The sequence below is a fragment of the Candidatus Omnitrophota bacterium genome (assembly GCA_028716245.1).
Taxonomy (GTDB): domain Bacteria; phylum Omnitrophota; class Gorgyraeia; order Gygaellales; family Profunditerraquicolaceae; genus UBA6249.
In genome coordinates, this window is sequence record JAQUQW010000002.1 from 1 (window position 1) to 115,343 (window position 115,343).

Below are 115,343 nucleotides of genomic sequence, written 5' to 3' on the forward strand. Positions count from 1 at the left end.
TACCCCCTGATTATCTTTTACCCAATTGTTAACCTTGTTGATCGACTCCACATCTTCCTTAAATCCTTCTCTGCCTCCTTCTAGTGCACCCGTGGTCAATCCTCCGATAGCACCGGTCGTGCCTCTGGCTACAGTACAACCACTGGCTAAAAAAACAAAGACAAAAAGAATAGCTAACAGAAAAAACTTATTTACCATCATTTCCCCCTTGCCTACGAAGACAACACCCATGCAATTTTTCCACCAGGCGAACACTGGCGCAATTCAAATAAGCGCCACCTGCCTCACTAAGCGCGGAGCGTCTTACATGCGGCTTAGCTATTAATATAATATCAGAAAAATAAAAAGGCAAGGGGAAATTTTCTTGGCTTTTATTTCTGGGCATTGCCTGCCCGCTGGTAGTTTACCCCTTGCCTCTGACTAAACTGTCTACTTAACTATAACACAAATCCACTGCCAATTTCAAGGGGGCAAAAAATTAATTTTTTGGCGCCTCTTTTACCCATTTTAACAGCCTTTTTATGCTTTTTTCTTTACCCAAATAATAAATCACTTCAAATAACCCCGGGCCGATAGTTTTACCGGTCAAGGCAACACGTATGGGGTGAATCAGCTTCTTGGCCTCAATACCCAACTCTAACACTAATTCCCGGAAACTGGTTTCAATATTAACCACATCAAAGACGGCCAGGTTGCCCAGTCTTTGCGCAAAAAGCTTAAACTCTTTTGATAGGTCGGAGGCCAAATATTTTTTTACCGCCGCCGCATCCATTACCGGCTGATCAACAAAGAAAAAATCCGCCCAATCCACAAAATCATTAAGCCGGGGAAGCCTAGCCTGGAATAATTTCACTAAAGTCAAAAGGTAGGGGCGGTCAAAATTATCTTTATGGATATAATTCTTTGCCTCAAGCAAAGGTATCAGCTCATCCGCCAATTTCTCCGGATCGGCATTCTTAAGATACTGGTTATTCATCCAGTCTAATTTTTTTAAATCAAAGGTGGCCGCGGTTTTATTTACGTTTTTTATGTCGAATAATTTTACCGCCTCCTGCATATTAATTAATTCACGGTTGTCACCCGGAGCCCAACTAAGCAGCAGAAGATAATTTAACAGTGCCTCGGACAAATAGCCCATCTTGCGGTAATCGCTAATGGCGGTTGCCCCGGTTCTTTTAGAAAGCCTGCCCCCATCTACTCCCATAATCAAAGGAAGATGCGCAAAAAGCGGTAAACTAAATCCTAAGGCCTCATAAAGAAGCACCTGTTTTGGGGTATTGGAGATATGGTCATCTCCGCGGATAATATGCGTAATGTTCATTTCCGCGTCATCCACAACGCAGGCGAAATTATAGGTAGGAGTTCCATCGGATTTAATCAATACCTGGTCTTTGATCAGGCTGGAATCAAACTCGATCTGGCCGCGGATTAGATCGCTTACTTTGATTTTCTGCGCGGGTACTTTGTAGATTATCGCTTCTTTGCCTTCGGGAGATTTTTCAATATAGGCTAAGCCGGATTTTAATAACTTACCTGCGTACATCCGGTATTGGTCAAAGCGCTGGCTCTGATAATAAATTTCATCCCAATTAAAACCCAGCCATTTAAGGCTATAAAGTATCTCCTCGACAAACTCCTTCTTGGAGCGCTCCTTATCCGTATCTTCGATCCTTAAAATGAATTTACCGTTTTGCGACTGGGCAAAAAGCCAGTTAAACAGCGCGGTGCGCCCCCCGCCGATATGCAAATTTCCCGTAGGGCTGGGCGCAAACCTGACTCTAACCATGGAATAATTTTCCCCCTTCTTTTAAAGCCATTTCATTAACCTCTAAAATCTTTGGGTTACCCGCCAGAGCCATAAACTTAAACACCTCTAAAATATTTTGACTCTTGATGATCTTTTTAGCCTCCAGGTAACAGCCTAAGGCGACCATATTAGCCACTTTTATATTGCCTAATTTTACGGCAATATCCGTAAAGGGAAATTGGAGTATTTTCACTTTCAGATACGCATCAGTTTTGGCTAAAGAAGAATTCAAGATTAACAGGCCGTCATCTTTAACCTTGCTTTTAAACCTTTCCAAAGACGGATTGTTCAAAATTATCAGCGAGTCTGCCTGGGTTACACAAGGTGAGCCGATTTCCCGGTCAGAAATCGTGACCATGCAGTGGCTGGTCCCGCCGCGCACCTCCGGCCCATATGCCGGCAAATAAGTAACCTGCTTATTTTGGCGCATGGCTGCTTCAGCGATAACCTTGCCCAAAAGCATTACTCCTTGCCCGCCGCTGCCGGCGATAATTACACGCTCGGTCATTTGATCCTTCCTAAAGGAAATTCTTTTTGCATCACATCCCTGATCCAATCCAACGCTTCTTTTGGGCTTTGGCCCCAATAAGTCGGGCAGGGAGAAAGCACCTCCACCAGAGAAAATCCTAAATTGTTGATCTGATTTTCAAATGCCTGTTTAATCGCGCGCTTGGCCTTTAACACTTCCTGGGGAGATTGCAGGGAAACTCTCTCGACATAAATTACCCCGGGCAGCAAAGCCAGCATCTCCGAAATTTTTATGGGATAACCATGCTTTTCTTTCTGCCTGCCCTCGATAGAAGTTGCAGTCTTCTGGCCCAAAAGCGTGGTGGGAGCCATCTGCCCGCCGGTCATACCATAAACCGCGTTATTGATAAAAACTACCGTCAAGTTTTCTCCGCGGTTTGCCGCATGGATAGTTTCATTTGTGCCAATCGCCGCTAAGTCCCCGTCGCCCTGATAGGTAAAAACAATATTCTGCGGATGTATTCGTTTTATCGCCGTAGCCACGGCCAGTGCCCGGCCGTGCGCTGCCTCCGAACAATCAAAATTCCAGTAATCATAAGCAACTACAGCGCAGCCTACCGGAGCTATGCCGATGGCCTTTTCCCTTATACCCAATTCATCAACTACTTCGGCAACCAAACGATGCGCAATACCGTGGCCGCAACCCGGGCAATAATGCGTAGCTACATCATATAAAGACTCAGTGCGAAAAAATATTTTTTCCATTATAATATTTTCTTAATTTTGTTGATTATCTCTTCCTGACTGGGTACTCCCCCTCCTGAGCGGCCCAAAAATTCTATCCTTTGCCTGCCGCCAACAGCCAACTTTACATCCTCAAGCATCTGCCCGTAGGACATCTCCACCACCAGATACTTTATCTTTTTATTTTTTAGATTAAACGGTTCTTGCGGAAATGGCCAAAGGCTGATCGGCCGGATTAACCCCACTTTTTCACCAATGCTCCTTAACTGGCTAATAACACTTTTAGCAATCCGGGCCATTGTGCCGTAGGCTACCAGGATTACTTTTGCGTCCGACAAAAACAAACCTTCGTAACGCTCTTCCTTCTTCCGGATAATTTCATAATTTTTTTGCAAACCAAGATTAAATTCCTCCAAGGCCCCTTCGCGCAGAAAGAATGACTTAACGATATTGGGTTTTCTTCCTTTACAGCCGGTAAGCGCCCAACCCTTAAAAGTATTGGCCTTGATTTTTTTAGTAGATAACTGCACCGGTTCCATCATCTGGCCCAAAATTCCATCACCCAAGATCATCACCGGGACACGATATTTATCCGCCAAATCAAAGCTGGTTTGGGTAAGATCATATGCTTCCTGCACGGATCCCGGGGCCAAGATGATTAAATGGTAATCTCCGTGTCCTCCGCCGCGGGTGGCTTGGAAATAATCCGATTGCGCCGGAGCGATATTGCCTAAACCCGGGCCGCCGCGCATGATATTGACAATTACCGCCGGAAGCTGGGAGCCGGCAATGTAAGATATCCCTTCCTGCATTAAACTGATCCCGGGGCTGGAGGATGAAGTCATCGACCTTGCTCCGGCAGCAGCAGCCCCGTAAACCATATTAATCGCCGCCGGTTCTGACTCCGCCTGAATAAAGACACCTTTTTCAGGCATATGCTTGGCCATATAAGCTATAAGTTCATTTTGCGGAGTAATTGGATAGCCGGCATAAAAGGTGCAGCCGGCCTGGATTGCTCCTTCGGCGATTGCTTCGTTACCGGAAATCAATATTTTTTTCTTTTCCATAGCTATTTATACACCTCGATGCAGCAATCCGGACAGATTACCGCGCACATGGCGCAACCGATACATTCGCCGCTTGAGTCAAACTCTACAAAATTTAACCCCCGCTTACTTAGTTTATTGCTTTTTTTAATCAAGCCTTTGGGGCAAAAATTCACGCACAAAAGACAGCCTTTGCACCTTTCCTGATTGATTATGATTTTAGCCATTCTTTTTTATCGTTTTGCGGATACTTTCAGCAATCCCGAAAGCAGTTAATCCGTATTTTTCTAAAAGCAGCTCTCTTGCTCCGTGCGGAATAAATTCAGACGGCAGGCCGATACGCTCAACCTGGCTGCCCAGCTCCTGGGCGAGCGCGCTGCCAAAACCCGCATCTTTTATTCCTTCTTCCGCGGTAAAAATAAATTTTGTTTTTGCGCAGATATTTCGAATTAATTCCAGGTCTAAAGGCGCGGCAAACCGGGCATTAACTAGGCTGCCGGATAATCCTTCTTTGCTCAGTATCTCAATTGCTTCTTTAGCAACTAAAACCATGCTTCCTAAAGCAATGATTGTAAAATCCCTGCCTTCTTTAATTAATTCCGCTTTCCCTAATTTCAACGCAGCGGATAAACCCTCTTTCATCGAGGTGCTTGCGCGAGGATATCTTATTGCCGTTGGTTTATTTAATTGCAGGGCAAACTCCAGCATCCGCTCTAATTCAACTCCGTTCTTGGGCGCCATGATTACTAAATTCGGAATGCTTTTTAAATAGGCAATATCAAATATGCCCTGATGCGTGACACCATCTTCTCCTACAATTCCTGCCCGGTCAATAGCAAAGATTACCGGCAGCTCCTGCAAGGAAACTTCCTGGATTATCTGGTCGTAGGCGCGCTGCAGAAAAGTAGAATAAATCGCAACTACCGGTTTAAACCCCTGCTTAGCCAGCCCGGCGGCAAAACAAACCGCGTGCCCCTCGGCAATTCCTACATCAAAAAATCTCTCGCCAAAATTATCCCGAAATTTATCCAATCCGGTTCCTTCCGGCATGGCGGCAGTTATGGCCACAATCTGTTTATCCTCTTTAGCCAGCTGCGTTATCTTATCGCGGAATATTTCGGTGTAGCTTCTGGATCCCGGAGAAGATTTCTTAATTTCAACTTCCCCGGTATGAATATCAAAACAGCCGATCCCGTGAAATTTCACCGGGTTTTTTTCGGCAAAAGAACAACCTTTGCCTTTTTTAGTTACCACATGCAAAATGCGCGGGCCTTTGAACTCCAGGATATTCTTTAAGGTTGCGGTCAATTTATTTAAATCATGGCCATCGATGGGCCCAAAATAGCGGAACCCCAGCTCCTCAAATAACATCCCCGGAACAAATAACCCTTTTAAGCCCTCTTCAAACTTAGCCATAAGCTTTAACAGGCGGCTGCCGCGCGGGACGCGGGTTTTTAGAAAATTTTCTACGTTATTATGGAAACGGTTGTAAACGGGCAGCGAAATAATTTTATTTAGATAATTGCTGATTGCCCCCACATTTGGGGCAATGCTTAATTCATTGGTATTTAAAACTACCAGTATGTCCTTTTTCAGGTGGCCGGCATTGTTTAGCCCTTCAAAACAAAGCCCGCCGCTTAAAGAGCCGTCGCCGATTACCGAAACCACTTTAAACTGCTCTTCTTTGGGCAAAAAGTCCCTGGCGCAAACCAGGCCCAGCCCTAAAGAAACCGCGTTTGAGCTATGGCCGGATGTGAAAGGATCATAAACCGATTCATCCTTTGAGGGAAAACCGCTTAATCCCTGATATTGCCTAAGCGTGGAAAATCCGGAGTTGCGTCCGGTTAATATTTTATGCGCGTATGCCTGATGCCCCACATCAAAAATAATTTTATCTTTAGGAGTGCTCAGGCAATAATGTAAGGCAATGATCAACTCTACGGCACCCAGGCTGGAAGCAAGATGGCCGCCGGTTTGAGAAACAACCTCGATCATCCTCTGGCGCACCTCCTCGGCCAAAGGAACAAGCTCTTCGATGCTTAATTTTTTTAAATCCTGCGGTGAATTTATTTTTTCTAAAAACATTTTTATTTTTCTTCTATATCCGAGTCATCAAATTTTTCTAAAGAAAACTTGGCGTCCTTCTTCATAAGCAATTCCACTTTGCGCTGCGCCTCAGCTAATGTCTGCGAGCAGGATTGCGCAATTTTTACCCCCTCTTCATATTTCTTGAGCGACTCCCCCAAAGTAATTTTGCCGCTGGAGAGCTCCTCGACAATCTTCTGCAGTCTTTTTAAATCTTCCTCAAACGTCGTTTTATCCTTCATCGCTAAAGACCTCCTCAACCTGGCTGATAAATGTGCCTTTATGCAAAACTGTTTTTAATTTATCCCCCGCTTTTATTTGCGAGACATCTTTAACAATTGCCTCCCCGGGCATAAGTATGCTTAAGCTATAGCCGCGGGACAATATCGACAACGGGCTTAATGTCCCCAGCCTTTGGATTAACGAATTACTGCGTTCCGAGGATAATTCCAAAGCGTGGCGCAGATTATAATTTAATCCGGCAAGCAACTCATCCATCTGCTGTTGCTTTTCCAGCAGGCGGTCACGCGGGCTTTTAAGCATATGCGTAAAGCCGGTAAGCCTGTTCTCTAAATCCCCGATTTTATCGTTGATCGAAAAATCCAGTTGGCGCCTGGAATCGGCCAATCCGGCAAGCAATGCATTTTTCTTATCGACAATGATCTTGGCGGCTGCCGACGGAGTTTCGACAAAAACATCCGCTACAAGATCCGCTAAGGTGGTATTAACCTGATGTCCTACCGCTGAGATTACCGGAAGCCGGGAATTATAAATTGCCCTTACCACAATTTCTTCATTAAATGACCAGAGATCCTCGCTGCTTCCTCCGCCGCGGCTGACAATAATCAAATCTGACTTACCAAAATTATTCAAATCCTCGATACCTTCGGCAATTTCCGCGGCTGCCTGCTCCCCCTGCACGCGCACATCGCGCAAAATCACATCCACGCAGGAGGCGCCTTTTTTAAGAATTTGTAAAATATCCCGGACTGCCGCGCCCTTGCTGGAGGTAACTATCCCCACCGAAAACGGCATTTGCGGCAGCACTTTTTTGTGACTTGCCTCAAAGAGCCCTTCTGACTCTAATTTCTTCTTCAGTTGTTCAAAAGCTAATTGCTGGGCGCCTACTCCTTTGGGTTCAATTCGTTCGACAATAACCTGATACTGGCCGCGCGGCCCATATACATCAACCTTTCCAAAACAGATTACTTTCAAGCCATCCTCCAACTTAAACTTCAATCCTTTGTTGGCGTTGGCAAACATCGCAGCCATAATCAGCGAGCTTTGATCTTTGAGCGAAAAATAAAAATGGCCGCTGGAAGCGGCTTTAAAATTGGAGATCTCTCCCTCCAGCCAAATCTCCCCGATTGCTTCCTCAAGCAAACCTTTGATTGCCTGAGTGATTTCTGAAACGGTATAAATATGCTTACTTGCTTTCTGCATCTTTTGCCTCTTTAAGAGAATCCTTCTCTACTGGTTTTATTTCAACGGGCTTTTCCTGCGGTTTTACTTCAGCCGGCAACGCGGGCTTTTCCTCTGTCTTTACTTCAGCCGGTAAGGCTACCGGCGAGGCAGGTTTTTTCTTAAAAACTAAAAGCTGTACTGAATAAGGGCTCAATTCTACTGTCTCAACATAATCCTGATTAAAATCTATATCCTTTTCATCTTTGGGTTCAAATTCACAATCCCGGCTGCATTTGCTATCGACGATATATTTACTAAGGGCATAAGTATCCTTTAAGCCTTTAAGAGAAATTTTTAATTTGCGGTTAGTTACGGAAAATTTATTTACTAAATTTTGCAACTCTATTGAGCGGCCAAGCATTCCTTTTGCTTTAGCGCTAAGCCGCAAGGTAGCAATATCCAGCTGGCCCAATAGAATTTTTTCCATTCTATCGGATTTTACTATGTTCAATAATGATTTCCGGTCATTGCTGTTTAAATAAACAATATTGCGGGATAAATAATTCATTGCCGCAAGCGGGTCAATATAATTATAGATAAGTACGGCCAGATAATCCTGCGACTTGGTTGGAATCACCCCGACAAAATCATCAATCACTGCGGCGGTAAATAAATCCTGGCCGAGAAGATTGAGCATGCGAAAAATATTGTAGCTGGATTTAGCGTAACCTTTAGATTCTGAATGCGCCAAATCAAATGAAAAAACACCCAGATTCCTAGCTAAGCCGCCTTTACTGCCTCCAAAATCTTCAAGGCAAAAATAGGTTTGGTAATCAACCTGGGCTTCATGCATGTTTTTAAGCCGCGCCGGAATGTAGCTGGCAGAAATATAGGCGTTTTTGCCTCTTTCCGGCAGGATATTGGCGGAACCGTCGAAATTCCATTCATCGACAACCAGGGGCAGGTTGCTATCAAAATGGAAATAACTTAACCACTCGCGGATAAGCTTAACAAAAGGTTTATTATAGATGGTATCCTGTTTTTCTTCCTGCGGATCGCTTGAATACGCATGCCAAGAAATAAAATCTAGGGGTAGCCGATAGCTGTAACAATATTTTATCAACTCATAAATCAGGCTGCCTTCAGGTGAAAGTATGTTGTTGGGCTGGAGATTTCTAAACCAGGCGCTTACCGATGGCCCGCCCAAAGGTATATGTATTTTGGTCTCCTGGCGCAGTTCCGTTACTGCTTCCGCTACCGTACGGTAAAGAGCAAAGTACTCCGATCTTTCTCCCAAAAAGAAATCCTCTATATCCGGCGCATTCCAGACCTCATACCAAATATTATATTTTTTATCACAGCTTAACCTGCGAACAGTATTTTTGATTAATTCTTTATATTCCTTTAAATTATGCGGAGCGCTATTCTTATCCAGGACCCTGCCTAAGCCATGCGGAGTACCGAATAAATCAAGGATTACTGTTCCGCCGCTCTCGCTGATTTTCTTAATAATTTCTTCGTAGTTATTTAATAGTTTTTCTTGCGCGGTTTTATCATTGGCCAGCTGTTGAACATCCCAAAGATTGTATTGGATACGGTAAAAATTGCTAAAACCTAAATCCGCCTGCCAAGTGTCTAAAGCCTCTTTAACGGCTACTGTCTGCGGCCAGGTTGTATCGCGATGAATACCTCTGCCGCTTAAATCAATGTTGGATTTATATATTTTAGGAAGGATAACCGTCGGCGAGTTTAAGTCTAAATTGAATTCCAGTTCATCAGTGGTTTGAGCAAAACAAGGGCCGCTTAAAAAAAATGGTAAAAAAATTAAAAATAATAAAACCCGACGCAGCATAATCGGCTTCCTTTTTATTCAGCTAAAGTTTTTTCTGCACTCTTAAGATCGAAATCGCCTTGCCGGTCTTTTCATCTATTTGAACCAGGGCCCCGTGCAGCTGAATATTTTCCTGGGCAACCTCAAACCTGACCGGGATAGAGCTTAAGAAGCGGGTAAGCACATCCTCTACTCTTCTGCCAATCACTGAATCATAGGGCCCGGTCATGCCCGCATCAGTTAGGTATGCCGTGCCTTTGGGCAGGATTTTTTCATCGGCGGTCTGGATATGCGTATGCGTGCCCAAAACCGCCGAAACCTTGCCATCCAGATACCAGCCCAAAGCAACCTTCTCAGAAGTTGCCTCCGCGTGAATATCCACGATAATGATTTTGGTTTCTTTTGCCAGTTCTTCGCTGGCAGCAAGTGTAGTTTTAAAAGGACACTCCAATGCCTCCATAAAAACCCGGCCATTTACATTAATCACTCCGACCTTAACCCCGTTTTTGGCTTTAAATACTGCTGCCCCCCGTCCGGGCGCACCAAGGGGAAAGTTCAACGGCCGCAAAATTCTTTCCTCGCGGTTAATCAACTCAAAGATCTCGCTTTTCTTCCAGATATGATCTCCGGAAGTAAGCACATCCACCCCGTAGGAAAAAAATTCATCGGCCACCTTGGAGGTAATTCCCGAACCACCGGAGGCATTTTCCGCGTTAGCAATCACAAAATCTATCTCTAAATCCTGCCTTAAGGGGCCAATTAATTTTTTAATTGCCTCTCTTCCCGGGCTGCCGACGATATCTCCGATAAAAAGTATTTTCATGGTTTATTTGGCATATTCAATAGTGCGCGTCTCGCGAATTACTGTAACTTTTATTTGACCAGGGTATTCCATACCCTCCTCGATCTTTTTGCGTATATCCCGGCATAAAGTAACTGCTTCATTGTCGCTTATTTTTTCCGGCTGCACAATTACGCGGATTTCCCGGCCGGCCTGAATGGCAAAAGACTTTTCTACTCCTTTAAACAGGTTGGCAATTGATTCTAATTTATCCAGGCGCTTGACATATATCTCCAGAGTTTCCCTTCTGGCTCCGGGCCGGGCGGCACTTACCGCATCGGCGGCTACGGCCAAAACTCCATACATACTTTGCGGCTGCGCTTCTTCATGGTGGGACTCAATCGCTGAAACAACCTCCGGGCTTTCATTATATTTCTTGGCCAACTCCGCCCCTAATTTCGCGTGTGTACCTTCAACCTGGTGATCTACTGCTTTGCCGATATCATGCAAAAGCCCGATCCTGCGGCCCAGTTTGAAATCAAGCCCCAGCTCTGAAGCCATTATTCCTAATAAAAAGGAAACCTCTTTTGAATGCTGCAAAGCGTTCTGGCCGTAACTGGTGCGGTACTTAAGCCGGCCTAAAAGCTTGATTATTTCCGGATGCAAGCCGTTGATCCCGGACTCAAAAGCAGCCCGCTCCCCTTCCTCCTTGATTTTCTCATCCATCTCCTTCTTGGTCTTTTCAACAAGTTCCTCAATGCGGCCGGGATGGATTCTGCCGTCGGAAATAAGCTTTTCTAAACTTAAACGGGCGATCTCGCGGCGCACCGCGTCAAAACCGGACAAGGTCACCGCTCCGGGCGTATCGTCGATAATTACATCCACCCCGGTAGCCATTTCTAAGGCGCGGATATTCCTTCCTTCACGGCCGATGATCCGGCCCTTCATTTCATCATTAGGTAAATTTACCACGCTGACGGTTGATTCCACGGTATGTTCTGCCGCGCAACGCTGGATCGCCAGGCTTAAAATCTCGCGGGCCTTTTTATCGGCGATACTGCGCACTTCTTCTTCCTGGCGTTTGATGAATATCGCCTTTTCATTATTTAATTCTTCGTTAAGGCGGTTAAGCAGGATTTGTTTTGCTTCCTCGGCGGATAAAGAAGAAATCTTCTGCAGCCTTTCCTTTTCTTCGGCAACTAAAGCGTGCAATTGGCCATCTTTTAATTTTAAAGATTCCTCCTGCTTCTTAAGATTATCATTGCGCCCATCGATCTCTTTTTCTTTTTTCTCTAAAAGGTCCAGCCGGCGGTCAATATTCTCTTCTTTCTGCGTTAACCTCTTTTCAAGATTTACGATCTCAAGCTTGCGGTCTTTAATCTCCCGTTCAAAATCCTGGCGCATGAGGTATAAAAGATCTTTGGCTTCCAGTTCCGCTTCCCGGCGCTTATCCAGCACCTCTTTCTTGGCTGCCTCCAGGATATGTTCGGCTTCCAGTTCTGCGCTTTTTAGTTTTTTTTCGGCGATATGTTTTCTTAGGAAATAACCGGAATACGCGGCAACTAGAGAAATAAATATGAGCGCTACTATGTTAAAAATCATTTCGATCCTCCCTGTTAACCTTGCTGATCAGAGTTTTTTAGGAGTTTTTAGGAAAAGATGATTTTTTTAACGCTTACATCGTGCTTGGTGGTGGGGATTAGGGGTAAGATTTGGAAATCAAAAGCTAAACCTATGGAAGGCAGATCATCAGAAAGTATGCTTAAGAAACGGTCATAGCAACCTTTGCCGCGGCCCAGCCGATTTCCCTTTTTATCAAAGGCTACTCCGGGCACGATAACCAGATCCAGGTCTTCTGGTTTAACCAGGGCCTCTGCTACAGGTTCTAAAACACCATAAGGGCCTTTTTTTAATTTAGCGTGATCAACGAACATGGCTGGCTGCATAGTTTCTTTATCTTTTCTGCAAATTGGCACGCAGATAAGCTTGCCTATTTTTTTAGCTTCCCTAATCATCTCTTCAGTATTTACCTCTCCACCGAAAGCGATGTAAAACATAATTATCTTCGCCTTTTTAAAAACCTTATTCCTTAAAAGTTTATCTTTAATGAATTTACTTTTTCGGTTTCGGTCTTCCTCCTTCTGTATTTTTAATCTCAAAAGAATTTTACTACGTATTTGGGCTTTTGTCAACATAGCTCTAGATTATAAAGGGTGTTCCCCTTCATCGGCATGGCCCTTGTCCTCAAACGGGACCTCTTTGCCTTGTTTTACATAATAATCTTTTAAAGCCGAACGCAGGGCCTCCTCCGCTAAAACCGAACAATGCATTTTAATCGCGGGCAGTCCCCCCAAGGCTTCGGCCACCGCCTTATTGGTAATCTTCAATGCCTCATCGATACTTTTGCCTTTGACCATCTCGGTAACCATGGAACTTGTGGCTACAGCTGCCCCGCATCCAAAAGTCTTGAACTTTACATCCGTGATTATTTGGCCTTCTATTTTTAAATACATCTTCATAATGTCGCCGCAAACCGGGTTCCCGACGGTGCCGATACCGCTGGCATCGGCAATCTCGCCGACATTGCGGGGATTCATAAAATGATCCATGACTTTTTCGCTGTAAGGAAGCTGTTCGGCCATATTATTTCATGATCAGTTTATGCGGCTTCATCGATTTCTCAAAGTCTTTGGGGCCGCGTATTTCTTTTAATGATTCTAATTTTTTGTTTTTCTCCAGCTCTTTATATATCAATACCCAGGCGCAGTCTCTTTCGTTATCTACTTCACATTTACCTTTATTCATCCCGCCGCAGGGGCCGTTAAGCAGGCCTTTGGGGCAGAGTGTAATCGGGCAAATCCCGGCGGTTTCATCCAAAATGCAATCGGCGCACATTGAACATTTCTCAAAGAAGTTTCCCTGTGCGTCCATCACCGCGCCAAAAATAGTGTCGCAGCCAGGAAAAACCGCCAGGCCCATCCGGTCATTGTCCTTAAATGACTGGACGCCTAAACCGCAGGCTAAAACCAGAACCGCCTCGGACTGGCGCAAGGTTTTTAAATTCTTGGCCAATTCGGTTTTAAGCTTGGCCGCTACGCAGGGGGCCGAAGGAATGCAGGAGCCGGTGATAATTTTACCGGCCCCCTCCAAATCCTTCTTCATTTTGAGAACTTCTTCTTCCCCGCCGCTCTTACAAGTGGTTGCGCACTCTCCGCAGCCGATTAAAAATATTTTGTTATATCCTTTCAGGCTGGATAACAGCTTATCCAGCGGCTTCTGCCGGCTAATAATCATATTAAAATTTTAACATAATTTTACACCTATCTCAAGACAAAATAAAAGGCTTAAGTCTTGGCAGCCACCCGCCATTACTCATCACGAAAGTATTCTTCTATACTTTCAAAAAAAACTTTATTCCTATTTCTTTTTTCGCCGATAATATCCTCTAACTCCAGATCATCCAGTTCATCTGAGTTGCCCGCGCTTTGCACATCGACAAACTTATCCAGCAGGTTCCCCTGCTCTAAAAACCGGGAAACCTGAGTAAACACTGAGCCGCCTCCATCCATAAAACTTCTGGGTGAGCGGTCGATGTGGGGTTTTAACAAAAATAAATTTACTTTAGCCCGGGTAGAGGCAACATAAAACAGCCGGCGTTCTTCCTCAATTTCATCCTCGGTTTCTAATGACCGATAGGAGGGCAGATGCCCTTCGGCAACATAAATTAGAAACACCGTATGCCATTCCAGGCCTTTGGCCGAATGTATTGTCGATAAGCTAAGCGGATAATCGGATTTATCCTTTTTTGCCGCTTCCACCAAAGCCCTCTCCGGAGGCTCTAAGGCCATATCCACCAGAAACTGTTCGACTGTCTTATAGCGGTCGGAAATTCTCAATAATGAATCCAGGTCATTTAAGCGCTTATTAAAATCATCGTATTTAATTTTTAATAGCGGCTGATAATAACCGAGAAATTTCTCAATAATCTTAGCCGGCCCCTCAACTTGACAATCCATGTTTTTTAATAACTCAAATAATTTCTTAAGTTCTTCGTTTTTTGGCAACACCTCTTCCGGCTTGTCTTTATCCACAATCGCCTGAATAATTTTTGCCGCGGTTTTCGGGCCGATTTTAGGGATTAATAACAAGGCGCGTAACCAGCTGACCTGATCGGCCGGATTGTAGGCAACGCGCAAATAGCTCATCAAATCTTTTATGTGGGAGGCCTCCACAAATTTCTGGCCGCCGTATTTTGCAAAAGGGATGTTTCGAGCGGCAAGTTCGACCTCTAAATCATTAGAGTGCCAGCCTGAACGAAAAAGAACGGCAATATCTTTTAAGGCCACCCCTTCCTCCCTTAATTCCAGGATTTTATCCGCCACAAAAACAGATTGCGCGTTCTCGTCGGGGCAATCAACAAAAACCGGGATATTTCCATCCTTTTTCCGGGTATAAAGGTTCTTTTCAAATTTTTCTTTAGCCTGGGCGATAACCGCGTTAGTTAAATTTAAAATCGGCTGGGTGGAACGGTAATTTTCCTCAAGGGTAATAATTTTGGTGCCTTTGAATATCCCGGGAAAATCGATAATGTTTTTAAAATTCGCCCCGCGGAAAGAATAAATACTCTGGGCATCATCCCCGACTACCATAATATTGGCATGGTCTGCTGCCAAGAGGCAGGCAATATGCGCCTGGAGCTTATTGGTGTCCTGGTACTCATCAACCATAATATATTTGTACTTGGAAGCAAGGCTTGAGCGCACGTCTTCGTGTTTGGTTAACAGGTTTTTTAAGTAGACCAGCAGGTCATCGTAATCCAAAAGCGCTTTTTGGTGTTTGTATTTATTATATTCATTGCGGATTTTTTTAATCTCTTCGGTAAATTCCATAAACTGCGGGTATTCATCATAGAGGACCTCGCCGATATCCTCGGACTTATTTACACTTTTAGAAATAGCCTCTAAAATAGCGTGTTTGCGCGGAAAACGTTTCTCGGATTTATGAAAACCCAGCTGTGTGCGCACCAAATTCACCGCGTCCTCGGCATCCGCCTGGTCAAGTATTGTAAAATTATTGTTTAAATCCAAAAGCTTGGCGTATTTTCTTAAAATCATATTGGCAAAGGAATGAAATGTGCCTCCAGAAACATTTTTACAGCGTTCATCCAAAAGTATGCTTGCCCGGCGCAGCATCTCTTCGGCTGCCCGGCGCGTAAAGGTAAGCAATAAAATATGTTCCGGCCTTATTCCCTGCTCAACCAGATAAGCAACCCGGTGCACTAAAACCCGGGTTTTGCCGCTGCCTGCTCCGGCAATAACTAAATGCGGGCCGTTGATTGATTCCACTGCTTTAAGCTGCGCGGGGTTTAATTCTTGGTGATAATCTATTTTTTTCATTTTTAAGAAAGCGTTTTCGTAAAACCCTCAAAACACCCTTGATTTTTGTCTGGTATATGGCATGCTTGGGTTACCTTTTTTTGTTAACTGAAACGGAGGATAAAGATAGCGCAAGCCATCGAGGATTATCCCCTCCAAAAAGAGCCCTAAAAATTAGGGCCCTTTTTGTTTACGGTAATACTTTAAGGCTGGTTTTTTAGGTATGCCCGGATAATCTTTTGTTCGGCGATCGGCCGGTCCTCCGCGCCAACCGGGGTATTTTCAATTTTCTGCACTACATCCAAACCCGAAACCACTTCTCCGAATATGGTGTGGCGCAGATTTAACCAGGGGGTTTTAGCGCAAGTAATAAAAAACTGGCTTCCGTTGGTATTCGGGCCGGCATTGGCCATGGCCAAAATTCCCGGGCCGTCAAATTTTGCTACCGGAGTTACTTCGTCGGCAAATGGTTTACCCCAGATTGATTCTCCCCCCATTCCGGTCCCGGTAGGGTCCCCTCCCTGAATCATAAAACCTTTAATCACCCGATGAAAAATCAAGCCGTTGTAATAACCCTTTTCCACTAATTTAGTAAAATTTTCACAGGTTTTAGGCGCGATATCAGGCATAAGCTTAAACTCGATGTTTCCCTGGTTGGTTTCTAAAACTACAGTCGTTTCAGCCATAGCAAAAATCCCTCCGCAGCAAAATGTTAAACAGATAGTTAACATGAACACCGATATTCTCATGGCAAATTACCCTCCTCTTCTTTTTGTTTATTTCCTTCAGCTGGCTTCTCTATTTTTTCTTCCGTGGGCACAACCTCTTCCGGTTTAACTTCTTCTAAAGGCTTGGCCTCTTGCGCTGGCTTAGATTCCTCTATTTGCTTAATCTCTTCCGCAGGCTTAGCTTCTTTACGCAGGCGCGCGATTTCTTCGGCAAAACTTTTTAACCGGCTTTGAACCTCTTCCAGTTCCTTTTCTAATGCGGAATACTCCTCATTTAATTTATTAAACTCCGCTTTAGGCACCCACTCGCTGATTTTTTCTTTACGGTTAAATTCGGTAATCTTAGCCAAGTGTTCATCAATATTCTTGAGCTGGCTTTCAATTTGATGTTTCTGCGCCTGGATCTGGTCTTCTTTAAGCCGGCAGGCCATTTCTTTTGTCTCAAGGGATGTTTTTAACTGCTGGATCTCCCGGGAAAAATTTACGTTTTTGGCGAATTCCCCCTCCAATTCTTTTTCTTTGGCCATGAACTTATTGCTTAAATCCGCGTTCTCCGCCTTAATCTTAACTACTTCTGCTTCTGCCTTGGCTACCCAATCCTCCCTGCGTTTTAATTCATCGGAAAACTTGCCTTCATTTTCTTTTGCCGTCGAAATTTGGGCCTTTTCCTGCGCGCATTGGTCTTTATTTTTCACCAGTTCATTTTCCAACTCAACGACCTTACGCTGCAAGCGTTGGATCCTTTGTTCTTTATTGGAATCTTCGGCGGGGACTAGCCGGTCTTGGCTTTTTTTCTTCTTGGGCAGCTGATCTTCTTGAGGCCTAAATATTTCAAAGATCGCGTAAATAACTATCACTACCCCTAAAACAACCGATACCTGCATTACTAACATCGCCATAATTTATCCTTTGCGTAATTTTTCTAACCGCTCTTTGATTTTGGCTTCATGGCCGATATCCGTCGGTTCATAGTAGCGCACTTTTTTACGCGTATATTTCTGTTTTACAAAGTGCCCGGGGTAATCGTGGCTGTATTTATACCCTAGACCATGCCCCAGCTCCTGGGCGCCACGGTAAGAAGCATCCTTGAGATAATCCGGGACCTCCTGCACTTTATTTTCTTTGATATCCGCAGTGGCTTTTTCAATCGCCAGATAACTGGCGTTTGATTTGACGGCAGAAGCAACATAAATTACCGCCTGGGCCAAAGGGATCCTGGCTTCAGGCATGCCCACAAACTCGGAGATTTGTAAAGCCGCGTTAGCCAACACTAAAGCCAGCGGGTCGGCATTGCCCACATCTTCTGCGGCTAAAATACAAACTCTGCGGGCAATAAACCTGGGGTCCTCTCCGGCATAAAGCATTTTGGCCATCCAATAGATTGCCGCGTCGGGATCGCAGCCGCGCATGGATTTAATAAATGCCGAAGCGGTATCATAATGACCGTCTTCGTCATGGTCATAAACTACCGCTTTTTTCTGTATGGATTCCTGGGCAATCTCTAAACTAAAATTAATATATCCGTCTTTGCCTGCCGGGGTAGTTAAAACTCCCAATTCCAGGGCGGCCAGGCAGCGCCGGCCATCGCCTTCGCAGCTTTTGGCTAAAAAATCAAGCGCTTTTTTATCGGCCTTGACCTTAAATTTACCCAGGCCCCTTTCCTTGTCTTTTAAGGCATTATTAATTATGTTTAATAAGTCCGCCTCCTGGAGCGCTTTTAATTCGCAGACGATCGAACGGGAAAGCAGGGCGCTGGTGAGGGAAAAATACGGATTGTGCACGGTGGCCCCGATCAATATCAGCGTCCCGTCTTCGACATCAGGCAGCAAAACATCCTGCTGCGCTTTATTAAAACGGTGGATCTCGTCGATAAAAAGGATGGTCTTCTTTTTATCTTCCCTGGCCGCTAATTTAGATGCGGCGATAACTTTTCTTAGCTCTTCGACATTAGAAGTCGTGGCGTTGATGGCCGCATAATTTGCCCGGCTGATATTAGCGATACACCAGGCCAAAGAGGTCTTTCCCGACCCCGGCGGCCCAAAAAGAATAAGCGAGCTTAGGCGGTCTGCTTCAATAGCCCGGCGCAGCAATTTATTTTTACCCAGTATATGCTCCTGGCCCAACAGCTCATCCAGGTTTGCCGGCCGCATGCGCACGGCCAGCGGCAGATTTTTATTCTGGGTATCGGTTTTGGGGGAAAATAGGTCCATAAAAAAGAATCCCCGCAAATGTGCCGTTGGAAAGATATTCTGAACCGATTTGGTTTCAGGTGGGTACCCTCTCTTCAGGCACGTATGCCTGAAGAATTGCGGGTTCCCTTGAAGATATTGTTGGTTCAACAATTATCAGTTTTCCAACGCGCACCGCAGGGATATCTAAAAGAACTCTTTATTTCTAGATGAAGTATAGCACATATTTATAACAGAATCAACCCAGCCTCCAAGACTTTCTAGCGCAATGTCAGGCCAAAACGCTCTTTCAATAAAGAGCAGATCTGGCCGTGTAAAGGATTGACCTCTTCTTCGGTCAGCGTGCGGTCATCCAGGCGGTAAATACAGGATACGGTCAGTCCTTTAAAACCTTGCGGTATTTGTTTGCCTTGATAATAATCCGTAACCTTGGCCTGCCGTAACAACGGGGCGCCTTTTGCCTCGATTGCCGAAAGCAGGGCCGCGACCGAGATTTCATTTTTAATCACAAAACTGATGTCCCTGGTAATTGCCGGGAATTTGGGAATATTGGAAAATTTTTTTTCTAAATTTATATGGCCGAATAATTTTTCTAAACTAAGCTCGGCCAAAATAACCCGCCTGTTTTTAATGTCAAAAGCATCCAGGGCTTGCCGGCTTAGCTCCAGCATAAAACCCGCAACTTCTGAACCAAGGACAATATTTATTTTATGCTCATCCTGGCGGATAAAATCAAAATTCCTGACTCCCAGCCGGTTAAACAAGGCCTCTAATATGCCTTTTAAATGCAAAAGGGTTAGCTCATCTTTAATCAATCCCTGTTTAATCAGGAAGGAATTAATTCCGCATAAGGCTATACCCAAACAAGGTTCTTCCCGGACGGAATCAGCTTCCGCGGAAAATACATCGGCTGTCTCAAAAATTTTTATAATCTCCTGCTGCTGGTCTAAATTATGCGCCAGGCAGCGGATAAGGCTGGGTAAAAGAGTCAAACGCAGGACTTCCTGCTCTTTGCTTAAAGGGTTTAAAATTTCAAGCAAATTTCTGCCGGTATTGATTCCGGATTTGCTAAGCAGGGCCCGGTCAACCAGGCTGTAAGTAATTACTTCGCGTAAACCCAAACCGCTTAATATATTCTTTACTGCGCAGGAAACATCTCTTTTATCGGTAATATTCTGGCCCGGCCTGATCGCCGGAATGGTCTGGGGAATTTTTGCATATCCATAAATCCGGGCAATCTCCTCAACCAAATCTACCGGCTCCTTAAGGTCCTGGCGAAAACCGGGGATCTTTACAATCAGGATATTTTTGGTTTTGGCTTTTACCTCCAACCCTAACCGGCTTAAGATTTGCTTAATCTTAATCACGGGGATAGCCGGGCCCAACACTTTATTGACATAAGCCGCATCCAGGCTAATTACGCGATTGGGCAACTTAAGCGCCCCTATGCTTTTGTAGGTACAAGGCTTACCAAAGGCTAGTTTTAAGATTAACTCTTGCGCGGCTAAAGAAGCAGTTTTGGCAGTTTCTAAATCCACTCCTCTTTCAAATCGATAAGCGGATTCGGACTGTAAACCCAGTTTTTGTTTTCCCCGGCGCACAAGTATAGGGTTAAATACCGCAGATTCAAGTAAGATATTGCGCGTCTTAAAAGTTACTTCGGTTTCTTTGCCTCCCATAATCCCGGCGATAGCCACCGGCTTATCTTTATCGGCAATCACTAAAATTTCCGGGCCCAATATTTTTTGTTGTCCATCGATCGTAACAATTTTTTCACCGGTTTTCCCCCGACGCACATTAATCTCTTTTTGGTTTAGAACATCCAAGTCAAAAGCATGCAGGGGATGCCCGGTTTCAAATAAAATGTAATTGGTAATATCCACAATATTGTTGACGCTGCGGCAGCCAAGAGATTCTAATCTTTGCTTAAGCCAGGCAGGAGACGACCCGACTTTAACATCGCAAATTACTCTGGCGCTGTAAAACGGGCAGTCTTTTTTATCACTAACCGAAATTTTTACCGGCAGGCAATCCTTAGCCTTTATTTTTGTCTCTTTTAGTTTGACTGTCTTAAGTTTTAAGCCGCAAATCGCGCCAACCTCCCGGGCAATCCCTAAAACGCTGAGCCAGTCCGGACGGTTTGAGGTTATTTCAATTTCAAAGATTCTATCTTTGCCCGCCTCTTCCAGGGAAACTACTTCTAAGCCTGCCATGGTCAGCTTCTCCGCCAACTGAACAGGCGCAATTTTTAAATCCACAAAATCTTTTAGCCAGCTATAAGTAACTTTCATCGTTTAAAATTGCTTTAAGAACCTTAAATCGTTTTCAAAAAATAACCTTATATCATTGATACCGTATTTTAACATGGCGATTCTTTCCACTCCCATACCAAAAGCAAACCCCGTATATTTTTTGGGATTATAGCCCACCTGCTTAAAGACATTCGGATGGATCATACCTGCTCCCAAAATCTCCAGCCACCCTTTCCTGCCGCAGACAGAACACCCCTTGCCCTTACAGATAATACAAGAGATGTCTACCTCTGCCGAGGGTTCGGTAAAAGGGAAAAAGTGGGGCCGAAAGCGCATTTTGATATCCGGCCCAAAAACGCTCTTTACAAAAAGTCCCAAAATCCCTTTTAAATCGGAAAACTTTATATTTTCATCAACCAGAAACCCTTCGATCTGATGGAACATAAAAAGGTGGCTGGCATCCACCGCGTCCGGCCGGTAGACTCTTCCGGGGACAATGACGGCTAACGGCGGTCTATGCGCCTTCATCACGCGTACCTGCACCGGAGAGGTATGGCTGCGCAAGAGAAGCTTGGAATAATTTTTCAGGTAAAAAGTGTCAAAAGCGTCGCGTGAAGGATGTTCTAATGGGATGTTTAATCCGGTAAAATTATTATATTCGGTTTCAATTTCCGGGCCCTGGACAACCGAAAAACCCATACGGGTAAATATAGAGCAAATTTCATCGATAATCCGGGTAATCGGGTGGATACCGCCCAACTCCTGGGCAATCCCGGGCATCCCCAGGTCTAAATTTTCTTTGTTTAAAACACTACCGCTATTTTTTAAAACCTTTTCTCTTTCTTCAATAAGGTTTGAGAGTTTGTTTTTTAAAGCGTTGACCTCTTTACCAAAAGCTCCGCGTTGTTCAACCGGAAGGCTGGGTATTGAACCAGTCAGCTCTGCCAACAACCCCTTCCTGCCCAGGTATTTGACCCGTACCTCTTCTAAGGCAGAGGCGGTAGTAATGGCGGCTAAATCACTTTCTATTTGCGTTTGAATAAGGTTAATATCCATATTAAAAATAGCGCTCCGCATAAAATAAGAATTAATTTTACTTTAAGAAAATCAGTTTTCTGATTAACCATCTTGCCGCCGGCCAGCTTACGTAATGTTTGAACATGGATATCCAAATCTCCGCCGTGTTCAAGGCAAGCGCGATGGAATATGCCGGTCACCTCCAAAGTATCTCCCCGGGATTTGTAGGTGCCCGTAAAGTTTATTTCTTTTGCTAAAATCCCGCTCATCCAGGCGCCGATGGCATTGTCGCCGTCATTTATATTTACCCAGGCAAATTCACCGCGGAACATTACATCGCCAATTACTTCACCGGAATAGGTAATTAACTTTCCATCATACTGCTTGGCATTTTTAAGCAGTTCACTGCTGCTTAAACCTTGGGAAAAAGCGGCCTGCGGGCCAAAAATCAAAATAAAAAGCAGGATTATTAAGAATGGCTTGAACTTGTTTTTCATTTTCCTTTTACTGCCGCTACCAGAAATCCAATTATGGCAAATACCGACATAAACTCCAAACGGCCTGCCCACATTTGTATAATATAAGTAATTTTTAGCGCTGCAGGCATAGTCGGGCTGGTAATCCCGCAGGATAATCCGACATTGGCTGCCGCCGATGTAGATTCAAAAAGTGATTCTAAAAAAGGGTAACCGTAACACATGCCTACCAGCGCTCCTAAGCCGTACAAAACAATGTAGGCCAAAGTAATCGTTAAGGCGCTCCTGACAATCTTGTCTTCCAAAAATATCTCTTTTATATGATGAAACTTTTCAATAACTATCGCCTTCTCCGGCATAATGATCCTTTTTAAATCTTCTTTCAGGGCTTTACAAATAATTCCTACGCGTAACATTTTTATACCGCCGGCAGTAGAACAAATACAGCCTCCCAAAGCCATAGCGCAGATCAAACCGAATAAAGCCAGGTTCCCCCAGTCAGTAATAAACTGTTGGGCGTAGACCGTCATATAACCGGTGGTGGTATGGGCGGAAATCAACTGAAAAAATCCTTTACGGAATAAAGCAATTGCTTGAGGGTATACTCCCAACTGATTCAAACCAATAGCTACAATAAAGAATGTCAGCATGATGCTGATAAAAAATGTCCGGCTTTCAATATTCTTGAATGTCTCTTTGCGGTTGCCCATCCACAATTGATAATGAAAATTGAAGTTTAGCGAACCGACAATCATGATGACGATGGTTATTATTTCAAAGATTAAACTGTGATAATAAAGTATATTCTGGGATTGCGGGGCAAAACCGGCGGTATCAAAACCTGCCATAAAAATACAGGCTCCATGGAAAAATGCATTTACCGGTCTTAGCCCGATGCAGATACCGGCTATGCCCAAAGCAAGGGTGCCAATGATCAAATAGGTTATGCTGATTAACCAGATAAACCGGGCAGTATGTACAACGTTGGGGAGTAACCGCTCATCCCTACCCTCGCCTACATACATCTTAAAGGCGCCACTTGTTCCTTTTAGTAAAAACGAAAGGGCGATAATGGCAATCCCCTGGCCTCCGATAAACGGCCCCAAGTGCCTCCAGAGATTATGCGCGTAAGAAAGATGGTCTAGGTTTTGCGCTAAGCTCAAGCCCGTGGTAGTAAAACCGGACATGGTCTCAAAACAGGCATCGAGAAATGATTTATAATGGCCGCTTAGATAAAGGGGGACCGCACTTAGAATCATGGCGGCAATCCAGGAAAGGCTGACCACAATCATCCCCTGCATCCAATTTAAATCCTTGTCCGTGCGGCATAATCTAGTAAACAGCAGGCCGATGATAACGGTAACCTCAACAGCAATGGCAAAATCTAAAGTGGGGTTTATCTCTCCAAAAGATAATCCGATTAAGATCGGAATAAACATGGTTATCGCCAGGCCTAAAATGATTTTGCCAAGATAAAAACCGATAATCTTTAGATCTTCCAGACGGGGTTTAAGAATCATAGCTTAACCAGAAATATTAAACAAAACAAAAAAGCTGTTAAGGTTATAAACAGGGAGTATAAAATTTCCGTAGTTATGCCGAACATAATATTTAAGGCGGGCTTAAATCTCATTGTTTTAAAGCTTCCCGGCTAAAAGATTTAAAAGCTGCGGTTCGTTGCCGATCAAAGTCAGGGCGATAACATCATCCCCGGCTTTAAGCACAGTATCTCCTTTTGGAAGGATTACCTCTTCTCCCCTGACAATAGAAACCAATACCGCGTCCTTGGGTAAATTAATATCTTTTAGCTGCTGATTAATAACCGGGGCGTCACTGGGAAGGTCAACGCGCACAATCGCCAGCTTGCCGCGTTTAAAACTCATTAGATTTACAAAGTCAGAGAAGGAGACTTCTTCTTCAATAATCTTGGCGATAATTTTGGTTGAGTCAACCGGAACATCAATGCCTAACTCGCTAAAAGTATGTTCATTATCGGGATTATTCACCCGGCCGACCGTACGCTGGATGCTAAATTTTTCTTTGGCCAACTGGCAAATAACCAGATTATCTTCATCATCGCCGGTCACTGCGGCCACCACATCAGCGCGTTGAATTCCGGCCTCCTCCAGTATTTTTGGGTCGCACCCGTCGCCATTAACTACCAATATTTCAAGCTCTTTGGCGATCTCTTCGCAGATCTGACGGTCTTTGTCAATAATACTCACCGTGTGTTTGCCCTGATAAAGCCTCTTTGCCAAAAAATAACCTACTTTACCTGCCCCGACAATCAAAATATACATAACTATTTTCCCTTCAGGTGAAACTTTTCCCGGACTTCTTTAAGGCTGGAGACCTTGACTACACCCATTAAGACATCTTTATCTTTTAAAACAGTTTTTGGCTCAGGGATAATAACCCCCTGCATCCTGCGCAGGGCAACCACGATAAAATCTCCCGGGATATTTATATCTTGAATGGTTTTACCTACCAAACTATCCTTTACCTCAATTTCAATAACCCCTAAATCCTTGGATTCGATTAAATAGCTGGAAAACCTGCTTTCAATAATCTTATCCCTAAGCATGGCGGAAAATAACATTGTTCCGCTGATAATATCCAAACCGAGGGCCGCGTAAATATGCGCGCGCTGCGGGTCATAAATGCGGGCAAAAACCTTGGGCACGCGGAAGATCTTTTTCGCTACCTGAGCGCTGATTAAATTAGTATTATCTCCGTTGGCTACCGCGCAAAAAGCATCCGCCTTCTCAATCCCGACCTGCCTTAAAAGGGCTAAGTCAAAACCGTTGCCGACCATGGTCAGGCCATTAAAAGTATCCCCGAGGCGGTTAAAAGATTCCCGCGATTTATCGATAATCACCACGTCGTGGCCTTCCCCGGACAAAAGTTTAGCCAGCTCTGAGCCTACCCTGCCGCAGCCCACAATGATTACATGCATAAGAACCTCTATTTCTTAACTATATCCACCAGCTTTTTAAAAGCGTGGTTATCCCTTACCGCTAAATCCGCCAGGATCTTACGATCCAGGTTAATTTTGGATTTCTTTAGCCCGCTCATAAATACGCTATAAGTAATCCCAACCTCCCTGCAAGCCGCGTTAATCCGCGCGATCCAGAGACTGCGAATTTCCCGTTTTTTATTCCGGCGGTCCCGGTAAGCATATTTAAGCGCGTGCATCAGGACTCTTTTTGCCTGCTGATATTGTTTGCTGCGATCGCCCCAGAATCCCTTAGCTTGCTTTAGAACCTTCTTTTTTCTTTTACGCGTTGCTACACTGTGTTTAGCCTTTGCCATTATTTTCTCCTTTAAAATCTATCCATACGGTAACATGGATTTAATAAACCTAACCTCTTTTTTACCGCTCAGCGTCCTGCGCCTCTTTAAATTCCTGATCTTTTTTGTTTTTTTAGATGAAGCCAGATGGCTTTTACCACCGGCTGAATATCTAACTTTGCCTCTCTTGCTAAGTTTAAAGCGTTTGGCTACTCCTCTTTTTGTTTTTAATTTTCCCATTTTATCTCCCTTATTATACCTTATTTCGGGGCAATCACAAAAGACATAATTCTGCCTTCCAGTGATGGCGCCTTCTCTACCTGTCCATCGCCCTGTGTTGCTGCGATAAATTTATCTAAAACATTCCTTCCCAGATCCACATGCTCCATCTGCCTGCCGCGGAAGAAAAGGTTGACTCTGACTTTATCTTTTTTCTTCAAAAAACTTACCACCTGCTTAACCTTGGTTTCGAAATCATGCTCATCGATATTGGGCTTAAGCCGGATTTCTTTTAAACGCCCCTGTTTTTGATGCTTTTTGGACTCGCGTTCCTTCTTCTCAAGGTCATATTTAAATTTACTGAATTCAATAATCCGGCAAACCGGCGGAGTAGCCGCGGGGGCAACCTCGACTAAATCCAGTTCGTGTTGATTGGCAATCTCGATTGCCCTCTGCACCGACATTACTCCTAATTGGCCCCCATCATGGCCGATGACCCTGACCTGCGGGGAACTAATCCTGTCATTAATCCGAATGAACTTTTTTATAGCGTCCTCTCTTTCTATTTATGTTCCTGAATCCGGTTAATTAATTCCTCGATAAATTTATCTACTGCAACCGCTCCTTGCTGGCCGCTTCCTTTTTTGCGCACGCTTACCTGCTCCTGTTTTGCTTCACGCTCGCCGATAATTAAACAATAGGGAATTTTATTTAGTTCGGCTTCGCGGATTTTTTTATCCAGAGTTTCATTACGCGTATCCAGTTCAACGCGCAGATTATTGCCTTCCAGTTTGCTCTTTACCGTCTGGGTATAAGGAAGAACGGTTTCTTTAAGCGGAATTAATAAAACCTGGCAAGGGCTTAACCATAAAGGAAGCTCCCCCTTGTAATGTTCGATAAGGGCGCCGATAAAACGCTCTAAGCTGCCCAATAGAACACGGTGGAGCATGATCGGTTGTTTTTCTTTACCGTCGCTATCAATATAAGCTAAATCAAATCTTTTAGGCAGCGCAAAGTCGCATTGGATAGTCGCGCACTGCCAGGTCCTTTTCAATGCGTCTTTTAATTTTATATCAATCTTCGGGCCGTAAAACGCGCCGTCCCCCTGATTAATCTCATAAGCTATGCCTTTTTCTTTTAAAGCATCCTTTAAGGCTGCGGTGGCCTTCTGCCAGTCATCGTCTGAGCCAATATATTTTTCCGGCTGCGTGCTTAACTCCACACCCCACTCCTGGAAACCAAACACCTTCATTGTTTCAAAAACAAAATCGATAATCTTTTTAATCTCATCTCGAAGCTGCTCCGGCAAACAAAATATATGCGCGTCATCTTGAGTAAATCCGCGTACCCGCAATAGTCCGTGTAAAACTCCCGCTTTTTCCCGGCGATAAACCGTGCCCAATTCGAATAAACGGACGGGTAAATCTTTATAGCTCCTAGTTTTTGATTTATAAATCAAAATATGACCCGGACAATTCATCGGTTTTAAAACAAATTCTTTGCCTTCGGTAATAAAAGAATACATGTTTTCTTTGTAATACTCATAATGACCGCTGGTTTTCCAGAGGGCGGCATCCATAATATGCGGAGTAATTACTATCTGGTATCCGCGTTTTAAATGCTCTTTTTGCTCATAATCCTCGATGATCGTACGCAAAAGTGCTCCCTTGGGATGATAAAAAACCAGGCCCGCCCCGGCCTGCTCGTGATAAATATCAAAGAACCCTAGCTGCGGCCCCAGTTTCCGGTGGTCGCGCAGTTTCGCTTCCTCTAAATTTTTTAAATACTCATCCAGCTCTTTTTGCGAATTAAAACAAGTGCCGTAAATCCTCTGCAGCATAGGATTGGTTTCAATCCCGTGCCAATAAGCCCCGGCTACCGAGAGCAGCTTAAAAGCCTTGATCTCTCCGGTAGATTTTAGATGCGGCCCGCGGCAAAGATCCAAAAAAGCTTGGCCGGTTTTATAAATAGAAACCGTCTGGCCCGCTAAATCCTGAATAAGCTGGACCTTATAATCTTCTTTTAGCTGTTTAAATAATTTGATTGCCTGGGCCTTATTTAATTCTTCGCGTAAAAAAGGGTCATTTTTTGCGATAATCTGGCGCATCTTCTTTTCAATCGCCAACAGATCCTCGTCGCTAAAAGGCTCCTGCTTATCAAAATCATAATAAAATCCGTCTTCAATTGCCGGGCCAATGGCTAATTTTACCTCTGGCCAAAGCTCCTTTACCGCCTGCGCCAGAACATGGGAACACGAATGCCTTAAAGTAGATAGATCCATATTTTATACTTTATAAAAAAGTTTAATTGGGCCCAAGTGGACTTGAACCACTGACCTTTGCGATGTCAACGCAACGCTCTAACCAACTGAGCTATGAGCCCCGGCACAATAATATTTTATTTAGTGGGCAAGAAGGGAGTCGGACCCTTACGACCTTGCGGCCAACAGATTTTAAGTCTGTCGTGTATGCCATTCCACCACTTGCCCGAAATATTAGGCGACGAGCGGAATTGAACCGCTGAATAGTTGTTTTGCAGACAACTGCCTTACCACTTGGCTACGTCGCCAAAAATTATAATATTTTTTTCACCTGTTTGACAATCTCTTCAGTATCCGCTAAACAGCCTATCCCCGCCGCCCCGCAGGCAAGCAGGCCGCTAGCCGGGGCAATAAATTTATAGTCGCAGGATTTTAATTTCGCGATATTGCTTTGGGTAACTTTATTTTTGTACATATTCTCATTCATTGCCGGAGCAATTAAAACCTTGGCTTTGCTCGCGCAGACCGTGCAGGTTAAAAGATCGTCGCAGATGCCGCAGGCAAGCTTGGCGATGATATTGGCGGTTGCCGGAGCAATCAAAATTAAATCCGCTTTTTCCGCCAAGGATATATGCTCAATCTCCCAGGCATCCTGCTCTTCAAATATCGCCCCCCGATAAACCCGGTTACCGCTCAAGGCTTGAAAAACAATCGGTTTAATCAATTCTTCCGCTTCTTTAGTCATAACCACATTGACGATAAAACCGCGTTTTTTGAGCATCCGGACCAGCTCGCAGGCTTTATAAATAGCAATGCTGGCAGTTACGCCTAAAATAATATTCTTTCCCGATTTGGTCATTATTCTTTTGCTTTTAGTTTTCTGGCTTCAATCTTGCCCGCCCCAATTTCATGTAAAGCCACGCTGGAGGGCTTGACTGAAGCATCATCGGCAACTAATTTTGGCTGGCCTTCGGCAATCTCTAAAGCCCTTTTAGAGGCTAAAATTACCAGTTTATAAATTGACCCCATACTCTTGTCTAATAATTGCTCCCTGCCCTGATAATCCATCTCTACCCCCGAAAGTAAAATGTTAAGCGTTGATCTCTTGTAAAAATATATCTTTTATCTCTTTGAGTGCAATTTGCAGATTTTGATTCAGGACGCAGTAGTCAAAACCAGAAGCTGCCAATAACTCCCTGCGCGCCAGGCGGATGCGCTGGGCTACCTCTTTTTTATTAGTCTTACTGCAGCGGTTTTCGATCCTGGCCTTAAGCACATTAAGCGAAGGCGGCAAAACAAAAACCGTTACCGTGTTTTTAGGATATATTTTTTTAAGAATCCTGGCGCCCTTAAGATCTAAACATAAACCAAGGTTTCTGCCGCTTTTAAGCCGGCTCTCCAGCGGCTCCCTGAGCGTTCCGTAATAATAGCCCAAATACCTGGTCCATTCAAGAATTTTTTTTGTTTTTAAGAGCCGGCGAAACTCTGCTGTGGTAACAAAAAAATAGTCCTTACCCTGCCTTTCTCCTGAACGCTTGGGGCGGGTGGTAACCGAGCACGACTTTGCAAGCAGCTTGCCTATTTTTTTATCTTGGATTAAGCTGGTCAGAAGGGTGGTTTTGCCGGAGCCTGATGGCCCGCAGATAACAAAAATTTTTCCCGGCTCATTTTGTCTTTTATCGGCTTTCACTACTCTATATTCTGTACCTGTTCGCGGATCTTCTCAATCTGGCTTTTCATCTGTACGGCCCGCCCCGAAATAACCAGGTCAAATGATTTTGCCGCCAAGGTGTTGGCCTCCCGCTGCATCTCCTGAGTGATAAAATCTAACTCTTTGCCAACCACGCCGCCCTTGATAATCTTTTGCTGAAAATTCTTGATGTGAAAATTCAGGCGGTCGATCTCTTCGGCGATATCCGCCCCTTTTAAAAAAGCCAGGCGCTCTTCTTGGAGTGAGATCTTATTAAGCCTGTTTTTTATCGCCACTGTAAAACGCTGCTTAATAAAAACTAAATCTTTCTTTAACCGCTGGCTTCTGCTTTTTAATAAACAGGCCAGGGCGCTGCCTTCCTTATGCCGGGCGCTCAACAATCCTGTAAGTGCTTGCAAAAATATGGGTTTAAGCTGTTCCCAAATATGCCCGCCTGCGGACTTATTTTCTTTTAGCGACAAAATCCCCGGCAGCCGGATTAAAGAATCCAGGCTTAGGCTGTCGTTAATCTTGAATTCTTTCTTGATGCTATTCAGCTGGTGCAAATAATTTTTAAGCAGCTTGCGGTTTACAAATATCCCCTGGGCCAGCTGCTCTCTTATGTTGATGGCGCAATAAATCCTGCCCCGGCTGATTCTACCCTCGATTTCTTTTTTGAGCTTGTCTTCCAAAGAAATCCATCCGTCGGGTAAATTAAAAACACTTTCCAAAAATTTATGGTTGGTGCATCTTAATTCCACGCTGATCCTGCCGACGGAATTAATCTCAATCTCGTGGCTGCCAAAACCGGTCATACTGCTGATCGTTTTTCCCATTTTTAAGCCCAAACCCTGTGCTTAAATTCTTTCTGCACTATATTTTTTGTGGTATAAAGATCGACGATAATCTCGTCGGGCCTAAACCAGAGCTTGATTTCTCTTTCGGCTTCGGAATCATTGGATGAAACATGGATTACGTTTTCATAAACTCCGCTGGTGGTAATCCTGCCGTAAGAACCGCGGATGGAAGTTGACTCCGCTTCTTCGGGGTTGGTCGAGCCGGCTAAATCCCGGCATTTCTTTATCGCATCATTACCCCAATAAACCAAGGCCATAACTTTCTTGCGGTCATGCAGCTCTCCCTGTAAATATTTAATAATCTCGCCAAAGAAAGGCTTATCTTTTAAGTGCTGGTAATGATCCTCGGCCAGCGCTTTTGATACGCGCACCATTTTTGCGGCCACAATTTCAAGTTTAGTTTCGGATAACCGCGTAAGAATATTACCGGTCAAAGATTTCTTCAGCCCGTCGGGTTTAATTAAAATTAAGACTGCCTGGCCCATTATCTATTTTCCTCCTTGTCTACGAAGACAACACCCGCGCAATATCGCTAAGCGCGGGGTGCCCCTTTAATTACATTGACTATGCGTTGTAAATCTTCCTGTGAATAAAATTCGATATTAATGTGCCCGCGTTTTTTTCGCTTACTGATTCTGACTTTAGTGGCCAAGGCATGCTGCAGTTGCTCTTCCAGGACCGCCACTATCGGTTCACGCTGGCCTAGTCCAATATTTCTTTTTATTGATTTGGGCCGCTTACTTTTAATCAAGTTCTCCAACTCTCGTACTGAAAGCCCCTTAGAAATAATATCCTGGGTGAGCCTGCGCTGATCGTTAGCATCTTCAATCTCAAGCAGGGCGCGGCCATGGGCAAAACTAATCCGGCCTTTTTTCATCTCCTCCTGAATTTCATGCGGGAGTTTGAGTAAACGCAGGGTATTGGTAATCGAAACCCTGGCCTTCCCTAAAACCTCACTGATTTTCTCCTGGCTAACCTGAAATTTATCAATCAGGTGTTGATAGGCATGCGCTTCTTCAATGGGATTCAATCCTTCTCTTTGGATATTTTCAATTAAAGCCAATTCCAGAGAGTCCTGATCATTTACATCACGGACAATAATTGGTATATCTTTGAGCCCCAATGAGTTAGCTGCACGTAACCTTCTTTCTCCGGCAATTAATTCATAATTGTCGCCTTTGCACCTGACTAAAAGCGGCTGGATAACACCTTTCTCTTTGATTGACTGAGCCAGCTCTTCAATACTCTGTGGATCAAAGTCTTCGCGCGGTTGAAATGGATTTGGTTTTATTTGTCCAGACTGGACATAAATAACTTCTTCTTTATGCACTGTGTTATCAACTACTTTCTCGGGAATTAACGCTGCCAAGCCTTTTCCTAAAGCTCTTCTCTCCATAAACCGCTCCTTTTGCCCACAAGGGCATACCCGCGCAATTTGCGCTACCTAGCGCACACCGACGCAATACTTATTAGCGTCGGGTGCCAATGCTAAGTGCGGGGTGTTGGAATTTGTGAATTTACCGGTAAACCTAAAATTTCTTTACTCAGCTCTTCGTACTTCTGAGCCCCCAGAGAATCCTTATCATACAAAGCAATGGGCTTACCAAAACTTGGTGCCTCAGTTAGGCGGATGTTTCTAGGGATTACTGTATTATAAACTTTATCTTTAAAATGATTGCGTGCCTCTTGAATAACTTCTTTGGTAAGGTTGGTGCGAAAATCTGCCATGGTTAAAAGCACTCCTTCGACACTTAGAGCAGGATTAAGATTTTCTTTCACAAGCCTAATAGTGTTATGTAGTTGCGTTAATCCTTCTAAAGCATAATATTCACATTGGACCGGAATGATTACGGAGTCAGCAGCGCATAATCCATTAATTGTTAGCAACCCTAAAGAAGGCGGGGAATCGATAATCATAAAATCATAATTATTTTTTTCAATTTGCAGGGCCCTCTTTAATCTATATTCCCGACCCAATGCCCCGACTAGTTCTACTTCTGCGCCGGTTAAATCTAAATTCGAAGGGGCCAATACTAGATTATCAATTGCGGTTTTTTGTAAAATATCGGCGAGTCTTGCTTCTTCGAGTAAAATATGGTAGGTACTTTTTTTAATGTCATGCTTGTTTATGCCAATACCGCTGGTAGCATTGGCCTGAGGATCCAAATCAATGAGCATAACCTTCTTGCCGGCCATCGCCAGATAGGCTGTGAGGTTAATTGAAGTAGTGGTTTTTCCTACCCCGCCTTTTTGATTGCAGATTGCGATTATTTTACCCATTGATATTATTATAGTTACGTTTAGTTCCCCGAGGAACCCCGTCTTTTAACTAAATAAATTATCTCAGAACTAAAATAGTTGTCAAGTGTTTTCTTGGCCCGGAATCACGCTTACGCGTACCTTCGCCGGCTTAGCTCCGGCCATGCCAAAAAGGCCTTTTTTCTCCTCGGACAAGCTCTCAATCTTAACCTGGCTGCGTGGTAGTTTTAATTCTTTCAGGGCTTTTTCAATCGCCTCTTCCACGGTTTTGCCTTCAGATTCTACATATTTCACTTTTTTCATTTTTGAATATTGATACGAAATTGGTAGCCCAGCATCAATATACTGTTTACAAACCAATAAAGCACTAACCCTGATGGCATTTGATAGAAAATCACACCAAACATGATTGGCATAATAATGGACATCATCTTCTGCTGCTGAGCAGCTTCTCCAGATACTTTCCCCATAGATATCTTCTGCTGTACAAACATACCGATAGCCATTAGAATTGGCAGGATATTCAATTGATTACCCAAGAAAGGTATTGAATTTTTAAAGACAAAAAGCTTATCCGGTGAAGATAAATCCTTAATCCACCAGAAATGCGCTCCTCTTAAAGCTACTGAACGGATCAATGCTTGATAAAGGGCAAAGAATATGGGCATTTGCAATAAAAGCGGCAGACAACCACTTAGAGGGTTAACCTTGTGCTCTTTATAAAGTTGCATTATTTCTTTATTTAATCTTTGTGGGTTATCTTTAAACTCTTTACGCAAAGCTTCAATTTTAGGTTGTAAAACCTGCATCTCTTTCATCGAACGCATTTGCTTAATGGACAAAGGGAATAACAGAAGATAAACCGCAATACTTAAAATAATTATGGCCCAACCCCAATTGTGCACCAAGCCATAGAAGAATCCAAGTAACTGCAATAGCAGTTGGGCAATAAAATCAAAGGTGCCAAAATAAATAATCGCTGTCCATTCTGGATTAATACTGTTTAATATGTTCAAATCTTGAGGGCCCAAATAAATACGATACGAATGTCCAATCTGAGCTCCAGGCTTTAAAGTTATCTCATTTATAAATAATCCAATTTCGGATTCCTGAGGATTGATTTTCTTAATATAAGCACTGGCTACCGCATCAACAGGTTCAACAATGGCGCAAAAATACTGATCGCGCAATCCCATAAATTGTACATTCTGGCTGCTGGAATCTTTTCCAGCCGAAAGATGGACAGTCTTTTCCTTTCCTCCGAGAACGACATCTTGATAGCGCGCCTGAGGATTTTTGGCGGATAAATCCAAGCGACCTAAAACTAATTGTGAATTTAACACCAAAGGAAAAGGGGATAAATTTTGAATCTTAATTACTAACTCTATGGTATAACTATTGTTAGGAATAATAAATTTCTTAATAACCCGCTTGTCTTGATCTTCATGGATAAAAGTAATGCTGTCTTTGGTTATGCTTTGTTGTCTAAAAATAAGGTTGCTATCGCTAAGAAAACCGACCTTAAGCGGCAGCCGGTGCTCGAGATTATTCTTAAAAATTACCTCTAAAATAGCGGCTCTCTCCGGATTAAAAATGATTTCGCGTCTATCTTGAGTGAATTTTACGGTTTCTTTTATCGACTCCGTAAAGGGGAGGGTGGCAACTGCAGGCTGAAGAGTAGAAGAATGACCTTGCGGCAATGCTTGTAACTGCGCGCTAGATGCGGTAACTCCTTTATTATCAACTGGTTGCGGTTTGGGCATTAAAGCTGACCAACTCAATAAAACTAAAAGCGACAAAGCAATAGCTAAAACTAAACGTTTTTCCATAAATTTTATATTAAGGGATCATAACCTGACCGCCCAGAAAAAGGATGGCAGTGCAATATTCTGATTAGCCCCTTTAATACTCCTTTAATTAATCCGTATTTTAAAATTGCCTGCTTTGTATATTCAGAACAGCTGGGTTCAAAACGGCAACAGACCGGAATAGCCGGCCTTAAATATTTCTGGTATAGCGCTATTAACGCAAGCATCGGGCGGTTTAGCTTCAGACGCAAAGGCGTTGTCTGCCCTTGCTCCGTCGACGAGCCAAAAGCTTGCGTCCGGATTTAGAGGCCATTTTACTGCGGAACCCGTGGCGTTTTTTACCGACAATATTTGTGGGTGTCTTTAAATTCTTTTTCATTTGGAATCTCCCTTTTTATGAAATTGATTTTGTGAATTGTAACACACATTTATTCGCAGGTCAAGTTTTTTATTGACGCTTCAACATATTACTGTATAATAACTCACGTTTATCTTTTTTGCTTGCAAGGATTTTGCGCTCTGTTATAATAGCGGTGTTTAAAGAAAATTTGGTCGCCTGTTTTATCCACAGATTTATGCAAGTTGTGCATAAACTGTTAACTCTGTAGATTCCGTCAGAAAATCATGCTCGAGCTTACTAAAAACTGGGAAGAAACGCAAGAAACTTTAAAGGCTAAGTTAGGGGAAACGATCTTTGCTACCTGGATAGCGCCGTTGAAATTTTCGGTCCAAGATAGCCAAAGTATCAATCTTGAGGCGCCGGATCAATTTTTTAAAGATTGGGTGGAGAAACACTACTTCGACCTTATCCGGGAAACCTTGAAACATAAAGGCCTGGATAATCTGTTAGTAAGGCTGGTTGTCAGCAGCAGGCAGGAGGATTTAAGCGTCATTAATGCTTCTGTCGAAACCAATATTAAAAGCGCTCCTGCCACAGGCTTTATTAATCTTAATTCGCGTTATACATTTGAAAACTTTGTGGTGGGGCCGTCAAACCGGCATGCGCACGCTTATTCACTAGCGGTGGCCAATTCGCCGGCTAAAACATATAATCCGTTATTCATTTATGGAGGGGTGGGGCTGGGCAAAACCCACCTGATCCAGGCGATCTGCCATCAAATAAAAAATAATAATCCCTCGGGAGTAAAAATATGCTACGTCTCAAGCGAAAAATTTACCAACGAACTAATTGACGCCATCGTCCACCGTTCCACCACGGCCTTCCGCCAAAAATACCGAAATCTGGATGTTTTGGTTATCGACGATATCCACTTTATCGCCGGAAAAGAATCCACTCAGGAAGAGTTTTTCCACACCTTTAACACTTTATACGATGCGCATAAACAGATTGTGTTTTCTTCAGACCGCCCCCCCAAAGAAATTACCAATTTACAGGAAAGGCTGGTTTCACGGTTTGGCTGGGGGCTGGCTACGGATATTCAGCCTCCGGATTTAGAAACCCGGGTGGCGATCCTCAAGAAAAAAATTGAACGGGAACCGGTTAATGTCCCTGATGAAGTAATTTTTTTTATCGCCCAACTAATTAAAACTAATATTCGTGAATTGGAGGGGGCTTTGATTAGAACCATCGCCTATTCTTTGCTAGAGGAGGCCCCGGTTACCCTGCAACTAACTAAAGAGGTGTTAAAGGACCTGCTCAAAGAACCGACAAAGCTAATCACAGTAGATTTTATCCAGCGTTGCGTAGTTGAAGAGTTCGGGATTTCCCTGCAGGATCTTAAAACCAAACGGCGCAATAAACAAGTTGTGTTCCCAAGGCAAATTGCCATGTATCTAAGCAGGGAGTTAACTGACTTGTCTCTGCCGGAAATTGGGGAGCTTTTTGGCGGCAAAGATCATACAACAGTTTTGCACTCTTACAATAAGATTAAAGAAGATATTCACCGTAACCCGGAATTAAAAGAACGGGTTGAAAAAGTTGTTCAAGTTATAAAACAGTAATTCCCAGGTTATTAGAATGGACTATTTGTCATAATTACTCTTATGACAAAGGATTGGGCTCTTGTTAACAAATATGAGGTTGTATTACGGTTACTATGATTTTAAGTTATTAAATATATATAAATAGAAGGGGAATCTAAGATGAAATTTAAAGTCGAAAAAACAAACCTAGTTAACGCGATTCAGACCGTACAAAACATAATTACCACAAAATCCGCCCTGCCAATCCTTTCCAATGTCTTAATTGAGGTTCAATCCGGGGTTCTGAAATTAACGGCAACCGATTTAGATATTGGAATAACCTGTGTAATTCCTGTGGATATGCAGGAGCCTGGAGCAATTACTATCCCGGCTAAAAGATTTAGCGATATAGTTAAAGAGTTTCCTTTAGATATTATTAGTGTTACTACTAAAAAAAATAATCAGGTCCTTATTGATTCGGATATGTGTCAATTTAAAATTATGGGGTTGGCCAAAGAAGAGTTTCCTAAGTTACCCGAATTTAAAGACAAGAAAGTTATTAAAATTAATCAGGGAGTTTTAAAACAAATATTAGCATTAACCGCGTTTGCGGTATCTTTCGATGAAACCCGTTATGTTTTAAATGGCATTCTTTTTAAGATTAGTAAGGGGATCTTAACCCTGGTGGCTACTGACGGCAAGCGGTTGGCGATTACCGAGAGAAAAATAACCATGGCCGAGTCTGATGTCGAGGTGAGTATGATTATTCCGATCAAAACAATTCAGGAATTAAACCGGAACCTGAAAGATGAAGGGGAGCTGTCTTTAGTGGTTAGTAGTAATCAGGCTCTTTTTGATTTGGGTAGTGTTGCGGTTGTATCGCGTTTAATTGAGGGTGAATTTCCCGACTACAAACAAGTTATCCCTGCGGCATCCGAAAACAAAATGAAAGTTGAACGCCAACAGTTTTTATTGGCAGTCAAAAGAGCCGCGCTTTTAGCCACGCCGGATTATCAGGCGGTAAAGTTGGAAGTTTTTAAGAATAAGCTGGTAATTTCAAAATCTACTCCTGATGTGGGAGAGTTTCATGAAGAGTTGGCGGTAGAATATCAAGGTAAGGAGTTGGTGATTGGCTTTAACCCGGTCTATTTAATGGATGTTTTAAAGAATTTAAATGAAGAGACAGTTAGTTTAGAGTTGACGGACGCGGAAAAACCCGGGGTTATTCGGATTAGCGGTTATGTTTATATAGTTTTACCTATGCGCCTTAACTAGGAAATGGAACTTTTAAAAAATACACTGGATGAAGTTATGCGGGGCTTAAACGCCAAAAAGGGTGTTTCCGCGAATGCCCAGCCGCAGCAGTGGTTAAAAAAAGCCTTGACAAAGAAAGAGTTGGGGCATATAAAAGTTAAATATTTCAGCAAGGGCGTCCTGGGTTTAAGCGTGGATTCTTCCGCCTGGCTGTATATTTTAAGCCTTAAGAAGGAAGAATTGCTGGGTAAGCTAAAAAAAGAAAACCCCGGATTAAAAAATATAAGTTTTCGTATCGGAGAAATTTAAGTGAAAAAAGCCAAACCAGAAGTTAAGGAAAATCTTAAGGCCGCCGAGAAGGCTAAGGCTTATGATGCTACCAGCATCCAGGTTTTAGAAGGTATTGAAGCGGTCAGGCGCCGGCCGGCAATGTATATTGGAGACACCTCGACGCGCGGGCTGCATCATTTGGTTTTTGAGGTGGTCGATAATAGCGTTGATGAAAGCCTGGCCGGGTTTTGCGATTCCATAGCCGTCGGTATACAACAGGATAATAGTATAACAGTTATTGATAATGGCCGCGGGATCCCGGTGGATATGCATAAGACCGAAAAGAAGCCGGCGGTGGAAGTGGCCTTGACTACCCTGCATGCGGGGGGCAAATTCGATCACCGTTCTTATAAAGTTTCCGGAGGTTTGCACGGTGTTGGAGTAAGTTGCGTGAACGCGCTTTCCGACTGGCTGGAGGTGGAGGTAAAAAGAGACGGGAAAGTTTACCACCAGCGTTATGAGCGGGGTAAAACCGTTTCTAAACTTACGGTTATCGGTAAAAGCACTTCTACCGGCACCAAGATTACTTTTAAACCGGACAAAACAATTTTCAGCAAAACAGAGTATTCTTACGATATCCTTTCCGGCCGCCTCAGAGAGTTGGCGTTCTTAAATAAAGGATTAAAAATAAAGTTAGCGGATGAGCGCTCGGACAAAGAAGCGGTTTTTGAATTTTCCGGCGGTATTGTTTCATTTGTGGAATACCTTAATAAAAACAAAAATCCCTTGCACAACAAAGTGGTTTATTTTGAGAAGCTTCAGGATGATGTTAATGTCGAAGTCGCCCTCCAGTATAATGATGGTTATGCCGAAACCATGTTTTCTTTTGCCAATAATATAAATACCATTGAAGGCGGCACGCATTTATCCGGTTTTAAATCCGCTTTAACCCGCGCGATCAATCAATATGCTAAAGGCAAAAATTTGCTTAAAGACAATATTGCCATCACCGGCGACGATGTGCGCGAAGGGTTAACCGCGGTCATTAGCGTAAAGGTACCCAACCCGCAGTTTGAAGGCCAAACCAAAACTAAATTAGGCAATTCCGAAGTAGAAGGATTAGTTGCTTCCAGCAGCTTGGAGGCACTTGCCAGTTATTTTGAGGAAAATCCTTCGGTGGCCAATAAAATTATTGACAAGGTGATCGTGGCTTCCCGCGCCAGGGAAGCCGCGCGTAAGGCGCGGGAATTAACCCGCAGAAAAGGCGCCTTAGAAGGAGCAGGCCTTCCCGGTAAATTAGCGGATTGCTCGGAACGCGATGCGGCTTTATGTGAACTGTATATTGTGGAAGGAGATTCGGCCGGCGGTTCGGCCAAGCAGGGCCGCGACCGAAGATTTCAGGCTATTCTGCCGATTAAAGGAAAAATTTTAAATGTCGAAAAATCGCGGTTGGATAAAATTTTATCCAATGAAGAGATCCGGACCATTATTACTGCCTTAGGTACAGGCATTGGCGAAGAATTTGACCTGACGAAATTAAGATACCATAAATTAATGCTGATGGCTGATGCGGATATTGACGGTTCGCATATCCGCACCCTGCTTTTGACTTTATTATACCGTCAGCTGCCAAAGCTAGTTGAAGAAGGGCATGTTTATATTACCCAGCCGCCGCTTTATAAGATTAAAAGGGGCCAGCGTGAAGAGTATATCCAGACTGAACAGCAGATGAATGATATGCTTTTAGATTTAGGCCGTGAAGGGCATAAATTAATCCGGGTCAAGGATAAACAAGCTTTTACGGATAACCAATTCAAGGAGCTTTTAAAGCTTTTGGTTGAGCTGGATAAGCTGGGAAGGTATTTAGATAAAAAGGGAGTAAGTTTTGCAGAATACTTGAGTTTTAGGCATCCTAAAACCAAAAAAATGCCTATTTATAAGGTAAAAGTGGACGGAAAAGACCAATTTGTTTATTCGGACAAGGAACTGGCTACTTTAACTGAAAAAGAAGGCAAAGAAGCAGAGCAGGATGTTTTACATCTTTTTGAAGCGCAGGAAATCGAGGAGCTGGTTTTAAAAATAGAAAAACTAGGCATTGAGTTTGAGACCTATTTTGGAAATACCACAGTGGTTAAAGTGGGCGCGACTAAAGAAGGGGAGAAAAAATTAAAAGCAGTTTATCGTGTTACCAACGATGATGATGTCAAAGAAGTTTTTAGTTTGAAAGAGCTGCTGGTTTACATCAAGGAAGTTGCCTCTAAAGGCATGCATATCCAAAGATACAAAGGTTTGGGAGAAATGAATCCGCAGCAACTCTGGGATACGACAATGGATCCTGAGAAGCGGACAATTTTACAGGTAACCTTAGAAGACGCGGTGGAAGCGGATAAAATGTTTACTGTTTTAATGGGAGATCAGGTTGAGCCGCGGCGTGAATTTATTGAAGACCACGCGCATCAGGTCAAAAACTTGGATATTTAATTATGTACACGCGTAACGATAAAATAATTCAGGTTTATATCGAGGATGAGGTTAAGGACTCCTATTTAAATTACGCCATGAGCGTAATTGTCGGCCGGGCCCTGCCCGATGTGCGCGATGGCTTAAAGCCTGTGCACCGGCGTATTCTTTACGCCATGCGCGAACTTAACCTGGAACATTCCAAACCCTACAAGAAATGCGCCCGTATCGTCGGTGAAACCATGGGTAAATACCATCCGCATGGAGACGTGGCTATTTACGACACGCTGGTCAGAATGGCCCAGGATTTTTCTTTGCGCTATCCTTTAGTCGATGGCCAGGGTAACTTTGGATCAGTGGATGGTGATGCCGCCGCGGCGATGCGTTATACCGAGGCCCGCCTGGCCGCGGTTAGCGATGAAATGTTAGATGATATTGAAAAAGAAACTGTAAATTTTGGGCCCAACTTCGATTCTTCTTTAAAAGAGCCTTTGCTGTTACCGGCAACTCTGCCTAATCTTTTGGTGAACGGCTCAAGCGGTATTGCCGTGGGCATGGCTACCAATATTCCGCCCCATAATTTAAACGAAGTTTGCGACGCGATCATTTATATCCTGGAACACCCGGAAGCAGAGATTAAAGATTTAATGCGTTATATCAAAGGGCCGGATTTTCCTACCGGCGGTTTGATTTGCGGCAAGGGTGGAATTAAGGATGCATATCAGACCGGTAGAGGTAAGCTCATAGTGCGGGCTAAGGCTACTGTGGAGCACCAGAAGAACGGCAAAGACCTGATTATCTTTACCGAGATTCCATATCAGGTGCAAAAGTCCGCTCTGATTGAGTCAATTGCCGGTTTAGTTGATGAGAAAAAAATCGAAGGTATTTCCGATATCCGCGATGAATCCGATAAAGAAGGTATGCGCATTGTCGTTGAGCTTAAGCGCGACACTAAATCCCAGATTGTTTTAAACCAGCTTTTTAAACACACCCAGCTTGAAAACACCTTTGGGATTATTATGCTGGCCCTGGTCGATAACCGCCCGAAAGTTTTAAATTTACGCCAGGTACTGGATTGTTATATTGAGCATCGCAAAGTAGTCATCCGCAGGCGCACGCAGTTTGAATTAGATAAGGCTTTAAAACGCGCGCATATTTTAGAAGGCTTAAAAATTGCGCTTAAATTTATCGACCGGATTATCAAGGTTATCAAGACCTCCAAGAGCGTCGAAAGCGCCAAATTAAATTTAATGAAGGAGTTTGAGCTCTCCGAGATTCAATCCCAGGCGATCCTGGAGATGCAGCTGCAGCGGTTAACCGCCCTTGAGCGCGATAAAATTGACGCCGAGTACGCGGAACTTTTAAAGAAAATCGAAGAATGCCGGGCAATCCTGGGCTCGCTTAAAAAGATCGAAGCCATCATTAAAGAAGAGCTGGAGGAATTAAAGAAAAAATATGGTGATAGCCGGCGCACGGATATTGTCGGGGAAGCGGAAGAGTTGGAGGTTGAGGATTTAATTGCCGAGGAGGATGTGGTGGTAACGATCAGCCATGGCGGTTATATCAAGCGCCTGCCGGTAAGCTCGTATCGTAAACAAAAGCGCGGAGGTACCGGGTCAATGGGGGCGGAATTAAAAGAAGAAGATTTTAGCGAGCATCTTTTTGTGGCCTCTACTAAAGATTACTTGCTTATTTTTACGGATAAAGGACAGGTGCATTGGCTGAAGGTTTATGAAATTCCTCAGGCTAGTCGCATATCTAAGGGCAAAGCCATTGTTAATCTGGTGCAAATGGAACAGTCGGCTAAGGTGAGTTCGACCATTCCGGTCAAAGAGTTTTCGGCGGATAAATATTTGGTTATGGTCACTAAGTTAGGCCAAATCAAAAAGACTAAGCTTGAGGCCTACGGTAATCCGCGCAAAGGCGGGATTATCGGGATCACTTTAGATAAGGATGATGTTTTGATTGGCGTGGAGATGACCGACGGAAAACAGGAGTTGCTTATCGGAACCAGGCAGGGCAAGGCAATCAGATTTTCCGAGGAAAAAGTACGTGAAATGGGCAGGGGCGCCCATGGCGTACGGGCAATATCTTTGGCCAAAAAAGATGAAGTTATTGATATGGTGGTTCCGCAAAAGGCTTCGACGATCTTAACGGTTACGGAGTTAGGTTTTGCAAAACGCACCACCATTGATGAATACCGCCTAACCAGCCGCGGCGGCAAAGGGGTAATTAATATCAAAGTTACCGATAAGAATGGCCAGGCGGTAAATTTAAAAACCGTGAATGATAAAGATGAGCTGATGGTCATTACTCAGAACGGGATATTTTTACGCTGCGCGATAAAAGATATCCGGGAAACCGGCCGCTCATCCCAAGGGGTGCGCTTAATTAAGTTGCAGGATAAAGACCGGGTTTCCTGCGTTGCCCCGGTCATTGCCGAAGAAAATGAATAAGGCTAAAGAGACCCTGTCGTCTAGCCTGGTCCAGGACAAGAGCTTTTCAAGCTCTCGACACGGGTTCAAATCCCGTCAGGGTCAATAAATTTAAGGTGCTCAATGTGTGGAATAGTCGGATACATTGGTGAAAAAGAAGCCCAGCCTATTCTTTTAACCGGATTAAAACGTTTAGAGTACCGTGGCTACGATTCCAGCGGCATAGCTTTAATCCTTCCCAAACAAAATAGCATCGGAATCAGAAAATCCCCCGGAAAAATCAGCGCATTGGAAAAATTAGTTAAAAACAAGCCGCTTAACGGCACAGTTGGTATTGCTCATACGCGTTGGGCAACTCACGGTGCTCCGACACAGGTTAATGCCCATCCGCATCATGACTGTTCCGGACAGATCGCTATTGTGCATAACGGAATTATTGAAAATTATGAATCCCTGAAAGCCCAGCTGATTAAAGAAGGGCACACCTTTACCAGCCAGACGGACACCGAAGTAATCGTGCACTTAATCGAAAAATTTTATAAGAATATTCCGCTTGAGGAGGCGGTATCTAAGGCGCTCAAACTCTTGGTAGGTTCTTTTGCTATCGGAGTAGTTTCGGCCAGAGAACCGGATAAATTAGTGGGGGCCCGCTTGGGCAGCCCTTTAATCGTCGGAGTAGGCAAAGGGGAGAATTTTCTGGCCTCCGATGTCCCGGCAGTCTTAGGTTTTACCAAAGAGGTTGTTTTTCTTGATGAAAATGAGATTGTGGTTTTAGATAAGGATAATTTTAAGGTGAGTAATCTTGAGGGCAAAACTATTTTTAAAGAAACCACGCATATTAATTGGGATATTGACCAGGCGGAAAAATCCGGGTTTGATCATTTTATGCTCAAAGAAATTAATGAGCAGCCCAGGATCCTGGAAAGTTTAATTAATTCCCGCATCGATAAAGAAACCGGTAAGCTGTTTTTTAAAGAGCAGAATATTCCGGAAACCAAGCTCAAGGATGTAAAAAACATTTTTATCGTTGCCTGCGGCACAGCCTATCATGCCGGGATGGTCGCCAAATATGTGCTGGAGTCGGTTTGCGGAATTTCTACGCAAATTGATGTTTCCAGCGAGTTTCGCTACCGGGATCTTTTGATCGGGCCGCAGACGCTGGTTATTGCGATCAGCCAGTCCGGAGAGACAGCGGATACTTTGGCCGGGGTAAGAGAGGCAAAGCGCCGCGGCTCAAGTGTAATTTCCATATGCAATGTCTTGGGTTCAACCTTAACCCGGGAATCCGACGGCATAATTTACACCCATGCCGGACCGGAGATTGGCGTTGCCTCGACCAAGGCTTACACCGCGCAGCTTGCCGCGCTTTATTTGTTTGCTTTTTATTTGGCGCAAATAAGGGATGTTTTGCCTGCCGCTAAAATTAAAAAATTGCTGGATGAACTGCGCAAGGTTCCCAAACACCAGGTTGAGATTTTGAAATGGCAGAAAAGCATTGCCACCCTTGCCCGCCGGCATTCGCATTTAGGGTCATTTTTATATTTAGGCCGGAATGTGAATTATCCTTCGGCTTTAGAAGGGGCTTTGAAATTAAAAGAAATCTCTTATATTCCGGCTGAAGGATACGCGGCTGGAGAGATGAAACACGGGCCGATTGCTTTAATTGATGAATATCGGGCGGTGGTTTGTATCGCGCCTAACTCCAAGGTTTATGAAAAGATGGTTTCCAATATCCAGGAGATCCGTTCCCGTAAAGGAAGAATTATTGCCATTGCCACTGAAGGGGACAAAGAGATTAAAGAATTAACCCGCGAAGTAATTTATGTTCCCAGGATCGATGAAATATTCTCTCCGCTTTTAGTAGTCCTGCCGCTGCAGTTGCTGGCATATCATATCGCTGTCAAGCGCGGCTGCGACGTGGATCAACCGCGCAATTTAGCCAAGTCCGTAACCGTAGAATAATGCTTTATATCGTTGCTACTCCAATCGGCAACTTAAAAGATTTCACCCAAAGGGCAATCGAGGTTTTAAAAAGCGCGGATTTAATTGCCTGTGAAGACACACGGCACACCAAAATTTTACTGGCGCATTACGAAATTAAAACTCCCACAACAAGTTTTTTCCAGCACAACCGATTTAGTAAAGGTGATTATTTAATCGGCTTGCTCAAAGCGGGGAAAAATATTGCTTTGGTTTCCGATGCCGGCACCCCGGGAATTCTTGACCCCGGCTATAATTTAATCAATCTGGCGATCAAAAATAACCTGGAGATGACTTTTATTTCCGGGCCAACGGCTTTTGTCAATGCCCTCGTGCTTTCCGGAAAGCCAGCCCATGAATTTTATTTCGCTGGGTTCCTGCCTAACCGCGGCGGCGCGCGCAAAAACCAACTTGAGAAATTAAAGCAACTCGGTTGTACCCTGGTTTTTTATGAATCCTGCCATAGGATTCTGGCCAGCCTTGAAGATATAAATACGGTTTTCGGCGATAAAGAAATTACGGTGGCCAGGGAATTAACCAAGAAATTCGAAGAAGTCTTGCGCGCCAGCCCCAAAATTATTCAAGAAAAGCTTTCCCAAAGCAAGCCCCGCGGCGAGTTCGTAGTTGTAATTTAGCCTTGACAATGAGGCAGCTAGTGGTATACTTAAAACAATAAACGGACCTTTAAGCTCGGCTCAGAGAAGCTGGCAAGGTAAATAAAATGCGTAAAATAGTGGGAAAAATATGAACCCTTGGCAAACAAGCCAGGGGTATTTTTTTGGGTTGACTATGAAAGAAAAAGCTAAAATACTGGATCAGGAAGGGGTTAGCCGGGCGATTACGCGCATTGCCCATGAAATTATCGAAAAAAACAAGGGCACTGCGGGGCTATCTCTAATCGGCATTAGGAACCGGGGGGTTTATATCGCCCAGCGTATTGCCGAATGTATCAAAAAGATCGAGGGAAAGGAGATTGAAACCGGCGCTTTGGATATTACGCTTTACCGCGATGATTTGGCTTTGGCTTCCGGCCAGCCGCGGGTGCGCAGAACCGAAATAGATTTTGATATTAACGAAAAAAATTTAGTACTGGTTGATGATGTGCTTTACACCGGCCGCACAATCCGGGCGGCTTTGGACGCATTGATTGATTTTGGCCGCCCAAAATCAATCCAGCTGGCAGTTTTGGTTGACCGCGGGCATCGCGAGTTGCCCATCCGGGCGGATTTTGTGGGTAAAAATATCCCTACTTCCAATAAAGAATCCGTGGAAGTACGCCTCCAAGAAACTGATGGCAGCGACGAAGTTTTAATTGCGGAGAAAGAATAATGAGTTGGACCAAGAAGGACCTTTTGGGCCTGGAATATTTAACGCCGGAGGAGATCGAACTTATTTTAGAGACCGCCGAATCTTTTAAGGAAGTTTCCACGCGGGAGATCAAAAAAGTTCCCGCTCTTCGCGGTAAAACCGCGGTAAATCTTTTTTATGAACCATCCACGCGCACCCGGGTATCTTTTGAGGTCGCCGCTAAAAGGCTTTCTGCCGACGTGATCAATATCGCCACAGAAACTTCCAGCGTGCGCAAAGGCGAAACTTTAATTGATACAGGCAAAAACATCCAGGCGCTAAAAGCCGACATAATTATTATGCGGCATAATTATTCCGGCGCGGCCAATATGCTCGCCCGGGCTTTGGATATCAGCGTGGTTAATGCCGGAGATGGTTGGCATGAGCATCCTACCCAGGCGCTGCTGGATATTTTTACCTTAAAAGAAAAATTGGGAAAAATAAAAGGTTTAAATGTTGCCATTGTCGGCGACATCGCCCATTCCCGGGTTGCCCGTTCAAATATCTGGGGGCTGACTAAATTAGGGGCTAATGTTACGCTTTGCGCGCCGGAGATGTTGCTTCCCGTGGGAATTGAGCTAACCGGAGCAAAAACCTCCAGTAATCTCGATGAAGTTCTAAAAAAAGCCGACGCGGTGAATGTCTTAAGAATGCAGTTTGAGCGCGATGAAGACGCGGCATTTCCCGAGCAGTTGGATTATTTTAAAAAGTTTGGGATTACCGAAGAAAGATTGGCTAAAGCCAAGAAAGATATTGTGGTGATGCATCCGGGCCCGATTAACCGCGGGATTGAGATGTCCAGCGAAGTGGCCGATGGGAAAAATTCCGTGATCTTGGAGCAGGTAACTAACGGTATTGCCGTAAGAATGGCGGTTTTATTTTTAGTCAGCCAGGCGAAAGAAAAAATGTGTAATGTGTAATGCCTTGGGGGTACAATAAGTTATGAGTATTTTGATTAGGGGCGGCAGAGTAATTGACCCGGAAAATAAAATTGACGCAAAACTGGATATCCTGATCGAGGGAAATAAAATATCCAAAGTCGCCAAAAATATTCAAGTCCAGGACGCCGTGATAATCAATGCCGATAATAAAATTGTCGCCCCGGGTATTATCGATATGCATGTGCATTTACGTGAACCCGGCAGGGAAGACAAGGAGACAGTGGCAACTGCCACGCTGGCTGCTGCCAAAGGCGGAGTAACTACGGTGTTGGCCATGCCTAATACCCAGCCGGCGATGGATTGCCCGGAGAGCGTCAGGTTGTTGAAGGAGATAATCAATAAAGACGCGAAGGTGAATGTGCTTATTTGCGGAACAATCACTAAAGGCCGTTTAGGTAAAGAGTTAAGCGATATTACCGCGTTAAAGAAAAGCGGTGTTTACGCTATATCCGATGACGGATGCTCGGTGGATAGCGACGCGTTGATGTTTGAGGCGCTCAAAAAAGCAAAACAAGCCGGCCTTTTGACTATCTGCCATTCCGAAGATAAAAAACTTTCCGGCAAAGGGGTAATCAATTTAGGTTTTAATTCTACGCGCTTAGGGTTACGCGGCATATCTAATGAATCTGAATATAAGCGGGTCCGCAGGGATATCGAGTTAGCCAACAATGCCGCCTCCGCGGTGCATATCGCCCATGTGAGTTGCCGGGAGTCAGTGGAGATAATTACCCGGGCTAAAAAAACGGGTGTTCAGGTAACCTGTGAAACAGCCCCGCACTATTTTACGCTTACTGAAGACGCGCTTTTAGGATACGACACGAATATGAAAATGAATCCGCCCCTAAGAAGTAAAGAGGACCTTATCGCGATAAAACAGGGATTAAAGGACGGCACGATTGATGTGATTGCCTCGGATCACGCCCCGCACACTGAGAATGAAAAAGATATTGAGTTTGAACGCGCTGAATTCGGGGTGGTGGGATTAGAGACCGAGCTTTCCGCCGGCATCAATGAATTGTTAGCCAAAGGGGTTTTGGATTGGCCGGGATTGGTTGAAAAGTTCTGCTTAAATCCCGCTAAAATTCTGGGTTTAGACACAGGTAAATTGTCAAAAGGGTCTCCCGCGGATATAATTATAGTTTCGGATCAAGAGCCCTGGGTGGTTGACAAGCAAAGCCTGGCCTCTAAATCCAAGAATTCCGCCTTTCTTGGCTATTCTCTAAAAGGCCGGCTAGATTACACAATTTGTAATGGCCAGCTAATTTATCAAAGGTAAATATGGAATTTATCGCCGATTTTCACATTCACTCCAAATACTCACGGGCAACCAGCCGCGATATGGATATCAAGCATCTGGCGGAGTGGGCAAAATTAAAAGGGATCACCTTAATGGGCACAGGTGATTTTACGCACCATTTATGGCTGGAGGAATTAAAACACACATTGGAAGATTGCGGAAATGGATTATTCAAATATGCCGGCGTGGATTTTATGCTTACCTCCGAAATTAGCAGTATTTATTCTAAGGGAGGTAAAGGATATCGTATTCATAATTTAATTTTTGCTCCTTCTTTCGCGGTCGTTGATAAAATTAATAACGCGCTTAGCCGCCGCGGAGCGAATTTATCCAGCGACGGCAGGCCAATTGTCGGAATTGCCGCCGATGAACTGGCGCGGATTGTCTTTGATATCGATGAGAACTGCATGATCGTCCCGGGCCATATTTGGACCCCCTGGTTTAGCGTGTTTGGATCGATGTCCGGTTTCGATAAGATCGAAGATTGTTTTGAAAAAGAAACTCCCAAAATATTTGCCCTGGAGACCGGTTTATCCAGCGATCCGGCGATGAACTGGCGTTTAAGCGCGCTGGATAGATTTACGCTGATCTCTAACAGCGATTCACATTCGCCGCAGAAGATTGGCAGAGAAGCCAATGTGTTTAACTGCGAATTAGATTATAAAACTATTCGTGAGGTTTTAAAAACCAAAGATAAAAGCAGATTTTTATATACCATTGAATTTTTCCCTGAGGAAGGTAAATACCATTTTGACGGGCACCGCCTCTGCGGTATCCGCTGGTCGCCGAAAGAAACCAGGGAGCACAATGGGAAATGTCCTAAGTGCGGCAAGCCGGTTACTGTTGGCGTGGTTAACCGGGTTGAAAAATTAGCTGACCGGCCGGAAGGATTTAAGCCTGAAAACGCCGTTCCTTTTAAAAACCTGATTCCTTTCTCCGAAATAATCGCTGAAGCAAAAGGAGTAGGGAATGCTTCTGTGGCCGTAGAGAGGGATTACCGAATTTATCTGGCTAAATTTGGCACTGAGTTTAATATTTTACTTAAGGCTTCAAAGGATGAACTGCTGAAAAGCCTGCCGCCTAAAGTTGTGGAGGGTATTTTACGCGTGCGCGCAGGTAAAGTGAATATCAAAGCAGGTTTTGACGGCGAATATGGCATAATTTCCATCTTTGATGATCATGATCAACAGGAGAAAAGCGAACAACAATTAAGTTTATTTTAACGCGCCTGTAGCGCAACGGATAGCGCACTAGCCTCCGAAGCTAGTGGTGACAGTTCAATTCTGTCCAGGCGCAAAAAAGACTGTAATGTAGAAGTGGAGTAATTAGCCCATAAATTAGGCAAGAAATTAAAGAAAGTGGAGTAATATGCGAAAAAAAGTCATTATTTTGGGTGGCGGGCCCAATCGTATTGGTCAAGGGATTGAATTTGATTATTGTTGCTGCCATGCGGCGTATGCCTTAAGAGAGGAAGGCATAGAAAGTATTATGGTTAACTGTAATCCTGAAACAGTATCCACTGATTATGATACCTCTGACCGGCTTTATTTTGAGCCGCTTACCTTTGAAGATATTATGAATATCATCGAAAAAGAAAAACCAATGGGGGTAATTGTGCAGTTTGGCGGACAGACTCCGTTAAACCTGGCGGTTCCTTTACTTAAAGCCGGGATTAGGCTTTTAGGGACAAGCGCTGATAGCATTGATATTGCCGAAGACCGCAAACGTTTTAAACAGATGCTCGATAAACTTGGCCTTTTGCAGCCGGTTAATGGCACGGCATTTACCTTTGAGCAGGCAAAGGAGGTGGTCAATCGAATCGGTTATCCGGTATTGGTGCGGCCTTCGTATGTGTTGGGCGGCAGGGCGATGGAGATTGCCTACGATGAGCAGGTTTTAGAAAAGTTTATTCAAGAAGCGTCGGCGGTTTCCGGAGAGCATCCGATCTTGGTTGACAAATTTTTGGAGGATGCCATAGAAATTGATGTGGACTTAGCCGGAGACGGCAAGGATTTTATAATCGGCGGGATTATGGAGCATATTGAGCAGGCCGGGGTGCATTCCGGCGACGCGGCGATGTCCCTGCCGACCTACACATTATCTACTGAAATATTAAAACAAATCCGTTTGGCGACGGTGCATATGGCCAAAGAATTACATGTGATCGGGCTGATGAATGTGCAGTACGCGGTAAAGGATGGTAAGGTTTATATTTTGGAGGTTAACCCCCGCGCTTCGCGCACCGTGCCCTTTGTTTCCAAGGTGATCGGAGTGCCTTTAGCAAAATTGGCAACCAAAGTGATGTTGGGAAAGAAACTAAAAGAATTAGGTTTTACCAAAGAAATTATTCCAAAGCACGTGGCAATCAAAGAATCGGTATTTCCTTTTAATCGTTTTCCGGGAGTAGATATAATTCTCGGGCCCGAGATGAAATCTACCGGAGAGGTAATGGGAATTGACGCGGATTTCGGCCAGGCCTATATCAAAAGCCAGTTAGCCGCCGGGCAAAAACTGCCCAAAAAAGGCAATGTCTTTATTTCCGTTAATGACCGGGATAAAAGGAATATTATTTTAATTGCCAAAAAGTTAAAGGATTTAGGTTTTAAGATCTATGCTTCAGAGGGGACGGCTGCGGCACTAGCCAAAAGCAAGATTGCGGCTAAGGTTTTACCTAAAATATCGGAAGGCAAACCCAATGTTTTGGATTTGATGAAGGAGGGCAAGATCCAGCTGGTAATTAATACTCCTTCGGGGAGGATCCCGCGGCTGGATGAGGTAAAAATACGTTCGCAGGTTATTTTGTGCGGCATACCTTATACCACGACCATCTTTGGGGCCCAGGCCACCGTAAGCGGGATCGAGGTGCTGTTAAAGAAAAAACTCAAAGTTAAACCGCTGCAGGAATATTATAAGATAAAAGGCAGGAGAATAAAATAGCATGCCGGAATTACCGGAAGTAGAGACAATTAAGCGTGATCTTCGGAAGATAATTACAGGTAAGAAGATTATCAGGATTGATATAAATAATCCCAAAGTCATAAGAGAGCCTGCGCCTTCGGCCTTTAAGAAGTCTTTAGAGGGGCAAGCCATAAAGAATATCTTGCGCCGGGCAAAACTACTGATTTTTAAATTATCTAATGGTCTGGATCTGGCTGTACACCTGAAAATGACTGGTCAACTAGTCTATCCCGGAGGCAGCAGCAAGAGCAGGTTAGCCATCCGTTTTTCAGATGGCACAATCTTAGATTTCAATGATCAGCGTTTATTCGGAGAATTGCGCCTCGTTGGCAATTGGAAAAAATTAAAATTTGTCCAGGGGCTGGGGCCTGAACCATTTGATTTGACTTTCGCCGGTTTTAAGGATATGCTCTCCAAGAGAAAAACTAAAATCAAGCCGCTGCTTATGGACCAGTCATTTGTCTCCGGGATCGGCAATATTTATGCCGCCGAGATTTTATTCCGGGCAAAGATTGATCCGCGCAGAACCGCATTGAGTTTAACCGAAAAAGAAAAACAAACTTTATATAGAGAAATAAAAGATGTATTAAACAGCGCGATCAGGCACGGCGGCTCCTCGGTGGATGATTATGTCCGCCTTTCCGGAAAACCGGGGGATTACCGGCGTTTTCATCGGGTTTATGACCGGGTGGGTAAGTCCTGTTTTGTTTGCCGCAGCCCGATCAAAAAAATTACGCAAGGAGGAAGGGGCACTTATTTTTGCGGTAGGTGCCAAAAATAATCCATGAAAAAACGCCTGAAGATTAACGGAATAATTATGGGTTGTGCCGGTATTTTGATTGTATTGTTTCCCGGTGTTTTTCTCCGCGGATACTCAGGGGCTGCCGGAGATGGCTGGATCAGGCTTTTGGGTTTTGCCCTTATTTTCTTAGGCCAGATCATCCGGGTTTCGGCCCGAGGCTATAAAGCTGAGCATTCCGATCAAAGCCAGGCATTAATCCAGGGCGGGCCGTATCAGCTCGTGCGTAATCCCATGTATCTGGGGATATTTTTAATCGGCCTGGGCGTGGTCCTGGCGGTATTCCGATGGTGGGCGGTAGCAATTTTTGTTACTGTTTTTATTATCCGCTATTTACTGCTGATCTATAAAGAGGAAAAAAAACTTTTAACAATATTCCCGGTAACCTATCAAGAGTATTGCCGAAAAGTCCCGCGGATTTTTCCTTCATTATCCGGCCTGATAAAATTAGACATCGGAGATTATTTACCAATAAAGATAATCTGGTTTCAGAAAGAGATCGGCTCGATTGTGGCGCTCCTTTTGCTTACTCTGCTGGTAGCATCTTGGGAGGAAATCTCCGGGAAAGGATTTAACGCCTATCTTCAGCAGCTGCTCTGGTTATTTTTAACTCTTACTTTATTTGTATTTTTAGTGATTTTACTTAGCCGGTGGACTAAGAAAATAGATGAAAACAGCGCAAATAAAAGCTAAGTTAATTTCCAATCACAGATTCAGCGGTAATTATTGGCATTTGGAATTTGAGTCGGGGGTAATTGCCAAAAACGCCCAACCAGGGCAGTTTGTGAATATCAGGGTTAGCGACGGACTTGAGCCGTTATTAAGAAGGCCGGTTAGTATTCACAGGGTAAAGGGGGCAAAGGTTAAACTTTTTTATGAGGTTGTCGGAGCAGGCACGCAGGTTTTATCCCAAAGAAAACCCGGCGAGCTTCTGGATATGATCGGCCCGCTGGGTAATGGGTTTGATTACCGGGGAGCAATTAAAGCAAAAGCAGGAAAAAATATTTTAATTGCCGGAGGCATGGGGGTTGCCCCGCTTGTTTTTCTGGCTGAAAAGATAAAATTAAGCAAGCCTTTAGTTTTAATCGGAGCCAGGACAAAAAAACAGATTCTTTGCGCGCGGGAATTTAAGGCTTTAGGATGCGGTGTGGAGTTAGCTACCGATGACGGTTCAGCCGGGTTTAAGGGCAAGGCCACGGATTTATTAAAAATTGTTTTAGTGCAAGCCAAGCCGTTGGGATTATTTTCTTGCGGCCCGCGTCCGATGTTAAAAGCGGTGAGTGAAATTGCCCGGGAAAATAAAATCCCTGCGCAACTTTCTTTAGAAGAGCATTTGGCCTGTGGTATCGGTGCTTGTTTAGGCTGCGTTGTTTCTACTAAAATCGGTTATAAACGGGTTTGTAAAGACGGCCCGGTTTTTTCAAGCCAGGAGTTAACATGGTAAAACAGGCCAAGCCCGATTTAAGCGTAAGCATAGGCAAACTTAAACTGAAAAATCCGGTAATGGTGGCCAGCGGGACATTCGGCTATGCCGAAGAATTCAGGGATTTTGTCGACCTGAAAAAACTGGGAGCCATTGTTACCAAAACCATTACGATTAAGGCCCGCTACGGGAACTTTCCTCCCCGAACCTGCGAAACTCCTGCCGGCATGCTTAATTCTATCGGCCTGGAAAATCCCGGAATTAATAAATTTATCAAAGAGAAGCTTCCTTTCTTAAAAAAGCTAACTATCCCGATTATTGTCAGTATTGCCGCCGAAGAAAGCCCGGATGAGTTTGCTATTTTGGCCAAACAACTGGACAGTATTGATGAAGTTTCCGCAATTGAACTAAATATATCCTGTCCCAACCTGCATAAGGATAAATTGATTTCCCAAGATGCCAAGGACACCTTTGAATTAGTCAGCTCAGTACGTAAGCTTACGCGGAAATGCTTAATCACCAAGCTGTCGCCCAATGTAATCTCCATCAGCGAAATCGCTTTGGCGGCCCAAGACGCCGGCAGCGATGCGGTAGCCTTAATCAATACCCTTGGCGGCATGAGTATAGATGTAAATAAGCGTGTTCCTAAATTAGGTTCTTGGGCAGGAGGCTTAAGCGGCCCGGCAATCCGGCCCGTAGCCGTTAAGATGGTCTGGGAGGCTTATAATAAGATTAAGATTCCCATTATCGGTATGGGTGGTATAATGGATACAGCAAGCGCTTTGGAATTTTTGATTGCCGGCTCTAGCGCAATCAGCATCGGGACAGCAAACTTTATTAATCCCAAAGCCAGTTTGGAGATTATCTGCGGATTGGAACAATATATGGCGGACAATAATATTCAGGATTTAAGCAAGCTTACGGGAAAATTAAAAGCGTGCCAAGATTAAATAAGCCTCAAATCATACTTGCTTTAGATGTGGATACGATAAAAGAGGCTAAGAGTTTTGTAGATAAGCTTTATCCCAGAATAAAAATCTTTAAGGTTGGCAGCCAGCTTTTTACTGCTTACGGGCCAAAGATTATTGAGTTAATACATAAAAAAGGCGCCGAGGTTTTTTTGGATCTTAAATACTTTGATATTCCTAATACCGTTGCTCAGGCTACAGCCGCGGCAGGACGTCTTAAAGTAAAGATGTTTACTTTGCATATTTCCGGAGGCAAAGAAATGATTGAGGCTGCCGTAGCATCAGCCAGGCATCAGGCAAAAGTATCCGGATTAAGAAGGCCGCTGTTAATCGGAGTTACGGTTTTAACCAGCCAAAAAGCTCACCCCGCAGAAGTTTTAAAATTAGCGCGACAGGGATTAGCCTCCGGACTAGACGGAGTTGTTTGTTCGGTGCGCGAGGCAGCTGCCCTACGGAAAAAAATAAAAAATAAATTTGTAATGATTACTCCGGGGATAAGGCTTAATGGTTCTCTTCAAGACGACCAGAAGAGGACGGCTACGGTAAAGGAAGCGGTAAAAGCCGGGAGCGATTTTTTAGTTATCGGCAGGCCGATTTTAAAAGCAGCGGACCCGCTTAAAAAGGCAAAAGAACTTTTGGGAGACTTACATGGCGCAGGAAATTAAAGATTTGATCGCAAAGATCCAGCAGGAAGGGGTAAAGGCAGCCCAAGAGCAGGCAGCCCAAATTAAAGCCCAAGCGGATTTGCAGGCCAAAGAAATAATTAGCGTGGCAAAAATTGAGGCCAAGCGGATTATTGAAAACGCGGATGCCCAGGCAAAAAAACTTGATGCTTCCACCAACGCCTCTTTACAACAGGCCGGCCGGGATTTACTGATCAGTTTAAGGAAAGAAATCAATTCCGTCTTGGGTAACTTGATTAAGGCAGAACTTGGCCGGGCCCTGACTGCGGAAGAATTGGCCGGAATTATCGGCTCCCTGATTAAAAGCGCGCCGCTTTCTTTAAACTCCGAAATCGTTGTTTCTTTAAATGAAAAAGATAAAGAAAAATTAGAGAAGGGGTTTTTCAAACATTTAGCGCAGGAAACCAAGAAACAAATAATTTTAAAATCTACCGACGGCATTGATCGCGGATTTGTGATCAGCTTTGACGCGGGAAAATCCATCTTTGATTTTAGCGATACTGCCCTGACAGAGTATATAACCGGTTCCTTAAAACCCGAATTGGATAAAATTTTAAAATCCGGATAAATGGCCTCTTATTATACATATTTGATTTCCAGCCTGCCGATACTTAATTTTTCTATAAAGATGCCTTTTAGTTTAAAGGTTTTTTTTGCTAAGTGTAAGGGTTTAATTCCGGAAACAGAAATTGAAATTTTACATAACGCCTGTTATCAAGACATCGATTTTTTAAATACAACAGCAGGGGGGTGTTTAAAGAAATGGGTAAATTTTGAAGTAACCCTGAGAAATGAGCTGGCTCGCGTTAGAGCCAGGGGTAAAAAGATCGATCCCGCAAAATTTATCCGGTTTCCTGACCACCCGCAATTCCATATCAGCCACGTGGCAATGGCCGCGCACCGGCACAGCGCCAATGTATTGGAAGCGGAAAAGATCCTGGACCAGGAGAGGTGGGATTTTTTAGAACAGCTGTCTTTTGGGCATTATTTTGATTTTGATTTCTTATTGATTTACGCGTTAAAGCTTAAAATCCTGGAGCGCTGGGATAAGGCCGCTAATGCGGATAAAGGGCATTTATTTGACGCGGTATTTTTAGATTAAATTCATTATGGAAAAAAAGAGAACCGGCAGCGTTGTTAAGGTTAACGCCAACATGGTTACCGCCCAGGTTGACGGCAATATCATCCAAAATGAGGTTGCCTATATTATTCACGGGCAGGAGCGCTTAAAAGCGGAAGTTATCCGCGTACGCGCCAATCAGGCGGAGATGCAAGTTTATGAAAGTACGCAGGGTTTAAAAGTCGGCGATCTTGTAGAGTTTAGCAATGAACTTCTCTCTGTAGAGCTTGGCCCCGGTTTATTGGGCCAAATCTTTGATGGGCTGCAGAATCCCCTGCCCGCGCTGGCTCAAAAATGCGGATTTTTCTTAAAACGCGGCGTCTATCTTGAGGCTCTCAGCGACCAGGCGCAATGGGATTTTACCCCTTTGGTAAAACCAAAAGATAAGGTCTTAGCCGGCAGCTGGCTGGGTTTTGTCCCTGAGAAATTTTTTAAACATTATATTATGGCTCCGTTTATGCTTACCGGTTCCCTGGAGGTGGTAAGCATTGCTCCGGCCGGTAAATATAATTTAAAACAGCCGATTGCCCAGCTTAGAGATTCTACCGGGCACATCCACGATGTTTTTTTACAACAGAGCTGGCCGGTAAAAATACCGATTCGTGCCTACGCGGAAAAAATAAGGCCGCATGAACCGCTGGTAACCAAAATGCGCCTGATCGATTCGCTTTTTCCGGTCAGCCGCGGAGGCACATATTGTATTCCCGGCCCCTTTGGCGCCGGGAAAACCGTCTTACAACAGTTGACCAGCCGCCACGCGGAAGTGGACATCGTCATTATTGCCGCCTGCGGAGAACGCGCCGGAGAAGTTGTCGAAACATTAAAAACTTTTCCCGAGTTAATCGATCCGCGCACGGATAAACCGCTGATTGACCGCACGGTAATTATCTGTAATACCAGCTCGATGCCGGTTGCCGCCCGCGAATCCAGCGTCTATACCGCGGTGACCATCGCGGAATACTACCGCCAGATGGGCCTGAATGTTTTATTGCTTGCCGATTCTACTTCCCGGTGGGCCCAGGCGATGCGCGAGATGAGCGGACGCCTCGAGGAGATTCCGGGGGAAGAAGCGTTTCCGGCATACCTGGAGTCGCGGATTGCCTCTTTTTATGAACGGGCCGGGGTCGTCAGGCTTTACGGCGGCGCAACCGGTTCGGTAACCATAGGCGGCACGGTCAGCCCTGCCGGAGGAAATTTTGAGGAACCGGTTACCCAGGCAACGCTAAAAGTAGTCGGCGCTTTTCACGGGCTTTCGCGCGAACGTTCCGATGCCCGAAAATATCCGGCCATCGACCCGTTAATCAGCTGGAGTAAATATAAGAGTATCGTTGACCCCCGGCATCAGGAAAAAGGCCGCTCGATTTTACAGCGCAGCCACGAAATCGCGCAAATGATGAAAGTTATCGGCGAAGAAGGCACTTCGTTAAATGATTATATCGAGTATTTAAAGGGGGAGTTTTTTGATTTTATTTATCTGCAGCAGAATGCCTTTGATCCGGTTGATGAGGCCACATCCCAAGAGCGGCAGATTTATTTATTCGCCTTTATTTGCGATATCCTGGACTCAGAGTATAAATTGGAAAATAAAGAAAGCGCCCTGCATTTTTTTCAAGCCTTGCGCCAGCTTTTCCGCGGCTGGAACTCCACTGAATATAACAGCAAGGAATTTGAAGAGATCGAGGAAAAAATAGCCATATTTTTGGAAGAGAAAATAATTAAAGCCGTATAAATATGCAAAAAGCCTACACTAATATTATTCAAATAGCCGGGGATGTTATTACCGTCCAGGCCCAGGGCGTGGGGTACCTGGATATCGCCCAGATTACCTGCGGCCGGAGCGTTTCTTTGGCCCAGGTTATCCGCATCGATTCGACAAAAGTATCTTTGCAGGTTTTTGCCGGCAGCCGCGGAATATCGACGCAGGATAAGGTAAGGTTCTTGGGCCATCCGATGCGCGTGGCCACCGGAGAAAATCTATTGGGCCGCATCTTTAACGGCAGCGGCCTGCCCCTGGATCGCGGGCCAGTGCTTTCTGAAAACTTAACGGCAATCGGGGCGCCTTCCGTAAACCCGGTCAGGAGAATTATTCCCAATAAAATTATCCGCACCGGTATTCCAATGATCGATGTTTTTAATTCACTGGTAGAATCACAAAAGCTTCCGGTTTTTTCAATTGCCGGGGAGCCTTATAATGAGCTTCTGGCGCGCATTGCCATCCAGGCAGAAATAGATACGATTATTTTAGGCGGGATGGGTTTAAAATATGACGATTTTCTTTTCTTTCGGGAAACATTAAACGCCCACGGCGCCCTTTCGCGTTGCGTATTTTTTATCCACACCGCGGCTGACCCTACCGTTGAGTGTTTACTTGTGCCGGATATCAGCTTAGCCGTGGCCGAAGATTTCGCTTTAAAAGGCAAGCGGGTATTGGTTTTATTAACCGATATGACTAACTTCGCCGATTCTTTGAAAGAAATTTCGATTACCATGGAGCAGGTTCCTTCTAACCGCGGCTATCCCGGGGATCTTTACAGCCAGCTTGCCGCCCGGTATGAAAAAGCGGTTGATTTCGAAGGGGCAGGTTCAATTACCATCCTGGCTGCCACGACAATGCCCGGAGATGATGTGACGCATCCGGTCCCGGATAATACCGGCTATATCACCGAAGGCCAATTCTACTTGAAGTCCGCGGTTATTGAGCCGTTTGGGTCATTAAGCCGCTTAAAGCAGCAGGTAAACGGTAAAACCCGCCCGGACCATCGCACGATTATGGATACGATGATCCAGCTCTTTGCCAATTACCGGGAAACCCTGGAGAAACAAGCAATGGGGTTCCAGATGAGCGCCTGGGATAAGAAATTACTTAAATACGGTTTGCTTTTTGAAGAGAATATGATGTCGCTTAAGGTAAATATCCCTTTGGAAAAAGCCCTGGATTTAGGCTGGCAGATTTTAGCGGATTGTTTTTCTCCCGAGGAAACCGGGATAAAGCTTTCGATTATTGAGCAGTTTTGGCCGAAAGACTAATGGCAAAAATAAAATTTACCAAAGGCGAATTAAAAAGGCAGCGCGACGCCCTAAAACAATTTCAGCGCTACCTGCCCACCTTGCAGTTAAAGAAACAGCAGTTACAGCTGGAGATCCTGCAGCAGAATTCCGTCCTGGAAGCAAAGAAACAGGCTTTGTCCAAAAAAAGGCAGGCAATTGATCTTTGGTCCGGTTTGCTTGCAGACCCGCTGGTAGATTTGAAAACATATTTAAAGCCGGAAAAAATCATTACCCACCCTAAAAATATCGCTGGTACGGATATCCCCGTATTTGACGGGGTGGAATTTGCCGCGCCGGATTACGATTTATTTCTTATGCCTCTGTGGCTTGATTTTGCGGTTGAGGCCTTCAGGGAAATTTTTATTTTAAATAAAGAGGTAGCGCTAGCTGAGGAAAGCATTGCTATCCTAAGGCATGATCTGCGCATCACTACGCAAAGAGTCAATCTTTTTGAGAAAGTAAAGATTCCACTTGCCGAGGAAAATATCCGCCTGATTAAGATTTATATCGGGGACCAGATGGCTAACGCCGTAGGCCGCAGTAAAATTGCCAAGAAAAAGATCGAAGAAGCGGTTTTTGCGGGAGGACTAGTATGATTGTCCCGATGAAAAAAGCGACCGTAGTTACCCAGGCTAAAGACAGCCTGAGCGGGTTAAGTAAATTACGTTCTTTGGGAGTTTTACATGTTGAACATACGCAAATTCCCAAGGGCAAGGATATTGTTATCTTAACTGAAGAGATTTCCTTGATCGATCAGGCTTTAAGTATTTTGTCCGGAGTAAAAATTCAACCCCAATATGTTCCCAAAGATCAAGAGGCAGCTGACGGGCAATTTACCATCCGCCATATCATCGATTTATATAAACGTAAAGACCAGTTAGCCGAGTATTTGACCTCCCTTTCTGTGCACATAAAGCAGTATGAAGAATGGGGTGATTTTGACCCGCAGGATTTTGCGGATTTAGCCAAAAATAATATCTTCGCCGGGCTTTATCAGGTACCACTCAAACAATTAAGGCAAATACCAAACGATATCGTCGTCAATAAATTATCGATTAAAGGGGGAATTGCCAATTGCCTGATTATTTCGGATAAGAAAATAGATCTTGGCTTTAAAGAAATTCCCCTACCTGCGACGAGCTTAGCGCAGATGTATGCGCGCAGAGCGCATGATCTTCAGGCAATCCAGCATATTGAAAAGCAATTGGCCGAACAGTTTAGCTACCGGCTGAGTTTAAATAAAATCAGGAGCAGTTTACAGAAAAAATTAGAGTTTCAGGAAGCCCTTGCCGGAATGGGCCAGGCAGAGGAGCTGGTTTTTATCAGCGGTTATATTCCTTTTGATAGCCTGGAGAGGTTAGTGCATCAGGCAAAACAAGAACAATGGGCTCTGCTTGTTGAGGAACCGGCAGATGAAGACAATGTCCCGGTTCTGCTGCGTAATCCGGCCTGGATTACCATCATCAGCCCGGTATTTAAGTTTCTTGAAATATTGCCCGGTTACCGTGAGCTGGATATTAGTTTGTGCTTCCTCATTTTTTTTAGTATTTTCTTTGGCATGTTGATTGGCGATGCCGGATACGGCCTGGCCTATTTTCTGATCACCTTCTTTTTGCACCGGCAGGCCAGAAAAAATAAGAAAAATACCGGCAGTTTTTTTCTCTTTTACATCCTTAGTTTTTGCGCTATCATATGGGGGGTCTGCACGGGCACGTTCTTTGGACATGAATGGGTTTTAAAAGCAGGGTATAAACCCTTGATCCCTTCGCTTAACGATGAAAAAACACTGCAGAGATTTTGTTTTTTTCTCGGAGCCACGCATCTGTCGATTGCCCACATCTGGCGCGCAATACTTAAAGCTCCGGCTTTAGGCTTGATCGCGGATCTTGGCTGGGCCTGTATCTTATGGGCCTGTTTTTTTATCGCCAAGGTGCTTATCCTGGGAGATAGTTTTCCGTTTTTTGGCAACTGGTTGCTGATTACCGGGATTATGCTGGTTATAATATTCACCAATCCGCAGAAAAATATCCTAAAAGGCATTGGTTCAGGCTTAGGCACATTGGCGTTAAGCTTGATGAATAATTTTACCGACGTGGTTTCATATATCCGTCTTTTTGCGGTAGGTTTGGCTGGGGTAGCTATTGCCGATGCTTTTAACGCTATGGCTTCTTCTGTGGGAAACGCAAGCGCAGTTTCTTTAATTTTGGCGGCTTTTATTGTTTTGGTTGGCCATAGCCTCGGTATTATGTTGGGCCCGGTGGGAGTATTAGTGCACGGAGTAAGGTTGAATGTGCTGGAATTTTCAGGCCATGCCAATATTTCCTGGAGCGGCCGAAATTATAAACCTTTAAGAGAATAGAGGGGGAGTGTATTTATGGAAAACAACATGTTAATGCAGTTTAAGGATTTGGGCGCGATTCTGGTGCTTGCGCTTTCCGCGGTGGGTTCCGGATGGGGGGCAGGGATTGCCGGAATGGCGGCCATCGGCGCCTGGAAAAAGAACTTCGCGCAGAATAAAGCCGCTTCGTTTATGCTGGTAGTTTTTGTGGCCGCTCCGCTTACCCAGACGGTTTACGGGATGATTGTTATGCGCCAATTAATGGCAATTGCCAACAAAGGGCAATACCTTTGGAGCATCGGGGCATTTGCCGGTTTAGCTATCGGACTTTCCGCTTTATGGCAGGGTAAATGCGCGGCCTGCGCCTGCGACGCCATGGGTGAGACAGACAAGGGTTTTGGCAATTATCTGGTTGTCCTGGGAATGACTGAAACCGTGGCTTTACTGGTTATGGCATTTACCTTAATGCTTTTGGGTATAGTTTCCGGAGCCTAAATTTACGGGCGATTAGCTCAGTTGGTTAGAGCATCTGCTTTACACGCAGAGGGTCAGGGGTTCAAGTCCTCTATCGCCCACCATTTATAATTAAAAACCTGTTGCAAACTACAGTATTATAGGTTAGAATTTAGCCTCTTATATTTGGGGTCGTAGCTTAGCCTGGCTTAAAGCGCCTCCCTGTCACGGAGGAGATCGCGAGTCCGAATCTCGTCGGCCCCGCCAGTCGACAAGACCCTGTTTCCCGCTTGAATAGGAAACAGGGTCTTGTTTTTCTTTATCTTGAGTTTTTCTGCCGGCAATGATATTATAGCCTTAAGTTTTTAGCAGATAGAGTGTTGTAAAATTTTAGGTAAATGTTGAAGAAACTATACCTTGCGTTAATTTTAGCCTCAAGTTTTATTTCTTACGCCTACGGTTATGAGCTGCTTGATACCGAGCAGTTAGGGCTGGCATTAAATACTTATCTGCGTACGGATTTAGTAAGTTTGAGAAATGTAGTGAACCTGGATAGCCATAATCAGGATGACCGGACTACTTATTTAGGTATTGATTACAGTTTTGCTCTTAGTGCGGATTTTAAGGACTCCGGTAACAAGTTTTATCTTAAGCTTGAACGTAACGGGCCATATGATTACAGCGCCCCGCTTTTTATTCATAATACGCTGATTAACTCCGGCGGCAGAGTAGAGAAGTATCGTAATGCGGAATTGCTCCCGCAGATTGAGGAACTTTGGGTTGATTCCAAACTCTTTGATAGCTTTGGGGTTAAGGCAGGTCTATATATTTATGAAGTAGGCAATGGTTTTAGCCTTAATGGTAGCTATGAAAATTACGGGCTGACCTTATATAAACAAACACAAGATATTTTTTGGCGCCTTTACTATTGCCGGCCGGATTCAGTTTACAAATATCGCCTAGGCCCGCATATTAAACAGGAAAAAGAGCAGGGCCAGAAATATGAACCCAATGCGGCTAATTTTTTTGCTACCGATGCCAAGATTACAGCAGGTAAGCAGACATTTTGGCCATATGTGGGGATGTTGGCAGATTATACCTCGAGCGCAAAAAGGGATAATTTATTTGCCGCTTCCATAAAAAAGGATTTGTTGGGGACCTTTGGCACTGCCTGGGAATATAGGGCCGAAGATTTCACTCTAAAATTAGAAGCCGCGCATAATTTCGGGTATGCCCAAAGCCAGGATGATGCCTATAAAGATATTGCTCATGCCGGATACATGTTTTACTCCGGTTTAGATTATGTCCTGGGAAAATTTGTTCCGGAAGTGCAATTTTTGGTTTGTTCCGGGAATAAGGCTACCCCGGAAATGGCAGAGAACGGTGATACCAAATACGTCGGAGGGAAAAACCGCGCCTTTAGTTATTTTTCTCCCACAAATTTTAATTTAGGGGATACGATAAGCAGCAGCAATGTGGATATGCTTCCCATTGTGGCTATGGGCGGAGGTTATGGTCTAAATTACGGAGTGCCGCGGCCAAAGACGTTTTCCTCGGGAGATTTTGAAAATTTGATTATGCCTTCGGTAGGTTTTGATTATAATTTTACCGAGAAGCTCTGCACGAGTTTATATGGGTATTATTTGATGGCTTTTAACCGTCCCGTGGGGACTTTAGATAACCAGGGAAAATATCTCTCCCGAGATTTAGGGTATGAAGCAGATTTATTTATTGATTATAAAGCCAGCCAACATTTGACCGTGGGTTTTTTAGGCGGCTATTTTGTCCCGGGCAAGTTTTATAAAGAAAGGCGCGATGATCTGGACGGCAGTTTATTCAGCCCTTTTCTGCGCGGGGACGGCCAGGCTAATAATGCTTATCAGATTAAATTTTACGCGGAGCTAAGATTTTAAAAAGGAGTTAAGATGGCGACAATCGATGATTTTAGAAAGTTAGAATTAAGGATAGCGGAAATAAAAGAGGTTAATGACCATCCGAACGCGGACAAATTATTGATTTTAACCGTGGATTTAGGTGACAGGCAAAAGCAGGTGGTTGCCGGGATCAAGGCTTACTATTCAAAAGAAGAGTTAATCGGTAAGCAGGTAGTCTTAGTTGATAATTTGGATCCGGTAGTTTTACGCGGAGTAGAAAGCCAGGGGATGATTTTGGCCGGTTCAGATGAAAACACGCTGGCAGTAGTTAACCCGGATAAAAAATTGAAGCTGGGAAGTATTGTAAAATGATCAAACAGTTCGTTCCGCAGGAGTTTTGTATCAAATGCCGGGGGTGCTGCCGGTTTAAAGAAGCAAATTCCGTATGGAGCCCCTGCCTTCTGGACGAGGAGATCCAGGAGCTGTTGGATAAAAGAGGAATTCCCGCCGCCTCTATTTCTATTGACCGCCGCTTGCATCTTATCGCCAATCCTGATGGCGCGGATTTTATCTGCCCGTTTTTAGGCAGCGCGGATAACAAATGCAAAATCTACGATATCCGGCCGTTTGAATGCCAGCTTTATCCCTTTTTGATTAATTTACGCAGAGGAAAAGTACTCTTGACCGTGGATTTAAATTGCCCGTATGTTTATGAAAAGATAAATAGCCGGGAGGCCAAAGACTATATTATTTATCTGACCAGTTATCTTAATTCTCCGCAAATGCTAAAAATGCTCAAAGATAACCCTCAGATTATCCAGGCCTATGAAGAGGTAAGAGAGGTTGCCGAAATAAACTTACCCCATGAAACTAAATAAACTAACTTTAAAAAATCATAAGCTGTTCAGCCAATACCTTGCTTTGGAGCCGCATGAGCTGGCAGCTTACTCTTTTGCCAATATCTACATTTGGCGTTCTCTCTATGATATCGGCTGGGCAGTGATTGAAAATAGCCTCTGCGTATTTTTTCGCGATCAGATCGGCTGTTTTATGTATTTGGGGCCGCTGGCAAAAGAAAAGAGGCCGCGCGCCATAAAAGAGAGTTTTGCAATCATGGATAGTATTAATAAAAACAAAGATATCAGCCGCATTGAAAATATTGAAGAGAGGAATTTAGAGTATTATCGGGCCTTAGGATATCTTTGCCACGAGAAATATCCGGACTACCTTTGTTTAAAGAACGATTTGGCGTTTCTGCGGGGGAATAAATTTAAATCCCAGCGCGCCTCGTATAATTTTTTCATCAAACACTATCATTTCGAATGGGCAAAGTTGAAATTGATGGATAGGGATGATTGCTTAAGCTTGTTTAATTCCTGGGCGGAATTGCGCAAAACACAATCTTGCGACGATCTTTATTGCGGCATGCTTGAGGATAACCGTAAGGTAATCAAAGAGGCGTTTGCTAATTATAAACCGCTGGGTTTAGAAGGCATCTGCGTAAGGATAGATAAAAAAATCAAAGCCTTTAGTTTTGGCTACCGGTTGAATAATGAGACATTTTGCGTGCTTTATGAAATAACCGACCTTTCCATTAAAGGATTGGCGCAGTTTATTTTTCGCCAATTTTGCCGGGAATTAAAAGATTATAAGTATATTAATATCATGGACGATTCAGGTTTAGAGAATTTACGTAAAACGAAGTTATCTTATAAACCTAAGTGTTTAATTCCAGCCTATATTGTAACTGGCGATGCCTGAAGATATCGATCAAGTGGAATTTACCATATTTGATACTGAGACTACCGGTTTATATCCTGATGCCGGAGACCGCATTGTCGAGCTGGCGGCCTTACGGGTCAAAGGCAAACAGAGATTAGCCGTATTCGATTCTTTAGTTAACCCCGGCCGGCCGATTTCTCCGGGTGCTTTTGCCGTAAATAAAATAACTCCGGAGATGTTAAAAGACGCTTTGTCCATTGAGACAGTCATGCCTAAGTTTTTAGATTTTATTGCCGGCAGCTGTCTTTGCTCCTACAATGCGGGATTTGATCTAAGTTTCTTAAATAATGAGCTTAAGTTGATCGGCTCCGGCGCGATCAATAATATCGTTGTTTTTGACGTGCTGACCATGGCTAAAAGGCTTATGCCGGCTTTACCCCGCTACGCGCTTTGGTTTGTGGCAAAGGAACTGGGGATAGAATCAAAACAAGAGCACCGGGCCTTTTCCGACGTGGAGATGACCTGGGAGGTTTTTACCAAGCTTAAAATTATTTGCGCGCAAAAAGGTATTACTAGTTTTGCCGGCCTCTTTAAATTAGGGACAGCGACTATTTTTTAGGTAACCTACCCGGTAAAAAATAGTCGCTGTCCCTATTTAATACATTGCATTAGCCACCATTTGTTATAAAATATGATTCGCGAGTTTTTTAAAGGACGATCTTCCTGGTTTAGGAGAGCCAAATGTTGTTTAAAAACAAAGTAAAGCCGGCCATAGAGCAGCGTAAATACCTGCGTTTGGATACGGTGTTTCCGGTGCAGTTCCGCCTGGAGGGCCTGGAAGGCGAAACTTTTCTTTCCAGCTGGCTGCAGGGTTTTACCAATAATATCAGCCGCGGCGGCCTTTGCCTTTTCATCAATAATATCGGCCCTGACCTGCTTAAGCTGGTTAAAGAAAAGAAATGTAAATTATCGTTAGAGATCGATATCCCCATCAGCAAAAAACCAATTCCCGCCCAAGCCAGCATTGTTTGGTTCAAAGAAACCTCCGAAGGTAAGCGCAAATGCCAGATCGGGTTAAATTATGACCGGATATCGGCCAAGCAGAATAATGAATTAATGCGCTATGCCTGGTTAAAGAAGCTTTTTATCCCGGTAGCTTTATCGGCAATGGTGGTGATTACCTTAATTTTAGGTATCAATAGCTATTTAAATTTTAACTTAACCCGTAGCAATAAGCTGCTGGTTGAAAAGCTGTCCAGCGTATTAAAAGATTCCCGCCTGGCCGAACAAAAAATAGGGGAAATCGTTGCGCAGCGGCAGGATCTTCAGGTAAAACTGAAAGCTTTAGAAGAGCGGATTAAATCTGTTGAGTCGCAAAAAGCCCAAACCGAAGCAAGCAATCTAGGTCAGATTAAACAACTTAATGAATCGATTGCCGCCTTAACCGCAGAAAAACTTGTTTTAGAAACCAAATTAACCGCTGCCCAGCGCACTGAGAATGTCGCGGTTAAAGAATTATCCCGGTTAGATGAAAAGAAAATAGTACTGGAGAAAGCTAATTTTGACAAGATGTACCAGTGGCTTAAGGTACATCAAAATAACCGCACCGGTTTGGTCTCGAGTTTTGAAGGAGATCAGGATATTGCTAACTGGTCATTTACTTATGACTTGGCCCTGCTCATCCAGGCCTATACGTATTTTGGAGATTTTGACCGCGCCAAGAAAATTCTGGAATTTTTTGCGCATAAAGCCAAAAGAGAAAATGGCTGGTTTCTCAATGCTTATTATGTCAACGACGGCGGCCCGGCGGAATTTATCATGCACAGCGGGCCCAATCTCTGGGTAGGCCTTGCTATTATGCAATATATGCAAGGCAGCAAAGATAAGAGTTATCTGGGCTTAGCCGAGAGTATCGCCCAAACGATTATTGACCTGCAGAATGCGGATGCTGACGGCGGTATCCGCGGCGGCCCGGAGGTAGAGTGGTATTCTACGGAACATAATCTTGATGCTTACGCGTTTTTTAATATGCTGGCTAAGGTTACCGGGAGGGAAAAATATGCGCAAGCCAGCCAAAAGACGATAACTTGGCTTCTTGAGCATACTTATGACCGGCCGGATTTACCGGTTAAGCGCGGTAAAGGAGATTCTACCATTGCTACAGATACCTATGCCTGGTCGATCGCCGCGATCGGCCCGCAAAAACTTCAAGAGCTGGGAATGGATCCGGACAAGATCATGGAGTTTGTCGAAGAGAACTGCGGGGTTGAGGCTAATTTCCTGCGGTTAAATGGCCAGAGCGTAAAGATAAAAGGATTTGATTTTGCTCCGCAGCTGCATACAGCCCGCGGCGGCGTGGTTTCTTCGGAGTGGACTGCCCAGATGGTGGTGTCTTATAAAATCATGGAAGATTTTTATTCTAAAGGCGGCGCCGGTATGCCTAAAGCGGCTGATTATGGGAAAAAAGCGCAGATGTATCTAAATGAATTAGGCAACATGGTTATCTCCAGTTCTTCTCCCTCCGGCCAAGGGGAAGGCTGTTTGCCTTATGCTACTCAAGAGCATGTTGATACCGGGCACGGCTGGATGACGCCTAAAGGCAGCCATACCGGATCAGTTTCCGGTACGGCATACACTCTTTTTGCCTATTACGGTTTTAACCCTTTAGAGCTTAAAGAATGAAGCATGAGCTAAACCGGATATTTAGCCGGCTTTATTCCGCCTTTGGAGAGCAGCATTGGTGGCCTGCCGATACTGCTTTTGAAGTTATGGTGGGAGCAATTCTTACTCAGAATACCAATTGGTCCAATGTTGAAAAGGCAATCGCGGCCCTTAAAGAAAAAAAATTATTAAACCCCCGGAAACTTTATCAGCTTAAGCCAAAAAAGCTTGCCGGTCTGATTAGGAGCGCCGGGTATCATAATGTTAAAGCCGCCCGGCTTAAAAGTTTCTTGGAATTTTTCTTGGATAACTACGCGGCAAAAATTAAATCCATGGCCGCCCGGGATTTAATGCAATTGCGCAAGCAACTACTGGCAGTAAACGGTATTGGCCCTGAGACAGCCGATTCCATATTGCTCTATGCTTTAAATAAACCCATATTTGTCGTCGATGCCTATACCAAAAGGATATTTTTGCGGCACGGGTTAATTAAAGAAGGAGCCGGCTATTCTCAAGTGCAGGATATTTTCATGCGCAATCTTAAGAAAGACACGAAACTGTTTAATGAATACCACGCTCTTTTAGTAAAATTAGCCAAGGATTACTGCCGCAAGCAGAATCCTAAATGCGAAATTTGTCCTCTCTATGGTCAATAAAAAACGCCTGGTTAGAACCATTCAAAAATTAATTTCCCTGGATTCCCAGAACCCTCCCGGGGATGAAAGCAGGGTTGCCGGTTTTGTCGGCGCGTATTTAAAGGCCTTGGGCCTAAAAGTCAAAACCTATACCTTTAGCCGCAAAAGAGTAAATGTCCTGGCTACCCTTGAAGGCAAAAACCGCGTAAAGTCACTTTTGCTTACTCCGCATCTGGATACCGTTCCGGCAGGCAAGAGCTGGAAGAAATCCCCGTTTTGCGCTAAAATTATCGGAAATAAAATTTATGGCCTGGGGACAACGGATTGCAAAGGGAATTTAGCCAGTTTACTGGAAGCAATTAACGCGCTGGTTGAAGACGGCATCAGGCTGGATTATAATTTAATTTTTGCCGCCACCGCCGATGAAGAAAGCGGCTCAGGCTTAGGTTTAATCCCCCTGCTTAAGCGCAAGATTTTAAAAGCCGACGCGGCGGTTGTTTTAGACGCCGATGACTTTGAAATCGTGATTACCCAGAAGGGGCTGATGCATCTTAAGGTGCGCATTGGCGGGAAAAAAGCGCACGGTGCCTATCCCTGGTTAGGGGTAAATGCCATAGATATAGCGGCTAAAATAATCATCGACCTTAAAAAACAAAATAATAAAATTTATCCTAAAAATAGATACCTGCATCAACCGACAATAAATACCGGTACGATTAAGGGCGGAGATAAGGTGAACGTGGTCAGCGACTGGTGCGAATTTGAGCTTGATTTCAGGTTTCTCCCCGGCTCCTCGGCCAAAGAGCTCCTAAGTTCTTTAAGAAGAACAATTATCAAATACACTAAAAATTTTAAAATTGAAATCCAGGGGATTCAAAATCCTTATTATATCGACCCGTGCCATCCTCTGGTTGGCAGTTTAGTTTCAGCGATGAAAAGTTTAAAGATCAAGCCGCGGATTAGTGGCTCGGAAGGAGCAACCGTAATAACTTTTTTTAAAGAAAGGAATATTCCGGCAATTGCCACCGGCTTTGGCACAGAAGGCTGCGCGCATATTGCCGATGAGTATGCCTATCCGGATAATCTTTATAACGGCGCAAGAGTCTTGGTGGAATTTTTAAAAAGATATAAATTTTAGCATTTTTAAGATCTGATCTAGTGAGACCAAGGTTCTAGAGCGCTTTCTAGTAAAATACCCGGCACAAGATATGGACAAAAGAATAATAATTGTACTTATTATAATAATTTTTTTTGCGGCATTATTCGCCTACACTAGACAAAACATTACCAAAATAGGTAGTTTAAACAATATGCAAAATTTTACATATATCGGGCCAAATGGAAATCTTTCTAGTGTTAAAGTTGCCACTTTGTATGAAAAAGTGACGGACAAAGAATTTATCGGCGGGAGAAGCTTGAACGAAACAGTCAAAGTGCTGAAAGAAACGCGCGCGGATATGATTTTCCGCGGGTTTTGGATTTGGAATGCTCCTGTACCGGAATCTTCGGATAATATTCCTCCGGAAATAATTGATTTGGCAGCTAAGCGCTTGAATATAAAACCGGAGCAAGTTCCGGAATTTATCGAAAAAAGCGGTCTTTCTTATAAAGAGCTTGAAAATACCATATCCGCAATAAAAAAAGAAATGCCCGGAATTATTTTCGTAGGCGCACTCCCCGCCCAGTCTGTCGGAAGGATCGAAATTGATCCGATAACCGGCAAGGTTTATAACAATGAAGATACCTGGGACATGGCTTTTGATCCGCAAAAGTGGAATATAAACTATACATACAAAGGCAAGCTATTAACCAAGGATGAATTTCAGAAATTAGAAGCGACAAATAATCAGGAAACATTCAAAAACGGCTATGATTATCGCCAAGCATATGGTTATTTTCCCGATATTACAAATCCGGATTTTCAGGAGCTTTTCTTGAGCTGGGCAAAAAAGCAGATAGATTCAGGTGCTGACGCTATATGGATTGATTTGTTGTATTCGCAGGCGAATGTCCTCAAAGGCATGACCGGTGACCTAAACCATCATGCAGTCAGAGAATCCTATGACGAGGCATCAAAAATGGTAGACCAGATACATAAATATGGAGAATCAAAAGGAAAGCATGTCTATGTTGGAACATGGTCTGAACCCGTCATTGATTATCAGGGAGTTTTGCCAAAACTTGATTTTGTGACCACAACGCCTTCATCCGAAGAAATATATTATGGAAAATTTGACGAAGCAAGATGGAGCCGGATAAATATGGGCGTGAAAAATAAATTCGGCAATATCCCCCATTTCGCTTTTATTGATTGGGGCGGAAGACCCGATGCACCGATAGATGTTTTTAGCCAGCGCCTAAGCGTAAACGAACAAAAAGAATTCCTAAAAAAAGCGGATGAATTTTTTTCGAACAAAAACATAATTTTTATCTATCCGGTCCATGGCGCCGACTTCTGGGGTGGCGTAAAAACGCGCGCTTTTGGAAAATTTACCAAATATGATTCGCTTGCGCCGGAATTTGATACTTATGATATAATTAAAAAGCTTGCGAATAAAAAAGCATTAAAATAAATATCATGAATAAAAAATATTAATTGCGATGATAGCCTTGGAAACCGAGGCTATCAAATAGCTTTGTTCCGTCAAGGAGTTCAGGCGCCGGAGGTTGACTTAAGCGTCAATCCCTAGGGGGCAGCTAATATTAAACATAGTAGCGTGAAGAATCATTTGCGCTACATTACTATGGGAGAAGATATGGAACCTTTAATGATTTCTAAAAAACCCCGGCTTAGAAAACCTTATCTTATTGCCGCCTGGCCGGGCATGGGAGAGGTGGCGTTTAAGGCCGCCAATTACCTGATCCAGGAGCTAAAGGCGGTTGAATTCGCCAGTATTGCCCCGGAGGAATTTTTTTATTTAACCGGAAGCGTAATCTCCCGGGGGGTATTAGATGTTCCGCCGCTGCCGCAGGGTAAATTTTATTATTGGAAAAATCCCGCCGCAAAACGCGGCGGGCCCGGCAAAAATGACCTGGTTATTTTTTTAAGTAATGCCCAGCCGGATTTATCCAAGGCGGATGGCTACGCCAAGATAATTATCGGCCTGGCAAAAAGCCTGGGGGTCGAATCAATCGTCAGTTTTGCCTCGATGCCCCAGGCAACCGATCACACGCAGGATTCGCATGTCTGGTTTGCGGCTACGGATCAAAAAACCAAAGAGGATTTAAAGAAACATAATTTTAACGAGTTAATTGACGGCCAGATCAGCGGAATGAACGGTTTATTTTTAGGGATAGCCAAAAAGGCAGGCTTAAAAGGCTTTTGCCTGCTCGGAGATATCCCTCTTTATACTATCCAGATTGAAAACCCCAAGGCTTCGGCTGCGGTGCTTCAAGGGTTGGGAAAAATATTGAATATACAGATAAACGTGCAACCGCTAAAAGAGCAGGCACAAAGCATGGAGAATGAAATTAATAAACTGCTTGATTATTTGAATTTAGGCTCAGCCGGCCAATCCGCTCCTATCGGTGAAGAGGAGGTAGAGTTGATCAAAAAAACCTTAAGCCAGCTCACCAAATTACCGGTTTCGGTAAAAGAGAAGATCGAGAAGCTTTTTGCGCAAAGCCGCCTGGATATTGCCAAGGCGAGTGAATTAAAAGCCGAGCTGGATAAGTGGAATGTTTATAAGGAATATGAAGATAAGTTCCTGGATCTTTTCAGGAAGAATAATGATAAGGGCAATTAAGTAAGCTTATGGCCAGTGAGATTAAAGTTATCCTGTTTGATTTAGGAAGGGTTTTAGTGGATTTTGACCACCAGCGCGCGGCACAAAGAATATCAGCTTTTTGCCCGAAGACCGCGGTTGAGATCTACAATCTTTTTTTTGAATCCCAGGTAACGGTAGCTTTTGAAGCGGGAAAAATAACCCCGGAAAATTTTTATCGGGAAGTTAAAAACACGCTGAATTTAAAACTCAGCTATGCATCGTTTGTGCCGATCTGGAATGACATTTTTTTCTTAAGCCCTAAGAACCGCTCGGTTTTCCGGTTAGCTAATTCCCTGCGCGCTTATTACAAAACAGCCCTGCTTTCCAATATTAATGTCCTGCACTATGAATACGTAAAGAAAAACTTTCCGGTATTGGGGGTTTTCGATGAAATTTTTCTTTCTTTTGAACTGGGAGCCATTAAACCGGACAGAAAAATCTACGAACAGGTTATCGGCCAACTGCAGGTTAGCCCGCAGGAAATATTTTATACCGATGACCGGGCGGAATTAGTGGAAAGCGCCAAATCCCTGGGTGTCAGAGGCTGCGTATTTACTAATTTCCAACAGTTGGTAAACGATATTGCCCAGGCCGGAATAACTTTTAAAAAATAACATTTCCCGACGGTAATCCTAATGGCTATTCCCTGCTTTTTGAGCAAAAAATGCTTGACAATGACAATATATTGTGGTAAAAAATTAACATAGACACAATATTTTGCATAAATTTTTGGAGGTTGATAAACTAAGTTGGAAAAAATTGGATAGATTCCTAAAGGGCTTGCGGCATAAGTAATTTAAACCGGGCCCTTTTTTTATAATGCGGGGTTAAATTATCAAGGATTTCATTAAAAAATTACGGCAAGAAAGTTAAATCCGCGGATTAATGGCGGTAAAATGAGATAAAATTATGAAAACTGTGGGATTAACCTACGATTTAAAAACCGATTATAAATTCAAAGAAGGGGATCCGCTGGACGCCAATGCGGAATTTGATGCTCCTTCGACAATCAATGTTATTGCCGAGGCTATTGTCGCCAACGGCTTTAAAGTAAAGAAAATAGGCAATGCCAATAATCTGTTGGAAAAAATTGATAATCTGGGAGTGGATATTGTTTTTAATATCTCCGAAGGCCTAACCGGCAGGAATCGCGAGTCCCAGGTGCCGATTTTACTGGAAATGGCCGGTATTCCTTTTGTCGGAGCCGATGCCTTGACTTTAGGCTTGACTTTGGATAAGGTTATGGCTAAAAAAATTTTTATCGCTGAAAAAATCCCCACTCCTAAGTTTTTTGAAGTAAGCTCGGCGGAGGCCTTAATTAATCAGGATCATTGCCGGTTCCCATTGATTGTTAAACCGCGCTTTGAGGGTTCCTCAAAAGGCTTGAGTGAAAGTTCTCGCGTAGAAAGTACCGATGAACTTAAAAAGCAGGTGGATTTTATTACTAAAACCTACAAACAGCCGGCTTTAGTTGAGGAGTTTATCTCGGGGCAGGAGTTTACCGTGGCTATCGTCGGTAACGAAAACCCCGAAGTTATGCCGGTAGTCCAGATAAAGATAGACGGAAAATTAAAATTAAATGACAAATTTTATACTTTCGCGCGGATCACTTCCGACAGGTTAGAGTATATTTGCCCGGCAAAAATAACCAATGATTTAAAGAATAAACTGGACGATCTGGCTTTAAAGGTTTATCGCAGTGTTGAGTGCCGGGATTTTGGCAGGGTGGATTTTAGGGTTGATAATGACGGCAACCCTTATGTGCTGGAGATAAATCCGCTGCCTTCTTTATCTACCGAAGATGTTTTTATGCTCATTGCCAAAAATATCGGCATTACTTATGACCAGATGGTCGGCAAGATTTTAAACAGCGCCATTGCGCGCAACGGGTTAAACTAGATGAAAGTTGCCTTGACCTATAATTTAAAAAAGAAGGATCCGCAAAAGCCGGCGGATTATTTCTCCGAATGCGATTCGCAAGAGACGATTAATTCCGTGGTTTGTGCCCTCAAAACCAAGGGCCATTCCGTCGAGGCAATCGACGTGGAGTATCCGGCCTTATTTTCATATTTTCGGAAAAACCGCGTCGATATGGTCTTTAATATCGCTGAAGGAAAGCACGGCAGATTTCGTGAATCCGAAGTGCCGGCAGTGCTGGATTATTTAAACATACCTTATACCGGTTCGGACACCTTCTCTTTAGCCCTGGCCTTAAATAAGGGGCTGACTAAAAAAATATTACAGGCGGAGAATATCCCCACTCCCAATTTTCAGCTTTTCGTGAAAGGGGATGAACCGCTGGATGCGCAGCTGCGGTTTCCATTAATTGTCAAGCCTAATTGCGAAGGATCGGCAAAAGGGATAAACAAGACCAATGTAGTTGAGAATAAAGAAGATCTTTTTAAGAAGGTTAGGGAATCTATAGATGTGTATCAGCAGGAAGCCCTGGTTGAAGAATTTATCGAAGGCAAAGAGTTGACCGTGGGGATCTTAGAAAACGGAAAAACCCACGTGCTTCCGATTTTAGAGATCGATTTTTCCAACTGTAAAAAAAGCGGAGAATATTTTTATTCCTGGAAGATGAAAGAGTTCCAAGGCAATAGCGAATTGGGGTTGGTGCCTGAATTCCATTGCCCGGCCAGGCTGGATAAAGAGGTAGAGGCCAAGGTAAAAGATGTGGCTTTGCGCACGCACCGGGCCGTAGGCTGTTTGGATATTTCCCGCACCGATATCCGTTTGGATAAATTTAATGTGCCGTATGTCTTGGAGATTAACCCTTTACCGGGGTTAGACCCCAAAGAATCCAATTTTCCGCTAATGGCATATGCCGCAGGGATGAAGTATGAGGATCTTATTGAGGCAATACTAATGAGTGCCTCAGAAAGGAAAAAGGCTTAAATTGAATAACCCCGAAGGTTTAGAAAACCAAAAAGGACAGGTTGAAACGCCGGTTATGCCGCGGCCTCCAAGGCGTTGGCGCGATTATCAGCAAATTCCCCTTTTTAAAGATGTTAACCCGCTGGATTGGGAAGATTGGCATTGGCAGCTCAAACACAGGATCCGCACCAAGGAAGAATTAGCCCAGATTATTAAGCTTACTCCCCAGGAGGAAAAAGGAATTGATAAAGCCAAAGGCAGGTTGGCCATGGCCATTACCCCTTATTGGGCAAGCCTGATTGATATTGAAGATCCGGATTGCCCCATCCGCAGGCAGTCTGTGCCGGTCGGCGATGAATTCTCGATTTCCCCGCACGAAATGGCTGATCCTTGCGCCGAGGACCGCGATTCTCCGGCGCCGCATTTGGTGCACCGCTATCCGGACAGGGTCCTGTTGTTGGCTACGGAGCATTGCGCGATGTATTGCCGGCATTGTACCCGCCGCAGGCTCGTGGGTGATCATGAAGAAAAAGAAACAAACCCTGAAACTAAATTTGACGCGGCCATAGAGTATATCAAAGCTAACCGTAAGATAAGGGATGTGTTGATTTCCGGCGGGGATCCGCTTACCTTAGAGGATGAGGCATTGGAATCCCTGATTGCCAAGATCCGCGACATATCGCATGTTGAATTATTAAGGATCGGTACGCGTATTCCGGCAACTTTACCGCAGCGCGTTACTGAAAATCTGGTAAACATGATCAAGAAATATTCTCCGATCTGGATGAGCATTCATTTTAATCATCCCAAGGAGATCACCAAGCGCTGTAAGAATGCCTGCGATATGCTTTCTGAAAGCGGCATACCTTTAGGCAGCCAGTCGGTGCTTCTTAAGGGCATCAACGACCGGCCATTCATTATGAAGCGCCTGATGCATGACCTTCTGCAAATGAGAGTAAGGCCGTATTATATTTACCAGTGCGATCCGGTAAGGGGCACGCAGCATTTTCGCACCCCGGTAGCCGTGGGGATAAATATTATCGAGAAATTACGCGGGCACACTTCCGGTTATGCCGTTCCGACCTATGTTATCGACGGGCCCGGCGGCGGCGGAAAGATCCCTGTGGGGCCGAATTATATTCTTTCCCAGGCCAAGGGTAAATATGTGTTGCGTAATTATAAGGGTAAGATCTATACCTACCTGGAATAATCTTTAAAATAAAGGGACAGTTTCTATTTTTCTTTTGTTTAATTTGATTGAAAAATAGAAACGGTCCCTGGATTCCTATGAAAATAAGCGCTTTTGCCATACCCGAAGTTGTTTTGGGAAAACATAACGTTAAAAACGATAAACTGGACCAGGCGGATAAACTGGTTAAGGCCAAGAAAAAAACTTATCCTCAGGTAGAGTTGGCCGGCGAGGACGCGGCAGCCGAAGCAGACGCTATAATTATTCCCAAAGACGCCAAGATGGATTTAATTCTTCGCGATTTGGATTTTGTGGAAACCCGCCTGAGTAAATCTCCGGAAGAAAAAGAAAAAATTATATTGAATAAAATGAAGGCAGCCCTGGAGAAAGAGGAGCTTATTTCCGGAATCGGATTAACCAATCAGGAAAAAGAAGTTATCTCAGGGTATGGCTTGCTTACGCTTAAGCCGGTGGTGGTGATAAATAAAGAAGAACTGGAGAATTTGGGTGTTTTGTTGGCCAGGGTATTGGCAGAGAGCGGTTTTATAAGTTTTCTCACTGTCGGCGATAAAGAAAATCGCGCCTGGTTAATTAAGCAAGGCACTACTGCCTGGGAGGCAGCCGGAGTAATCCATTCCGATATCCAGCAGGGTTTTATCCGCGCTGAAATCATAAGTTTCGCCGATTTTATTGCCTGCGGCGGAGAAACCGGAGCCAAGCAGGCGGGTAAAATGCGGCTTGAGCAAAAAGAATACGTTATGCAGGACGCCGATTTAGTTAATTTCCGGTTCAACAAATAATTTCAAAAATGGTTAAAATCAAAAGGGCCCTGATTAGTCTATCGGATAAAACCGGCATTGTGGAATTAGCCGGGCAGTTGCGGAATTTCGGCGTGGAGATTATTTCTACCGGCGGCACGGCAAAACTTTTACGCCAAAATGATATCGTAGTAACCGAAGTTTCTGAGTATACGGGGTTCCCGGAAATACTCGATGGAAGGGTAAAAACCCTGCATCCCAAGATTCACGCCGGCCTGCTTGCCCTGCGCAATAATCCTGAACATTTGCGGACATTAGCTGAGCATAATATCTTCCCCATTGATATGGTCGTAGTTAATTTATACCCTTTTGAAAAGACTGCGCAGAAACCCGGGGCAAGTATTGAAGAGGTTATTGAGAATATCGATATCGGCGGGCCTTCCATGCTGCGTTCAGCCGCTAAAAACCATCAGTCGGTAGCGGTAATTTGTAATCCGCAGCGTTATGCGCAGGTAATCGCTGAACTTAAAAAATATAACGGCGCTTTATCCGAGGATTTAATGCGTCAATTAGGCGTGGAAGTTTACGGGCACACCAGTAAATATGACGCGGCAATTTATAATTACTTATCTAATTTTTATCAAACTAAAAAAGAAGCAGAAAATTTTCCGCAAGAGCTAGACTTAGCTTTTGAAAAAATTCAAGATTTGCGTTACGGGGAAAATCCGCATCAAAAGGCAGCTTTCTACAGGGAAAAAGGAAAATCCTCCGGCTTAATTAATTTAAAACAACTGCAAGGCAAAGAGCTTTCTTTTAACAATATCCTGGATCTTGACTCCGCGCTGGAATTGGTCAAGGAGTTTAAAAATCCGGCGGCGGTAATCGTTAAACACAATAACCCTTGCGGAGCCGCGGAAGATAAAAAATTGGACCGGGCATATTTAAATGCCTGGAAAACCGATAAGCTTTCGGCTTTTGGCGGTATTGTGGCCTTAAACCGAAAAATGGATTTGGCAACCGCCAAAGTCATACTCAAGAGCGGATTCCTAGAATGCATTATCGCTCCCGGTTTTGATCAAGAAGCGATAAATTTATTTAAAGAAAAGAAAAATTTACGCCTGCTTGAGCTAAAGGATTTGAATATTATCGATGAGCCGCAGGTCAAACGCGTCAGCGGCGGCATGCTTTTGCAGGGGAAAGATTTAGCAACCCTGGATTTGAATAACCTGAAGGTTGTCACTAAAAAGAAGCCTAGTAAAAAAGAGTTGGCAACTTTAATTTTTGCCTGGAAGGTAGCCAAGCATGTAAAATCAAACGCCATTGTTTTGGCTTGCGGAACCAGGACCGTCGGTATTGGCGCCGGGCAGATGTCCCGCGTAGATTCGGTAATGATCGCCAAAAATAAAGCCGGAACTTTAAGTAAAAATTGCTGTTTGGCTTCGGATGCCTTTTTCCCCAAAGCAGACGCCATCTCCTGGGCGCATAAAGCCGGGGCCAAGGCGATAATCCAGCCCGGAGGCTCTATCGCCGATCAAGAAATTATCGCTGCCTGCGATAAATATAAGATTGCCATGGTTACTACCGGCCTGCGGCACTTCAAGCATTAAGGTATGCCCTACCCACAAGTTTTAGAATACCTGAATTCTTTCGCTAACTACGAAAAAAACACAAACTATTCCTATAAAGAAACAATCCGGCTGGCCCGTATGCGGGATTTTTTGTCTTTAATCGGGGATCCCCAAAATTCTTTGCGCGTGATTCATGTTGCCGGCACCAAAGGCAAAGGCTCGACTTGCGCTTTCACGGCCTACATTCTCAGGGAAGCGGGTTTTTCCGTCGGGCTCTATACTTCCCCCCACCTGGATGATTTTAGAGAAAGAGTAAGAATTTTGATCCCCATAAAGCCGTCATTGCGAGGGCACAAAGTGTCCGAAGCAATCTCGTCCCTTGATTTTGAAGGCATGATCTCTAAAAATGAACTAATCGGTTTAGTCCAGGAATTAAAACCGGTAATAAATAAATACAACCGCCATTCAAAATACGGGAGGCTTTCTTTTTTTGAAGTATATACCGCGCTGGCTTTCCTGCATTTTTTGCGCAAGCAGGTTGATTTTGCAATTTTAGAAACCGGCATGGGCGGCAGGTTAGACGCTACCAATACTGCCGACTCCCTTGCCTGCGGGATTGCCCCGCTTAGCCTTGAGCATACGCAGAAACTGGGTAAAACTCTGGCCAAGATCAGCGCGGAAAAAGCAGGGATCATCAAAAGCAAAGGGGCAATCGTAGTTTCCGCCCGGCAAGATAAAGAAGCGGCAAAAGTTATTTATAATCGGTGCAAAAAATTCCGGGCCAGGTTTTTTGAAGTGGGCAGGCAGATTAAATATTTTAAGTCCGGCCGGGAGTTTACCATCAAAGGTTTGCATAAAATTTATAAGCATCTGCGCCTGCGCCTTTTGGGAGCTCATCAAATGGCCAATGCTTCCCTGGCTGTTGGATTAGTTGAGGTTTTGAGTTTTTACGGTTTTCATATCGGCAGCTGGGAAATCCGCAGGGGCCTCTATAACACAATTTGGCCCGGCAGGTGCGAAGTGATTCAAAACAACCCCCGGATTGTTTTGGACGGGGCGCAAAATTTTTCCTCCGTGGATGTTTTAAAGAAAGCGATAAAAGAGAACTTTAAATATAAAAAACTTGTTTTGGTCTTGGGAATCTCGGATGATAAGGATATCGCCGGAATATGCAGGGTACTTAGCTCTCTGGCGGATGAGGTTATCTTGACGGCTGCCGCAACCCCCCGGGCGCTTGACCCTGTGAAATTATCCGGCTATTTTAAGAAAAAAGTATATTTGACGCAAAGCGTAAAAGAGGCTAAAATTTTAGCTAGGAAAATAGCGCGCAAAGAGGATTTAATTTTAGTGACCGGTTCATTATTTGTGGTTGGAGAATTCAGGGATGTTTAAAGATGATTTAGAAGATACGATTTCTGCGATTTCAACCGCTCAAGGCGAAGGCGGTATTGGTATCGTGCGTATCAGCGGCCGCAAGGCCTTGTCTATCGCCGATAAAATATTTGTTCCCGCCGGCAAAAAAAAGGCGGTAGATTTTAAGAGCTACACCATGCATTATGGAAAAATCATTGATAACGGTAAGATCGCCGATGAGGTTATCCTTTCAGTTATGCGCAAGCCCCGGTCTTATACCCGCCAAGATGTTGTGGAGATAAATTGCCATGGGGGAATTTTGGCCCTGCGCGAAGTTTTGGATTTAACTTTAAAGAAGGGGGCCCGGCTTGCCTGGCCCGGCGAATTTACCCGGCGCGCTTTTTTAAACGGCAGGATTGACCTAGCCCAGGCAGAAGCGGTAATCGATATAATCCGGGCGAAAACCGATTCGGCGCTTAAGGTTAGCTTAGGGCAGCTAAGCGGCGGCCTGTCAAAAGAAATAAATAAGCTGCGCAAGAAGCTGCTGGATATTTTAGTAACGATGGAGGCAAATATCGATTTTCCCGATGAGTCGATCCCGCAACAGGATGCCGCGGGGATGCTTCAGGGGTTTAGAGCTATTGAGGCGCAGTTAAATAAATTGTTGGAAGGCGCTTCCTGCGGCAGGATATTGCGCGAAGGTATCCATGTGGTCATTTGCGGAAAACCCAACGTCGGCAAATCCTCCCTTTTAAATGTTTTGCTTAAAAAAGAACGCTCGATCGTTACTCCTATTGCCGGCACTACCCGCGATGCCATCGAAGAGACGCTTGATATTAAAGGCATACCGGTAAAAATTGTCGATACCGCCGGTATTCTTAAGCCGCGCGATCTAATCGAGAAGAAAGCCGTCCAGCGTTCAAGGGAGCATATTAAATTAGCGGACCTGGTAATTATTTTATTTGATGCAAGCCATCGGCTGGATGAAGGAGACCGGAGATTAATCAAAGAAATAAAAAATAAACCGGCGATCGCGGTAATCAATAAAATCGACCTAAAAGTCCGCATTGAAAGAGATCAAATTAGCCGGGTATTTCAGAACGTAGTTGAGATTTGCGCCAGGAGCGCAAAAAATATCAATTTACTGGAAGATGCCCTTTGCAGCCTTGTCTATAAAGGTAAACTGCACAGCCCGGAGTTCACGTTAGTGAGTAATCTGCGCCATGCGCGCGCGCTTAAAAGCGCCCAGAAGCTAATCAATCAAGCCAGGGATGCTTTAACCGGTGGACTGCCGCCGGAATTCATCGCCCAGAACCTTAAGGATGCCTGTGTTTATTTAGATGAGATATTGGGCAGGAGTTTCTCGGAAGACCTTTTAGAGAGAATTTTTACTGATTTTTGTATCGGAAAATAAAGCTTTAAAAGCTCAAAACAGGTTTTCTTTATTGGTAAGGGCTTTGGATATTTCCTTGGATAGGCTGGCTAAGGAAAAAGGCTTGACCAGGTAACCGACCACCCCTAACGCGGAGGCCTTCTTTATATCCACCGAGTCACCAAGGCCGGAGATAATGATTATCGGGATAGCTTGGGTTTGCGGGTCATTATTTAAAATCTCGCAGATTTCAAATCCCCCAAGATCCGGCATAAGCAAATCTAGCAGTATAAGGTCGGGTTTAAATGAATTAATGGAACTTGAGACATCCTTGGATTCTTTACAAACCATGACTTCAAAACCCGAACCGCTTAGATAGTCTTTTAATAGGGAGAGGACTTCTTCCTGATCGTCAACGACGAATATTCTTTTTTTCGGAGCCTTATCCATAATTAATAAAAGTTTATTTTATAGGGGTATTCAACTTTGCTTATTAGTATAATTATTTTTGGGCAATAGTCAATAAAACTTATTGCAGAAAGCCAATTTTCATTAGATAATAATGGATAACTTTACTGTTTTATTGGCTTTAGGAAACGCGATGAATAAAATAAAAATTGAAAAAGCCGTGCGTCAGATTTTAGAAGCTATCGGTGAAGATCCCAAAAGGAAGGATCTTTTGGACACTCCGCGCCGGGTTGCTCAAATGTACGAAGAGATATTCTCCGGGATTAAGCAGGATCCGGAAAAAGAGCTGGAGGTTATTCTTGACCAGAAGCACCATGAGATTATCCTTCTGCGCGACATACCGTTGTATTCTGTTTGCGAACACCATCTTTTGCCTTTTTTAGGCAAGGCAAATATCGCTTATATTCCCAAGAACGGTCGGGTAACCGGGTTAAGCAAGCTTGCCCGCATAGTGGATATTTTGGCCCGCCGGCCGCAGGTTCAGGAAAGGTTAACCACGCAAATTGCCGAGATCGTGATGAGCAAGTTAAAGCCGCTGGGAGTAATGGTGGTTATCGAAGCTGAGCATTTATGTATGTCTATGCGCGGGGTAAGGAAACCCGGGACGATGACGGTAACCAGCGCGGTGCGCGGGATCTTTAAAGAGAATGAGAAGACCCGTTCTGAAGCGCTGGCTTTAATGCGGTAATGAAAGGAAAGGAAGAAAGAGCTTTGAGAAAAATTCTGATTTTGTTATTTTTCGCGTTTATTTTATCCGGCTGCGCTACTTATAAATTTCAGAAATCCGTTTCATCCGGAAATCAGGGTTATTTGGTTACTTATGATGGGGATCCTATTTTGGAATATACCATTGGGAAAGAAAAAACCCTGCCGGATTTAGCTTTAGCCAAGGAGCGTTTTAAGCGCCGCCGGTCGACAATTGAGTATTATTATAAGCAGAGCGGCCAGATTGAGTCCCGATTTAAAGAATTCCTCTGGGATGTGCCGGCAATGTGCATGGATTTTGTGAGCGGTGTTTTACGTTGGCCGTTTATTGCCGTATCCGATTATAAATACAACCATAATCCTAAATATAAAGAAAGAATGGACAGGCTGGATCAAGAGAGGGAGGCATTGGAGAAAGCCCGGATAAACAGCTTAAAAGAAAAACTTACTGCCTATATCGCTCAAGATCTAGCCAAAGAACATTTACCACAAAGTAAAGTTGTTGAAACCCCCGTTACGCCTAAATCTCCTGAGCCGGTTGTTTTGCCGTTTGCTCAGGGGGCCTTGCCGCCAGCCCCACCGGTATCTTTGGCAGTTCAGACGCAAGTTCCTAAAAAAATAGAAACACCTAAGACCGAAACACCAGTTATAAAAGAACCAATTTCTCCGGTCTTGGCCACCGCACCGGCACCAATCAAAACAGTATTGGAGCCTCCGGTTGCCGTGATTACTGCAAAACCCATAAAAGGTTATTCTCCGCTTACGGTAAAATTTTCCGGGCAGAAATCATATTCTAAAAACGGCAAAATCGTTTCTTATAATTGGGATTTTGGCGACGGAGATACCTCATCCAAGAAAAATCCCGAGAACACTTATTGGAGTACTGTTTATGGAGCGCGTAATTTTACCGTAACCCTTACAGTCAAGGACGCAGCAGGCTCAACCTCCAGCGCCACTTCAATAATCGAAGTATCCACCCCCTAAAGGCGAAACAGTTTCCCAGCTAATCGGGAAACAGGGTTAACTAAAGTAAAAATTTATTCAAAAGCCCGTAATTATTACCAAGATTTCTTTCCGTGTAACTGCAAAAAGTATAATCTTTGGGGCTGTTTACTAATTTTGCCCTTACAGGGTTTGTTTCGATATAGGAAATACAGTCTAGCACATACCGATTTTTAACAATCAATTTCGCTTTAAATTTACCCTGCCAAAGATGGCCAACCTTGTTGTATTTTTTATTATAATAAGCAGTATAGGAACGTTGCAGGCATTGCATAAAATTAGATAATTTTTCCGGCACGACCGGTTGCCCCATCAAATGGACATGATTAGGCATTAAGCAGTAACCATATAGATGGAAAGAATACTTCATTTTGTAATGTTTTAGTTGTCCAAGGTAGAACCCGAAGTCACTTTTTTCAATAAAAACTATTTGTTTCTGATTTCCTCTTGCATAAATATGATAACAGGCGTTTTCGATTAATATTCTTGTTTTTGTCATTTCTCCTCCTTAGCCCCCGTTTCCCGATTGGGTCGGAAACAGTTTCGGGTTTTGGGTTTAATTTAGTAGTTTATCCAGGCTTCGGTATTGCACTGCCTCCGCAACATGCTCGGCGCAAATTATTTCCTCTTGGTTTAAATCCGCAATCGTCCGGGCAACTTTCAGTATTTTATCATAAGCCCTGGCGGAGAACCCTAATTCGGACATCGCCATCCGTATCAACTTTTGCGCGTTCTCATCCAGAAGACAATGTTCCTTGATTAATTTACTCTGCATTTGGGCATTGCAAAATATTCCCGTTGATTTAAATCTTTCCCGTTGAATGGCGCGCGCATTTTCCACGCGCTGCCTGATTGCTTGCGAGGTTTCCGTGTTTTTTATCTCGGATAATTCCCGGTATTTTACCTGCGGAACTTCAATATGTATATCAATCCGGTCAAGCAGGGGGCCGGAAATCTTGCCTAAATAATTCCTGATTTTTGTGGTATTGCAATGGCAGGTTTTCTGCGGGCTAAAATAATTCCCGCAGGGGCAAGGGTTAAGGGCTGCGGCCAAAATAAAATTAGCCGGAAAAACCAAAGTCCCTTTTAAGCGGCTGACGCAAATTAAATTATCTTCCAGCGGTTGCCTCAATGCTTCCAAGGCCTTACGGCTGAACTCCGGTAATTCATCCAGAAATAAAACTCCATGATGAGACAGGCTTATTTCTCCCGGCTTAGGAATGCTGCCTCCGCCAATTAATGCGATATCTGAAATACTGTGGTGGGGAAAGCGGAAAGGCCGGGTTCCGATAAAACCATCCTTGTTTAACAATGCCTTTGCTACTGAATGGATCCGGGTTATTTCCAGGGCTTCTTGTAAGCTGAGGCTGGGCATAATGGTGGGGATTCTTTTGGCAAGCATAGTTTTACCGCTGCCCGGCGGCCCCAGCAAAACAATATTGTGCCCGCCTGAGACAGCTACCTCAATAGCTCGCTTAGCAAAATATTGGCCTTTGACTTCGGAAAAATCCAGGCTGTAATTCGCGTTTGTCTTAAGGATTTCTTCGGGAGCCAGTTTAAATGGCTGCCTGAGGCCGGGGTCGGCTAAGAATTGCACGACTTCTTTTAAAGTTCTTAAAGGCCAGGCAGATATTTCCGGTATAATCCCGGCTTCTTTGGCATTTTCTTCGGGAAGTATAAGGTTCTTCAGCGGTAATTTTGCCATGGTTAAACTTATTGCCAGGACTCCGTGAACTGGCCGTAGCTGCCCGTCCAGAGATAGCTCTCCCAGAAAAGAGTAATTTTTAATAAGATCCTCATTAATTTGTTTGGTTGCCGCCAGAATGCCTAAAGCAATGGCTAAGTCAAAGCATGCCCCCTCTTTTTTGATGTTGGAAGGGGCCAGGTTCACGGTTATTCTCTCCGCGGGCCACTGGAAACCCGAATTTTTGATTGCCGAGCGCACCCTCTCTTTGCTTTCTTTTATCGCCGTGTCGGCTAAACCGACCAAGGTAACTACCGGAAGCCCCCTGGCAACATCGATTTCTATTTCAACCGGGTAGGCTTCCAGGCCCAAGAGGCCAAAGCTGTAAATTTTTGAGATCATCGTTTCTCCTTTCTAGGATAATAGACGTATTGAACAGGGGAATCTAACCGAAAAAAGCTTGCTTTTTAGGCCGAGGATTATATAATATAGGCTTATGAATAAGGATGCGGTTAAGAACATAGTGCTTATCTTATTACTGGGTATTACTGTTTTTAGTATGGTCAAGTACGTCAGTGAATTAAGGGAAAGATTTAGGCTCCAAGAAAGCTTGGTCCAAACCCAGGACCAGGTTACCGTCTTAGCCCAAGAGAAGCAAAACCTATTGCAAGACTTAAAGAAAGAGAAAGAGTCCAAAGAGCAACTGGAGCTGAAAAACGCGAAACTTAAAGGATATCTACGGGCAGGCGGGAACAGGATTAGGCGCCTTTTTCGGGATAATGCCATAAGCCAGAATAATCTTGAGGACGCAAGCGCCAGGCTCTCCATATTAAAGGCGGAGAATCGGGCTCTTATTGACAGCCATAAACGTATTTATATGGAAAATGAAGGATTTAAATTAAAATTAAGTTCGGTTGTTGAGTTAAAAAAAGCAATCAAAGAGTTAAAGGCCAAAAAGCGCAGAAGTCCCGATTCGGAAGCAGGAGGCAACCAGGGTTTTTTGATCAGGGATAGCCAGCCAACTGCTTTAGAGAAGGTTAAGATCGAAGTTCTTCCTGCCCAAACTAAAAAATAATGAGAGATTTTTTCGCGGAGATTTATAGGAACAAGGTTTTGATGACGACTATCTCGGCTTGGTTGATTGCTCAGACGATTAAAGTGGCCATCGGAGTCATCCGGATGAAGAGGTTTGATTTCCGCTTATTTATCGGCAGCGGCGGGATGCCTTCTGCCCACGCGGCCGGGGCCGCATGTTTAGGGACAAGCATAGGAATTGAGCATGGATTTGACAGCGTTTATTTTGCTTTAGCGTTTGCTTTTGCCATTGTGGTTATGTTCGATGCTCAAGGAGTGCGCCGCTCAGCGGGTAAACAGGCCGGTATTTTAAATAAAATTATGGAGGATATATATTGGCAGGGCAAGATCCAGGAGTTGCGTTTGCGTGAACTTATCGGGCATACTCCCGTAGAAGTAATTGTGGGGTTATTTTTAGGTATTGTTATTGCTTTGGTATCTTACAGGAGGTCTTAATGAATAAAAAATATTTGGTTATAATTATAGCGGTAGCGATAATCGCGGGAGTTTTGGTGGTTTTAGCCGGCAAAAAGATAAACAACCCGGTTGGCCCGGCCGGCCGTTCATCTGTGCGTATCTGGTTGAACCAAGCGCGCCAGTTTGAGGCCAAAGGCAACCTGCTTGAGGCAAAATTATTGTATCAGAAACTGGTGAATGATTTTCCGGAGTCCCCGGATGTAGCGTATTGGCAGAAGAAGGCTGAAGATATAAATATTAAATTATTATTTTCATCCGTGGTTACTCCGAAAAGCATAGTCTATAAGATCAGGCCCGGAGACACCATCAATAAGATCGCCCGCGAACATAAAACCACTCCGGAGTTGATTATGAAGAGCAATAATATCAATGATGCGCTGATAATTCCGGGCCGGGCAATAAAGATTTGGAACGCGCCTTTTAGCGTCCTGGTTAATAAATCCCAGAACATACTTATGCTTAAAAGCGATGAAGAGATATTCAAGACATACATCGTGTCCACCGGAAAAAATAACTGCACTCCCGTGGGCACATTTAAAATTGTCAATAAACTTACCAATCCCACCTGGTTTAAGGCCGGGGCGATAGTTCCGGCGCAAAGCGCGCAAAATGTGCTGGGTACCCGTTGGATGGGTTTTGATTTAGCCGGTTATGGCATCCACGGGACCACCGAGCCAAAAGAGCTGGGCAAACAGGTAACCCAGGGATGCGTGCGCTTGAATAATTCTGATGTTGAAGAACTTTACAATATTATCCCAGTCGGGACAGAAGTTACCGTCATTGATTAATCCTTATGGCCGGACTAGATTTTGAAAAACCTATCCTAGAGCTAGAGAAAAAAATCCAAGAGCTTAAATCTTTTATGGCTGAAAAAAAGATTGATTTGTCTTCAGAAATCAAGAAGCTCGAAGAGAAGCTGGAGCATTTAAAAAAAGATACTTATATTAATCTTAGCGCTTGGCAAAAAGTGCAGCTTGCCCGCCATCCCAAGCGGCCTTATACATTGGATTATATCGGTATGATTATGTCGGACTTTGTGGAACTGCACGGCGACCGGCTTTTTAGCGATGATAAGGCGATGATTTGCGGTTTGGCAAAGCTGGATAAAATTAAGGTTATGGTCATCGGGCATCAAAAAGGCCGCGACACCAAGGAAAATTTAAAACGCAATTTTGGCTGCGCCCATCCGGAAGGATACCGCAAGGCCTTGCGGGTAATGCAATTGGCTGAAGAATTTGATTTGCCGATCGTAGTCCTTATTGATACCCCCGGAGCATATCCGGGTATCGGGGCTGAAGAGCGCGGGCAGTCTCACGCGATCGCGCTGAATTTACGGGAGATGGCCTCGATTAGCGTGCCGATTATGGCGATTGTGATTGGAGAAGGAGGCTCAGGAGGGGCTCTTGGGGTGGGGGTGGCTGACCGGGTGGCGGTTTTAGAAAATTCATATTATTCGGTTATTTCTCCGGAAGGATGCGCGGCAATCCTTTGGAAGGACGGGGCCAAGGCCCCTCAAGCGGCAGAGGTATTAAAACTTACCGGCCAGGATCTTTTAAAAATGGGCATTATCGACGAGGTAATCCCCGAACCCCTGGGCGGAGCGCATCGTGACGCGCAAAAAACCGCTTTAAACATCAAGGAAGCAATTTTAAGGAATTTTAAGGAATTAAGGCTTTTGGATAAAGAAGCATTGCTTAAATTAAGGTATAAGAAGTTCAGGTCAATGGGTGTTACCGGATGATTGAGCAGGAGCTAATTTTATTAGGCCTGTTACGCCAAAGCCCCAAGCACGGTTACGAAATTAAGGTAAAAGCGCGCGAAATCCTCTCCTCTTTTGCCGGAGTCCAGTTAAAGTCAATATATTACCCCCTAAGAATTTTAGAAAAAAAAGGCCTGCTTACCAAGTGCGCGGATAAATTAGGCAGCAGGCCAAGGCGTTTTGTCTATTGCCTTACCGAAAAGGGTAAAGAGCGCTTTGAGATATTGCTTAATAAAAACCTGCTGGATTTTACGCGCCCCCAGTTTACTCTTGACCTAAGTTTATATTTCCTCAACTTCTTGAAACCAGCTTTAGCCCGGCGCCGGCTAAAGAAGAGGCTGGAAATTTTAGGAAAGATCTCCAGCGGCATAGAAAAGATGCTAAAAACCAAAGAATTAAAAGAATCCCTGGCGATTTCCCGGATTATGGAACATAATCTCTGCCTGCTGCGTGCCGAGTCTTCCTTCCTGAGTTCACTCCTCCAAAAAATTTAAATAGGGACAGCGACCATTTTTCTCTAAGCTAAACTTCCAAAAAATGGTCGCTGTCCCTATTTATTTAGGCATAAAAGACGTTGAAAATACTATGGTTAGAACAAGGTAACGGTTCAATAGGGGGACGTTTATATTTTTTTAAAGTTGAAGCTGTAAAAAATAGAAACGTCCCATTTCTTTTAAGGCGGACAGCAAGTTTTTATGCCCCCGTCGGCAAAATCAGTAAAAAAAGTAAAATAGTGCTTGACAAAACATATTATTTTATATATTATTTCATATATAATATAGTAATTGCTATAACATACCATAATGATTTTTTCAAATGGAGGAAACATAATGGCTAAAATATTGATCTCACCGGGTGAAATCAGCAAAATCCACAATATCTCCTATCAGACGATAAACTACTATACAAATTTAGGCCTGTTGATGGTCAAGAAAAGGAACGCCAATAACCGGCTTTATAGTTCCCGGCAGGTAAGCGCCTGCTTAAAGAAGGTCAATGACCTTAAAAGCCGGGGGTATTCCCTGAAACTTATCTGTGATCTGTTAAGAAAGGGTTAAATGAGCTATTATTCGGTCCTTGGACTAAAAAAAGAGCCTTTTTCCAACAGCCCTGACCCGGAATTTTTTTACGAGTCAAATGAGCATAAGGCGGCGCTGATGCGCCTGCTGGTTGAAATACGCCTGCGCCGGGGTTTGAGCGTCATCTTAGGCGATGTTGGAGTAGGCAAGACAACCCTTTCGCGTAAACTTTTTCAAATGCTCAAAGAGCGCCCGGATATGCTTTTTTATATGATTATGGACCCTACCGCCCAAAGCGAGGAGCTTTTTCTGGAATCATTAGTGCGCACATTCAATATCCAGGACCAGATCCAGGGCAAAGCAAGCATCCTTGATTATAAAGAGGCGATTAAAAAACACCTTTTCCAAAAAGGGGTTGAAGAGAATAAAACCATAGTTTTGGTGGTGGATGAAGCGCAGAAGTTAAACGCCGATTCGCTGGAAATTTTACGCGTTTTACTGAATTATGAAACAAATGAATTTAAATTACTGCAGTTGGTGCTTTTTGCGCAGATGGAACTTTTGCCGCGGATCAAGGAGATAAAAAACTTTTTTGACCGGATTGTGCTTAAATACGTGATCAATCCTTTGGATGAGCCGGAAACGCGGGATCTGATTAGTTTTCGCCTCAGGCAATCCGGGTTTAATACAGAGTTGAAACTCTTTACAGACGAAGCAGTTAATGAAATCCAGCATTACAGCCAAGGGTATCCCCGCAGAATAAACCTGATTTGCCATAACGCGCTAAGAAACCTGATTATGGGTAACAAAACGGTTATCGATGGGGCGCTTATCCGTGACTTAGTCGCAAGGAGCGTAGTGTAATGATCGACAAGCAAACTTCTGACGAGAGGTTACTTAAACTTATTGAGGGCACCGGGGAACCTAAACACCCGGGAGCTATGTCCGTCGGGGCAAGAAGGCTGGCCGCCCATCCCCTGGCCGTTAAACTTAATTTTCTTGAACTAAAATCGAAGCTTAAAGACTTAAAGGTTAATTTACTCGTTTTAAATAAAGGCTTGATTGGTTTGGCAGTTTTCCTAACGTTTATGTTTTTGTATATCCTTATCAGCGGTTCAATAATTTCTAAATCCAACTCTATTTCTTTTACCCCCAGGGATAGCTCGGCAATAATAAAATTAATATCCGCCGGAGAGGCTCAAGGGTTGATGCGCAAAAACATCGCCAATCAGAATATCACCAGGGATTTTTTTCTTCCCTTTGGCGAAAAACGCAGTGTTCCTGTGCAGGAGGAGGGCCCGGATATAACCGAAGAGGTCAAGGCCCTGAAACTTGTCGGCATTATCTGGTCGCGTAATCCTGAAGTGATGATTGAAAATTCCAAAGACTCTCGGACATATACTTTAAAAAAAGGCGAATCGCTTGGCGATAAGTTCAAGATTAAAGAGATTTCACGGACTTCGGCTATTTTGGTGGTAACCACCCCGGCCGGCTTAAAGGAATATGAGTTAAGATGAAGTTAGAAAAGCTTATTTTATGCGCGGTTTTTATTTTGTCCTTTGCAGGATTGGTTTTGGCCGAAGATATTATCGTTGAAGCTGCTAAAGCGTCTGAGCCGTCAGCAACATTTACCGATAAAGTTTCTTTGGATTTAAAGGGGGTTGATATTAACGAACTTTTTAAATTACTTTCCGCGAAAACCGGGATAACGATTATTCCGTCTCCGCAGGTCAGCGGGAGGATCACGGTATTTATGAATGATTTAAGCTTTTCCGATGCGCTGGATGTAATTGTTACCATGCAGGATTTGGCTTATGAAAGAAAGGCAAATGTAGTCAAGGTAATGACTTTGGCAGAATATGAAAAGGCCTACGGAAAGAAATTCGGAGAGCGCAAGGAAACCCGCACCTTTAAGCTTGCTTATGCTAAGCCGGCAAACGTGCTCAATGTGATCAATTCCCTGAAATCCGAGCTGGGCAAGATTATTTCCGATGATTCAACCGGCACCGTCATTATTATAGATACTCCGCAATCCATGGAAGTTATGGCTAATACGATAAAAGAGCTTGACCGGCCCCTGGAGACGCTGGTCTTTGATGTCAACTACGCGCGTTTTACCGATATAAAAAATTACCTTAATGAACTGATTACTCCGGGAGTCGGGCAGATAATCGTGGATGAAAGAAGCAGCAAGGTGGTTGTTTATGACCTGCCGCAGCGCTTAAACCGGATAAAGAAACTTATGCGGGAGTTTGACGAACAATCGCGCCAGGTGCTGATTACCGGCGAAATTATTGAAGTTACGATCGATGATAAATTCCAAAGCGGTATTGCCTGGGATAAGATTTTTAACCAAGCGGACCTGCATAACCTGGAGTTGGTGGGGAATTTTCCCATAAGCCCGGCGCTTTCCAATTATGGAAAGATCAGCTTAGGCACATTAGCCCAGGACCATTATAATATAGTAATGAATATGCTTAGTACTTACGGCTCTACGAAAGTGCTTACCCGGCCAAGGATTGTTGTGGTCAATAAGGAGGAAGCTAAAATACTTGTCGGTACGCGCGAGGCTTATGTAACCTCGACCCAAAGCCAGGGACAATCCACGACCCTTACCGCGGAAAGCGTGCAGTTTATCGATGTTGGGTTAAAACTTGCGGTTGTGCCGACCATTGGCGCCGATGGTTTTATTACAATGAAGATAAAACCTGAAGTCAGTTCAGTGCAGAGCACATTAACCACAACTGCCGGCACGGTTGTGCCGATAGTGGAAACCTCGCAATCCGAGACAGTGGTTAAAGTAAAAGACGGCAATATGCTGATTATCGCCGGACTGCTTAGAGAAGAAAATGACAAAAGTGATTCAGGGTTGCCTGGCTTATCGCGCCTGCGCATCTTGGGCCATTTATTTTCTACGAGGGGAAGGGAAAAGAAAAGAAAAGAGTTGGTTATATTTATAACTCCTACAATAATAACCGGAACAAACAATATCAGCCGTGAGGTAAAGAGTGAAAGCAAACAATAAACTCATAAATAGGGACAGCGACCATTTTTTCAAAAACCTTTGGATTCGTAAAAAATGGTCGCTGTCCCTATTTATCCTGCTATCTTTAATCAGCCCGCTTGGCGCAAAAAGCGATTCCGCGCAGGAAGATCAGATAGTTGAAGAGAGTCCGAAGGATAAGATATCCTTGGACCTGAAAAATGTGGATATTGTTGAGTTATTGCGGATTGTCTCGCTTAAAACCGGAAGGACAATCGTTCCCAGCAAGGATGTTTCCGGCCGCATCACCATCTATTTAAGCCAGGTTGCCTTTGATGACGTCCTGGATATTATCCTGCTTACTCAAGGGTTGGCCCTAAACAAAAAAGATAACGTGTATTATGTGATGAGTGAAGCCGAATACAAAAAAATGTATGGCCGGGATTATATTGACCAGAGAAAAATTGAAACAGTCAAGCTTTCCTACGCCAAGCCTTCCATAATTTTTAACGCGCTCGGCCAGCTTAAATCCGATGTCGGTAAAATCGTAGTTGATGAAGCCAGCGGCACGATAATCCTGATCGATATCCCGGAAAAGCTGGAACTGCTTCAAAAAACAATCAAAGAATTAGACCAGCCGTTGACTACCGCTATCTATGACCTTAATTACATTAAGCCTGCCGATGCCAAAACCCAGCTTAACGCCGCCATTACTCCGGGTACAGGCGAGGTAATTATCGATGAAAGAAACGGCAAGGCCATAATTTCGGACCTGCCCAGAAAAATAGATAAGTTAGGGATGCTGGTGCGTGAGATAGACGAGGAATCCCGCCAGGTTTATATTGAAGCCGATATCGTCGAGCTTACTTTGGATAATCAATTCCAAAGGGGGATAGACTGGGAAAAGCTATGGAGTTCTGCGGCAATGAATGGATTGGATTTTTCCGGGAATTTTCCTTTAGCCGCTTTAACGGCAGTGGGGGCAATAACTCAGAAAATCTCAGTGGGTACCTTTGCCACCAATCATTACCAGGCGATCCTGAATTTTCTAAATACCTACGGAACTACGCATGTTGTTTCCCAGCCGAGGATTGCCGTAGTCAATAACGAAGAAGCCAATATTATGGTCGGTACGCGCGAGGCGTATATTACTCAGACGCAAAGCCAGGCAACCGCGACCACCGTAACTTCTGAAACCGTAGAGTTTATCGATGTTGGTGTTAAATTAAAAGTTGTACCTAAAATCAGCGCCGATGATTTTATTACGATGAAGATAAAACCTGAAGTCAGTTCTGTTACCAGGACGCTTACTACTTCTCTGGGTAGCGTTGTTCCAATAGTGCAAACTTCTCAGTCAGAAAGTGTCGTAAAAATAAAAGACGGGATGATGATTATGATCGCCGGAATGACTAAAGTTGAGAAGACCGACACAATCAACGGCTGGCCGGTATTGTCAAAAATCCCTTTCTTAGGAGTATTGTTTAGCAATCGCGTGAAGGATACCAAGAGGACCGAAGTAATTATTTTTCTTACCCCGCACCTGTCGCGCGGCGACGCGGGGTTAAGAGGGGATGAGATAACTAAAATATTGCCGATGGAGAATTTACCGGAGCGCTTGCAAAACAAGGTAGTCAGGGATAAAGCAATAGATAAGGGGCTATTTACTCCTGAAAAGATGAAGGAAGAATTGGCCAAGAAGCAGGCAATAGAGGTAGCTGCCGAAGAAACAGCCGAAAGGACCGCCGCAGACAAATTGGCAAAGGCGGCAGAAAAGGCAGAAAAGGCAGCGGTCAAACAAACAGTTGCCGCCGAAGTAAAGAAATCCAGCCCAAGAGAAGCCGCCAAAGAATATTACCAAAAAGGCCTGCGCGCGCAGGCGGATTCCGATAATGAAGAAGCAATCCGTAATTTTATAAGAGCCGCGCAGTTGGATAAAAAATACGCCGCCGCTTACAATAGTTTAGGGATTATTTATGAGCAGGAGAGTAAGCCCGAGAAATCCGAGGAGATGTATCTAAAGGCCGTTTCAGCTGACGAGCGTTATTGCCCGGCCTATTCAAATTTAGCTTTATTTAATGAAAATCGCAAAGATTTTACCAAAGCTTTAGAGTATTGGCGCAAACGCGTTTTATACGGCGATCAAAATAGCGAATGGACAAAAAAGGCTATACAGCGGATAAAAGAACTTGAGAGCAACAAAGGCGAAACTGTTTCCGATTCAATCGGGACAGGGGGGTAGGTATCATCCCCATGTCCCGAACAACTTGGAAACAGTTTCGATAAATAATGAACATAAATTTTAAAGAAAAGAAATTGCTTCTGGCGTTTGCGTTTTTAATCCTGCTTACCTTTTTAATCGGCCTGTTTGGCATAGCCCAGATCCAGGGATTAAGCCGTAAGATCGAAGGTTTAGGCAGGTATAATTTAAAGCGGCAGAGCGCCGTGCTGGAGATGCGTATAAATAACGCGGTTTATGCCATGGGTATCCGCAATTATGTTTTTTGGCGCGCCTTCCGCTATTTGAACGCCATGCCGATAGCGGTAAACGTGGATAAAGTTTTTGCCGTAGGAGAAAATTTTAAAAACCAGCTTAAGATTTACCGCCAAAGCGCATACTTAGGCCAGGAAAAAGAGTGGGCAAATCAAATTACTGTTTCATTCGATGAGGCTTTTACGCTTGGCAAAAAAATTATTCAATCAGCGGATAAAGAGGAATCCGGAAAAATCAACGAGGCTACAAATAACCTGCTGATGAACTTTGAGAACCGTATTTATAAAATAGACGAGTTTTTGAATAATTTTATGGGTAAATCCAATCTTGAAGATGTGCAGCGGCAGTTATTTTTGGCTAACGCGGATAAGCAGCAGGCGATTTTTTTCTTAAAAATCAGTTTAATCAGCGCGCTGATTGTGGGGATATTGATCGCGCTCTCTGTATATCGCCGAAGAATCAAGGAGCGCTCCTACCGCCAGCAAATTTTTAACCGGATGATTAATATTGAGGAGAACGAAAGGAAAAATCTTTCCGCGGCGGTGCATGATGAAATGGGCCAGGATTTAAGCGCGCTAAAAATTTACCTTGGGCTTGTTTCTCAGGAGCTGGCGGAAGCAAAAGAAGATTTGAAAGCAAAAGTCGAAGAATGCAAAAAGATAACCGCAGGACTTATTGACAAAAGCCACAACATTGCCTTTTTGCTCAGGCCTCCGGATTTGGATGAAGTGGGATTGTTGGAAAGTTTAGAGTCGCTGCTTTTAGAATCCAGCCATCTCAGCGGCGTTGAATATATTTTTCAAAAACCCGCCGGCAGCCTTGCGTTGGCTCCGGAGTACAGCTTGTTAATTTACCGCATAGTGCAGGAACTGGTTACGAATATGATCAAGCACTCAAAAGCTAAAAATGTGGAAGTCAGTATCAATAAAAACGCAAATTCCATAGAATTATTTTACCGCGATGACGGGCAGGGGTTTGATTACAATCAGGACGCCAGGAAATTCTTAAGGCGCAGGGAAGATAAATTCCGGCTTGGGCTAATCGGCTTAAAAGAAAGGGTGGAGGTGCTCGACGGGTCAATGCAAATAAATTCATCTTCCGGAAAAGGGACGAGCATTACCGTAACACTTCCGATAATATGCCCATAAAAATTGCGATCGTTGATGACCATGATATAATCCGCACCGGCGTAAAAAGCGTTTTGGAAAAACACACCCAGTATGAGGTTTGTGTTGAAGCAGCCAACGGAGAAGCGGCTTTAAAAGCCGCCGAAGACTTTAAACCGGACATTATGCTGTTGGACATTTCGATGCCCAAACTCAGCGGGCTGGATATAATCAGCCGGATAAAACGCCTCAGCCCACAGACAAAGATAATCATTATCTCGGTCTATAAATTAGGCACATATATCTTAAAGGCTTTACGCTGCGGGGTTAACGGTTATATCAATAAAGATAATCTTGCCGAAGAGCTTATCCCGGCTTTATCGCGCATAAGTTCCGGAGGTTCTTATCTGGGTTCAGAAATCTCTGACTATTTGGCGCAGACAATGCAGGATTCCCAAAAAAAAGAAATACCAAAAGGGTTAAAGATTTTAAACGCGCGTGAACAGGATGTCCTGCGCCTGGTAGCGGAAGGTAAAACCGCCAGGGAGATCGCCGAAGTCATGTTCTTGAGCCGCCGCACAGTAGAAAATTACAAAAATAGCATACTTAAAAAGCTGAATTTACATAAGACCAGCGACCTGATTAAATATTCATTGGAGAATAAATTTCTCGATGCTTAAGAAGGTAGATAAAATTTTGAAAATAGCACGGCAGGATGATGAAATTCTGGCGGTATTTCTATTCGGCAGCCTAGCGCGGCGAGAAGGACATAAAACAAGTGATATAGATATTTGTTTAATATTGAAACCAGGCAGGTATTCTTCTTTAGGCCTTTCTGAGAAAAGGTTTGAATATCTTAAGGTATTCGATTTAGATGTGCAGATTTTTCAACAGCTGCCTCTTTATATTAAAATGAGGGTGATAAAGGATGGGAAAAAACTTTTTTGCGCGAATGAAGATGAGTTATATCAAAGTGTTTTTAACACGATTACGGAATTTGAAGATTATAGAGATATTTACCGTGATTATTTAATGGAGGTAGGAAATGTTAGATAAAAATAGGATTTTGGTGAAAATTGATGAGCTTGATGGTTATCTTGATGAGCTTGAACAGATTGCCCCGGCAAAATTGAAATTTAAAGAATACCAGGTAATCGAAAAAAAACGCAGTTGTGAAAGGTTATTACAGCTTTCCATTGAAGCTGTAATCGATATTTGCAAATTTTTTGTTTCGGGGATGAGATTAGGATTGCCTGCTGAGGAGAATGACCTTTTTGATAAAATGCAAAAGAAAAAATTATTGTCTAAGGAGATGGCGGTGATTTTAAAAGAAATGAAAGGTTTTAGGAATATTTTGGTTCACGAATATGCAGCCGTGGATGACGAACTTGTATTTAAAGCAATAAAGACAAAATTAAAAGATTTTAGGAGATTTAAGAAAGAAATCTTAGCAGTATTGGCAAGAGTTAGCAGATAAGGGGATATCATGTTTAAGATTAAAAATGTCCAATTTGAAATGTCCAATGTGAATAAAATAGGGACAGCGACCGTTTTTTGGTCGTTTTGCTTAGAGAAAAATGGTCGCTGTCCCTATTTAAAAAAGAGTATAATGCGCAATGAAAACGAGTAGTTTACCCATTGAAAGAATATATGATAAATAGTATATTATCTGTAGATGAAAGAAGGGCAGCAGAAGAGGATGAAATGAATAAATATACTGTTGGCATAATTCTGGGTATTTTAGGCGCGGGGTTAAATTGCCAGGCGCAGGCGAATCAGGTCTTAGAGCAGGCGCCTTTTGTCCTGGAAGATAATTTAGCCGGCCCGGCCACGGTAGAACCAGAGCCGATCTTTGCCACAGGAATAATCAAAACTATCTGTGTATCTTATGAGTTTACCGGCCAGGTGAGTTTAGAAGCCAGCACCAATGGAGGCGTTGATTACACAAAAATAATCAATGGCTCACCGCTTGTTGATGGATTTATTCCGGGAAACCAGCTGCGCTTTAGGGCAAATATCGGACCGGCAAGCAGTTTAAAAAAATTAACCATTGGTTACACTGATTCATCAGGAGTATCCAGATTATACCGCAACCCCGATTTAGCAAATTATAAAAATCACCGTGAAATTTATATTTCCGGAGGCAGCCAGGAAGTATTTAATTATCCCCTGGAAATAAAATTGGATCCTTTAGCAGCCGGCACTGAAATTTATTTTACCGCGGCTGACGGTCAAACTCCGCTTTATTATTATTTAGAAGATCCCGCGCGCTGCTACGTGAAGGTTCTCCAGATCCCCAAAGAAGGCACAAAAATTTATGTTTACTGGAAAAATAGGGACAGCGACCGTTTTTCTCCAAGTGAAACAACCAAAAAACGGTCGCTGTCCCTATTTTTAGACGGCAATAAAGTTTTTCCGTTTTTTGAGGATTTTAACGATGCCTCTTTAAACGCGGAAAAATGGGAAATAATTCCCGGGCTAAAAAAAGAATACAGCATTAAAGATGGATATTTACGGATTAAAGATTGTTTAGTGGTAACGCGAAATTTTAAAACCCAACAGGGCATCCTGGAGTTCAAAGCCAAGGCGGAAGAGAACGCGGGGATCCAGGTAGTTGTGCGCACAAAAGTTTCCGCGGGGTTATCTCCTTACGAACAAATAGTTTACTCTTCGAATTATCCGGGAGCAGAACATACTATCGCGATCAATAACATTGCCAAGGTGAATATAAGTAATCCGATAAAACCGCTTACCTATTATATCTATCAAGCAACCATCAATTCCACCGGCATTCTTTTTGAAAGATACAGTGAAGACCGGAAGGAAAAACAGGCCGAGATAAAATTTTTGGATGTGGGGAATTTTAGTGAAGGTTATATTGGTTTAAAAGCGGATGCCGCGCCGTTTAATGCCGGCAGTGTTTATTTCGATTGGATCAGGGTCAGGCCGTATGTGGAAGTTGAACCAAAGGCGGTGATAAATAGGGACAGCGACCGTTTTTCTCTTCTAGGCGACCATGAACCTGTTGCTGAGGTGATGAGATGAAAGCGGCCCTATTTCCCGATTGGGTTGGAAACTGTTTCGGAGGAGTGGTTAGATGAGTAATCGGCAGAAAGCAAAAATAGCTACGCGGGTAATCCTGGTGATGCTCTTTACAGCCGCCTTCGGGATGTTCTTGTCTTACCTATATCATCACTCCATCGAAGCGGTAGAGACAAACTCTGTTGTCATAAGTAACCCTACCGCCACCACGGCAAATGCCAGCCAGAGGAAATTAGCGCGCGCCACCAACGGAGATTTATACGCGGTTTATGCCCGTCTTGACGGGGCAAACCAGCAGATTTATTATGCCAAGTCCACGGATAACGGCGCAACCTGGATAGAACAGGGCAAGGCCCACGCCGATGTAGCGGCTGAGCAGAAAGAACCGGCAATCGCCATCGATTCTTCGGATAATCTTTACATTGCCTGGGCCGGCAAGGGCTGGGGAACCAACACCGCTAATTTTAATATTAAATACCGTAAATATAATAAAGCAACCGCGTTATGGGATACACAGGAATCCGTGACCGACGCTGCGTATGACCAATTCGCGCCGGCGTTAGCTTTGGACTCAAGCAATAACATTCATGTTGCCTGGTATGGCAAAGGCTGGGGAACCAACACCGCCAACAATAATATTCAATATCGCAAAAGGACAACCTCCTGGCAAACACAGGAATCCGTGACCGACGCTGCGTATGACCAATTCGCGCCGGCGTTAGCTTTGGACTCAAGCAATAACATTCATGTTGCCTGGTATGGCAAGGGCTGGGGAACCAACACCGCCAACAATAATATTCAATATCGCAAAAAGACAGCCTCCTGGCAAAAACAGGAATCCGTAACCGACGCTGCTTACGATCAACTTTCGCCATCGCTTGCCCTGGACTCAGCAGATTACGTTTACGCGGTTTGGGCCGGCAAAGGCTGGGGAACCAACACCACTATTGATAACATTGAATATTCAAAACGCGCCACTCTCAGCACTGACTGGGCAGCCAACCGTGAGTCAGTTACTGACAGCGCAAGCGCGCAACTTTCGCCATCGCTTGCCCTGGACTCAGCAGATTACGTTTACGCGGTTTGGGCAGGCAAAGGCTGGGGAACCAACACCGCCAACAATAATATTCAATATCGCAAAAGGACAACCGCCTGGCAGGGGCAATCAGGAATTACGGATTTGGCGTCAGACCAAACCAATCCCACGCTTTTTTGGCATCCACAGCCAACCATATTCACCAGCGTAAAAACAAACATTATTACCTCAGGCCACAGTTTTATCTGGACTACCGGTTCAGGAGTTAAATTCTACGCCAGCGACGGAATTATCTTCCCTAAGGTTTATTTTGTTTTGAGCCCGGCGAATTCCACGCCTACTGTCGGCTCAAGCACGGATGTAACGATTACCGCCGCCAAAAAAGACGCGGCTAACGCCGATGTTACCGTAACCGATTATAATGTGGCAACCACAGTAAGTGTAAGCGCCGACGGGGCGGCTAAATTTACCGCGCCGAGTTCCGGAAACCCGATTTCTCTTCGGGATATTGATTGGAAAAGCGGCGCAGCCAGCGTAACGATTACCGATGATACCGCCCAAAGCGTTACCGTTAAGGCGGCAGACCAGAATAATGCTTCGATCACCGGAACAACCTCAGTTTCCTTCCAGCCGACAGCGGCAGATAAATTACTCCTTAATCACCCCGCGGCTATTGATGCCGGCACCCGCGCCGCGTATATAGTAACCCTGGCGGATGCCCGTAACAATAACGTAAATGCCGGCTCAGGCGGACAGGTAATTTATCTGTTTACAACTTCCGCAAGCGCCAACGCGAAATTTTACAACGCGGCCTCCGGCGGCAAGGCGATTACCAGCGTAACTATTCCCAGCGGCAGTTCTCTGGCGAGCGCCTGGTATTACGACGATACTGCCGGCACTTATACCATAACCGCTTCAGATGCTTCCCCTGCAAACGGCGCAATTGGGCTGGCTGACGCGCAGGATACAATCAAAGTTAACCCCGCAGCCGACCTGAGCAAAAAATATAAGATTAAATTTGACAATGATGAAGCGGAAATCGGCGATTTCCGGGCCAAGGACTTCAAACCTCACGTAAAAATGAAACGCTGGGGCGAAGAATGTTACTTTAGCATCGAGTTTCCCGAGAGCAAAATACCCGCCAAGGATAAATCCGTAGGCGTAGAGGCAGACAAGATAAAATGGAAGTCACCGGATTCAGAGGCGCATTTTTACAAGAAGGGGAGCAAGCAAATCAGCGCCAAGGATAATAAAGGAAAAAGCCGCGGCTTTTTGAAGAATGAATCCGGCGCTTTGGAGTTTGAAGTGGTTTTGGATAAGAAACCGGCCTCCAATATAATCAGCTTACCCATAGAAACCAAGGGCCTTAAATTCTATTATCAGGGGCCGTTAACTGCCGAAGAAATAAAGCAGGGAATAGTCCGGCCGGATGAGGTGGTGGGGTCTTACGCGGTGTATCATGAAAGTAAAAATGACGGCGCATATAACACCGGCAAGGCCTTCCATATTTACCGGCCAAAGGTCATCGATGCCACGGGGAATACGATTTGGGGCCAGCTGGACATCGACGCAGTAAAAGGCGCCTTAACCATCACTATTGACCAGTCCTGGCTAAATAGCGCGGCTTATCCGGTAACCATTGACCCTGAATTTGGTTATATGTCGATAGGTTCAAGCTCTATCCCTTTGAACAATATAACCCGCGGTTCAAAATTTACCGCCCTCGTAATGACGCCGGCTACAATCGGAGCTTATTTGGGAAATACCGATGCCACTGCTTCTCACACCGCCAAGTTCGCTATTTATAAGGCGAGCGATTCATCCCTTGCAGGCCAGACCCAGGAAGTAACTATTCCCGCCTCATCTACAGGCTGGTATACGGGCGTCTATATTGTTGGCCCAAGCTTAACCGCCGTAGATTACGCCTTAGTGGCCAAAGCCAGCACCGCCGACATTATGATGTATTTTGACAGTGGCACTGCTAATCAGGGGGTTTCCCAGGCAAGCGTTTATTCGGATGCCTGGCCGCCAACCGCGAGTTTTACCAGTGATAATTATAAATATTCTATTTATGATCCCGCGGATATTACTCCGCCAACTCTGAGCAATCTCATCCTTTACGGCAATGTCAGCGGCTCATCTGCCTACGTCAATGGCACTGCGCAGGATAATCAGATGGCCAAAGCTAAAGTAACCCTCTCCGATGATACCTCTATTACCTTAGATATCCAGTTTTCAGAAGACGGCTCAACCTGGGGTATCTATAACGGAGTTGCAAATGGGGCAGGTTCCAATAGCACCACCGGCGGCTCAACCTGGACAGCCGGGACTTATGTAACGGTTCCCGGCATAACTACAACTCCCACTGCCACGAATATAAATGTAAATGCTTCGGGAGCGTATGCTGCTACCGGCAACGGTGTCTGGAAATTCACTACTGATGGCGCAAAGACCCTGTATGTCAGGATAAGGGATGCATCAGGTAATGTGACCAGCGGCTATGTTACATTGCCGGCTGATGATCTTACAGGCGCGACAAGTTTAACTAGCGCCAACTGTGGAACTTTAAGCGGAGGTGTCTGGAACGCAACCACTAGTAAATGCGATTGGACTCCGGTTAATGGCGCCACAATTTCTGGGAATTACAGCAATGTCGGCGTTTTTACAGTTACCAGTGGCTATACAGTGAATCTTACGGCCGGTACACCCCTAAAAGTACATGGGGTTACAGCTAATATCGCCGGGAATTTGAATGGGGATTATGCCGGCTATACCGGCGGCGCCGGCGGTTTAAAAACGAATTGGCCGACTGGCGCTACTGGCGGCTATGGTGGTATTAATGGTGGCGGTATTGGTGGCACTGCCAATTCCAGTCCTAATAGCAGTGGTGGTGGTGGTGGTGGTGGTGGTTATGGTACTGCTGCCGGCTCCGGTGGCTCCGGTGACGCCGCCGGTGGCGCCGCCGGTGGCGCCGGTGGCCCTATTCTTGCCAGTAGCACTTTAAATGGTATCGATATTAATATGGGTGCTGGCGCAGGCGGAGGCGGAGGCGGAGGCGGAGGAGATACTTTATTAGGCATTAATGGTTATCAAGGTAATTCTGGCGGCGGAGCAGTTTATCTATACGCTTCAACCACTGCAACCGTGAGCGGAACTATTTCTATGAATGGCGGCGCCGGTGGCGCAGGTGGAGCCGGAGGAGGTTCTACGGATGGTTGTTATAGTAATAGGGCTGGCAACGGTGGTGGTGGTGGTGGTGGTGGTGCCGGCGGCGGAATACTTATTAATGGAAATGCAGTCACGGTAAGCGGTACTTTAAGAACTAACGGCGGCGCCGGCGGCGCCGGCGGCGCCGGCGGCGATGTTGGTTGTTCCACCGGCGGCGCCGGCGGCAACCTTGGCGGCAGCGGAAGGATAAAGGTGTTTGGCGGTTCCTATACCATTACCAACGCGACTTTTAGCGCCACCGGTTATAATACTACCTATAATTGCACTAGCACCAATAGTATCTGTAATAGCGGCACTATTTATACTCAGAATCTTCCTGTCCTTGCTTCTATTACCTTAGATAGCACCGCGCCCGCAGGCGGAAGCATAACCTATGCGGATGGAAAAACGTCTTCTACCTCAACTACTATCACATTGGTTGACGGCACTGACGCTCTTTCCGGCATAAGCTCAAAAATTTTACAAAGGGCATCAGCAACTTACACAAATGACAGCGTAGGCGTTTATTCAAGTTTTAGCATGCTTGCGACAAATCCCGTTTCACCCTATACCGACAGCACTATAACAGCGGGCAACGCTTATAAATACCAGTATGTAGTAACTGATGCCGCGGGTAACTCCGCTGTTTATGCATCAGCCAGCGTGGTCAAGGTATTTGGCGCCATCAATAATTATCTGGTAAGCGCCACTACGCCCCAGGCCGGAGGCATTGGCTGGAGTGAGACCGTAACCGCCAAGGACATCTCCGGCAATATAGTTACTACCGCCGCAAACACAGCGACAATGTCTTCATCCTCGGCAAATGTTAAGTTTTATACCAATAATACTTATACTACGCAAACCACCACTTACACCCTTTCTTCAGGCGCGGTAACGATTTATGTCCAGGATACCCCAGCCGTGCCGGAAACCATAACTTTGACCGCAACAGATGCTGCTCTTAAAACCGGGACCAGCGGAAACATTACCGTAAATTATCCTTCTCCCGCGCCCGTAGCTCCTCCTGCGGGCTACACTACTAAATACGCCCAGCCGATGTTTGTCTGGAACGCTCCTTCAGGATATACTGTTCAGCAGTATGCTTTATCCATAGACGGCGGCGCTGATATTACCGGCATCACCAATACCTATTATCGCTATACCGGCGTAAACCTGAGCAATGCCGCGCACACCTGGCAAGTAAAAGCACAAATCGGCGGACTCTGGACTAGTTATTGCGCTACGGTTAATTTCACGGTAAATACCGCTTCAACCGCAAATGATATCACCGTCTCTACAGCAGTAACCTGGGACGGCACAAAAATATATGATGATGTTACCATAACCGGCACTGGTTCGATAACACATAGCGCCAATACTGCTACGAAAACAAATTGGCTTAATCTGATTAGTATGGGAAGCGTAATGATTAACTCGGGCGGCTTTATTGATGTTTCCGGAAAAGGGTATTCGGGGGGAAACGGCCCTGGCCCGGGAGTTACTTGGTTGGGTTATCCGACTGGCGGCGGAGCCCATGGGGGTAACGGCGGAGCCAGCGCTTCGGCGGGCGGCGTTGCTTACGATAACGTATTAATACCGGCTGATATGGGAAGCAGCGGTGGTAGCGATAATATCTCGAATTCGAATGGGCCGGCCGGAGGAGGATTCATTAAGTTAAATGTTTCGGGAACTCTTACTAATAACGGATCAATTATCGCTAATGGCAATAATGGCGTTATTCAGACTTCTGTTTACGGGACCGGCGCGGGCGCCGGAGGCGGTATGTATCTTTTAACCGGCACGCTTGCGGGTTCCGGAGCATTTGCCGCAAACGGAGGCAATGGTTATGTTGGAACAGGTTATGTAGGCGGCGGCGGCGGCGGCGGAAGGATCGCGGCTTATTATACTACTTATTCTTATACCGGAAGCGCAACTGCTACCGGCGGCACAGGCGCTAATGCCGGCGGCACAGGCACCATTTACGGCTTAATTGACCATTATGTGTTTACGGTTACCAGCCCGCAGAGCGCAGGCACTGGCTTCACCGCCACAGTAACCGCCAAGGATGTCAACAATACCACTATTCCTTCCGGCGCTAACATTACTCTGACCACTACCGGCTCAGCTAAATTCTATACCGATAATACCTATATTACCGAGAAGATCCCGGCAACTTATACGCTTGTTTCAGGCGTAAGCCCGACTATTTACATCAAAGATAACGTAGTCCAAAACATCATTTTAACCGCTACCGGAAACGGCATAAGCACTGCATCAAGCGCGATTACGGTTAATCCGGGCAACTTAGACCATTTTACAATTACCAGTTACCCAACAAGCACAACTGCCGGAGATAATTTCGGAGCAAACAATGTCGTGGTAACCGCCTATGATGCCGTTAATAACGTCAAGACTAACTATACCGGAAGCGTTTATTTTACCTCAACCGATGCCCAGGCAGTTTTGCCTTATACCAGCGCGTCTAAATATACCTTTATAGGCGGAGATAACGGAACGCACACCTTCGCCGGCACAGGGTTTACTTTAAAGACAACACCATCTGAGACAATCACGGTTACCGACGGGACAATTTCCCAGGTATCAAGCGCGATTACGGTTAACCCTGCGGCAACACTCGGTTCTTTTACTATTGCGGGTTTTCCTGCAACCACTACGGCCGGCGTTCCTTTCGCCTCACCGGCTAATGATGTTGTAGTTACCGCTAAAGATACCTATAATAACGTCAAGACTAACTATACCGGAAGCGTTTATTTTACCTCAACCGATGCCCAGGCAGTTTTGCCTTATACCAGCGCGTCTAAATATACCTTTATAGGCGGAGATAACGGAACGCACACCTTCGCCGGCACAGGGTTTACTTTAAAGACAACACCATCTGAGACAATCACGGTTACCGACGGGACAATTTCCCAGGTATCAAGCGCGATTACGGTTAACCCTGCGGCGATTGCTTCTTATGTAATTTCCGCCACTAGCCCGCAGACTGCAGGCGTGGGCTGGAGCGGAAGCGTAACTGCCAAGGATGCCTTTGGGAATACGGTGACTACAGATCCGGGAACAGTTGTAACGCTGAGCAGTGCAAGCTCAGCCAAATTCTATGCTTCTCTAACAAACGCGAATAGCGATACCGGCGGCAGCGCGACATTGTCATATACTTTATCTTCCGGTGTTATTCCTATATATGTTAGAGATAACAAGGTTGAAGCTATTGCTTTAACCGCTACGGATGCTCTAACTAAGACCGGAACCTCCAGCGCAATTAGCATTAACGTTGCCCCGGCTAATAAAATCGTCTTTACTTCTGCCGCGCAAACTCTGGTCGCCGGAACTGTTTCAACCGCCTATACCGTTCAGGTGCAGGACCAGTATGGAAACTTAAGAACCAGCGACGCGCTGGCGCTAACACTTGGCTCTAATTCCACAACCGGTGCGTTTGATACCTCCGCGGCCGGAGCCTTTAACGGAACAGTTACCTCCATAACCACAGTAAACGGCATCGGCACCTTCTACTACAAAGACACAGTTACCGGCTCGCCTGCAATTACCGTAGCCTACACCGGTCTGACTTCCGGCACCCAAACCCAGACCATTACTGCCGGCGCGATAACGCCAACAATAACCTCTGCCTCTTACAAAGCAGGCGCAACCCCCAACACTACCGTTGCTTTTACCGCCGCTAACCCTATACCGATTGGCGGCAAGATCAAGGTAACCTTTGACCAGGATTATGATTTAAGCGGAGTACTGGGAGTGGTTTCAGGTAATACCGGAGCAACTGTAACCGTCTCTGACCAGACCTTGATTATTAACGTCGGCACCGCAATCAGCGCAGGCAGCCCGGTGAGTATCGTTGTCTCAGGGATAAAGAATCCGCTGATCCTTGGTATAACCGGAACCTATGCGGTAAAAACCTATACCGTAGCTGATGTCTTAATTGACCAAGGCACAGCCGCGGTCAATACCATAGTTGCGCCAATCATAACTCTGCTTACACCTTCAGCCGCGGGAATTACCTTAGGCGATACCCAGAGCTACCCGATTACCTGGAGTTATGATGGTGCAATATCCAACAACCTTTCCTTATATTATGCCAATGAGGGCGGATTGGTTTATCCGGCAACGCCGAATATTGCTTCAGCAGTAACTAATAGCGGTACCTATACCTGGGTAGTTCCCGATGACCCGCGTTTAGCAACTAAGGTAAAAATAGAAGATATATTTTATCAGATAATGAAAGACACCACGGACACGCAGTTTAATGCCGGTACGCAGAGTAATACCGTTGTTTCGGGGACCGGCAATGCGGCGGGGGTAGTTTTATTACCTGGATCTGCACCATATTCTTCCTCTGGTATCTATACTTCCCGTTCTTTGGATACCGGTACCGGCGGAGCGCAGAGCTTTGGAAAATTAGAGTGGACTGCTAATGTTCCGGCGCAATGCGGAGCAAACGCGGTGAAATTCCAGGTTGCCGCAAACAACGATAATGCCACCTGGAACTTTGTCGGCCCTGACGGCACAGCGGCTACCTACTTTACTGTTTCCGGCACCAGCATTTCATCCACTCTTAACGGCTTACGTTATATTAAATATAAAGCGTATTTAGCCACTGCCGATATAAATTACACGCCTACATTACAGGAAGTAAAAGTCGGTTTTGCCAGCCCGACCAGCGCAAACCGCGTAATCTCCAGTGAATCGGCCAATACCTTTGTTATGGCAGGTAGGACCAGCGTTTATTATTTGAGCGCACCGGCGGATATCGTTGCCGGGACCACTGCCCAATACACACTCACGCGCAAAGATTCCAACGGCACATTGGTAACCGTGGGGAATGAAGCGGCTACTCTGGCTTCCACCTCTACCGGCGCCAATAAGCAGTTCAGGGCCACTGCAGGCGGGGCGGCATTAAGCCCGTCTCAGATAACCATCCCCGACGGAAGTTCGGCGGTAACTTTCTACTATTACGACGAGAAGATGGGTACTTATAGTATAACTGCTTCGCGCACAGGCGTAACTTCGGCAACCGACAGCATTAATGTCCTGCACGCAGCCGCCGACCACTTAAGGTTCCAGAGTAATATTACCACTCCGCAGAAGGCCGGCGCTTCTTTTATGCTGCCCTTGCTTGAGGCGGTGGACCAATACGGGAATATCCTCACCGGCGACTACGGCGCCACTGCTTACGCCGGAACAAAAACGATTTCTTATTCTCTAAGCGGGCTGGCAAACGCGCCTAACGGGACTCCGAATGATTCCTGGACCACCAGCGTGCCTTTTACCAACGGCACTTCTAACGTAGCTACGAATTTAATTACTACCTTATACCGGGCGCAGACGACCAGCATCATTCCTAATGACCCGCTGCTTCCGGCATTAACCGCTAATGTCGCCTCTAATGCCATTGTGGTTAATCCTGAGTTGGCAGTCACCCTTAAATTTACGCAGCAGCCTTCAGCTACTTCATTGATAAATGTGGCGCTGGCCGTGCAGCCGAAAGTAAACATCCAGGATACTTACGGCAACCAGACGCATGATACGACCGCAGTTACGCTTTATGATTCTACTCTCAATACCAGTTATCTGGACGGGACAGGCACGATCTCTGCCGTTGCTAATCCGGTTTCTGCGGTGGATGGCTTGGTAAGCTTTAGCGGGGTTAAATACAGCGGTTTCCCTACCAGCGCATCCAGCACTATTTACCTTTACGCGCAGGCAGCAGGCCTGGCGCCGGCTTATTCCACTGCCATTACCTTTAACGTTGCCAGCACCTCTACAGTTTCCGCGGTAACTGTGCCGGTGGCTAATTTCAATCTTATACCTACCAATGATACTCAAGCGAAGAAATTCGCCGTGTTGAAATTTAGAGTGAATGATACCGGGGATGACGGCATTCCCACTTTAATTGACGGGATTAAGGTGGACATAGGAGGCACAGGGTTGAATGCTTCCACGGATATTGCTTGGGCCGAACTTTATGATGATACCGCTGCGGCCAGTGTTTCTTCGGTGACCGGCGCTGCCATTACCAATACCCAGATACTCTTTGGTGCGGCGGCAAACAATGATTCCCTGGCCGGTTTAACAAGTATTGCCAGCGGGACAAGCCGCAATTACACGGTTTATATCTATATGAAGCCGAGCAAGCTTACGGCAGTCGAGGGCAATACCTATACCTTTAATATTAATGAGACAGGGGTTTACGCGGATTTAGGCTATTCTTCCAAGATGGCCGGCAATAGCGCGGCGGTTACTCCGGTTATCGGGACTATCCAGGTAGACACATCGCATATTGAGGTAGTTAGCGATACAGGCGCCTCTTCTTTGAGCCTGACTGCCGGGGTGGGCGCCAATATTATCCTGCGCGCCACCGATGCCAATAAGAATATAGACAGCAATTATACCGGCAACCACACATTTGTATTTTCAGGGTTAAATCCTGTAACCACTTATAACCCCATGGTGGATGCGACGAATTTTGGCGTGAATAAGACAATCGGTTTTACTAATGGCGTTTCTACCACGGCCCTTCTGAAAGCCTACAAGAAGGAAACAGGCACGGTATCTGTTACAGAATCCGGACAGAGTTATCTGTGCCATACGCTTTCTGCTAATGTGGCCGCTGCTTCTGTTAGCAAAATATCCATTGCCAGCGGGAACAGCCAGACTACTGCCATTAACACAGCCCTGTTGCAGCCGTATGTGGCGTTTATTTCTGATCTTTATGGCAACCCTGTAAGCGCGGTAAGCGCGACTTTTGGCATCGCCAGCGTTCCTAGCGGAGCAACCGGCCAGTTATTAAGCGTTGTTCCAGCCTCAAGCGATGTCAACGGCCAGATATCTACTATTTTGACTACAGGTAATCTTGCCGGGACCTACGTGGTTTCCGCGACTTCTGTGGGCCTTACCGGTTCACCGCTCAGTTTTACTTCCAACGTTCTGGCACCGACGGCAATGAGCAAGATAAGCGGAGATAACCCGTTAGGAAAGAAAGTTACGGAAATCCTGGCTCCTTTTGTTATCCAGGTAGTTGATGCCACCAGCACGCCTATTCCTAATGTTACGGTGAATTTTGCCATAACCAGCACGCCTTCAGGCGCCACTGGCGCGCTTTCCGCTGCGCAAGCGGTAACGGATAACAACGGCCAGGCTTCGACTATTTTGACTTTAGGAAATAAAACCGGCACATATACTGTAACCGCTTCATACCTTTCTTACACTCAAACATTTACCGTAACCGCGAATCCGCAGCCGCCTTATAAAGTTGTTTTAAGCGGGCCCAGTTCCGTCAATGCCGGGGATGCCTCAACAGTATTTACGCTGAATATCCAGGATCAATATAGTAATGCCAGCCCTGTTTCTGCCAACACAGTGTTTAATTTAACCAATTCGCCTTCTACTACCGGCGGTTTCTATAGCGATAGCGGGGCAACAATCAGTTTAGGCACGCAGATCACTGTGGCCGGCGCCGCAAGCAGCAATACTTTTTATTACAAAGATACGGTTACCGGCGCGCCCGTGATTACGGCTGCCCGTTTTAGCGGAGATACGCTTACTACTGTAAGCGCATCGGTTCCTTTAAGCGTGGTGCCCGCGGGATTAAGTTACTTCAAGGTTAGCGCAGCCGATACCTCGGTAATGACCACCGGCGGTTCGCGCGCAATCACCGTTACCGCCTATGATCTGCAAAATAATATCAAGACAGATGTTAGCACAGTGAACGTGGTTTTCTCCGGAGCCAATTCTTCTCCTTCGGCTAGCGCTCCTACCTGCACGAATAACCTGGCAGCAGATACCGCTTTTGGCACAAGCACGGCGCTTAATTTTGTAAACGGTGTGGCAACTACTACCTTTAAGGCGTATAAAGCGGAAGTCACGCATATCAAGGCTACTGCCGGCGCAGCGACTACTTCGGATATCAATGCTTTAAATATCACGGTTAAACATGGGGCAGCCAACCACCTGAAATTCAGCGCGGCATTTACCGAGCCGCAGGGCGGTTTTCAGGCAGGCGTGGGATTTACTTTAAGCGTGTTGAACGGGGTAGATTTATACGACAATATCTGTGACGGAGCAAATGGCGCGACTGCTTACAGCGGGACAAAGGCAATTACCTATGCTTTGAGCGGGACAGCCAATGCGCCGGATGGTTCTGCCCAGGATACCTATACTAACAGCGTTGTATTCAATGCCGGCCTTTCCACTTCAACTTTAAATACCACTTTGTATCGTGCGCAGACTACCAGTATCACTGCCAGCGATGCGCTTCTAACCGGCATAAACGCCGCTTCAGGTTCAATCATGGTTAATCCCAAGCCGGTTTCCAAGCTTTTCTTTACGCAGCAGCCTTCGACCGCTTCATTGACAAACGTGGCGCTGACGCAGCAGCCGATAGTTTCCGTAGCGGATATGTATGGTAATGCCGTAACCTCGGCCGTCGACCAGGTCACCCTGAAGGCTTCCACTACCACCGGCATTTATACCGCGGCAACCAATGGCACTCTTTCCGGCACAGCCCTATCGGTAAATCTTGTCAACGGCAAGGCAGTGTTTAGCGGCATAAAATATAGCTACCCTGAAACCATATACCTTAAAGCCTCGGCTGCCAATGCCGCTGTGGTGGATATATATTCTTTTGGCATCGCCTTTGGCACGGCTACCGACGGGACTCTTACTGCCGGGCCGTTAGTCGAGCCGGCAGAGATATCTTCTACGGTCGATTCCGATGGTGCAAGGGTAAATATTTTTGATTTTAAAGTCAGCGATGCCGGCACGGACGGTTATGGCATACCGATAAAACAAATCAGGATTAACCGCAATACACTGGCGGATACAACCGGCGGCTGGTCAACTTATATTGCCGGAGCCAAGATTTCCGACGGCACCACCACTCTCTTAGGTACGATTACGGATAATGTCCTGACTTTTGGCGCCGGCACCAGCACGATTTACACGGTTGCCGACGCAGGTAATAAGACATTTACCTTAAGCATCTACCTGAAACAAAGCCTGCCTGTGGGCGCGGACGGAAAGTTCCTCGGCTTCAGTATTAACCCGAATACCGATATAACCGTGGATGCAGTAGGTTCCCAGTTTACCACCGCCACCGCCTTGACCAGTTCTACTAAGGTGCAGGTAACCATAACCAAATTTATGGTTAGCGCAAGCGCAAGCAGTATGCTGGCGGGTAATGGGATTGCCATCAACATTAAGGGCACGGACATCAACGGTAACATCGATACCGATTACATCGGAGACAAAGAGATAATCTTTAGCGGGGCAAGCGTTGCTTCAACCGGCACAAACCCTACCTGTACTAACTATTCCGCAGTAGGCATAAATTTTGGCGGCATAACCCTGGTAAGCTTTGCTGCAGGCCAGAGTTCCTCTACCATAACAATGAAACTATACAAAGCGGAGACCGCTGTCATTAAAGCCACTACCTCTGATTCTTTGTTTACTACTTCCGCCGCCGATGCTTTGAATATTACGGTTACCGGCGGCGTTGCAAGCAAGCTTTCCTGGAATACTCAGCCGGTGGCTACAGTAGCAGCTAATGCCCCGTGGTCTGCGTTTAAAGTGAGCGTAGTTGATGCTTATGGAAATACTGCTTCCAGCGCAATTAATGTAACGGTTGCCCCTACCGGAGGCACTTTGAGTGCGGCAGCAACTGCTCAAGTTGCAGCGGTATCCGGCATAGCGACCTTCGATAATTTTGCGGTGTATTGCGCAGCTTATCCGGGGACAGTTACCTTAAATGCTACTGCTGCTGGAGTTACCGCCAGCGGCGCATCTAATAATGTAACCGTAGGAGAAAAATATGCGATTACAATGAAAGCATTTGATTCGGTAAACGGCAGCCCATTGACCGAAGTCACGCTTAAGATTATCGATTCAAACACCGGCCTACTGGTTTCCGGCCTTACTAACCCGATAATCGGTAATAGCCCGTTTTCGTTTAATCTGCCTTACGGAAAATATAGTTTTAATTTTAATAAAACCGCCTACGTAGAGAGCACGGTTAATAAGACTGCGGATGTTCCTGCGGATGCGGTTGACGGCGCCTACGACAATAATATCAGCTGGACGGTGTTTCTGATGTCCACTGCTGAATCTCTGGCGGATTACCGGGTATTAAGTAACTTTGTCTATGATGAAACTAATGACCGGATAACCGGCTTGGTGCGGCTGGAGAAAAGAGGTAAGCAGATTACCAGCGATGCCATAAATACCCTAAGAACCAGCGCTTTAAATATCTTCGATAGTTCCGACGCGGTTAACCCTAAATATACCGCTTCATTGGCTACCTCCGATGCAAACGGCAATTATTATTTTAATATTGATAATGCCGTAGCAGCAAAGGGTTTTGTCAAGGGCAGGGATTATTTTGCCAAGATGACTATTCTCTACGGCGGAGTTGATTTATCAACGAATGTAACGTATTCGGCGGCTAATGATTTTACGATCTCGGTAATGTCAACTTTAAATACCCTAGCCAACCAGATTGTGGCCTCGGTTGCATCCGAAGGGGCTCTTACCAGATCACAACTGACCTCGACAATAGAATCTACGGCCGCGGCTACTCAGGCACAGGTTGCCCAGGTAAGTACTCAGGCAGCGCAGATCTTAACCGCTACAGGCACTACCATACCTGCGCAGATCACTACAGCACAAACAGCGGTAACCGATACCATTGCTACCAAGGTTGAGCCGCATGTTGAGTCCGGTATCCTTACCCGTCAAAATACGGTCAAACAGGGCGGAACAGCCACTATCCGTTATCGCGCCGCCGGCAGCGGGCTTGCGCCGGTCTTAAACGTTTATAACCCTAAGGATGTTTTGCTTCTTGCGAATAAGCCGATGAAAGAAATAGGTGCGACCGGTGTTTATGAATATGACCTGACTTTCCCGATTTCCTGGGGCACGGGTGATTTCTCGGTAATCTGTTCTGAATCCACCAAAGGCACGGCAGACGCCTTGGTCATGACCGTTACCCAGTACGATATAGAAACCGTCTCCAATAATGTTGCGGCTGTGTTGGGTAATACCGGAGGATTAACTAACTTAAAGGACGTTACTGCTACATTAAGCAGCCAATTTGATAGTATGGATAAAATACTGGCCCAGATCAGCAAAGATGTTGCCGGTAAGCTCGGAGAAGCCAAGGGCGCGGTCAATGACCTGGCCGTTGCCTTTAAACAGCTGGAGG

General features: G+C 44.7%; 102 protein-coding genes, 7 tRNA genes, 1 other RNA gene and 1 pseudogene (1 of these 111 running past the window's edge). 64 read left to right on the forward strand and 47 right to left on the reverse strand.

What is annotated here, in order from left to right; translation table 11 throughout:
* The 44 genes from PHG87_03445 to rpmH all read right to left on the reverse strand — a co-directional run.
* Positions 1-201 (reverse strand): hypothetical protein (locus PHG87_03445; GenBank protein ID MDD5477248.1); only part of this gene is annotated, 201 nt, incomplete at its 3' end.
* Between the two features lie 277 nt (positions 202-478).
* A complete protein-coding gene (gltX, locus tag PHG87_03450) occupies positions 479-1,786 on the reverse strand; it encodes a glutamate--tRNA ligase (GenBank protein MDD5477249.1) in 1,308 nt (435 codons plus the stop codon).
* Positions 1,779-2,315 carry a 2-oxoacid:acceptor oxidoreductase family protein gene (locus PHG87_03455; GenBank protein ID MDD5477250.1) on the reverse strand — a complete coding sequence of 179 codons (537 nt, stop codon included), beginning with the start codon at positions 2,313-2,315 and terminating at the stop codon, positions 1,779-1,781. Before PHG87_03455 ends, gltX begins: the two co-directional genes overlap by 8 nt.
* A complete protein-coding gene (locus tag PHG87_03460; protein MDD5477251.1) occupies positions 2,312-3,040 on the reverse strand; it encodes a thiamine pyrophosphate-dependent enzyme in 729 nt (242 codons plus the stop codon). The genes PHG87_03455 and PHG87_03460 overlap by 4 nt, the downstream gene beginning before the upstream one ends.
* Positions 3,040-4,086 (reverse strand): 3-methyl-2-oxobutanoate dehydrogenase subunit VorB, encoded by a 1,047-nt coding sequence (locus tag PHG87_03465; GenBank protein MDD5477252.1) that lies wholly within the window; start codon positions 4,084-4,086, stop codon positions 3,040-3,042. Before PHG87_03465 ends, PHG87_03460 begins: the two co-directional genes overlap by 1 nt.
* 2 nt (positions 4,087-4,088) lie before the next feature.
* The gene (locus tag PHG87_03470; protein ID MDD5477253.1) at positions 4,089-4,292 is read right to left on the reverse strand and encodes a 4Fe-4S dicluster domain-containing protein; all 204 of its coding nucleotides are present in this window, start codon (positions 4,290-4,292) and stop codon (positions 4,089-4,091) included.
* Positions 4,285-6,150: a 1-deoxy-D-xylulose-5-phosphate synthase gene (gene dxs / locus PHG87_03475; protein MDD5477254.1), complete on the reverse strand. Its 1,866-nt coding sequence runs from the start codon at positions 6,148-6,150 to the stop codon at positions 4,285-4,287. The genes PHG87_03470 and dxs overlap by 8 nt, the downstream gene beginning before the upstream one ends.
* Before the next feature lie 2 nt (positions 6,151-6,152).
* Positions 6,153-6,392, reverse strand: a complete 240-nt coding sequence (locus PHG87_03480) for an exodeoxyribonuclease VII small subunit (GenBank protein MDD5477255.1) — start codon at positions 6,390-6,392, stop codon at positions 6,153-6,155.
* On the reverse strand, positions 6,382-7,593 hold the full coding sequence (xseA, locus tag PHG87_03485) for an exodeoxyribonuclease VII large subunit (GenBank protein MDD5477256.1): 1,212 nt from the start codon (positions 7,591-7,593) through the stop codon (positions 6,382-6,384). Before xseA ends, PHG87_03480 begins: the two co-directional genes overlap by 11 nt.
* The gene (locus PHG87_03490; protein MDD5477257.1) at positions 7,577-9,406 is read right to left on the reverse strand and encodes a hypothetical protein; all 1,830 of its coding nucleotides are present in this window, start codon (positions 9,404-9,406) and stop codon (positions 7,577-7,579) included. The genes xseA and PHG87_03490 overlap by 17 nt, the downstream gene beginning before the upstream one ends.
* 22 nt (positions 9,407-9,428) lie before the next feature.
* Positions 9,429-10,208 (reverse strand): TIGR00282 family metallophosphoesterase, encoded by a 780-nt coding sequence (locus PHG87_03495; protein ID MDD5477258.1) that lies wholly within the window; start codon positions 10,206-10,208, stop codon positions 9,429-9,431.
* 3 nt (positions 10,209-10,211) lie between these two features.
* On the reverse strand, positions 10,212-11,768 hold the full coding sequence (rny, locus tag PHG87_03500; GenBank protein ID MDD5477259.1) for a ribonuclease Y: 1,557 nt from the start codon (positions 11,766-11,768) through the stop codon (positions 10,212-10,214).
* A gap of 47 nt (positions 11,769-11,815) precedes the next feature.
* Entirely contained in the window at positions 11,816-12,361 is a 546-nt protein-coding gene (locus PHG87_03505; protein MDD5477260.1) for a 5-formyltetrahydrofolate cyclo-ligase, read from the reverse strand.
* A gap of 9 nt (positions 12,362-12,370) precedes the next feature.
* Positions 12,371-12,808 carry a Fe-S cluster assembly scaffold protein NifU gene (gene nifU, locus PHG87_03510; GenBank protein ID MDD5477261.1) on the reverse strand — a complete coding sequence of 146 codons (438 nt, stop codon included), beginning with the start codon at positions 12,806-12,808 and terminating at the stop codon, positions 12,371-12,373.
* 1 nt (position 12,809) lies between these two features.
* Positions 12,810-13,460, reverse strand: a complete 651-nt coding sequence (locus tag PHG87_03515; protein MDD5477262.1) for a methylenetetrahydrofolate reductase C-terminal domain-containing protein — start codon at positions 13,458-13,460, stop codon at positions 12,810-12,812.
* Positions 13,461-13,534: 74 nt separating this feature from the next.
* Positions 13,535-15,562: an ATP-dependent helicase gene (locus PHG87_03520; protein ID MDD5477263.1), complete on the reverse strand. Its 2,028-nt coding sequence runs from the start codon at positions 15,560-15,562 to the stop codon at positions 13,535-13,537.
* A 182-nt stretch (positions 15,563-15,744) separates the two neighbouring features.
* A complete protein-coding gene (locus PHG87_03525; protein ID MDD5477264.1) occupies positions 15,745-16,227 on the reverse strand; it encodes a peptidylprolyl isomerase in 483 nt (160 codons plus the stop codon).
* 59 nt (positions 16,228-16,286) lie between these two features.
* The gene (locus PHG87_03530) at positions 16,287-17,168 is read right to left on the reverse strand and encodes a hypothetical protein (GenBank protein ID MDD5477265.1); all 882 of its coding nucleotides are present in this window, start codon (positions 17,166-17,168) and stop codon (positions 16,287-16,289) included.
* A 3-nt stretch (positions 17,169-17,171) separates the two neighbouring features.
* Entirely contained in the window at positions 17,172-18,479 is a 1,308-nt protein-coding gene (locus tag PHG87_03535; protein ID MDD5477266.1) for a replication-associated recombination protein A, read from the reverse strand.
* A gap of 5 nt (positions 18,480-18,484) precedes the next feature.
* Positions 18,485-18,644: non-coding RNA, 6S RNA (gene ssrS, locus PHG87_03540), on the reverse strand.
* A gap of 74 nt (positions 18,645-18,718) precedes the next feature.
* Entirely contained in the window at positions 18,719-20,749 is a 2,031-nt protein-coding gene (pheT, locus tag PHG87_03545) for a phenylalanine--tRNA ligase subunit beta (GenBank protein MDD5477267.1), read from the reverse strand.
* 3 nt (positions 20,750-20,752) lie between these two features.
* Complete coding sequence (gene pheS / locus PHG87_03550; GenBank protein MDD5477268.1) at positions 20,753-21,766, reverse strand: phenylalanine--tRNA ligase subunit alpha; 1,014 nt, start codon at positions 21,764-21,766, stop codon at positions 20,753-20,755.
* Positions 21,736-22,224, reverse strand: coding sequence for a DNA-binding protein (locus PHG87_03555; protein ID MDD5477269.1), 489 nt, complete (start codon positions 22,222-22,224; stop codon positions 21,736-21,738). Before PHG87_03555 ends, pheS begins: the two co-directional genes overlap by 31 nt.
* Entirely contained in the window at positions 22,221-23,723 is a 1,503-nt protein-coding gene (locus tag PHG87_03560; protein ID MDD5477270.1) for a TrkH family potassium uptake protein, read from the reverse strand. The genes PHG87_03555 and PHG87_03560 overlap by 4 nt, the downstream gene beginning before the upstream one ends.
* 117 nt (positions 23,724-23,840) lie before the next feature.
* Positions 23,841-24,503, reverse strand: a complete 663-nt coding sequence (locus PHG87_03565) for an NAD-binding protein (protein ID MDD5477271.1) — start codon at positions 24,501-24,503, stop codon at positions 23,841-23,843.
* Between the two features lie 2 nt (positions 24,504-24,505).
* Positions 24,506-25,159, reverse strand: coding sequence for a TrkA family potassium uptake protein (locus tag PHG87_03570; GenBank protein ID MDD5477272.1), 654 nt, complete (start codon positions 25,157-25,159; stop codon positions 24,506-24,508).
* 8 nt (positions 25,160-25,167) lie between these two features.
* Complete coding sequence (gene rplT, locus PHG87_03575; protein ID MDD5477273.1) at positions 25,168-25,515, reverse strand: 50S ribosomal protein L20; 348 nt, start codon at positions 25,513-25,515, stop codon at positions 25,168-25,170.
* 18 nt (positions 25,516-25,533) lie between these two features.
* Positions 25,534-25,734 carry a 50S ribosomal protein L35 gene (rpmI, locus tag PHG87_03580; protein ID MDD5477274.1) on the reverse strand — a complete coding sequence of 67 codons (201 nt, stop codon included), beginning with the start codon at positions 25,732-25,734 and terminating at the stop codon, positions 25,534-25,536.
* Positions 25,735-25,754: 20 nt separating this feature from the next.
* Complete coding sequence (gene infC, locus PHG87_03585; GenBank protein MDD5477275.1) at positions 25,755-26,249, reverse strand: translation initiation factor IF-3; 495 nt, start codon at positions 26,247-26,249, stop codon at positions 25,755-25,757.
* 26 nt (positions 26,250-26,275) lie between these two features.
* Complete coding sequence (gene thrS, locus PHG87_03590; GenBank protein ID MDD5477276.1) at positions 26,276-27,994, reverse strand: threonine--tRNA ligase; 1,719 nt, start codon at positions 27,992-27,994, stop codon at positions 26,276-26,278.
* Between the two features lie 27 nt (positions 27,995-28,021).
* Positions 28,022-28,095 (reverse strand) — tRNA-Val (locus PHG87_03595).
* Positions 28,096-28,118: 23 nt separating this feature from the next.
* Positions 28,119-28,201, reverse strand: a tRNA-Leu gene (locus PHG87_03600).
* A gap of 8 nt (positions 28,202-28,209) precedes the next feature.
* Positions 28,210-28,281: transfer RNA gene (locus tag PHG87_03605), tRNA-Cys, on the reverse strand.
* A 5-nt stretch (positions 28,282-28,286) separates the two neighbouring features.
* The gene (locus PHG87_03610) at positions 28,287-28,832 is read right to left on the reverse strand and encodes a flavoprotein (GenBank protein MDD5477277.1); all 546 of its coding nucleotides are present in this window, start codon (positions 28,830-28,832) and stop codon (positions 28,287-28,289) included.
* Positions 28,832-29,041, reverse strand: a complete 210-nt coding sequence (gene rpoZ, locus PHG87_03615; GenBank protein ID MDD5477278.1) for a DNA-directed RNA polymerase subunit omega — start codon at positions 29,039-29,041, stop codon at positions 28,832-28,834. The genes PHG87_03610 and rpoZ overlap by 1 nt, the downstream gene beginning before the upstream one ends.
* A 22-nt stretch (positions 29,042-29,063) precedes the next feature.
* The gene (gene gmk, locus PHG87_03620) at positions 29,064-29,663 is read right to left on the reverse strand and encodes a guanylate kinase (GenBank protein MDD5477279.1); all 600 of its coding nucleotides are present in this window, start codon (positions 29,661-29,663) and stop codon (positions 29,064-29,066) included.
* Positions 29,663-30,499 (reverse strand): YicC family protein, encoded by an 837-nt coding sequence (locus PHG87_03625; GenBank protein MDD5477280.1) that lies wholly within the window; start codon positions 30,497-30,499, stop codon positions 29,663-29,665. The genes gmk and PHG87_03625 overlap by 1 nt, the downstream gene beginning before the upstream one ends.
* A gap of 2 nt (positions 30,500-30,501) precedes the next feature.
* Positions 30,502-31,005 carry a nucleoside-diphosphate kinase gene (locus PHG87_03630; protein ID MDD5477281.1) on the reverse strand — a complete coding sequence of 168 codons (504 nt, stop codon included), beginning with the start codon at positions 31,003-31,005 and terminating at the stop codon, positions 30,502-30,504.
* A 47-nt stretch (positions 31,006-31,052) separates the two neighbouring features.
* A complete protein-coding gene (locus PHG87_03635; GenBank protein MDD5477282.1) occupies positions 31,053-31,916 on the reverse strand; it encodes a ParB/RepB/Spo0J family partition protein in 864 nt (287 codons plus the stop codon).
* Positions 31,917-32,008: 92 nt separating this feature from the next.
* Positions 32,009-32,800: an AAA family ATPase gene (locus PHG87_03640; GenBank protein MDD5477283.1), complete on the reverse strand. Its 792-nt coding sequence runs from the start codon at positions 32,798-32,800 to the stop codon at positions 32,009-32,011.
* A gap of 81 nt (positions 32,801-32,881) precedes the next feature.
* Complete coding sequence (locus tag PHG87_03645) at positions 32,882-33,082, reverse strand: Jag N-terminal domain-containing protein (GenBank protein MDD5477284.1); 201 nt, start codon at positions 33,080-33,082, stop codon at positions 32,882-32,884.
* A complete protein-coding gene (yidC, locus tag PHG87_03650; GenBank protein ID MDD5477285.1) occupies positions 33,079-34,608 on the reverse strand; it encodes a membrane protein insertase YidC in 1,530 nt (509 codons plus the stop codon). Before yidC ends, PHG87_03645 begins: the two co-directional genes overlap by 4 nt.
* A gap of 5 nt (positions 34,609-34,613) precedes the next feature.
* Positions 34,614-34,814 carry a membrane protein insertion efficiency factor YidD gene (gene yidD, locus PHG87_03655; protein MDD5477286.1) on the reverse strand — a complete coding sequence of 67 codons (201 nt, stop codon included), beginning with the start codon at positions 34,812-34,814 and terminating at the stop codon, positions 34,614-34,616.
* A gap of 14 nt (positions 34,815-34,828) precedes the next feature.
* A complete protein-coding gene (gene rpmH / locus PHG87_03660) occupies positions 34,829-34,966 on the reverse strand; it encodes a 50S ribosomal protein L34 (protein MDD5477287.1) in 138 nt (45 codons plus the stop codon).
* A 245-nt stretch (positions 34,967-35,211) separates the two neighbouring features.
* Between rpmH and dnaA the strand changes: the two genes are divergently transcribed.
* From dnaA to mnmE, 46 genes and pseudogenes are all read left to right on the forward strand, one after another.
* Complete coding sequence (dnaA, locus tag PHG87_03665) at positions 35,212-36,549, forward strand: chromosomal replication initiator protein DnaA (GenBank protein MDD5477288.1); 1,338 nt, start codon at positions 35,212-35,214, stop codon at positions 36,547-36,549.
* Positions 36,550-36,690: 141 nt separating this feature from the next.
* Complete coding sequence (dnaN, locus tag PHG87_03670) at positions 36,691-37,785, forward strand: DNA polymerase III subunit beta (GenBank protein MDD5477289.1); 1,095 nt, start codon at positions 36,691-36,693, stop codon at positions 37,783-37,785.
* A 3-nt stretch (positions 37,786-37,788) separates the two neighbouring features.
* Entirely contained in the window at positions 37,789-38,073 is a 285-nt protein-coding gene (locus tag PHG87_03675; protein ID MDD5477290.1) for a DciA family protein, read from the forward strand.
* Positions 38,074-40,515, forward strand: a complete 2,442-nt coding sequence (gene gyrB, locus PHG87_03680; protein MDD5477291.1) for a DNA topoisomerase (ATP-hydrolyzing) subunit B — start codon at positions 38,074-38,076, stop codon at positions 40,513-40,515. It begins immediately after the preceding gene.
* A 2-nt stretch (positions 40,516-40,517) separates the two neighbouring features.
* Positions 40,518-42,950, forward strand: coding sequence for a DNA gyrase subunit A (gene gyrA / locus PHG87_03685; protein ID MDD5477292.1), 2,433 nt, complete (start codon positions 40,518-40,520; stop codon positions 42,948-42,950).
* Positions 42,951-42,959: 9 nt separating this feature from the next.
* A tRNA-Glu gene (locus tag PHG87_03690) sits at positions 42,960-43,034 on the forward strand.
* 18 nt (positions 43,035-43,052) lie between these two features.
* The gene (glmS, locus tag PHG87_03695; GenBank protein ID MDD5477293.1) at positions 43,053-44,891 is read left to right on the forward strand and encodes a glutamine--fructose-6-phosphate transaminase (isomerizing); all 1,839 of its coding nucleotides are present in this window, start codon (positions 43,053-43,055) and stop codon (positions 44,889-44,891) included.
* Positions 44,891-45,544: a 16S rRNA (cytidine(1402)-2'-O)-methyltransferase gene (gene rsmI, locus PHG87_03700; GenBank protein ID MDD5477294.1), complete on the forward strand. Its 654-nt coding sequence runs from the start codon at positions 44,891-44,893 to the stop codon at positions 45,542-45,544. The genes glmS and rsmI overlap by 1 nt, the downstream gene beginning before the upstream one ends.
* Positions 45,545-45,653: 109 nt before the next feature.
* Complete coding sequence (pyrR, locus tag PHG87_03705; protein ID MDD5477295.1) at positions 45,654-46,238, forward strand: bifunctional pyr operon transcriptional regulator/uracil phosphoribosyltransferase PyrR; 585 nt, start codon at positions 45,654-45,656, stop codon at positions 46,236-46,238.
* Complete coding sequence (locus PHG87_03710; protein ID MDD5477296.1) at positions 46,238-47,176, forward strand: aspartate carbamoyltransferase catalytic subunit; 939 nt, start codon at positions 46,238-46,240, stop codon at positions 47,174-47,176. The genes pyrR and PHG87_03710 overlap by 1 nt, the downstream gene beginning before the upstream one ends.
* Positions 47,177-47,198: 22 nt before the next feature.
* On the forward strand, positions 47,199-48,473 hold the full coding sequence (locus PHG87_03715) for a dihydroorotase (protein ID MDD5477297.1): 1,275 nt from the start codon (positions 47,199-47,201) through the stop codon (positions 48,471-48,473).
* Positions 48,474-48,475: 2 nt separating this feature from the next.
* A complete protein-coding gene (locus PHG87_03720) occupies positions 48,476-49,717 on the forward strand; it encodes an endonuclease Q family protein (GenBank protein MDD5477298.1) in 1,242 nt (413 codons plus the stop codon).
* A gap of 1 nt (position 49,718) precedes the next feature.
* Positions 49,719-49,790: transfer RNA gene (locus tag PHG87_03725), tRNA-Arg, on the forward strand.
* Between the two features lie 78 nt (positions 49,791-49,868).
* Positions 49,869-51,431: pseudogene (carB, locus tag PHG87_03730) on the forward strand (carbamoyl-phosphate synthase large subunit).
* Between the two features lies 1 nt (position 51,432).
* On the forward strand, positions 51,433-52,233 hold the full coding sequence (gene mutM / locus PHG87_03735) for a bifunctional DNA-formamidopyrimidine glycosylase/DNA-(apurinic or apyrimidinic site) lyase (GenBank protein MDD5477299.1): 801 nt from the start codon (positions 51,433-51,435) through the stop codon (positions 52,231-52,233).
* Positions 52,234-52,236: 3 nt separating this feature from the next.
* Positions 52,237-52,944 (forward strand): isoprenylcysteine carboxylmethyltransferase family protein, encoded by a 708-nt coding sequence (locus PHG87_03740; protein ID MDD5477300.1) that lies wholly within the window; start codon positions 52,237-52,239, stop codon positions 52,942-52,944.
* Complete coding sequence (locus PHG87_03745; GenBank protein ID MDD5477301.1) at positions 52,919-53,695, forward strand: dihydroorotate dehydrogenase electron transfer subunit; 777 nt, start codon at positions 52,919-52,921, stop codon at positions 53,693-53,695. Before PHG87_03740 ends, PHG87_03745 begins: the two co-directional genes overlap by 26 nt.
* Positions 53,689-54,624, forward strand: coding sequence for a dihydroorotate dehydrogenase (locus tag PHG87_03750; GenBank protein MDD5477302.1), 936 nt, complete (start codon positions 53,689-53,691; stop codon positions 54,622-54,624). Before PHG87_03745 ends, PHG87_03750 begins: the two co-directional genes overlap by 7 nt.
* Positions 54,612-55,307, forward strand: a complete 696-nt coding sequence (gene pyrF / locus PHG87_03755) for an orotidine-5'-phosphate decarboxylase (protein ID MDD5477303.1) — start codon at positions 54,612-54,614, stop codon at positions 55,305-55,307. The genes PHG87_03750 and pyrF overlap by 13 nt, the downstream gene beginning before the upstream one ends.
* Positions 55,291-55,893: a hypothetical protein gene (locus PHG87_03760; protein MDD5477304.1), complete on the forward strand. Its 603-nt coding sequence runs from the start codon at positions 55,291-55,293 to the stop codon at positions 55,891-55,893. Before pyrF ends, PHG87_03760 begins: the two co-directional genes overlap by 17 nt.
* Complete coding sequence (locus tag PHG87_03765; GenBank protein ID MDD5477305.1) at positions 55,894-56,427, forward strand: DUF2764 family protein; 534 nt, start codon at positions 55,894-55,896, stop codon at positions 56,425-56,427.
* A gap of 7 nt (positions 56,428-56,434) precedes the next feature.
* The gene (locus PHG87_03770) at positions 56,435-58,174 is read left to right on the forward strand and encodes a V-type ATP synthase subunit A (protein ID MDD5477306.1); all 1,740 of its coding nucleotides are present in this window, start codon (positions 56,435-56,437) and stop codon (positions 58,172-58,174) included.
* A 2-nt stretch (positions 58,175-58,176) separates the two neighbouring features.
* Complete coding sequence (locus PHG87_03775; GenBank protein ID MDD5477307.1) at positions 58,177-59,472, forward strand: V-type ATP synthase subunit B; 1,296 nt, start codon at positions 58,177-58,179, stop codon at positions 59,470-59,472.
* The gene (locus PHG87_03780) at positions 59,472-60,089 is read left to right on the forward strand and encodes a V-type ATP synthase subunit D (protein MDD5477308.1); all 618 of its coding nucleotides are present in this window, start codon (positions 59,472-59,474) and stop codon (positions 60,087-60,089) included. The genes PHG87_03775 and PHG87_03780 overlap by 1 nt, the downstream gene beginning before the upstream one ends.
* The gene (locus PHG87_03785; protein MDD5477309.1) at positions 60,086-61,852 is read left to right on the forward strand and encodes a hypothetical protein; all 1,767 of its coding nucleotides are present in this window, start codon (positions 60,086-60,088) and stop codon (positions 61,850-61,852) included. Before PHG87_03780 ends, PHG87_03785 begins: the two co-directional genes overlap by 4 nt.
* A gap of 15 nt (positions 61,853-61,867) precedes the next feature.
* Complete coding sequence (locus tag PHG87_03790) at positions 61,868-62,326, forward strand: V-type ATP synthase subunit K (GenBank protein MDD5477310.1); 459 nt, start codon at positions 61,868-61,870, stop codon at positions 62,324-62,326.
* A gap of 6 nt (positions 62,327-62,332) precedes the next feature.
* Positions 62,333-62,409 (forward strand) — tRNA-Val (locus PHG87_03795).
* 63 nt (positions 62,410-62,472) lie between these two features.
* Positions 62,473-62,551 (forward strand) — tRNA-Asp (locus PHG87_03800).
* A gap of 131 nt (positions 62,552-62,682) precedes the next feature.
* Positions 62,683-64,197 (forward strand): hypothetical protein, encoded by a 1,515-nt coding sequence (locus PHG87_03805; protein ID MDD5477311.1) that lies wholly within the window; start codon positions 62,683-62,685, stop codon positions 64,195-64,197.
* Positions 64,198-64,209: 12 nt separating this feature from the next.
* Complete coding sequence (metG, locus tag PHG87_03810) at positions 64,210-64,530, forward strand: methionine--tRNA ligase subunit beta (GenBank protein ID MDD5477312.1); 321 nt, start codon at positions 64,210-64,212, stop codon at positions 64,528-64,530.
* A complete protein-coding gene (locus PHG87_03815) occupies positions 64,527-65,036 on the forward strand; it encodes a YkgJ family cysteine cluster protein (GenBank protein ID MDD5477313.1) in 510 nt (169 codons plus the stop codon). Before metG ends, PHG87_03815 begins: the two co-directional genes overlap by 4 nt.
* Positions 65,023-65,919 carry a phosphatidylglycerol lysyltransferase domain-containing protein gene (locus tag PHG87_03820; protein ID MDD5477314.1) on the forward strand — a complete coding sequence of 299 codons (897 nt, stop codon included), beginning with the start codon at positions 65,023-65,025 and terminating at the stop codon, positions 65,917-65,919. The genes PHG87_03815 and PHG87_03820 overlap by 14 nt, the downstream gene beginning before the upstream one ends.
* On the forward strand, positions 65,912-66,499 hold the full coding sequence (locus PHG87_03825) for a 3'-5' exonuclease (protein ID MDD5477315.1): 588 nt from the start codon (positions 65,912-65,914) through the stop codon (positions 66,497-66,499). The genes PHG87_03820 and PHG87_03825 overlap by 8 nt, the downstream gene beginning before the upstream one ends.
* 122 nt (positions 66,500-66,621) lie before the next feature.
* Positions 66,622-68,562, forward strand: a complete 1,941-nt coding sequence (locus tag PHG87_03830; protein ID MDD5477316.1) for a PilZ domain-containing protein — start codon at positions 66,622-66,624, stop codon at positions 68,560-68,562.
* On the forward strand, positions 68,559-69,197 hold the full coding sequence (locus PHG87_03835) for an endonuclease III domain-containing protein (protein ID MDD5477317.1): 639 nt from the start codon (positions 68,559-68,561) through the stop codon (positions 69,195-69,197). The genes PHG87_03830 and PHG87_03835 overlap by 4 nt, the downstream gene beginning before the upstream one ends.
* A complete protein-coding gene (locus PHG87_03840; protein ID MDD5477318.1) occupies positions 69,187-70,314 on the forward strand; it encodes a M20 family metallopeptidase in 1,128 nt (375 codons plus the stop codon). Before PHG87_03835 ends, PHG87_03840 begins: the two co-directional genes overlap by 11 nt.
* A 172-nt stretch (positions 70,315-70,486) precedes the next feature.
* Positions 70,487-71,749, forward strand: a complete 1,263-nt coding sequence (locus PHG87_03845) for a hypothetical protein (protein MDD5477319.1) — start codon at positions 70,487-70,489, stop codon at positions 71,747-71,749.
* 183 nt (positions 71,750-71,932) lie between these two features.
* The gene (locus tag PHG87_03850; protein MDD5477320.1) at positions 71,933-72,922 is read left to right on the forward strand and encodes a PAC2 family protein; all 990 of its coding nucleotides are present in this window, start codon (positions 71,933-71,935) and stop codon (positions 72,920-72,922) included.
* Between the two features lie 8 nt (positions 72,923-72,930).
* Positions 72,931-73,557: an HAD family phosphatase gene (locus PHG87_03855; GenBank protein MDD5477321.1), complete on the forward strand. Its 627-nt coding sequence runs from the start codon at positions 72,931-72,933 to the stop codon at positions 73,555-73,557.
* 295 nt (positions 73,558-73,852) lie between these two features.
* The gene (locus PHG87_03860) at positions 73,853-74,842 is read left to right on the forward strand and encodes an ATP-grasp domain-containing protein (GenBank protein ID MDD5477322.1); all 990 of its coding nucleotides are present in this window, start codon (positions 73,853-73,855) and stop codon (positions 74,840-74,842) included.
* Positions 74,843-75,841 carry an ATP-grasp domain-containing protein gene (locus PHG87_03865; protein ID MDD5477323.1) on the forward strand — a complete coding sequence of 333 codons (999 nt, stop codon included), beginning with the start codon at positions 74,843-74,845 and terminating at the stop codon, positions 75,839-75,841.
* Positions 75,816-77,030 (forward strand): lysine 2,3-aminomutase, encoded by a 1,215-nt coding sequence (gene ablA / locus PHG87_03870; GenBank protein MDD5477324.1) that lies wholly within the window; start codon positions 75,816-75,818, stop codon positions 77,028-77,030. The genes PHG87_03865 and ablA overlap by 26 nt, the downstream gene beginning before the upstream one ends.
* A 77-nt stretch (positions 77,031-77,107) precedes the next feature.
* The gene (locus PHG87_03875) at positions 77,108-77,809 is read left to right on the forward strand and encodes a DUF933 domain-containing protein (protein ID MDD5477325.1); all 702 of its coding nucleotides are present in this window, start codon (positions 77,108-77,110) and stop codon (positions 77,807-77,809) included.
* A gap of 8 nt (positions 77,810-77,817) precedes the next feature.
* On the forward strand, positions 77,818-79,374 hold the full coding sequence (gene purH / locus PHG87_03880) for a bifunctional phosphoribosylaminoimidazolecarboxamide formyltransferase/IMP cyclohydrolase (protein MDD5477326.1): 1,557 nt from the start codon (positions 77,818-77,820) through the stop codon (positions 79,372-79,374).
* Between the two features lie 3 nt (positions 79,375-79,377).
* Positions 79,378-80,727 carry a bifunctional folylpolyglutamate synthase/dihydrofolate synthase gene (locus PHG87_03885; protein MDD5477327.1) on the forward strand — a complete coding sequence of 450 codons (1,350 nt, stop codon included), beginning with the start codon at positions 79,378-79,380 and terminating at the stop codon, positions 80,725-80,727.
* The gene (gene mnmE, locus PHG87_03890) at positions 80,720-82,102 is read left to right on the forward strand and encodes a tRNA uridine-5-carboxymethylaminomethyl(34) synthesis GTPase MnmE (GenBank protein MDD5477328.1); all 1,383 of its coding nucleotides are present in this window, start codon (positions 80,720-80,722) and stop codon (positions 82,100-82,102) included. Before PHG87_03885 ends, mnmE begins: the two co-directional genes overlap by 8 nt.
* A 12-nt stretch (positions 82,103-82,114) precedes the next feature.
* Here the strand turns inward: mnmE and PHG87_03895 are convergent, their stop codons facing one another.
* Positions 82,115-82,510: a response regulator gene (locus PHG87_03895; GenBank protein ID MDD5477329.1), complete on the reverse strand. Its 396-nt coding sequence runs from the start codon at positions 82,508-82,510 to the stop codon at positions 82,115-82,117.
* A 112-nt stretch (positions 82,511-82,622) separates the two neighbouring features.
* Between PHG87_03895 and folE the strand changes: the two genes are divergently transcribed.
* Positions 82,623-83,216, forward strand: a complete 594-nt coding sequence (folE, locus tag PHG87_03900; GenBank protein ID MDD5477330.1) for a GTP cyclohydrolase I FolE — start codon at positions 82,623-82,625, stop codon at positions 83,214-83,216.
* Positions 83,216-84,217 carry a PKD domain-containing protein gene (locus PHG87_03905; protein ID MDD5477331.1) on the forward strand — a complete coding sequence of 334 codons (1,002 nt, stop codon included), beginning with the start codon at positions 83,216-83,218 and terminating at the stop codon, positions 84,215-84,217. Before folE ends, PHG87_03905 begins: the two co-directional genes overlap by 1 nt.
* Positions 84,218-84,257: 40 nt before the next feature.
* Here PHG87_03905 and PHG87_03910 read toward each other — a convergent pair whose 3' ends face one another.
* Positions 84,258-84,734: a transposase gene (locus PHG87_03910; GenBank protein MDD5477332.1), complete on the reverse strand. Its 477-nt coding sequence runs from the start codon at positions 84,732-84,734 to the stop codon at positions 84,258-84,260.
* Positions 84,735-84,791: 57 nt separating this feature from the next.
* Entirely contained in the window at positions 84,792-86,321 is a 1,530-nt protein-coding gene (locus PHG87_03915; protein MDD5477333.1) for a YifB family Mg chelatase-like AAA ATPase, read from the reverse strand.
* 94 nt (positions 86,322-86,415) lie between these two features.
* Here PHG87_03915 and PHG87_03920 point away from each other — a divergent pair, with 94 nt between their 5' ends.
* From PHG87_03920 to PHG87_03995, 16 genes are all read left to right on the forward strand, one after another.
* Positions 86,416-86,994 (forward strand): hypothetical protein, encoded by a 579-nt coding sequence (locus PHG87_03920; GenBank protein ID MDD5477334.1) that lies wholly within the window; start codon positions 86,416-86,418, stop codon positions 86,992-86,994.
* The gene (locus PHG87_03925) at positions 86,994-87,449 is read left to right on the forward strand and encodes a divergent PAP2 family protein (GenBank protein MDD5477335.1); all 456 of its coding nucleotides are present in this window, start codon (positions 86,994-86,996) and stop codon (positions 87,447-87,449) included. Before PHG87_03920 ends, PHG87_03925 begins: the two co-directional genes overlap by 1 nt.
* Entirely contained in the window at positions 87,449-88,258 is an 810-nt protein-coding gene (locus PHG87_03930) for a L,D-transpeptidase family protein (GenBank protein MDD5477336.1), read from the forward strand. The genes PHG87_03925 and PHG87_03930 overlap by 1 nt, the downstream gene beginning before the upstream one ends.
* Positions 88,259-88,263: 5 nt before the next feature.
* Entirely contained in the window at positions 88,264-89,211 is a 948-nt protein-coding gene (locus PHG87_03935) for an acetyl-CoA carboxylase carboxyltransferase subunit alpha (protein MDD5477337.1), read from the forward strand.
* Positions 89,208-89,723 carry a PadR family transcriptional regulator gene (locus tag PHG87_03940; GenBank protein MDD5477338.1) on the forward strand — a complete coding sequence of 172 codons (516 nt, stop codon included), beginning with the start codon at positions 89,208-89,210 and terminating at the stop codon, positions 89,721-89,723. Before PHG87_03935 ends, PHG87_03940 begins: the two co-directional genes overlap by 4 nt.
* A gap of 336 nt (positions 89,724-90,059) precedes the next feature.
* Positions 90,060-90,287 carry a MerR family transcriptional regulator gene (locus PHG87_03945; GenBank protein ID MDD5477339.1) on the forward strand — a complete coding sequence of 76 codons (228 nt, stop codon included), beginning with the start codon at positions 90,060-90,062 and terminating at the stop codon, positions 90,285-90,287.
* On the forward strand, positions 90,288-91,112 hold the full coding sequence (locus PHG87_03950) for an AAA family ATPase (GenBank protein ID MDD5477340.1): 825 nt from the start codon (positions 90,288-90,290) through the stop codon (positions 91,110-91,112).
* A complete protein-coding gene (locus PHG87_03955; GenBank protein ID MDD5477341.1) occupies positions 91,112-91,765 on the forward strand; it encodes a hypothetical protein in 654 nt (217 codons plus the stop codon). Before PHG87_03950 ends, PHG87_03955 begins: the two co-directional genes overlap by 1 nt.
* The gene (locus PHG87_03960; protein ID MDD5477342.1) at positions 91,762-93,273 is read left to right on the forward strand and encodes a secretin N-terminal domain-containing protein; all 1,512 of its coding nucleotides are present in this window, start codon (positions 91,762-91,764) and stop codon (positions 93,271-93,273) included. The genes PHG87_03955 and PHG87_03960 overlap by 4 nt, the downstream gene beginning before the upstream one ends.
* Entirely contained in the window at positions 93,257-95,470 is a 2,214-nt protein-coding gene (locus tag PHG87_03965; protein ID MDD5477343.1) for a secretin N-terminal domain-containing protein, read from the forward strand. The genes PHG87_03960 and PHG87_03965 overlap by 17 nt, the downstream gene beginning before the upstream one ends.
* 47 nt (positions 95,471-95,517) lie before the next feature.
* On the forward strand, positions 95,518-96,870 hold the full coding sequence (locus tag PHG87_03970; protein ID MDD5477344.1) for an ATP-binding protein: 1,353 nt from the start codon (positions 95,518-95,520) through the stop codon (positions 96,868-96,870).
* Complete coding sequence (locus PHG87_03975; GenBank protein ID MDD5477345.1) at positions 96,861-97,508, forward strand: response regulator transcription factor; 648 nt, start codon at positions 96,861-96,863, stop codon at positions 97,506-97,508. Before PHG87_03970 ends, PHG87_03975 begins: the two co-directional genes overlap by 10 nt.
* On the forward strand, positions 97,501-97,884 hold the full coding sequence (locus tag PHG87_03980; GenBank protein ID MDD5477346.1) for a nucleotidyltransferase domain-containing protein: 384 nt from the start codon (positions 97,501-97,503) through the stop codon (positions 97,882-97,884). Before PHG87_03975 ends, PHG87_03980 begins: the two co-directional genes overlap by 8 nt.
* Positions 97,874-98,305, forward strand: a complete 432-nt coding sequence (locus tag PHG87_03985) for a DUF86 domain-containing protein (protein ID MDD5477347.1) — start codon at positions 97,874-97,876, stop codon at positions 98,303-98,305. Before PHG87_03980 ends, PHG87_03985 begins: the two co-directional genes overlap by 11 nt.
* A gap of 227 nt (positions 98,306-98,532) precedes the next feature.
* A complete protein-coding gene (locus tag PHG87_03990; GenBank protein MDD5477348.1) occupies positions 98,533-99,873 on the forward strand; it encodes a DUF2341 domain-containing protein in 1,341 nt (446 codons plus the stop codon).
* A gap of 52 nt (positions 99,874-99,925) precedes the next feature.
* Positions 99,926-115,343, forward strand: partial view of a hypothetical protein gene (locus tag PHG87_03995; protein ID MDD5477349.1) — the 5' portion only. 206 nt of this gene lie beyond the right edge of the window; 15,418 of the gene's 15,624 nt are visible here — the first part of the coding sequence; the start codon lies at positions 99,926-99,928; its stop codon lies off the right edge, out of view.

Bases quoted from the DNA above. Each gene is read 5' to 3' on its own strand.
- gltX (MDD5477249.1), bottom strand. From the start codon at position 1,786: ATGGTTAGAGTCAGGTTTGCGCCCAGCCCTACGGGAAATTTGCATATC.
- PHG87_03455 (MDD5477250.1), bottom strand. From the start codon at position 2,315: ATGACCGAGCGTGTAATTATCGCCGGCAGCGGCGGGCAAGGAGTAATG.
- PHG87_03460 (MDD5477251.1), bottom strand. From the start codon at position 3,040: ATGGAAAAAATATTTTTTCGCACTGAGTCTTTATATGATGTAGCTACG.
- PHG87_03465 (MDD5477252.1), bottom strand. From the start codon at position 4,086: ATGGAAAAGAAAAAAATATTGATTTCCGGTAACGAAGCAATCGCCGAA.
- PHG87_03470 (MDD5477253.1), bottom strand. From the start codon at position 4,292: ATGGCTAAAATCATAATCAATCAGGAAAGGTGCAAAGGCTGTCTTTTG.
- dxs (MDD5477254.1), bottom strand. From the start codon at position 6,150: ATGTTTTTAGAAAAAATAAATTCACCGCAGGATTTAAAAAAATTAAGC.
- PHG87_03480 (MDD5477255.1), bottom strand. From the start codon at position 6,392: ATGAAGGATAAAACGACGTTTGAGGAAGATTTAAAAAGACTGCAGAAG.
- xseA (MDD5477256.1), bottom strand. From the start codon at position 7,593: ATGCAGAAAGCAAGTAAGCATATTTATACCGTTTCAGAAATCACTCAG.
- PHG87_03490 (MDD5477257.1), bottom strand. From the start codon at position 9,406: ATGCTGCGTCGGGTTTTATTATTTTTAATTTTTTTACCATTTTTTTTA.
- PHG87_03495 (MDD5477258.1), bottom strand. From the start codon at position 10,208: ATGAAAATACTTTTTATCGGAGATATCGTCGGCAGCCCGGGAAGAGAG.
- rny (MDD5477259.1), bottom strand. From the start codon at position 11,768: ATGATTTTTAACATAGTAGCGCTCATATTTATTTCTCTAGTTGCCGCG.
- PHG87_03505 (MDD5477260.1), bottom strand. From the start codon at position 12,361: ATGTTGACAAAAGCCCAAATACGTAGTAAAATTCTTTTGAGATTAAAA.
- nifU (MDD5477261.1), bottom strand. From the start codon at position 12,808: ATGGCCGAACAGCTTCCTTACAGCGAAAAAGTCATGGATCATTTTATG.
- PHG87_03515 (MDD5477262.1), bottom strand. From the start codon at position 13,460: ATGATTATTAGCCGGCAGAAGCCGCTGGATAAGCTGTTATCCAGCCTG.
- PHG87_03520 (MDD5477263.1), bottom strand. From the start codon at position 15,562: ATGAAAAAAATAGATTATCACCAAGAATTAAACCCCGCGCAGCTTAAA.
- PHG87_03525 (MDD5477264.1), bottom strand. From the start codon at position 16,227: ATGGCTGAAACGACTGTAGTTTTAGAAACCAACCAGGGAAACATCGAG.
- PHG87_03530 (MDD5477265.1), bottom strand. From the start codon at position 17,168: ATGGCGATGTTAGTAATGCAGGTATCGGTTGTTTTAGGGGTAGTGATA.
- PHG87_03535 (MDD5477266.1), bottom strand. From the start codon at position 18,479: ATGGACCTATTTTCCCCCAAAACCGATACCCAGAATAAAAATCTGCCG.
- pheT (MDD5477267.1), bottom strand. From the start codon at position 20,749: ATGAAAGTTACTTATAGCTGGCTAAAAGATTTTGTGGATTTAAAAATT.
- pheS (MDD5477268.1), bottom strand. From the start codon at position 21,766: ATGGATATTAACCTTATTCAAACGCAAATAGAAAGTGATTTAGCCGCC.
- PHG87_03555 (MDD5477269.1), bottom strand. From the start codon at position 22,224: ATGAAAAACAAGTTCAAGCCATTCTTAATAATCCTGCTTTTTATTTTG.
- PHG87_03560 (MDD5477270.1), bottom strand. From the start codon at position 23,723: ATGATTCTTAAACCCCGTCTGGAAGATCTAAAGATTATCGGTTTTTAT.
- PHG87_03565 (MDD5477271.1), bottom strand. From the start codon at position 24,503: ATGTATATTTTGATTGTCGGGGCAGGTAAAGTAGGTTATTTTTTGGCA.
- PHG87_03570 (MDD5477272.1), bottom strand. From the start codon at position 25,159: ATGCATGTAATCATTGTGGGCTGCGGCAGGGTAGGCTCAGAGCTGGCT.
- rplT (MDD5477273.1), bottom strand. From the start codon at position 25,515: ATGGCAAAGGCTAAACACAGTGTAGCAACGCGTAAAAGAAAAAAGAAG.
- rpmI (MDD5477274.1), bottom strand. From the start codon at position 25,734: ATGGGAAAATTAAAAACAAAAAGAGGAGTAGCCAAACGCTTTAAACTT.
- thrS (MDD5477276.1), bottom strand. From the start codon at position 27,994: ATGGATCTATCTACTTTAAGGCATTCGTGTTCCCATGTTCTGGCGCAG.
- PHG87_03610 (MDD5477277.1), bottom strand. From the start codon at position 28,832: ATGACCAAATCGGGAAAGAATATTATTTTAGGCGTAACTGCCAGCATT.
- rpoZ (MDD5477278.1), bottom strand. From the start codon at position 29,041: ATGGATTATCAGGGCAGGGAGCAATTATTAGACAAGAGTATGGGGTCA.
- PHG87_03625 (MDD5477280.1), bottom strand. From the start codon at position 30,499: ATGGGAAAAACGATCAGCAGTATGACCGGTTTTGGCAGCCACGAGATT.
- PHG87_03630 (MDD5477281.1), bottom strand. From the start codon at position 31,005: ATGGGCCAGGCAGTCTTAATTTTAATTAAACCCGACGGGCTGAAGAAA.
- PHG87_03635 (MDD5477282.1), bottom strand. From the start codon at position 31,916: ATGGAGAGAAGAGCTTTAGGAAAAGGCTTGGCAGCGTTAATTCCCGAG.
- PHG87_03640 (MDD5477283.1), bottom strand. From the start codon at position 32,800: ATGGGTAAAATAATCGCAATCTGCAATCAAAAAGGCGGGGTAGGAAAA.
- PHG87_03645 (MDD5477284.1), bottom strand. From the start codon at position 33,082: ATGAAAAAAGTGAAATATGTAGAATCTGAAGGCAAAACCGTGGAAGAG.
- yidC (MDD5477285.1), bottom strand. From the start codon at position 34,608: ATGGAAAAACGTTTAGTTTTAGCTATTGCTTTGTCGCTTTTAGTTTTA.
- yidD (MDD5477286.1), bottom strand. From the start codon at position 34,814: ATGCTTGCGTTAATAGCGCTATACCAGAAATATTTAAGGCCGGCTATT.
- rpmH (MDD5477287.1), bottom strand. From the start codon at position 34,966: ATGAAAAAGAATTTAAAGACACCCACAAATATTGTCGGTAAAAAACGC.
- dnaA (MDD5477288.1), top strand. From the start codon at position 35,212: ATGCTCGAGCTTACTAAAAACTGGGAAGAAACGCAAGAAACTTTAAAG.
- dnaN (MDD5477289.1), top strand. From the start codon at position 36,691: ATGAAATTTAAAGTCGAAAAAACAAACCTAGTTAACGCGATTCAGACC.
- PHG87_03675 (MDD5477290.1), top strand. From the start codon at position 37,789: ATGGAACTTTTAAAAAATACACTGGATGAAGTTATGCGGGGCTTAAAC.
- gyrA (MDD5477292.1), top strand. From the start codon at position 40,518: ATGTACACGCGTAACGATAAAATAATTCAGGTTTATATCGAGGATGAG.
- glmS (MDD5477293.1), top strand. From the start codon at position 43,053: ATGTGTGGAATAGTCGGATACATTGGTGAAAAAGAAGCCCAGCCTATT.
- rsmI (MDD5477294.1), top strand. From the start codon at position 44,891: ATGCTTTATATCGTTGCTACTCCAATCGGCAACTTAAAAGATTTCACC.
- pyrR (MDD5477295.1), top strand. From the start codon at position 45,654: ATGAACCCTTGGCAAACAAGCCAGGGGTATTTTTTTGGGTTGACTATG.
- PHG87_03710 (MDD5477296.1), top strand. From the start codon at position 46,238: ATGAGTTGGACCAAGAAGGACCTTTTGGGCCTGGAATATTTAACGCCG.
- PHG87_03715 (MDD5477297.1), top strand. From the start codon at position 47,199: ATGAGTATTTTGATTAGGGGCGGCAGAGTAATTGACCCGGAAAATAAA.
- PHG87_03720 (MDD5477298.1), top strand. From the start codon at position 48,476: ATGGAATTTATCGCCGATTTTCACATTCACTCCAAATACTCACGGGCA.
- mutM (MDD5477299.1), top strand. From the start codon at position 51,433: ATGCCGGAATTACCGGAAGTAGAGACAATTAAGCGTGATCTTCGGAAG.
- PHG87_03740 (MDD5477300.1), top strand. From the start codon at position 52,237: ATGAAAAAACGCCTGAAGATTAACGGAATAATTATGGGTTGTGCCGGT.
- PHG87_03745 (MDD5477301.1), top strand. From the start codon at position 52,919: ATGAAAACAGCGCAAATAAAAGCTAAGTTAATTTCCAATCACAGATTC.
- PHG87_03750 (MDD5477302.1), top strand. From the start codon at position 53,689: ATGGTAAAACAGGCCAAGCCCGATTTAAGCGTAAGCATAGGCAAACTT.
- PHG87_03760 (MDD5477304.1), top strand. From the start codon at position 55,291: ATGGCGCAGGAAATTAAAGATTTGATCGCAAAGATCCAGCAGGAAGGG.
- PHG87_03765 (MDD5477305.1), top strand. From the start codon at position 55,894: ATGGCCTCTTATTATACATATTTGATTTCCAGCCTGCCGATACTTAAT.
- PHG87_03770 (MDD5477306.1), top strand. From the start codon at position 56,435: ATGGAAAAAAAGAGAACCGGCAGCGTTGTTAAGGTTAACGCCAACATG.
- PHG87_03775 (MDD5477307.1), top strand. From the start codon at position 58,177: ATGCAAAAAGCCTACACTAATATTATTCAAATAGCCGGGGATGTTATT.
- PHG87_03780 (MDD5477308.1), top strand. From the start codon at position 59,472: ATGGCAAAAATAAAATTTACCAAAGGCGAATTAAAAAGGCAGCGCGAC.
- PHG87_03785 (MDD5477309.1), top strand. From the start codon at position 60,086: ATGATTGTCCCGATGAAAAAAGCGACCGTAGTTACCCAGGCTAAAGAC.
- PHG87_03790 (MDD5477310.1), top strand. From the start codon at position 61,868: ATGGAAAACAACATGTTAATGCAGTTTAAGGATTTGGGCGCGATTCTG.
- PHG87_03805 (MDD5477311.1), top strand. From the start codon at position 62,683: ATGTTGAAGAAACTATACCTTGCGTTAATTTTAGCCTCAAGTTTTATT.
- metG (MDD5477312.1), top strand. From the start codon at position 64,210: ATGGCGACAATCGATGATTTTAGAAAGTTAGAATTAAGGATAGCGGAA.
- PHG87_03815 (MDD5477313.1), top strand. From the start codon at position 64,527: ATGATCAAACAGTTCGTTCCGCAGGAGTTTTGTATCAAATGCCGGGGG.
- PHG87_03820 (MDD5477314.1), top strand. From the start codon at position 65,023: ATGAAACTAAATAAACTAACTTTAAAAAATCATAAGCTGTTCAGCCAA.
- PHG87_03825 (MDD5477315.1), top strand. From the start codon at position 65,912: ATGCCTGAAGATATCGATCAAGTGGAATTTACCATATTTGATACTGAG.
- PHG87_03830 (MDD5477316.1), top strand. From the start codon at position 66,622: ATGTTGTTTAAAAACAAAGTAAAGCCGGCCATAGAGCAGCGTAAATAC.
- PHG87_03835 (MDD5477317.1), top strand. From the start codon at position 68,559: ATGAAGCATGAGCTAAACCGGATATTTAGCCGGCTTTATTCCGCCTTT.
- PHG87_03840 (MDD5477318.1), top strand. From the start codon at position 69,187: ATGGTCAATAAAAAACGCCTGGTTAGAACCATTCAAAAATTAATTTCC.
- PHG87_03845 (MDD5477319.1), top strand. From the start codon at position 70,487: ATGCAAAATTTTACATATATCGGGCCAAATGGAAATCTTTCTAGTGTT.
- PHG87_03850 (MDD5477320.1), top strand. From the start codon at position 71,933: ATGGAACCTTTAATGATTTCTAAAAAACCCCGGCTTAGAAAACCTTAT.
- PHG87_03855 (MDD5477321.1), top strand. From the start codon at position 72,931: ATGGCCAGTGAGATTAAAGTTATCCTGTTTGATTTAGGAAGGGTTTTA.
- PHG87_03860 (MDD5477322.1), top strand. From the start codon at position 73,853: ATGAAAACTGTGGGATTAACCTACGATTTAAAAACCGATTATAAATTC.
- PHG87_03865 (MDD5477323.1), top strand. From the start codon at position 74,843: ATGAAAGTTGCCTTGACCTATAATTTAAAAAAGAAGGATCCGCAAAAG.
- PHG87_03875 (MDD5477325.1), top strand. From the start codon at position 77,108: ATGAAAATAAGCGCTTTTGCCATACCCGAAGTTGTTTTGGGAAAACAT.
- purH (MDD5477326.1), top strand. From the start codon at position 77,818: ATGGTTAAAATCAAAAGGGCCCTGATTAGTCTATCGGATAAAACCGGC.
- PHG87_03885 (MDD5477327.1), top strand. From the start codon at position 79,378: ATGCCCTACCCACAAGTTTTAGAATACCTGAATTCTTTCGCTAACTAC.
- mnmE (MDD5477328.1), top strand. From the start codon at position 80,720: ATGTTTAAAGATGATTTAGAAGATACGATTTCTGCGATTTCAACCGCT.
- PHG87_03895 (MDD5477329.1), bottom strand. From the start codon at position 82,510: ATGGATAAGGCTCCGAAAAAAAGAATATTCGTCGTTGACGATCAGGAA.
- folE (MDD5477330.1), top strand. From the start codon at position 82,623: ATGGATAACTTTACTGTTTTATTGGCTTTAGGAAACGCGATGAATAAA.
- PHG87_03905 (MDD5477331.1), top strand. From the start codon at position 83,216: ATGAAAGGAAAGGAAGAAAGAGCTTTGAGAAAAATTCTGATTTTGTTA.
- PHG87_03910 (MDD5477332.1), bottom strand. From the start codon at position 84,734: ATGACAAAAACAAGAATATTAATCGAAAACGCCTGTTATCATATTTAT.
- PHG87_03915 (MDD5477333.1), bottom strand. From the start codon at position 86,321: ATGATCTCAAAAATTTACAGCTTTGGCCTCTTGGGCCTGGAAGCCTAC.
- PHG87_03920 (MDD5477334.1), top strand. From the start codon at position 86,416: ATGAATAAGGATGCGGTTAAGAACATAGTGCTTATCTTATTACTGGGT.
- PHG87_03925 (MDD5477335.1), top strand. From the start codon at position 86,994: ATGAGAGATTTTTTCGCGGAGATTTATAGGAACAAGGTTTTGATGACG.
- PHG87_03930 (MDD5477336.1), top strand. From the start codon at position 87,449: ATGAATAAAAAATATTTGGTTATAATTATAGCGGTAGCGATAATCGCG.
- PHG87_03935 (MDD5477337.1), top strand. From the start codon at position 88,264: ATGGCCGGACTAGATTTTGAAAAACCTATCCTAGAGCTAGAGAAAAAA.
- PHG87_03940 (MDD5477338.1), top strand. From the start codon at position 89,208: ATGATTGAGCAGGAGCTAATTTTATTAGGCCTGTTACGCCAAAGCCCC.
- PHG87_03945 (MDD5477339.1), top strand. From the start codon at position 90,060: ATGGCTAAAATATTGATCTCACCGGGTGAAATCAGCAAAATCCACAAT.
- PHG87_03950 (MDD5477340.1), top strand. From the start codon at position 90,288: ATGAGCTATTATTCGGTCCTTGGACTAAAAAAAGAGCCTTTTTCCAAC.
- PHG87_03955 (MDD5477341.1), top strand. From the start codon at position 91,112: ATGATCGACAAGCAAACTTCTGACGAGAGGTTACTTAAACTTATTGAG.
- PHG87_03960 (MDD5477342.1), top strand. From the start codon at position 91,762: ATGAAGTTAGAAAAGCTTATTTTATGCGCGGTTTTTATTTTGTCCTTT.
- PHG87_03970 (MDD5477344.1), top strand. From the start codon at position 95,518: ATGAACATAAATTTTAAAGAAAAGAAATTGCTTCTGGCGTTTGCGTTT.
- PHG87_03975 (MDD5477345.1), top strand. From the start codon at position 96,861: ATGCCCATAAAAATTGCGATCGTTGATGACCATGATATAATCCGCACC.
- PHG87_03980 (MDD5477346.1), top strand. From the start codon at position 97,501: ATGCTTAAGAAGGTAGATAAAATTTTGAAAATAGCACGGCAGGATGAT.
- PHG87_03985 (MDD5477347.1), top strand. From the start codon at position 97,874: ATGTTAGATAAAAATAGGATTTTGGTGAAAATTGATGAGCTTGATGGT.
- PHG87_03990 (MDD5477348.1), top strand. From the start codon at position 98,533: ATGAATAAATATACTGTTGGCATAATTCTGGGTATTTTAGGCGCGGGG.